At 69.8% G+C, this 97,650-nt stretch carries 63 protein-coding genes; 30 read left to right on the plus strand and 33 right to left on the minus strand.

Going from position 1 to position 97,650, the window contains the following annotated elements; genetic code table 11:
- Together AB0L97_RS30460 and AB0L97_RS30465 are read right to left on the minus strand one after the other, a co-directional pair.
- Window positions 1–1,532 (minus strand): condensation domain-containing protein (locus tag AB0L97_RS30460; protein WP_364436200.1); only part of this gene is annotated, 1,532 nt, incomplete at its 3' end.
- 387 nt (window positions 1,533–1,919) lie between these two features.
- Entirely contained in the window at window positions 1,920–2,606 is a 687-nt protein-coding gene (locus tag AB0L97_RS30465; RefSeq protein ID WP_364436203.1) for a TVP38/TMEM64 family protein, read from the minus strand.
- Between the two features lie 181 nt (window positions 2,607–2,787).
- Between AB0L97_RS30465 and AB0L97_RS30470 the strand changes: the two genes are divergently transcribed.
- Genes AB0L97_RS30470 through meaB form a run of 3 tightly spaced genes read left to right on the plus strand, consistent with a single transcriptional unit; the run spans window position 2,788 to window position 7,963 of the window.
- On the plus strand, window positions 2,788–4,644 hold the full coding sequence (locus AB0L97_RS30470) for a methylmalonyl-CoA mutase family protein (protein ID WP_364436206.1): 1,857 nt from the start codon (window positions 2,788–2,790) through the stop codon (window positions 4,642–4,644).
- Complete coding sequence (gene scpA / locus AB0L97_RS30475; RefSeq protein ID WP_356969700.1) at window positions 4,644–6,923, plus strand: methylmalonyl-CoA mutase; 2,280 nt, start codon at window positions 4,644–4,646, stop codon at window positions 6,921–6,923. Before AB0L97_RS30470 ends, scpA begins: the two co-directional genes overlap by 1 nt.
- Window positions 6,920–7,963: a methylmalonyl Co-A mutase-associated GTPase MeaB gene (gene meaB / locus AB0L97_RS30480; protein WP_364436211.1), complete on the plus strand. Its 1,044-nt coding sequence runs from the start codon at window positions 6,920–6,922 to the stop codon at window positions 7,961–7,963. Before scpA ends, meaB begins: the two co-directional genes overlap by 4 nt.
- Window positions 7,964–7,986: 23 nt before the next feature.
- On the opposite strand, the gene AB0L97_RS30485 is transcribed toward meaB, so the two are convergent.
- The 3 genes from AB0L97_RS30485 to AB0L97_RS30495 form a co-directional block, all read right to left on the minus strand.
- Window positions 7,987–8,943 (minus strand): endonuclease/exonuclease/phosphatase family protein, encoded by a 957-nt coding sequence (locus AB0L97_RS30485; RefSeq protein ID WP_364436214.1) that lies wholly within the window; start codon window positions 8,941–8,943, stop codon window positions 7,987–7,989.
- 195 nt (window positions 8,944–9,138) lie between these two features.
- Window positions 9,139–10,023: an amidohydrolase family protein gene (locus AB0L97_RS30490; protein WP_364436217.1), complete on the minus strand. Its 885-nt coding sequence runs from the start codon at window positions 10,021–10,023 to the stop codon at window positions 9,139–9,141.
- Window positions 10,020–11,072 carry a nucleoside hydrolase gene (locus AB0L97_RS30495; protein WP_364436220.1) on the minus strand — a complete coding sequence of 351 codons (1,053 nt, stop codon included), beginning with the start codon at window positions 11,070–11,072 and terminating at the stop codon, window positions 10,020–10,022. The genes AB0L97_RS30490 and AB0L97_RS30495 overlap by 4 nt, the downstream gene beginning before the upstream one ends.
- Before the next feature lie 118 nt (window positions 11,073–11,190).
- On the opposite strand from AB0L97_RS30495, the gene AB0L97_RS30500 reads away from it, so the two are divergent.
- A complete protein-coding gene (locus AB0L97_RS30500; RefSeq protein WP_364436223.1) occupies window positions 11,191–11,766 on the plus strand; it encodes a helix-turn-helix domain-containing protein in 576 nt (191 codons plus the stop codon).
- A 100-nt stretch (window positions 11,767–11,866) separates the two neighbouring features.
- On the opposite strand, the gene AB0L97_RS30505 is transcribed toward AB0L97_RS30500, so the two are convergent.
- Window positions 11,867–13,207, minus strand: coding sequence for a CoA transferase (locus AB0L97_RS30505; protein WP_364436226.1), 1,341 nt, complete (start codon window positions 13,205–13,207; stop codon window positions 11,867–11,869).
- A gap of 563 nt (window positions 13,208–13,770) precedes the next feature.
- Here AB0L97_RS30505 and AB0L97_RS30510 point away from each other — a divergent pair.
- The gene (locus tag AB0L97_RS30510) at window positions 13,771–14,313 is read left to right on the plus strand and encodes a hypothetical protein (RefSeq protein ID WP_364436229.1); all 543 of its coding nucleotides are present in this window, start codon (window positions 13,771–13,773) and stop codon (window positions 14,311–14,313) included.
- A 56-nt stretch (window positions 14,314–14,369) separates the two neighbouring features.
- Entirely contained in the window at window positions 14,370–15,239 is an 870-nt protein-coding gene (locus tag AB0L97_RS30515; protein WP_364436232.1) for a serine hydrolase, read from the plus strand.
- On the opposite strand, the gene AB0L97_RS30520 is transcribed toward AB0L97_RS30515, so the two are convergent.
- Window positions 15,224–16,174: a LysR substrate-binding domain-containing protein gene (locus AB0L97_RS30520; protein WP_364436235.1), complete on the minus strand. Its 951-nt coding sequence runs from the start codon at window positions 16,172–16,174 to the stop codon at window positions 15,224–15,226. The two genes, AB0L97_RS30515 and AB0L97_RS30520, sit on opposite strands and share 16 nt — an antisense overlap.
- A gap of 83 nt (window positions 16,175–16,257) precedes the next feature.
- Between AB0L97_RS30520 and AB0L97_RS30525 the strand changes: the two genes are divergently transcribed.
- Window positions 16,258–17,238: an MBL fold metallo-hydrolase gene (locus tag AB0L97_RS30525; RefSeq protein WP_355078437.1), complete on the plus strand. Its 981-nt coding sequence runs from the start codon at window positions 16,258–16,260 to the stop codon at window positions 17,236–17,238.
- 134 nt (window positions 17,239–17,372) lie between these two features.
- Window positions 17,373–18,131 (plus strand): alpha/beta fold hydrolase, encoded by a 759-nt coding sequence (locus AB0L97_RS30530; RefSeq protein ID WP_364436240.1) that lies wholly within the window; start codon window positions 17,373–17,375, stop codon window positions 18,129–18,131.
- A 14-nt stretch (window positions 18,132–18,145) separates the two neighbouring features.
- On the opposite strand, the gene AB0L97_RS30535 is transcribed toward AB0L97_RS30530, so the two are convergent.
- From AB0L97_RS30535 to AB0L97_RS30545, 3 genes are all read right to left on the minus strand, one after another.
- Entirely contained in the window at window positions 18,146–18,535 is a 390-nt protein-coding gene (locus AB0L97_RS30535) for a DUF2784 domain-containing protein (RefSeq protein WP_355078435.1), read from the minus strand.
- A gap of 46 nt (window positions 18,536–18,581) precedes the next feature.
- Complete coding sequence (locus AB0L97_RS30540) at window positions 18,582–20,012, minus strand: SDR family NAD(P)-dependent oxidoreductase (RefSeq protein WP_364436244.1); 1,431 nt, start codon at window positions 20,010–20,012, stop codon at window positions 18,582–18,584.
- 98 nt (window positions 20,013–20,110) lie between these two features.
- The gene (locus tag AB0L97_RS30545; protein WP_364436247.1) at window positions 20,111–21,043 is read right to left on the minus strand and encodes an alpha/beta fold hydrolase; all 933 of its coding nucleotides are present in this window, start codon (window positions 21,041–21,043) and stop codon (window positions 20,111–20,113) included.
- Between the two features lie 351 nt (window positions 21,044–21,394).
- Between AB0L97_RS30545 and AB0L97_RS30550 the strand changes: the two genes are divergently transcribed.
- Window positions 21,395–22,540 (plus strand): acyl-CoA dehydrogenase family protein, encoded by a 1,146-nt coding sequence (locus AB0L97_RS30550; protein WP_364436250.1) that lies wholly within the window; start codon window positions 21,395–21,397, stop codon window positions 22,538–22,540.
- Window positions 22,524–23,219 carry a helix-turn-helix domain-containing protein gene (locus AB0L97_RS30555; protein WP_355078431.1) on the plus strand — a complete coding sequence of 232 codons (696 nt, stop codon included), beginning with the start codon at window positions 22,524–22,526 and terminating at the stop codon, window positions 23,217–23,219. Before AB0L97_RS30550 ends, AB0L97_RS30555 begins: the two co-directional genes overlap by 17 nt.
- On the opposite strand, the gene AB0L97_RS30560 is transcribed toward AB0L97_RS30555, so the two are convergent.
- Window positions 23,201–23,527, minus strand: a complete 327-nt coding sequence (locus tag AB0L97_RS30560) for a hypothetical protein (protein WP_355078430.1) — start codon at window positions 23,525–23,527, stop codon at window positions 23,201–23,203. The genes AB0L97_RS30555 and AB0L97_RS30560 overlap by 19 nt on opposite strands.
- A gap of 230 nt (window positions 23,528–23,757) precedes the next feature.
- Between AB0L97_RS30560 and AB0L97_RS30565 the strand changes: the two genes are divergently transcribed.
- Window positions 23,758–24,516 (plus strand): hypothetical protein, encoded by a 759-nt coding sequence (locus AB0L97_RS30565; protein WP_364436255.1) that lies wholly within the window; start codon window positions 23,758–23,760, stop codon window positions 24,514–24,516.
- Window positions 24,517–24,522: 6 nt separating this feature from the next.
- On the opposite strand, the gene ligD is transcribed toward AB0L97_RS30565, so the two are convergent.
- The 5 genes from ligD to AB0L97_RS30590 all read right to left on the minus strand — a co-directional run bounded on the left by ligD (window position 24,523) and on the right by AB0L97_RS30590 (window position 28,520).
- Window positions 24,523–25,524, minus strand: coding sequence for a non-homologous end-joining DNA ligase (ligD, locus tag AB0L97_RS30570; protein ID WP_364436258.1), 1,002 nt, complete (start codon window positions 25,522–25,524; stop codon window positions 24,523–24,525).
- Window positions 25,521–26,606: an ATP-dependent DNA ligase gene (locus AB0L97_RS30575; RefSeq protein ID WP_364436329.1), complete on the minus strand. Its 1,086-nt coding sequence runs from the start codon at window positions 26,604–26,606 to the stop codon at window positions 25,521–25,523. The genes ligD and AB0L97_RS30575 overlap by 4 nt, the downstream gene beginning before the upstream one ends.
- 126 nt (window positions 26,607–26,732) lie before the next feature.
- A complete protein-coding gene (locus tag AB0L97_RS30580; protein WP_356969708.1) occupies window positions 26,733–27,134 on the minus strand; it encodes a cold shock domain-containing protein in 402 nt (133 codons plus the stop codon).
- 32 nt (window positions 27,135–27,166) lie between these two features.
- Complete coding sequence (locus AB0L97_RS30585; protein WP_355078427.1) at window positions 27,167–28,267, minus strand: SPFH domain-containing protein; 1,101 nt, start codon at window positions 28,265–28,267, stop codon at window positions 27,167–27,169.
- Window positions 28,268–28,286: 19 nt separating this feature from the next.
- Window positions 28,287–28,520 carry a hypothetical protein gene (locus AB0L97_RS30590; protein ID WP_364436260.1) on the minus strand — a complete coding sequence of 78 codons (234 nt, stop codon included), beginning with the start codon at window positions 28,518–28,520 and terminating at the stop codon, window positions 28,287–28,289.
- Window positions 28,521–28,627: 107 nt separating this feature from the next.
- On the opposite strand from AB0L97_RS30590, the gene AB0L97_RS30595 reads away from it, so the two are divergent.
- Complete coding sequence (locus tag AB0L97_RS30595) at window positions 28,628–31,675, plus strand: tetratricopeptide repeat protein (protein ID WP_364436263.1); 3,048 nt, start codon at window positions 28,628–28,630, stop codon at window positions 31,673–31,675.
- Between the two features lie 12 nt (window positions 31,676–31,687).
- On the opposite strand, the gene AB0L97_RS30600 is transcribed toward AB0L97_RS30595, so the two are convergent.
- Entirely contained in the window at window positions 31,688–32,317 is a 630-nt protein-coding gene (locus AB0L97_RS30600; protein WP_355078424.1) for a TetR/AcrR family transcriptional regulator, read from the minus strand.
- Between the two features lie 171 nt (window positions 32,318–32,488).
- On the opposite strand from AB0L97_RS30600, the gene AB0L97_RS30605 reads away from it, so the two are divergent.
- Window positions 32,489–33,988 carry a condensation domain-containing protein gene (locus AB0L97_RS30605; protein ID WP_364436267.1) on the plus strand — a complete coding sequence of 500 codons (1,500 nt, stop codon included), beginning with the start codon at window positions 32,489–32,491 and terminating at the stop codon, window positions 33,986–33,988.
- A 12-nt stretch (window positions 33,989–34,000) separates the two neighbouring features.
- Here the strand turns inward: AB0L97_RS30605 and AB0L97_RS30610 are convergent, their stop codons facing one another.
- Genes AB0L97_RS30610 through AB0L97_RS30625 form a run of 4 tightly spaced genes read right to left on the minus strand, consistent with a single transcriptional unit; the run spans window position 34,001 to window position 39,385 of the window.
- On the minus strand, window positions 34,001–35,326 hold the full coding sequence (locus AB0L97_RS30610; protein ID WP_364436270.1) for a pyridoxal-phosphate dependent enzyme: 1,326 nt from the start codon (window positions 35,324–35,326) through the stop codon (window positions 34,001–34,003).
- Complete coding sequence (locus AB0L97_RS30615; RefSeq protein WP_364436273.1) at window positions 35,326–36,840, minus strand: decarboxylase; 1,515 nt, start codon at window positions 36,838–36,840, stop codon at window positions 35,326–35,328. The genes AB0L97_RS30610 and AB0L97_RS30615 overlap by 1 nt, the downstream gene beginning before the upstream one ends.
- The gene (locus AB0L97_RS30620) at window positions 36,837–38,123 is read right to left on the minus strand and encodes a heavy-metal-associated domain-containing protein (protein ID WP_364436276.1); all 1,287 of its coding nucleotides are present in this window, start codon (window positions 38,121–38,123) and stop codon (window positions 36,837–36,839) included. The genes AB0L97_RS30615 and AB0L97_RS30620 overlap by 4 nt, the downstream gene beginning before the upstream one ends.
- Window positions 38,120–39,385, minus strand: coding sequence for an aminotransferase class V-fold PLP-dependent enzyme (locus AB0L97_RS30625; protein ID WP_364436279.1), 1,266 nt, complete (start codon window positions 39,383–39,385; stop codon window positions 38,120–38,122). Before AB0L97_RS30625 ends, AB0L97_RS30620 begins: the two co-directional genes overlap by 4 nt.
- Before the next feature lie 138 nt (window positions 39,386–39,523).
- Between AB0L97_RS30625 and AB0L97_RS30630 the strand changes: the two genes are divergently transcribed.
- Complete coding sequence (locus AB0L97_RS30630) at window positions 39,524–39,955, plus strand: pyridoxamine 5'-phosphate oxidase family protein (protein WP_355078418.1); 432 nt, start codon at window positions 39,524–39,526, stop codon at window positions 39,953–39,955.
- On the opposite strand, the gene AB0L97_RS30635 is transcribed toward AB0L97_RS30630, so the two are convergent.
- The 4 genes from AB0L97_RS30635 to AB0L97_RS30650 form a co-directional block, all read right to left on the minus strand.
- Window positions 39,952–40,386: a CBS domain-containing protein gene (locus AB0L97_RS30635; RefSeq protein ID WP_355078417.1), complete on the minus strand. Its 435-nt coding sequence runs from the start codon at window positions 40,384–40,386 to the stop codon at window positions 39,952–39,954. The genes AB0L97_RS30630 and AB0L97_RS30635 overlap by 4 nt on opposite strands.
- 102 nt (window positions 40,387–40,488) lie before the next feature.
- Window positions 40,489–41,793 (minus strand): helix-turn-helix domain-containing protein, encoded by a 1,305-nt coding sequence (locus tag AB0L97_RS30640; RefSeq protein ID WP_364436284.1) that lies wholly within the window; start codon window positions 41,791–41,793, stop codon window positions 40,489–40,491.
- 186 nt (window positions 41,794–41,979) lie between these two features.
- Entirely contained in the window at window positions 41,980–42,216 is a 237-nt protein-coding gene (locus tag AB0L97_RS30645; RefSeq protein WP_356969653.1) for a hypothetical protein, read from the minus strand.
- Between the two features lie 222 nt (window positions 42,217–42,438).
- A complete protein-coding gene (locus AB0L97_RS30650) occupies window positions 42,439–43,236 on the minus strand; it encodes an SAM-dependent methyltransferase (RefSeq protein WP_355078414.1) in 798 nt (265 codons plus the stop codon).
- A gap of 326 nt (window positions 43,237–43,562) precedes the next feature.
- On the opposite strand from AB0L97_RS30650, the gene AB0L97_RS30655 reads away from it, so the two are divergent.
- The gene (locus AB0L97_RS30655; protein ID WP_039797917.1) at window positions 43,563–43,784 is read left to right on the plus strand and encodes a DUF397 domain-containing protein; all 222 of its coding nucleotides are present in this window, start codon (window positions 43,563–43,565) and stop codon (window positions 43,782–43,784) included.
- 90 nt (window positions 43,785–43,874) lie between these two features.
- The gene (locus AB0L97_RS30660) at window positions 43,875–44,762 is read left to right on the plus strand and encodes a helix-turn-helix transcriptional regulator (protein ID WP_355078413.1); all 888 of its coding nucleotides are present in this window, start codon (window positions 43,875–43,877) and stop codon (window positions 44,760–44,762) included.
- A 158-nt stretch (window positions 44,763–44,920) separates the two neighbouring features.
- Here the strand turns inward: AB0L97_RS30660 and AB0L97_RS30665 are convergent, their stop codons facing one another.
- The 4 genes from AB0L97_RS30665 to AB0L97_RS30680 all read right to left on the minus strand — a co-directional run bounded on the left by AB0L97_RS30665 (window position 44,921) and on the right by AB0L97_RS30680 (window position 47,073).
- Entirely contained in the window at window positions 44,921–45,148 is a 228-nt protein-coding gene (locus tag AB0L97_RS30665) for a hypothetical protein (RefSeq protein WP_355078412.1), read from the minus strand.
- 294 nt (window positions 45,149–45,442) lie between these two features.
- Window positions 45,443–45,745: a putative quinol monooxygenase gene (locus AB0L97_RS30670; protein ID WP_043690427.1), complete on the minus strand. Its 303-nt coding sequence runs from the start codon at window positions 45,743–45,745 to the stop codon at window positions 45,443–45,445.
- Between the two features lie 64 nt (window positions 45,746–45,809).
- Window positions 45,810–46,469 (minus strand): SDR family oxidoreductase, encoded by a 660-nt coding sequence (locus AB0L97_RS30675; protein WP_356968221.1) that lies wholly within the window; start codon window positions 46,467–46,469, stop codon window positions 45,810–45,812.
- Window positions 46,470–46,503: 34 nt separating this feature from the next.
- Window positions 46,504–47,073, minus strand: a complete 570-nt coding sequence (locus tag AB0L97_RS30680; protein ID WP_364436293.1) for a DUF2599 domain-containing protein — start codon at window positions 47,071–47,073, stop codon at window positions 46,504–46,506.
- 99 nt (window positions 47,074–47,172) lie between these two features.
- Between AB0L97_RS30680 and AB0L97_RS30685 the strand changes: the two genes are divergently transcribed.
- A complete protein-coding gene (locus tag AB0L97_RS30685; RefSeq protein ID WP_364436296.1) occupies window positions 47,173–48,300 on the plus strand; it encodes a lipase family protein in 1,128 nt (375 codons plus the stop codon).
- A 10-nt stretch (window positions 48,301–48,310) separates the two neighbouring features.
- Here AB0L97_RS30685 and AB0L97_RS30690 read toward each other — a convergent pair whose 3' ends face one another.
- Window positions 48,311–48,553, minus strand: coding sequence for a hypothetical protein (locus AB0L97_RS30690; RefSeq protein ID WP_355078408.1), 243 nt, complete (start codon window positions 48,551–48,553; stop codon window positions 48,311–48,313).
- A gap of 344 nt (window positions 48,554–48,897) precedes the next feature.
- Between AB0L97_RS30690 and AB0L97_RS30695 the strand changes: the two genes are divergently transcribed.
- From AB0L97_RS30695 to AB0L97_RS30725, 7 genes are all read left to right on the plus strand, one after another.
- Window positions 48,898–50,073: a lipase family protein gene (locus tag AB0L97_RS30695; protein ID WP_355078407.1), complete on the plus strand. Its 1,176-nt coding sequence runs from the start codon at window positions 48,898–48,900 to the stop codon at window positions 50,071–50,073.
- Between the two features lie 234 nt (window positions 50,074–50,307).
- Window positions 50,308–51,681, plus strand: a complete 1,374-nt coding sequence (locus AB0L97_RS30700; protein ID WP_355078406.1) for a lipase family protein — start codon at window positions 50,308–50,310, stop codon at window positions 51,679–51,681.
- Between the two features lie 187 nt (window positions 51,682–51,868).
- Complete coding sequence (locus tag AB0L97_RS30705; RefSeq protein WP_364436302.1) at window positions 51,869–52,933, plus strand: fused (3R)-hydroxyacyl-ACP dehydratase subunits HadA/HadB; 1,065 nt, start codon at window positions 51,869–51,871, stop codon at window positions 52,931–52,933.
- 329 nt (window positions 52,934–53,262) lie between these two features.
- The gene (locus tag AB0L97_RS30710) at window positions 53,263–54,207 is read left to right on the plus strand and encodes a helix-turn-helix transcriptional regulator (RefSeq protein ID WP_356968212.1); all 945 of its coding nucleotides are present in this window, start codon (window positions 53,263–53,265) and stop codon (window positions 54,205–54,207) included.
- A gap of 85 nt (window positions 54,208–54,292) precedes the next feature.
- Window positions 54,293–55,243, plus strand: a complete 951-nt coding sequence (locus AB0L97_RS30715) for a helix-turn-helix transcriptional regulator (RefSeq protein ID WP_356968210.1) — start codon at window positions 54,293–54,295, stop codon at window positions 55,241–55,243.
- A gap of 139 nt (window positions 55,244–55,382) precedes the next feature.
- The gene (locus AB0L97_RS30720) at window positions 55,383–56,042 is read left to right on the plus strand and encodes a helix-turn-helix domain-containing protein (protein WP_355078402.1); all 660 of its coding nucleotides are present in this window, start codon (window positions 55,383–55,385) and stop codon (window positions 56,040–56,042) included.
- Window positions 56,024–56,605 carry a hypothetical protein gene (locus AB0L97_RS30725; RefSeq protein ID WP_355078401.1) on the plus strand — a complete coding sequence of 194 codons (582 nt, stop codon included), beginning with the start codon at window positions 56,024–56,026 and terminating at the stop codon, window positions 56,603–56,605. Before AB0L97_RS30720 ends, AB0L97_RS30725 begins: the two co-directional genes overlap by 19 nt.
- Before the next feature lie 215 nt (window positions 56,606–56,820).
- On the opposite strand, the gene AB0L97_RS30730 is transcribed toward AB0L97_RS30725, so the two are convergent.
- Window positions 56,821–58,371 (minus strand): acyl-CoA carboxylase subunit beta, encoded by a 1,551-nt coding sequence (locus tag AB0L97_RS30730; RefSeq protein ID WP_355078400.1) that lies wholly within the window; start codon window positions 58,369–58,371, stop codon window positions 56,821–56,823.
- A gap of 564 nt (window positions 58,372–58,935) precedes the next feature.
- Between AB0L97_RS30730 and AB0L97_RS30735 the strand changes: the two genes are divergently transcribed.
- From AB0L97_RS30735 to AB0L97_RS30750, 4 genes are read left to right on the plus strand one after another with little or no spacing between them, the layout of a single operon-like run.
- Window positions 58,936–59,880, plus strand: a complete 945-nt coding sequence (locus tag AB0L97_RS30735) for a transcriptional regulator (RefSeq protein WP_364436310.1) — start codon at window positions 58,936–58,938, stop codon at window positions 59,878–59,880.
- Window positions 59,881–59,937: 57 nt separating this feature from the next.
- Window positions 59,938–60,888: an acyl-ACP desaturase gene (locus tag AB0L97_RS30740; protein ID WP_364436313.1), complete on the plus strand. Its 951-nt coding sequence runs from the start codon at window positions 59,938–59,940 to the stop codon at window positions 60,886–60,888.
- Window positions 60,889–60,896: 8 nt separating this feature from the next.
- Complete coding sequence (locus tag AB0L97_RS30745) at window positions 60,897–61,913, plus strand: alpha/beta hydrolase family protein (RefSeq protein ID WP_355078397.1); 1,017 nt, start codon at window positions 60,897–60,899, stop codon at window positions 61,911–61,913.
- A 40-nt stretch (window positions 61,914–61,953) separates the two neighbouring features.
- Complete coding sequence (locus tag AB0L97_RS30750) at window positions 61,954–62,988, plus strand: LLM class flavin-dependent oxidoreductase (protein ID WP_364436316.1); 1,035 nt, start codon at window positions 61,954–61,956, stop codon at window positions 62,986–62,988.
- Window positions 62,989–63,003: 15 nt separating this feature from the next.
- Here AB0L97_RS30750 and AB0L97_RS30755 read toward each other — a convergent pair whose 3' ends face one another.
- Together AB0L97_RS30755 and AB0L97_RS30760 are read right to left on the minus strand one after the other, a co-directional pair.
- On the minus strand, window positions 63,004–64,041 hold the full coding sequence (locus tag AB0L97_RS30755; protein WP_355078395.1) for a fused (3R)-hydroxyacyl-ACP dehydratase subunits HadA/HadB: 1,038 nt from the start codon (window positions 64,039–64,041) through the stop codon (window positions 63,004–63,006).
- 44 nt (window positions 64,042–64,085) lie between these two features.
- The gene (locus tag AB0L97_RS30760; RefSeq protein WP_364436320.1) at window positions 64,086–64,691 is read right to left on the minus strand and encodes a YdcF family protein; all 606 of its coding nucleotides are present in this window, start codon (window positions 64,689–64,691) and stop codon (window positions 64,086–64,088) included.
- A gap of 1,578 nt (window positions 64,692–66,269) precedes the next feature.
- Here AB0L97_RS30760 and AB0L97_RS30765 point away from each other — a divergent pair.
- Together AB0L97_RS30765 and AB0L97_RS30770 are read left to right on the plus strand one after the other, a co-directional pair.
- Window positions 66,270–82,964, plus strand: a complete 16,695-nt coding sequence (locus tag AB0L97_RS30765) for a type I polyketide synthase (protein ID WP_364436323.1) — start codon at window positions 66,270–66,272, stop codon at window positions 82,962–82,964.
- Between the two features lie 101 nt (window positions 82,965–83,065).
- On the plus strand, window positions 83,066–97,650 hold a 14,585-nt coding region (locus AB0L97_RS30770; RefSeq protein ID WP_364436326.1), incomplete at its 3' end, for an SDR family NAD(P)-dependent oxidoreductase.

Raw genomic sequence — 97,650 nt, forward strand, 5'->3', positions numbered from 1 at the left:
GTGATGAGTTCGGTGTCGAGGGTGTAGGTGGTGGTGGCGCCGTGGTGGGAGGCCACTGCGGGGCGGGGGCGATCCACCGGCAACGACAACTCCTCCGGAAGGTCCGCGAGCGCGTCGCGCCAGAACGCGAGGTCGTCGCGGCGGCTTCGGATCCGGGCCGCTTCGCGCGCGCTGCCGGGGTGGATCCGCGCGAGGTCGGTGGCCGGCGTGGCGGCGGCGAACTCGTCGAGGAACTCCACGAACTCGCTGTGGTGGGCGGACAGTTCGGGGCCGGTGTAGCGGTCGGGATTGGCCAGGAAGTGCAGGATCGTCCGCGGCGGTTCTCCGGTCTGATACAGGTTGACCAGGAGATCCTCGACCGGCCCGGAGCTGAGGATGTGGAAGTCCCCGGTCAACTCGCCGAAGCGGATCTTCTGGGGGAAGAACATGACGTTCACCATCGGGCCCGCGAACCGCCGCTGCCCGCGCGATCCGGTGGCGGCGCGAATATCGGCGAGGCCGCACCGCTGGTGGCGCAACGCTCCGACCAAGTCGGATTGGACCCGCCGTACCAGCGTCGCGGCCGTGTCTTCCGCGCCGAGTGCGAGCGGAAGCGGCGCGAGGTTGACGAACACCCCGCCGGACCGGCGCAGGACGGCCGTGGTTCGGCCGGAGACGGGAACATCGACGAGGACCTCGTCCCGGCCGGTCATCCGGGCGAGATAGCAACCGAACGCGGCGATCACCACCGCGGCCGGGCTCGCGTCGAGCGCTTTCGCGGCGTCCGCGATCCGCACCACCAGCGCCGTCGGCAGTTCGGCCATCGCGACCACGCTGTCCGCACGCGGCGGCGCGTAGCGGGTCGCCAGACTGGATTCGTCATCGGCGACATCGGCGAGCTTGTCCACCCAATATGCCTGGTCGTCTGTGAACCGCTTCGACTCCCGATACGTGCGGTCGGCCTCGTACAGTGTGCGAAGGTCCGCCGCCCGGTTCGGTTCCGGCGGCCGTTCCTCCACGGCGGCCGTGTACAACTCCGCGAGCCGGTTCAACATCGTCATCGCGGCGTAGCCGTCCACCGCGACGTGGTGAGCTCTGTTGTACAACAGGTAATGCCGATCGCCGACCTGCAGAAGCGCCCCCGCCCACAACCGGTCCCGAGCCATATCCAGCGGTGCGGTGTATTCGTCGTGCATCCACTTCAACGCCGCCGCCATGGGATCCGGTTCGGCACGCGTATCGATTACCGGCCCCGTCGAAGCCAGTGACGGGTCGAACAGTTGATGCGGGGTGCCGTCCACCTCGACCAGCCGAAAATACCCTGACTGGAACTCGTGACCCGCGCGAATTATCAGCGAACGCAGAAGCTCACGATCGAGCTCGCCGTGGAACTCGACGTATTGGGCCTCGCATATCGGGACGTCCGGACTCAAGCGTTGCGCCAGCCACAGCCCCCGCTGTCCGGCTGACAGCGGTACAGGCTCTGGTGGCGACACGTCCGGTGCGGTGTTCGATCCAAGGTCGGGGTCGAACTGCGGTCGCTGAACGGTCATCACCTTGCCTCCAGACCCGACCGGAAATCAGTTTAAGCCGACCGGTTCGTTCGCGTACACCTAAACCACGATGCAGAGCGGCAAATAGTTGCCGACTTTACGAAATTGATAAGGGCCGGTGCGCGGAACTGCCGCAGCAGAGGCTTATGTGACGCGGCAGCGACCGAACTGCACTGCGGCCTGATTCGTCCGATGGCGCCGTTGTAGTATCAATTACGGTGCCGCATGCGAACCGTGTCCTGGAGAGTGGCGGGCGCTCGGTCCCTTATTGCTGATTTGTCCTTGTTCTCGGCACCGATGAATTTCCCGCATTTCGCGTCCGGCTGCGCGGCGGCCGTGGTGGACGTGACCCCGGTTCCGGTGGAATCGGCCCCGATCGAGCGATGCTCAGTCGGCAGCCGCGATGGGTTCGGCGATGTCTACCGAAGCGGGGACTGTCGTCTTCCATCGCGCGTCGACGACCAGACCGGCCAGTCCGACCGCGAGGCAGGCGCCGGACAGCGCGAGCATCGCCGGATGGGTGGTCCCGGTGAGCGCGTCGCCGAGGATGACGGTGCCGATCGTGCCGGGCAGTACACCCAGCACCGTGGCGAACAGATACGGCCAGAACCGGATCGAGGACAAGCCACAGCAGTAGTTGATCACCGAGAACGGTACGGCCGCGATGAGCCGCAGCGAGCCGACCGCCAGCCAGCCGCGGCGGGCGAGACGTTCATCGATGGCGCGCACCGCGGGATGGGTGAGCCGGGCGGCGACCTGATTGCGATCGAGCGCGCGGATGAGCACGATGGCCAGGGCCGCGCTGACGGTCGTCGCGCTCACCGCGAGCGTGATGCCCAGCAGCGGGCCGAACAGCAGTCCGGCGCTGACGGTGAATACGGTGCGCGGGATCGGCGCCACCGTCACCAGAGCGTGGACCAGGAAGAACAGCAGCGGGAAGACCGGGCCGACGGAAGTCGCCCAGTCCTGCACCTGGCGGGGCGACGGCAGCGGGACCAGCAGCGCCGCGCCGAACAGCGCGACCGCGCCGACGATCAGCGCGACGATACGCGGGTCACGGATCAGCCTCGTCACGGGCGACAGGTTACCGGTTGGTAGTGGCGGGCAGGGTCAACCGGCTGGGAATCCGCCCGCTAGCATCAGTGGAAGCGGGACGAATGCCCGTTAACCGAAGTAGTCGCTGAGCTGGGCGAATGTGAGGGTATCGGGCGCGCACTGGCGGTGCGCCCGTGGTGAGGAAGAGGAACAGCAAGCTATGCCGATTGCTTCAGATCCCGGGGCCGACCCGGTGCCCGAATACGGCGCATGGCGCAAGGGTGTTGCCGGGGTGCTGGCGAAGGCTCGCCGCGTCGATGTCAGCGAACTTCCCGAGGAGCCCGAGCGACTGCTCGACGAGACCACCTATGACGGGCTGACGGTCGCCCCGCTCTACACCCGGCGCGATGAGCTGCCGGAGCAGCCCCTGCCCGGAACGTTCCCCTTCGTTCGCGGCCGGGACGCCACTCGCGACGTGCACCGGGGTTGGTTCGTCAGCGCCCGGTTCGCCCAGCGCGACGCCGCGGTGGCGAACCGCGAGATCCTGGCCGCGCTGGAGAACGGGATCAGCGCGATCTGGCTCGGTGCGGGCGAGCGCGGCGTACCGGTGGCGGATCTGCCGACCGCCCTGACCGGCCTGCTCTTCGAACTCGCCCCGCTCACGCTGGACGCGGGCGGCGACGTCGCCGACGCGGCGGCGCAGGTGTTCACGGCGCTCGACGGCTACACCGCGCCGGCGCGCGATGGCATCCGGGTCTCGCTCGGTGCCGCGCCTCTGACCAGCCGCTTCGCCGGACCGGCCGACACCGGTCTCGCCGAGGCCGTCGCACTGGCCGGACAGGCGGCGCGACGACCGGAAACGGTGCGTGCGATCACCGTGGACGGCACCGTCTTCCACGACGCGGGCGCCTCCGACGCCCAGGAACTGGGCGCGGCGGTCGCCGCGGGCCTGGCCTACCTGCGGTCGCTGACGGAGAGCCTGGACATCGCCGACGCGCTGGGACAGCTGGAGTTCCGGTTCGCCGCCACCGACGATCAGTTCGCCACCATCGCGAAGTTCCGTGCCGCCAGGCGGCTGTGGGCGCGGGTCGCGCAGGTCTGCGGAGCACCGGATTTCGGCGGCGCGCCCCAGCACGCGGTCACCTCGGCCGCCATGATGAGTCAGCGCGACCCTTGGGTGAACATGCTGCGCACCACGCTCGCCGCGTTCGGCGCGGGCATCGGCGGCGCCGACACCGTGACCGTGCTGCCGTTCGACTCCGCCCTGCCGCCCGGCGAACTCGGCGTCTCGCAGGCGTTCGCCGATCGGATGGCCCGCAACACTCAGCTGCTGCTGCTCGAGGAATCGCACCTCGGCCACGTGCAGGATCCGGGTGCGGGCTCCTGGTACATCGAGGACCTCACCGCCGCGCTGGCGGCGAAGGCATGGGAGTTCCTCCAGGAGATCGAGGCGGCCGGAGGCTACCTCGCCGCGCTGGAGTCCGGGCTGCTCGCCGAGCGGGTCGCGGCGACCAAGGCCGCTCGCGACGAGGATGTCGCGCACCGCAAGACCGCCGTCACCGGCGTGAACGAATTCCCGAACCTCGCCGAGCAGCCGCTGTCCGAGGCGGCGCGGCAGACCGGCCGGGTCGCCCGCTACGGCGCCGCGTTCGAGCAGCTGCGCAACCGCTCCGACGCCTACCTCGCGGAGCACGGCGCGCGGCCGAAAGCGCTGCTGGTGCCGCTCGGCTCGGTGGCCGAGCACAACGTCCGGGTCACCTTCATCGCGAATCTGCTGGCTTCGGGCGGCGTCGAGTCGATCAATCCGGGTCCGCTCGCGGTGGACGGAATCGCCGCGGCGGCCGCCGAAGCGGGGGCGCCGATCGCGGTGCTGTGTGGCTCGGATACGCGCTACGGATCGGAAGCGGGTGAAGCGGTGCGGCAACTGCGCGCCGCGGGCGTGCCCACCGTGCTGCTGGCGGGTGCGGCGAAGGCCGTCGCCGACCTGGACGACGCGCAACGCCCGGACGGATTCCTCGCCGCGCGCATCGACGCCGTCGCCGCGCTGTCCGGCCTGCTGGAGAAGGTGGGAGCCTGATGACCACTCGTGAGATCAAGCACGTGATCGGTAGTTTCGCCGACGTGCCGCTGGCCGAGCGCGCGCCGGAGCCCGCCGCGGTCGACGCGGCGCAGGTGACGGAGTACGTGCGCGCGGCCGCGGCGGCCAACCAGTACGCCCCCGAACAGCTGGTGTGGTCGACCCCGGAAGGCATCGACGTGCCGCCGGTGTTCACCAAGGCCGACCGGGACGCGATCGCGGCCGCAGGATATCCGCTCGACAGCGTGCCCGGTGTCGCGCCGTTCGTGCGCGGTCCGTACCCCACGATGTACGTCAACCAGCCGTGGACCATCCGCCAGTACGCGGGTTTCTCCACCGCAGCGGACTCGAATGCCTTCTACCGGCGCAACCTGCAGGCGGGCCAGAAGGGTCTGTCGGTCGCGTTCGACCTGGCGACCCACCGCGGCTACGACTCCGATCATCCGCGGGTGCAAGGTGACGTCGGCATGGCGGGCGTCGCCATCGACTCGATCCTGGACATGCGCCAGCTGTTCGACCACATCCCGCTGGACCAGGTCAGCGTCTCGATGACGATGAACGGCGCGGTGCTGCCGATCCTGGCGCTGTACGTCGTGGCCGCCGAGGAACAGGGCGTCGCGCCGGAACAGCTGGCCGGAACCATTCAGAACGACATTCTGAAAGAGTTCATGGTCCGCAACACCTACATCTACCCGCCGAAGCCATCGATGCGGATCATCTCCGACATCTTCGCCTACACCAGCGCGAAGATGCCGAAGTTCAACTCGATCTCCATCTCCGGCTACCACATCCAGGAAGCGGGCGCGACCGCCGACCTGGAACTGGCCTACACCCTCGCCGACGGCGTCGAGTACATCCGGGCGGGCATCGACGCGGGCATGGAGGTCGACAAGTTCGCGCCGCGGCTGTCGTTCTTCTGGGCCATCGGCATGAACTTCTTCATGGAGGTCGCCAAGCTGCGCGCCGGGCGCCTGCTGTGGAGTGAGCTGGTCGCGAAGTTCAACCCGAAGAGCGCGAAATCGCTATCGCTGCGCACCCATTCGCAGACCTCCGGCTGGTCGCTCACCGCGCAGGACGCCTACAACAACGTCGCGCGCACCTGCATCGAGGCGATGGCAGCCACCCAGGGCCACACCCAGTCGCTGCACACCAACGCGCTCGACGAGGCGCTGGCGCTGCCCACGGACTTCTCCGCCCGCATCGCCCGTAACACCCAGCTGCTGATCCAGCAGGAGTCCAACACCACCCGCCCGATCGACCCGTGGGGCGGCTCGTATTACGTCGAGTGGCTCACCCACCAGCTGGCCGACCGCGCCCGCGCGCATATCGCGGAGGTCGAGGCGCACGGCGGCATGGCGCAGGCGATCGGCGAGGGCATCCCGAAACTGCGCATCGAAGAAGCCGCCGCGCGCACCCAGGCGCGGATCGACACCGGCCAGCAGCCGGTGATCGGCGTCAACAAGTATCAGGTCGAAGAGGACCAGCAGGTCGAGGTCCTCAAGGTCGAGAACTCGCGGGTGCGCGCCGAGCAGATCGAGAAGCTGCGACGCCTGCGCGCCGAGCGCGACCCCGACGCGGTACGGCGGGCGCTGGCCGAATTGACCCGCGCCGCGGCCTCTTCCGAGGGCGGCATGGCGAACAACCTGCTCGCGCTGGCCATCGACGCCGCACGGGCCAAGGCCACCGTCGGCGAGATCTCCGATGCGCTGGAGCAGGTATACGGCCGCCACCAGGCGGAGATCCGTACCCTCTCCGGTGTGTACCGCGACGAGGCAGGGAAGGTCACCAACATCACCAAGGCGAGCGAGCTGGTCGAGGAATTCGCCGAGGCCGAGGGCCGCAGGCCGCGCATCCTCGTCGCGAAGATGGGGCAGGACGGCCACGACCGGGGACAGAAGGTGATCGCCACGGCCTTCGCCGACCTCGGCTTCGACGTCGACGTGGGCCCGCTGTTCCAGACCCCGGAAGAGGTGGCGCAGCAGGCGGCCGACAACGATGTGCACGTCGTCGGTGTGTCATCGCTGGCGGCGGGCCACCTCACGCTGGTGCCCGCCCTGCGGCAGGCACTGGCCGATGTCGGACGCCCCGACATCATGGTCATCGTCGGCGGCGTCATCCCGCCCGGTGACTTCGAGGAGCTCTACCAGGCGGGCGCGGCGGCGATCTTCCCGCCCGGCACGGTGATCGCGGACGCGGCGATCGACTTGCTGAAGAAGCTCGGCGCCGAACTCGGTCACGAACTCGGCAGCGGCGCCGCGGATTCCGCCGCGACGGAATGAGCGAAGCGGGTTCCCCGGCGCGCGACACCCCGAAGGTGACCGCGCGCCGGGCGATCGACGTCGACGCCCTCGCCGCGGCGGTCCGCGCCGACGAGCGTGCCGCTCTGGCGCGGGCGATCACGCTGGTGGAATCCACCAGGGCCGATCACCGTGCGCTGGCGCAGCAGTTGCTGCTGAAAGTGACGCCGGAGGCGGGCGCGGGGGGCGCGCCGTCCAACCGCGTCGGCATCACCGGCGTTCCCGGCGTCGGCAAGTCGACCTTCATCGACGCGCTCGGCATGTATCTGATCGAGCGGGGGCACCGGGTCGCGGTGCTGGCGGTCGACCCGTCCTCGACCAGGACGGGCGGTTCCATCCTCGGCGACAAGACCAGGATGGCGCGGCTGTCGGTGCAGCGCGAGGCCTACATCCGGCCCTCGCCCACGGCGGGCACGCTCGGCGGCGTCGCCAAGGCGACACGCGAGACCATCGTGCTGCTCGAGGCGGCGGGATACGACGTGATCCTGGTGGAGACCGTCGGGGTGGGCCAGTCGGAGGTCACCGTCGCGAACATGGTCGACGTGTTCTGCTTCCTCACCCTGGCCAGGACCGGCGACCAGCTGCAAGGGATCAAGAAGGGTGTGCTCGAACTCGCCGACCTGGTCGCGGTGAACAAAGCCGACGGCAAACACGAGGTCGAGGCCAGAGCCGCCGCCCGGGAACTCGCGGGCGCGCTGCGGCTGATCCACCCGCACGACGCGCTGTGGCGGCCGCCGGTGCTGACCATGAGCGGTTTGGAAGGCATCGGCCTGGACCGGTTCTGGGACACGGTGCTCGAACATCGTCGTGTGCTCACCGACGCCGGGGAGTTCGCCGAGAAGCGCCGTCGCCAGCAAGTGGACTGGACCTGGACCATGGTGCACGACCAGCTGCTGCGCAGGCTCTCGGACAACCCGGACGTGAAAGCCATTCGGGCGCAAGTGGAGAAGCAGGTCCGCGACGGCACCCTCACCGCCGCGCTCGCCGCCGAGGAACTGCTGAACGCCTTCGACGGCCGCTGAGCCGCCGGGATCCGATCCAACGCCTACCGCGCGGTCAGCTGGATCCGCGCCACCAAGGCACGGTGGTCCGCGCCGGGGAGTCCCACGGTCTCGACCGCGACCGCGTTACCGCCGGCGACGAGGATGTGGTCGATACCGACCAGGGGCGGCCACCGCTTGTCGGTCGGATAGGTGACCAGATGTCCGGCGCCCGCCTGCTCGGCGGCGTCGGCGAAGCGGCCGGACAGCATCGCGCGGAACTGCCGGTGGTCGTAGGTCGCGTTGAAATCACCGCCGGTGAGCACCGGTCGATCCGCGGGTGATCGGTCGAGAATCACCCGCAGCCGGGACAATTCGTCGGCCCAGACCCGCGTGCCGTACACCGGCGGTACCGGATGGAAGGCGTACACCGCGACCGGGCCGACGCCTGGAACGTCGGCGGTCGCCGACAGCTGGTTCAGTACGAAGCCGTCGTACTCGACGGTTTCGGTCAGCGAGTAGCTGCTCCATATTCCCGTCCCGGTCGCTGTCCTTCCCGGTGAGACGAACCGGTACGGCAAGACCTGGTCCAGTCCCGCGCGGCCGAGTTCCTCGACTGCCGTCGGCGTGAGTTCGTTCACGGTGAGGACGGCGACGTTCCTCGCGCGTACCTCGTCGACCAGCGCCCGGGGATCGGCTCCGTCGAAAAGGAGATTGGCTTGCATCACCGTCAGGGTGTGCCCGTCCGCGTCGCCGGAACGGCCGACGTACAGCGGCGCTTGCGTCCACGCCGCGATGGCGACGACGACGATCGCGACCGCCGCACCGCTCCACTGCCGCACGGCGACGAACGCCACCGCCCCCAGCACGGCAGAACCCATCAGATACGGCGCACCCGAAGCCGCCAAGACCAGCATCCGCGACTGCGACCCACTGAAGTGCAGTGCGAGCCCCACGCACCCGGCCAGTGCGGCAAGCCAGGCCAGTAGCTGGACGACGACCACGATCGACTTCGAGATCACGTCCGATATTCGAACACACCGGCGACGCCGGGCATTCGACGGCAGCCGCCGCCGACCGCTGCTGCCGAGGCAGAGCGTGTTCTTCGGCCGTTCCAGACGCCGTAGGTGACGACCGCTGCGGGCAGGTGCGGTCGGGCTGGTGCCCGCACGGCCCAGCGGCTCACGGTCATGGCGACCCGAGCCGGTCGACACCGGTCATTCGAGGCCGAACAGCGCCGCCGCGTTGCGATAGCAGACCTGGCGTAACCAGTCGTCACCGAGATCCAGCCGTTCGAGCGCCTCGATCGAATGACCGTAGGAATGTGGGATGTTCGGGAAGTCGCTGCCGAACAGGATGCGGTCGGCGACGGCGCGCAGCCTACCGTGTTCGTGCACCGGAAACGGGGCGTCGGCCTCGGAGAAATCGGTCCACACCATGGTGGTGTCCAGCCGCACGTCCGCGTAGGCCTCGGCCAGGTCCAGGAATTCGGAGTACTCCGGCGTGCCCATGTGCGCGACGATCAGCCGCAGGCGCGGAAAGCGCCGCAGCACACCGGCGATCGGGTCCGGCCCGGTGTGCGTTCCGGGCGCGGGGCCGGAACCGCAATGGATGACGATCGGAACGCGCGCGTCCTCCAGCAGGCCCCACACCGGGTCCAGCAGCGGGTCGCCCGGGTGGTAGCCGCCGACTTGGACGTGCGCTTTGAAGACGCGGGCGCCACGTTCGACGGCCTCCCGCACATAGCTCGCGGCCGGTGGTTCAGGAAAGAAGGTGGCGGTGTGCAGGCAATCGGGCGTGCGTGCCGCGAAGTCTGCGGTCCATTCGTTCAGCCACGCGGCCATGTCCGGCTTGTGGGGGTAGACGAGAGCGGTGAACGCGCGAACGCCGAAGTCGCGCAGCGTCTTCAAACGGACCTGCTCGTCGGCGCGGTAGGTGATCGGCCAGGCGCGGCCGGTCAACGGACCGGCCGAGTCGAAGTAGGCCCACACCTTCCGCAGCACCTGGTCGGGCATGAAATGCGTATGGACGTCGATGATTCCGGGCAGCCCGAGCCGGGTGCGGAAGGCGGCCAGGTAGGTCGTGTCGTCGGCGTCGGTCACCGGACCTCCTGTGTGGCGGGCGGATGCACCGTGCGCGCGAGGTCGCCGACCCGGGCGATCAGTCGCTCGAAGAACAGCTCCTGGTCGGTGCCGATCACGATGTCGGCGTTGGGTTCCCGGCCCCACATGCTCGTCCAGTCGGCGACCGTGGTCGCGCGGGTGATGGTTCCGGCCAGTTCCACGTCCACCGTCGCCGGGCGGGTACGGGCCAGCGCCGGGTCCAGCGCCACCGCGGCCGCGAACGGGTCGTGCATGTGGGCCAAGTAGCCCAGGTCGTAGCCGTGGTGGAAATCGAAGTAGAACCGCACCGCGTCGGTGACGTACCGGACGATCGGATTACTCGCCGCCGAGCGTGCCTCGGGCGGATCGGCGGGCGAGACGATTTCCACCGGATAACTCTTCGCGCGCTCGGCGAGGCGGGCCAGGTGCTCGGGCCGCATCTCGATGGTCTCGGTGATGTCGAGTGCGCACACGATCGGCCTGCGCTGCGCGGGGGCCGCGGCGAACGCGTCGAAGACCTCCTTGGCGGCCTCCGGATCGACGTGCACGTTCCACTCGTTGGTCGGCGTCGTGTTGCCCGGATGGTTGAACGCGCCGCCCATGATCACCAGGCGGTGCAGCAACAGCGGCAGCTCCGGTTCGATCCGCAATGCTAGTGCGAGATTGGTCAGCGGCCCGGTGCACAGGCCGACGATCTCCCGGGGATGCGCGCGCACCAGCTCGACCCACATCCGCGCGGCCGATCGCGGCGAGAGACGGCGAGCCGACCGGGGGAGTTCGGCGTACCCGATGCCCTGGGGTCCGTGCGTGTCCTCGGTGGTGCGCAGCGGGATCGCGAGTGGTTCGGCCGCGCCGAGCGCCACTTCGATGTCCGGTGCGTGGCAGACATCCAGCCAGGCCAGATTGTTCGCCGCCACCTGTGCCGCCGGAACGTTGCCCGCGGTGGCGGCGATTCCGGTGATCTCGGCCTCGGGGGAGCCGAGCAGGTACAGCAGCGCGAGCGAGTCGTCGATGCCGGTGTCGACGTCCAGGATGATCTTCTGCCGCACGGGACGAGACTAGCGAGCCGGGGTGCCGGGGCGTCGCCGAGGTGGCCGATAGCTCGGTGATGGCAGGCGGTAGTACATACGTCTGGTACATATGTCTGAGACGTTGTAGCCTCGAGTCATGGGAAATCGCGAGGATCTGCTGGCGGGAGCACGGAAAGTCATCATCGAGCGGGGCGTCGCCAAGGCGACCGCCCGCGACATCGCCTCGGCGGCCGGTGTGAGCCTGGCGGCGATCGGCTACCACTTCGGCTCGAAAGACCAGCTGATCACCGAGGCCCTGGCCGACTCTCTGGGCACCGCGATCGGCGACAGCATGGAACAGAAGATCCGCGAGGGTAGTGGTGTGACGCCGCTGGCAGCGTTCGCCACGATGTGGAACGGCATGCCCGCGGTGTTCACCGAGAACCACGACAGCATGCTGGCGAGCATGGAGAACCTGGTCCGCGTCGCCCGCGCGCCGGAGTCGCGGAAGTTCTTCGCGCAGAGCCTGCCCGGGGCCTACCGGGAGATGGCGGACGCGCTGCGGGAGGCGCACCCGCAGCTGAGCGAAGACCAGGCCGAGGCGATCGGCGAACTGTATTTCGTACTCGTCCAGGGCCTCGGCGTACTGCAAACCATCGCTCCGGACGCGAACCTCCCCGACGGCGACCGCCTGGCGCAGGCGGTCGCCGCACTGGCCGGGGTCGAGGATTAGTGCTCCTGGACAGCTCCGACGGGGATGGGGCGCAGGCGCGGTACCGCGAGCGCCACTGGTCGGCGCCGCGAAGGATTTCGCGGCGCCTCAGCGGGACGGATCAGTGGGTCGGCAGCGGCCAGGCGGGACGGTCCGCGCCGTAGGTGGGTGCGGGCCAGGCGTAGTCCGGGTATTCGGGGAGTACGGGGGGCGCGGTGACGACTTGTCCGTGCCGGACCACCTGCGCTGCGCTCGGCTCCGCGGCTGCCGGATGACGCGGTGTGCGGTCGGGGGCGCTGAGCAGCCAGGACGCGGTGCGGGCCAGAGCCACACGCACGTCCCGCCCGATGCCGTCGCCCGCGCGCGCGACCAAGGCGTCGATCACTCCGGCGGCGAGGAGGTAGCCCGAGGCGTGGTCGAGCGCCTGGGCGGGCAGCGCTCCTGGCACGGAGGGCGCGCCCTCCAGGATCGAGATGCCGGATGCGGCCTGCACGATGCTGTCGAAGCCACGCCGCTCACCCCACGGCCCGGCTTCACCCCAGGCGGACACCCGCCCGTGGATCAGCCCTGGCCTGGCGGCGGCCCGCACCCCGGCGCGCTCCAGTGCGCCCGGGCGGTAGCCGGTGATCAGCACATCGGCGGCGGCGATCAGATCATCGAGGCCACTGGTGCGCAGATCGACCAACGCCGAGCGCTTGCCCTGACAGGTGTCGGCGAATTGCCAGGGGATCTCGGGCAGTTGCGGCGGGTCGACCCGCAACACTTCGGCGCCGAGCAAAGCCAGCGCCCGCGTCGCGACCGGGCCCGCGATCACCCTGGTCAGATCGAGCACACGCAATCCCCGCAGCGGCTGCAAAGGTGCGGCGCCCGTAGGCAATCCGGCTTCCCCACGGTCGGCGCGCCGGTCGATCGCGACCAAGGGGCCCGCCGCCGCGGCCTGTCCTTCCGGGCTGGCGGTCCACTCCTCCTCGGTACGGACGCGGACCGCGATAGCGCCCTGCGCGGAGGCCTGTTCCTCCAGATCCGAGGCGCGGATCATCGCAATTCGGGCGACGGCGAGATCGACCGGCACGGAGTCGGGCAAGCCGAGTGTGGCGAGCAGTCGCGCCCGGTGATGCGGATAGTTGGCGTGCGTGCGAACCCATCCGTCGAAGGTGGGGAAGAAGCCGGAGAGGTCGGCGAACTGCGTCGGCAGTTGGCCGCCGATGCGTAGGAGACGCTCGCTGGAGAAGGCCGCGGTGATGCGGGCCGGGTCGATGCGATGCGCCACCGGGGCCAGACCGCGGGCCGCTCGCATGCGGTTCGCCGCGGCGGTCAGCGCCGCGACCGAACCGGCGGCGAGTGCCCAGACCGGTAGTGTCGCGGCGAGATTGCTACCCGGATCCGGCGCGGGGGAGATGGGCGAGGCGGTGACACCGATACCGGCCTCGTAGTCCTGGACGAGCCGTGCGTGCGTGTTCACTCGCTTCAGCGTAGTTGGCGCTACGGCGAACTCGGGTGCGGTGGTCGTCACAGCCGCGCCGGATGCGGTCCGCGGCTTCCGCACCGCACCGTCGTTCCGTGGCGTCACCTGCGCCGATTCGGTCCGGCGACCAGTGCGACCCGCATGCGGGCGCGCCGCGCCTCGATGCGGCGGGGTGGTCGACGAACGGATGGCGCGCCCGTCCAAGTGGGACCCATGGACAGGCCCGAACGGCGACCGCGGGATCGCCCAAGGGCGAGGCCGGGATAGCGGATGAAATGCTGACGAGCTCGAGGCCCCGGCGTCTCGGACGGTGGTGGATGCGGGCCTTGGCAGCACCACACCACACCAAAGAGACTGTCCGAGCGCACTTCTCGCCAGTGAAAATAGCGGGGGGCGCGAAGACCGGACGTATCGGCCAGCATGTCCACATGCTGCACCGCAGCAGCCGGCGCGGTGACGCAGCGCCGATCCGATGACCTGTCCGTCGCGTGCGGGCAGAGGGGCAGAGCATGGCCGGCGCACCGAACTGCCGCGCCGGCCATAGATGAGGTCGATCGACGATGACGAACGTCTACGCCGGAAGCGCGGAATACACGGTGCCGACGATCAGAAAGAAGCCGAATTCACCCGCGCGAGAACGCGTGCCGGTCTTCGGCATCGACCTGCGGCCGCGTGCGGCTCTGCTCCCGGACCGGGTCCGCTCCGCGCCGATCACACTCGACTACGAGCTGATGGCCGTGCAGGACGCGCAGAACGCGGGGTACCTCCGGGAGATCCAGGACCTCGCCGCCGAGCGCGCGGCACTCGGCACCGCCGGTCACGACCAGGCGACGCGATTGCGCGTGGAGCAGCTCGAGGCCGCGCTCGCGGCGGCGACGACGGACGCGGCGGCGGCGGGAGTCGCCGCGGGCGACGTCGATCGTGCGGTGGAGTACGGCCGCGCCGGCGCCTACTGGGCCGACCGCCCCGCGCACCGCTACCTCGGCCGGATCGCTCAGTTGACCGACGAGATGGGTTCTCGTCTTACGGAATTGGCCGACTATCGGCAGCGGATCGCCGAACTCGAACAGCGAATCGCGCGGACGAGCCCCGGCGGGGCCTGAGCCGTCCGGCACGCCCCGGTGCCGTATCCGCCACCGCGGACGGGGATGCTGCATCGGTGCAGGAGATCTTTCGGACTGTCGGCGTCGAGGGGTGGGTGCATGCCCGGTGCGTCGAGTGCGGCGCCGAGGCGGGCGTCCGGGCGGACGAACCGGTGGTGCTCGCCTCGGTGGTGAAGGTGCCGCTGGTCCTGGAGTTCGCCAGGCAAGTAGCGGCGGGACAGTTGGACCCCGCCGACCGAGTGCGGGCGCGGGCGGCGGATCGGCTCGGCGGCGTCGGCACCGCGGGCTGCGCCGACGACGTCGAGTTCAGCCTGCGCGACGCGGCGTACTTCGCGCTCACCGTCAGCGACAACACCGCGGCGGACCTGTTGTTCGACCGGGTGGGGCTGGACAACGTGCGCTCGCTGCTGCGCGAACTGGGCCTCGCCGCCACCCGCGTGGTGGGTCCGCCGCGCACCGTGGTGCAGTCCATGGCCGAGGACATCGGCGCGGCCGACGCGGCCGAGTTCGCCCGCCGGTTTCCCGCGCTCGACGCCGAGCAGGTGCTGCGCACCCGCGCGCTGGACCCGCTGCGCACCACCGCGAGCACCCCGCGGGAGATGGCGCGGCTGCTCAGCATGATCGCCCGGGACGAGGCGGGCGCACCGGAGGCGTGCCGGTGGGTGCGTGATCTGATGCGTCAGCAGGTGAACTGGTACCGGCTCGCCGCCGCCTTTCCGCCGGACGTGCAGGTCTGGGCCAAGACGGGGACGCTGCCCGGGGTGCGCAACGAGGTCGGCGTCGTCGAGTATCCGGATGGAAAGCGTTATGCCGTAGCGGTTTTCACTCGAGCGGCGACCTTGGCGCAGCGGCTGCCGGAGGTGGATCGCGCCATCGGCGCAGCTGCCGTCGAGGCGATCGGCCGGATCGTTCACGGCGGGCCGTAGACGACGTTCCATGGCCGTTGCGGCGGGTCCGCGACCGGACTCGGCCGTGACGCGCCGTCGCCTTGCAGCACCGCGACGACCAGTTCGGCCAGCTCGCCCACCAGTGGATGCGCCACGCCCACCGGCCAGGCCAGCGACAACCGATGACTCAGCGTGCCCTCGGGCAGTGGCCGCCAGACCACGCGGGGTTCCTTCTGCGCCACCATCCCCTGGTCGAAGGCCACGCCCCGCCCCGAGAGCACCATGCCCAGGACGAATTCGGGATTGCGCGCGTGCTGCACCGAGGCCGGGCGGAAGCCGTGCTCCCAGCAGCGGCGCAGCGTGGCGTCGTAGAGTCCGGGCGCGGCCGCGCGCGGGAAGATCACCAGGCCGTGCCCGGCGAGGTCGGCCAGTTCCAGCGCCGACCGCGCGGCCAGCGGCGAATCGCGGGGCAGCACCACGCCGAGCGGTGTCTCCACCACCGGGCCGAGTTCCAGGCCGACCACGTCGACCGGGTGTTGCAGCACCCCGGCGTTCAATTGACGGTCGGCGAGCAGCCGGACCTGCTCGGCGGTGGTCAGTTCCTGCAGATCCACCCGGAGGTCTCTGGCCTCGAACGCGGTGAGCAGCGCGGCGAGCACCCGCCCGGCCAGTTCGGGCGGCACTCCGATCCGCACGGCGTCCATCTCGCCTCGATGCGCCTTCCCGACCAGCGTTCTCGTCCGCTCCCAGCGCGCGAGCAGGTCTCGCGACTCGGCGAGCAGAATCTGCCCGGCCTCGGTGAGTTCGACGCGGCGGCTGTCGCGCTCGAACAGACGCGCGCCGAGGTCGGCCTCCAGGCGGCGGATGCGCTGGCTCAGCGGCGGCTGGGCGATGCCGAGCCGCTCGGCGGCCCGCCCGAAATGCAATTCCTCGGCGACGGCGACAAAATACCGGAGCTGGCGCAGCTGGTCCACGCTGCGACGATATCTCTTCCGATATCACCGAACGTCGACACCGGTCTTGGACACGGCCGCAGGGCATGTGGTGTGGTGCCCGCATGACAGGTTTCGGACGGCGTGAATTTCTCGGCGCGACGGCGGGCGCGGCCGCGCTGGCAGGGTTAGTCGCTTGCGCTACAACGGATTCCGCCGACAATGGTGCGGCGACTTCGGTTCCCGGGGGCGGATCGCCCGGCGGGGTGACGCTGCGGTGGTGGGGCAACAACAGCTGGGAGATCCGCCTGCCGGGGGGCAAGGTCGTGCTCATCGACCCCTGGCTGACCAGGTTCCATACCGGAACCTACACCGCCGAGGGCGCGGATCCGCAGACCCCGATCACCGTGGACACCGCGCTGATCGACCACTACGTCGACAGCGGTGAATTGCGCGCCGATCACATCCTGGTCACCCACGGCCACTACGACCACCTCACCGACGTGCCGTATCTGGCGAAGAAGACCGGAGCGACGGTGCTCGGCACCGAGACGCACCTGAACCTCATGGCCGCGCTCGGCGCCCCGGAGCAACAGCTCGCCTTGGCGACAGGCGGCGAGTTCCTCCGTTTCGACGGATACACCATCCGGGTGCTGCGTTCGCTGCACTCCGCATCCGGGGCGCGCGCCACGGTGGCTTTCGCGGGTACCCGTCCAGGCCTGGGCGCGGGAGAACTACCGCAGCCCAGAGTGATTCGTGATCTGGTCGAGGGCGGCACACTCGCCTACGAGGTGAGCGGCGGCGGCGTGAGCGTGCTGAACTTCGGCGGCTCGAACTACATCGAGTCGGAACTGGCGGGCTTGCGCCCGGACGTGCTGCTGCTGCCCGCCGGAGGCGGGAAGATTCAGGACTACGTCGGGCGCCTGCTGCGCGCCACCGGCAATCCGCGCTACGTGCTGCCCACCCACTGGGACGACTTCGACCATCCACTCACCGAACCCGCTCGCGACTGGGGCGGTCTGGAGCCGCTACGAGCGGCGGTGCGTGCGGCGAGCCCGCAGAGCACTTTCGTCACCGTGGACCATCTACAGACCTTCACGCCGTGACCGGCCTGGATCTCGCCGGGGCCGATCGGGCCGGGTGCCACAGCACAAGCGTCACCCGATGCGGCGGCCGTGGCGACTACCGTGGTCTGGTCCGGCCGCGCGCCGGGACGTGCGACGGAGAAGGGAGATCGAACATGGCAGGCGGTATCACCGACTCGGAGTGGTTGCGGACGCTGCGATCCGAGGCGGTCGTGCGGCATCACCTGCTGTGCTTCCCGCCGGGCGGAGGCTCGGCCACGGCATACCGAGATCTCGCACAGCGGTTCGGGCCGGGTGTCGCGGTGTCCGCGGTCCAGTATCCCGGGCGGCAGGACCGGTTGGGCGACGACCTGATCACCGACCTGGCCGCACTGGCGGACCGGATCGCGCGAGAAGTGCTCGCGCAGGGCGAGATCGCGTCGCTGTCCTTGTTCGGCCACAGCATGGGCGCGACTGTGGCGTTCGAGACCGCGCGCAGGCTCGAGCGCGCCGGGCAGCCGCTGGCCGCCCTGTTCGTCTCCGGCCGTCCCGCACCGACATTCGAGGAGACGCAGCGGCTGCACCTGGCCTCCGACGACGCGCTCATCGATGAGCTGGTACGGCTGGCCTCGGATCCCGCTCCGCTGGAGATGCTGCGCGCCGAGCCGGGCCTCGCCGAACTCGTGCTGCCCGCCGTGCGCGCGGATTATCGAGCGGTCGAGACCTATCGTCATCAGCCGGGAGAACCGTTGCGCGTCGACATCGCGGCGCTGGTCAGCACCGAGGACCCGACGATGCGACCCGAACAGGCCGACGAGTGGCGAGCGCACACCAGGGGCGGATTCGATCGCGCGACGTTCCCCGGCGGGCATTTCTACCTGGACGAGCACGGCGCGCAGGTCGCGAGCTTCGTGGAGCGCCACCTCGGCGCCTGAGCACGGCCGCCTCGTCAGTGCGGTGCGTGCACACGGGTGGCCGGGGTGGCCCGCCTGCGCAGCGCCCACCCATAGCCGATCCAGGACGCCACCACCAGCGCGGCCACGACTGCCCGCACCAACCCGAGTGCGCTTTCGGGGTAGATCACGCCGGTGATGTAGTGATCGATGAACCCGCTCGACGGCAGCCGCTGCTCCCCGGCACGCTCGCGCGCCCAGTTCTCCAGATACGTGAGCGGGCAGTCGATGCCGAACACGATCGTGCTGAATCCCCAGCAGACCGCGAGCACATGCAGCCAGATCGTGCGCCCGAAGCGCCACGCGAGGAACCCGCCGACCACCACGTAGGCCACAAACGCGAAATGCGTGACGGCGGTGGCGTCGGCCAACAGCCGGTAGAGCACGCCTCCAGCGTAACCTTCCCTCGCGCGGCGGGACCCGTGTCGGCCGCTACCACGGGGAAGGCTGATAGTCCTTGAGGAAGCAGCCGAACAGATCGATCCCGTTCTCACCCTGCACGATGGGGTCGTAGACCCGCGCCGCGCCGTCGACCAGGTCCAGCGGGGCGTGGAAACCCTCTTCGGCGAGGCGGAGCTTGGTGTAATGCGGGCGCTCGTCGGTGATCCAGCCGGTATCGACCGCGGTCATCAGGATGCCGTCCTGCTCCAGCATCTCCCTGGCGCTGGTGCGGGTCAGCATGTTCAGCGCCGCCTTGGCCATGTTGGTGTGCGGGTGTCCCGGGCCCTTGTACGCGCGGGAGAACTGCCCTTCCATCGCGGAGACGTTCACGACGTATTTCCGGCGCGCCGCGGCGGCCGCCATCGCCGGGCGCAGGCGCGAGACGAGGATGAACGGCGCGACCGAGTTGCACAGCTGCACTTCCAGCAGTTCGGTCGGATCCACCTGCGCGACGGTCTGCACCCAGCTGTTGGTGTGCGCGAGGTCGGGCACCAGGCCGCCCGCGTCGATCGCGACGCCGCGCGCGATCCGTTCCGGCGTCGCCGATCCGGCGACCAAGGCCAGCTCGGCGACATCGGCGGCGGTGAGCGCCGGGGTGAGCGAGGCGGTCAGCGCGGTGGGGTGCGCCTGCATGGTCTTGCCGAAGCTGACCACCTCCGGCAGCGCGCCCGCGGGCAGCGGACCCGATTCCGCCTCGACCAAAGCGCTGTAGGCGCCGGGGGAGCGACGGACCGTCTGTGCGGCGTTGTTGATCAGGATGTCCAGCGGGCCCTGGGCGGCGACATCGTCGGCCAAGGCGACCACCTGGGCCGGATCGCGCAGATCGATGCCGACGATGCGTAACCGGTGCAACCAGTCGGCGCTGTCGTCCATCGCGGCGAAACGCCGGATCGCGTCGTTGGGGAAGCGGGTCGTGATGGTGGTGTGCGCGCCGTCGCGCAGCAGGCGCAGCGCGATGTACATGCCGATCTTGGCGCGGCCGCCGGTGAGCAGTGCCCGCCTTCCGGTCAGATCGGTACGAGCGTCCCGTTTGGTGTGGCTGCGCGTCGCGCAGTCCGGGCACAGCTGGTGGTAGAAGGCGTCGACCCGGGTGTAGCGCTGCTTGCAGATGTAGCAGGGACGCGGGCGGATCAGCGTGCCCGCGCTGGCTCCGGTGGTGGTGGAGCTGATCGGGATGCCCGAGGTCTCGTCATCGATCCGGTTCGGCGAGCCGGTCGCGGTCGCGGCGACCACCGCGCGGTCGGCGGCCGACACCGCCGCGCGCGCATCCGAGCGGCGCCGCTGCTTGAGCTTCTTGAACATGTGCCCGACCGCGCGCTGCACCGCCACCGAGTCGGGATGGTCCTTCTCCAGCGCTCCGGCCTGCTCCAGGACCCGAAGACAGGTCGCGAGGTCCTCGGGATCGATCATGCTTTCGGCCATCGCGGCGGGGGACATCCTTCATCGAGCTGGGCAGACGACCGGCCCATTGTCGCAAACTCGCCGGACCGGTCGCCCGCGCCCCGTCCGGTACGCCGTGGTCAGCTGCTGCGCGGGGTGATCGCCGCGCGGTCGGCGCGCAGGTCGTCGACGAAGTTGGCGATGGCCTCGGCGACCAACAACGGCTCGGTGATCGGCAGCCAGTGATTCGCCGGGACGGCGCAGCGCCACAGCTTGTCGACCCAGCGCGCGGAGGCGTCGTAGACGGCGGCCGGGACGAACGGGTCGGTGGTGTCGACCAGCAACTGGACCGGGACGGCGGTCCGGCGCACCCGCGGCTTGCCCAGGTGGTGCAGCAGATTCGCCTGCGCGATGCGCGCGCCCGCGAGCAGATCGCCACGCCAGGTGGGCGCGATCCGCGCGGGCAGCGGTGATACTCCTCCGAGCCCGCGCACGAACAGGCCGCGCAGGCGGGGCGGGTAGAGCCTGCGGGCCATGGGACCGGGCGTCAGCGCCCAGCGCGCACCGTGCAACCACCAGCCCAGATCGCGGAGTTCGCGGCCGGCGCGGGGCGCCAGCGCGCGCAGCCACAGGCCGAGATGATCGAGGTTCGGTCCGGCGATCGCGGTGAACGAGGCGATGCGGGTGTTGGCACGCTCGTCGCAGACCGCTTCCCACAGTTGCACCGCGCCCCAGCCGTGGCCGCATGTGTGCACCGGCCTGCGCGGGCTGGCGGCGTCGATCACCGCGAAGAAGTCCTCCGCCAGCGTGCCGAGGCGATATTCCGACAGTACGGCGGGAACGGCCGAATCGCCGTGGCCGCGAACGTCATAGGTGATGACCCGGAAGCCGTCGGCCAGCAGGGCCGCGACCGTGGACCACACGCTATGAGTGTCGGTGAGGCCGTGCACCAGCACCAAGGGCTCCGCGGCGGCATCACCCCATTCGAAGACGGCGAGTTCGGCGCCGTCCCGGTCGACCGTCCAGGTGCGGTCCGGTCGGGGCGTTTCGGTGGTGTCGAGCAGTTCGGTCATGTCCTTACCTCATTCGCTGCCGGCTACCGATCCGATGGCACGTCGCCGTCGTGCCCGATGTCAGTAATTCCGATACGGACAGTACGAAGGATTGACCCTTGGAGGGAAAGGTAAAACGTCCGAATATGGCGCAGCTCACCACCGGAATCGCGGCACGGGCGGCGGTTTCTCCTCAGCACTCGGCAGGCTGCCCGCCTCCGCTCGCGGTCGGGCCTGCTCATCCGGGCGCGGGCTCGCATTCGGGTGGCCGTGACGGTGGCTCGCTTCCCTTGTTGACAACTCGCCAATAGTTCGGGAATCTGAGGCGTAACCGGCGAAGGGGCCGGACCGGAGCTAGCAAAGGATCCAGCGATGGCGCGCGCGGCGTGGAGTGACGACGAGGTCGAGGCGGTACGAGATCTGGCGAAGACCTTCTTCGAGAAGGAGGTCGTGCCTCATGAGGAGAAATTCGTCGCGCAAGGGCACCCCGATCGCGCGCTGTACAACCGGGCCGGTGAACTCGGCCTGCTGTGTCCCGCGATTCCCGCCGAATACGGCGGTGGCGGCGGTACGTTCGCGCACGAAGCCGCCATCATCGAGGAGCAGGCCCGCGCCGGGGACGGATCGATGGGCATCCCCGTGCACAGTTCGATCATCGCGCCGTACCTGTACGAGTTCGGTTCCGAGGAACTCAAGCGGCGTGTGCTGCCCAAGGCCGCGAGCGGCGAGATCGTGCTTTCCATCGGCATGACCGAGCCGGGCACCGGATCGGACCTGCAGAACATCAAGACCCGCGCGGTACTGGAGGGCGACGAGTACGTCATCACCGGCTCGAAGATCTTCATCACCAACGGCTGGCTCTGCGATGGCATCATCATCGCCGCCAAAACCGACCCCACCAAGGGCGCGGCCGGTGTCTCGCTGATCTTCGCCGAAGTCGGTGACGACACTCCCGGTTTCAAGCGCGGGCGCATCCTGAACAAGATCGGCGGCAAGGCCCAGGACACCGCGGAGCTGTTCTTCGACGGCCTGCGTGTGCCCGCGTCCAACCTCCTCGGCGGCGCCGAGGGTCAGGGCTTCTACCAGATGATGCAGATGCTCGCGCAGGAACGCCTGGTCACGGCGATCATCGCGGTCGCCATGATGGAGAAGGCGGTGCAGCTCACCGTCGATTACACCAAGGGCCGCGAAGCGTTCGGCAAACCGCTGTTCGCCATGCAGAACACCAAGTTCGAACTCGCCGAGTGCGCGACCATCACCAAGGTCTCGCGCACCTTCCTCGACGACTGCATCGACAAGCACCTGCGCGGTGAACTCGACATTCCCAGCGCTGCCATGTCGAAATACTGGCTGACCGATCAGCTCGGTATCGTGGTGGACCGCTGCCTGCAACTGTTCGGCGGCTACGGCTACATGACGGAGTATCCGATTTCCCAGCTCTACACCGGCGCCCGCGTCCTGCGCATCCTCGCGGGCAGCAACGAGGTGATGAAGGATCTCATTGCCCGGTCTCTCTGACACCAGGAGTGCGGCCGCGGACGGTGGCGCCGACCCGGCGCTACCGCGCCGCCGCAGGCTCGAACCCGACGAGCGGCGCGCGCAGATCCTCGCCTGCGCGATCGACATGTTCGGCGAGCGCCCGTACGCGGCCGTCTCCACCGCCGAACTGGCGCAGCGCGCGGGCGTCGCGCGCGGTCTGATCAACCACTATTTCGGCAACAAGCGCGACCTTTATCTCGCGGTGGTGCGGCGCATGGTGACGTTGCCCAAACTCGACAACATGGTCGTGCCCACCGGCAGCTGGCGTGAGCGGGTCGATGCCAGCGTGCGCTGGCTGCTGGACACCATCGCCGAGCACGGCAGCACCTGGGTGAAGGTCACCAGCCACGAGGGCGTCGGCGACGATCCCGAGGTGCAGCAGATCCTCGACGCCGCCGACGACGCGGCGGCCGAGCGCCTGCTGCTGATGGTCGGCCTCGCCGATTCGGCACACGACGCCGAACTGCGCGCGATGGTGCGTGCCTATGGTGGTCTGGTCAAGGTCGCGGGCCGGGAATGGATCACGCGCGGCACGCTCACCCGCGCGCAGGTGCACGAGCTGCTGTGCGACATGCTGCTGACGCTGGTCACCGAATCGCTGCCCAAGGTCGACCGCAGGCAGTCACCCGGCGGCCCGGATCACCGCTCGCCGCTGTAGCGAATCGGACGCAAGGCGCCCGGCCCGTGGCCGTGGCGGCCGTGCTTCAGTTCGATCGCCTGTTCCCGGTGATGTTCGACGAGCAGGGCGCCGACGCCGGTGATCCACAGCGCGGCCGTCACGACCACACCGACGCCGGTCCAGCCGGTGAACCCGTATCCGGCGGCGGTCAGAGTACAGGCCAGCGCTACGACGCCGAGGGTGCACAACACGATGCCCGGGAGGTTGAAGTTGTCATCGAGCAAATCTCCGGCCCTGGCATGCCAATGCGGGGTATCCCGGCCGCTCGAGGTCGTCTTATCGGACATGGATCCTCCTGAAGAAAGGCCGCGGTCAGGTGGGTCGTATGTCGACCAGCATGCGCCTCGGCTAACAGATTCGCGAGAGTTGCGACACGTTTGTTATTACGGCCCGATCACAAATATCCGACACTTCGAATCAACTTTTCGCCGCGCGCGCCCTATTCTGTGTCGGTATATCGGGGCGGGTCCGGGCAGTCCGAGGTTCCTGCGCGGTGTTGGTGTGGAGAGGGACCTGAATGACACGGGCAGAACGGCGTGATACGGATCGCTGGCCGCAGGCGCGGCCGGAGGATCGCTGGTCGGAGCCGGAGCCCGACGGCGGCTGGGCGGACGAGGAGGACGAGCGCTGGCCCGAGCAGCCGCCGAGCCGCCGCCGAACCGGCCGACTGCGGGTGGAGATCCCGCCGATCGTCAATCCGTACGCGATTGTCGCGCTCGTGGCGGCGCTGCTGGGACTGTTCCCGGTCGCCATCGTGTTCGGCTTCATCGCCTTCAGCCACCCGCGCGGCCGGGTCATGGCGATGTTCGCGCTGCTGCTCGGCGTCGCCGAGATCACCGCGGTGGCCGGGTTCGTCCTGCTGACGGGCAACTGGCTGCCGGACGTGATGAACCGTCAGTCCGTGATCGCGCCCACGCCCGTCGCGTCGATGCCGACGACCGTCGAGCGTCCGGTGGTGACGACCACGGCGGCAGCGCCGAGCCCCGCTGTCACCACTACGCCGTCAGCGAGCCAGGGGCCGGTCACGAAAGGTTCGTCGTGCAGCGAGGCGCAACTCGGCCAGATCGGCAGCGCCGCCGACGGTGGCACCCTGATCTGCCTCACCACCTCCGGCGGCTACCAGTGGGCGGGCCCGCACGTCGTCGCGACCGCCGTGCAGCAAGCGGGGTCGAAGTGCGACGCCTCCGGGGCGAAGACCGGACGCACCGCCGACGGCCGGGCCCTGGTGTGCGAACTCAGCGGCCGCAGCGGCACCTGGGTGTTGTGGACCGAATAACGCTCGCTATTCGGCCTTCTTGGCGCGGCTCGGCTGCACCCTGGGCGGTTCGTTGGGCATCTTCGGATATTGCGGGGGCCACGGCGCGTCCATGAGACCGGCCGCCATGTCCCGGTCGGACATCTCCAGCAGCGGGGCGATGGACTGAGGCGCACGATCGGCCCACGGGTCCCCCGATGCGGCGTAGCGTGCGGGGACGGTCGCGATGGTCAGCTCGTCGGGCACCACCGAATCCAGATCCGCCCAGCTGATCGGCGTCGAGACCTGCGCGCCGACCTTCGGCCGCACGCACCAGGCGCCGAACACCGTTTTGTGCGGCGCGTTCTGATTGAAATCGATGAAGACCCGGTTGCCGCGTTCTTCCTTCCACCACTGCGCGGTGATGTCCTCCGGGAACCGGCGCTCCAATTCGCGGGCCAGCGCCACCGCGGCGGCCCGCACCTGATAACCGTCCCACTTCGGTTCCAGCGCCGAGTAGAGATGCAAGCCGCGTGAGCCGGAGGTCTTGATCCAGGATTCGATGCCGAGTTCGGCGAGCAGATCCCTGGTGCGTATCGCGGCGTGCCGGAGATCGGCGAAGGTGATGCCCGGCGAAGGATCGAGGTCGATGCGCAGCTCGTCGGCGATCTCCAGATCGTCGGCGCGGTTGGGCCAGACGTGGAACCCGAGGCATCCCTGGTTCACCGCCCACAGGATGTGGGCGAGATCGTGGGCGACGAGGGCGTCGCTGGTGGTGCCGTTCGGTGTGGACACCTCCACGGTGTGCAGCCAGTCCGGCGCGGATTTCGGCACCCGTTTCTGGAACCAGGACTTGCCGGACGCTCCGTCGGGATACCGCTCCAGCAGCAGCGGACGCCCGCCCACCACATTCAGGAACGGCTCGGCGATCGCCTGGTAGTAACGCACCAGATCGAGTTTCGTCTCGCCGCGCTCGGTGAAATAGATCTTGCCCGGATTGCTGATCGTGACGGTCCGGCCGTCGGTCTCGATGTCGACGGACTCGGTCATCGCGCCGCGCCTTCGCCGAACAGCGTGCTCAATTCCGCGGGCGCGACCTCGTCCAGCTGCGCGTAGGTACACGATTCCGGCGTCCGGTCGGTGCGGAAGCGCACCAGCCTGCCGCCGTGGCGCAGCCGTCCCGACTGCACGTGCTCGTAGCGCACCTCGGCGACCAGCTCCGTCCGCAACGCCTCCCAGGACAGATCCTTGCCGCCGGTCCAGCGGCTGACGCCGCCGGGCATCTTGCCCTCCGCCGCCGCCTGTGCCGCGGCGTCGGACCAATCCCGCCAGGGATGGTTGTCGAGCGCGTTCTCCCGCAGTGGCGCGAGCTCCTCGACCAGTTCCTTGCGCCGGGCCGCGGTGAAGCTGCTGGCCACGCCGACGTGGTGCAGGCGGCCCTCGTCGTCGAAAAGTCCGAGCAGCAGCGAGCCGACCCCGGCACCGTCCTTGTGCCAGCGGAAACCCGCCACCACGCAGTCGGCGGTGCGCTCGTGCTTGACCTTCAGCATCACCCGCTTGTCCTGGAGATAGGCGAGGTCGTCGGATTTGACCATCACGCCGTCGAACCCCGCGCCCTCGAAACGGGTGAACCAGTCCTCGGCGACGTCGGGATCGTGGGTGAGCGGAGTCAGGTGCACGCGCGCGAGCGCGGTGTCCAGGATCGTTTCGAGCAGCCGCCTGCGTTCGATGAACGGCTCCCCGGTCAAATCCTTGTCGCCGAGGGCGAGCAGATCGAAGGCCACGAAACTGGCCGGCGTCTCCGCGGCCAGCTTGGCGACCCTGGACGCGGCCGGATGCAGCCGGTTCTGCAAGGTGTCGAAATCCAGACCCTGTTCGGTGACCACCACGATCTCGCCGTCCACCACGCAGCGGTCCGGCAGCGCCTGCTTCAGCAATTCGGCGACCTCGGGAAAATACCTGGTCAGCGGCCGGTCATTGCGCGAGCCGAGTTCCACTTCGGCGCCGTCGCGGAACACGATGCAACGGAAACCGTCCCATTTGGGTTCGTAGCTCAGGCCCGGCTCGCGCGGCACCGCGGGCGCGGATTTGGCCAGCATCGGCCGCACTGGTGGCATCACCGGTAGCTCCACGCGATCCTCCTCGGGTTCGATCCTCACCCATGTCGACGGTGCGCGCGGACCGAACTCATCGGTATGCGGCCGCGGCCTCGGCTCGATCGTAGGCGGGTGCCCCGACAGGTTCGTGGACTTCGCCGGTCAGTTCTCCAGCCAGCCGTGCTGGTCGGCGAACGCGGTGAGCCGGTCGCGGATGGTGAGGATCTCACCCGCGGTGAGCGCGGGGCTGGCGTCCAGGAGCAGCTCGGTGATCAGGCGCTGGTGCTCGGCGACGGTGAGCTGTCCCGAACCGGCCCTGTCCTTACCCTTGTGCCGGGCGGCGGGTGCGGACGACCCGCCGACCACAGTGAGATTGACCGCCTTGGGTCCGCGGTCGCCTTCGGTCACCTCGAACTCGAACACCCGTCCCTGTCGCAACTCGTCCTCGTCCAGGCCGATGTCGTTGACGTGGACGAACACATCGGGTCCACCGTCCTCCGGCCGAATGAATCCGAATCCCCGAGAGCTGTCGAACGACACCAATTTCCCGATGGACACCAACACCCGCTCCTCGTCGCCGTCGCTACTCGGCAACTTTAACGCGCCTTTTCGCCGTCGTCGGAGGAAAGCGCCTTTTGCAGCGAATTGAAAACGGTCAGTCCCTGACCGACCATTCCGTTCACCAGTTCGCTGACTCCGTCCGGTCCGTTCAGCACGGTGAGATTCGCGTTCGCCAACCCGTTCGACGCCTGCCGCACGATTTCCGGAAGTTGTTCGATCAACAACTGATCCAGCGCGATGCGGTTGTTCGACGCGGCCGCCTCGGCCTGGATCCGGGTCCGGTCGGCTTCCGCCTCGGCCAGGATGCGCACCCGATCCGCTTCCGCCTGAGCGGGTTTGACGACCTCGGCCTGCAACTGCTGCTCACGCAGCTCGGCCTCCTTGCGCGCCTGCTCGGCCTGGGCGGTGAGCACCTCCTGCAACGCCATCGCCTCGGCGAGCGGGCCCGCCTGCGCCGCCTCCGCGTTGGCCTTGTCGATGTCGCGCTGGTACTGCGCGCGCAGGATCGCCGTCTCGCGCTGATATTCCGCTTGCCTGCGCTGGGATTCCTGCTCGGCCTGCGCCGCCGCCTGCGCGGCCTGCGATTGCGCGATCTGCGCGTCGCGCTGGACGGCGGCATTGTGCGGGGCGGCGAGCGCGGCGATATAGCCGAGGTTGCCGTCATCGATGGACTGGATCTGGAACGAATCGACCCACAGGCCGATGTTGCTCATCTCGACTTTCGACGCGACGAGCACTTCGTCGGCCAGTTTCTGCCGCTCCCGGATGATCTCCTCGACCGTCATCGAGCCGACGATCGAACGCAGGTGCCCGGAGAAGATGCGTCCGGTCAGCACCGACATCTCCCGCTCCTGCTCGGAGAGGAACCGCTGGGCGGCATTCACGATGGAGGAGGTGTCGTTGGCCACCTTGAACGCGATCACAGCGCGGACGTCGAGCTGGATCGCCTGTTTGGTGACGCACCGCTCCTTGATCTCGGATTCGAACATCGCCAGCGACAGGTAGCGCACCTTGCGGAACAGCGGAATCACCCAGGCGCCGCGTCCGATGACTACTTTGAACGGCGTGTTGTCGCGGCTCTTGCCGCCGCTGACCAGCATCGCCTCGTCCGGGTCCGGCACATGGTAGCCCAGCACGTCTGTCTCCCTTACTTTCTCAGGTTTCTGCTGCCGGGTCCGGGGCGAGCGGAATCCACGGGACGACGTCGACGACGCGCCCCGGATGGACCGCGATGACCAGCACGGTCGCACCGGCCGGGATCGGCTCGGCGGACTGTGCGATGTACAGCTCGGTTCCCCCGCGAATCGCGACCAGGACCTCGCTCAGCGTCCCGGCACCTCGGATCGGCGATGTGAGCGTACCCGTCAAACCCACCACCGGGTCGGTCATCGCGCGATCTCCTTCTTCCGGCTCTCGGACCGTCACCCTACGTCTCGCACAGCGCCTTTCGGTATCGGTGCGGCGGAACGGCGCGGCGGCGCGAGTATGTTTCTTGCATGGGAGGTCGGCTGGCGCTGGTGGTGGGGTCGGAATGCGCGGCGCTGGGAGATCTGGGTTTCACCGAAGAACTCGCCAACGGCTTGTACGGGAGTCTGACCGAAGCGGGCGGGTGGCGGCCCGCCATCGAGCTGGACGGCCCGGTGCTGAATCCCACTGCCGCGCAACTGCTCGAGGCCGTCGACGCTGCCTTCACGGCGGCATCGCAGCGGCAGGCCACCCTGCTGCTCGGCTTCATCGGTCACGGCGTGGCGACCAGCGCCGAGGACTTCTACCTGCTCGGCCACGATTCACCCGCTGATCCCACCTCGCACAACGCGTTTCACCTGACCCAAGAGATCCGCGAGCGGCTCGACCGCGCCGCGCTGGACGGGCTCGTGCTGCTCGTCGACGCCTGCGAGGCGGGGCAGGGCGTCCAAGGGGCCGCGCGCCGGTGGACCGATCTGCTGGCGCAGTCGGGCGGCCGGATGGAACTGCTGGTCGCCTCGGGCGACGGGCCCGCGTATTCCGGATGCTTCACCCGCACCATGCTCGCCACCTTCGACCTGGGCCTGCCGCTGCGCGGGGAGAACCTGCTGCCCTCGGACCTGGTCGATCCGATCGCCGTGCAGTGCACCCATCAACAGCCGCAGCATCTGTCGTTCAGTTCCGGCGCGGTGTCCCCGGCACAGGGCGTCGACCCGGGGCTGTGGCTGGTGCCGAACACCGCGCGCCACCGCGACGCGGTGAGCGGACGCTCCGCGGCCGGATTCGTCGACCAGCTCACCCGGCGTCTGCTGCTGACGCCCGATGTGCGCGAGCGTCTCGACGCGATCGTCGACGCGGGCAGCCACCGGCTGCGTGCGGTGCTGGGTCCGGCGGGCGTGGGCAAGTCCACGCTGCTGGCGATGCTGATCCGCCCCAGCCTGGTCGACGGGCTCGCCGTCACCCCCGACTACATCACCGCCGCGGTGTTCCTGACGGTGAACAGTTCGGTGGAGTCCGTGGCCGCTGAGCTGGCCGCGCAGCTCGACGCGCGCGTGCCCGGCTTCCGTGAGGCGGCGCGCGCGGCCAGGGCGCACCGGCCCAGGGACGAGTTCGACATCTTCGACATCCTGGTCCGCCGCCCGTTGGCGCGGCTGTCCACGGCGGGCCGCCGGGTCACCCTGGTGTTCGACGGACTGAACCAGCCGCAGGAGGGGACCAGGCGGTTGCTCGTGGCCGCGATCGCCGATCTGACCGGCCGCGAGGATCTTCGGCACGAGCGCGTGATCGTCGGCATCCGGCCCGGCACCGGCGTGGAGGACGATCCGGGGCTGGCGCACATGTACCGCATCGATATCGCCGAACCGGCGGCCGACGACATCGCCGCCGTGGTGGATTCCGCGCGCGGCACGGCGCCGCTGGGCCCGGTCGACTGGATCGGCTGGATCCAGCGGCTGCTGGCGGAGACCCCCACGGACGCGAGCGGTTCGCGGGTGGTGGCGGGTGGCTGGCTGCTCGCAGGCATCCTGCTGGAGGTCGCTTCGGGATTGACCGACGGCGCGGTGGCCTCCGGGATCGGCCTCGACCGGATCATCGCGCTGCGGGTCGAGACGGCGCTGCGCGGGCTCGATCCCGAAACCACCGGTGACACAGCGGCTCTGCTCGGTGTGCTGGTCGCGGCGGGTGTCGGGCCGGTGTTGCCGCTGGAGCTCTTGGATTCGGCGCTGTTGTCGCTCGGCGTCGACCTCAGCGCCGCCCGGGTCCGCGACATCGCCGTGAATCTCGGCACCCTGGTCACCCGCAGTCATCCCGGCACCGTTCGCGAGTCGCTCGGCGTGACCCACAGCGCGTTCCTGCCCGCGCTGGGCGCGGAATGCCACCGCCTCGGCGTGCGCATCCCGGACGCCCACCGCGCCCTGGTCGCGGCGATCCAGGCCGACGGAGGCGACCGGGCCGCGGACTACGCGCGCGGCGCGGCCGTACGCCACTGCCTGGCCTACGGCGATGCCGCCTTGGCCATCGACTTCCTGGAGAAACTGGAAACCGGCAGGTCGGCCGACGACCGCGACCTGTGGGCGGCGTGGACGCCCGACTTCGCCGAGTCACTGGGACCGGACCATCCCGACACCTTCATCACGCGGGAACGGTGGGCATATCACCGCGCCGAGAGCGGCGACCTGGTCGGCGCCGTCGCCGATTTCGAACAGTTGCTCGCCGACCGGTTGCGGGTGTTCGGACCCGACGATCCGGCCACCTCGGACACCCGCGACAAGCTGGCGAGCTACCGCGCCCGCTGCGGCGACTACTCCGGCGCTGGCGAGGAGTTCGAGCATCTGCTCGCCGACCGGCTGCGCCTGCTCGGGCCCGACCATCCCGAAACCCTGCGCACCAGGAACAACCTGGCGTCCAATCGCGGCGACGTCGGCGATTTCGCCGGGGCGATCGACCGGTTCGAACAGCTGCGCGCCGACCGCGCCCGCGTGCTCGGCGCCGATCACCCGGACACCTTGCGCACCCGCAACAGCCTCGCGTACTGGCGGGCGGCAAGCGGCGATCTCGCAGGCGCACGGGCCGAATTCGAGCAGTTGGTAGCCGACTATCTGCGCGTCTTCGGCGCCGACCATCCCAATACGCTCGGCGCGCGCAACAACCTCGCGGCGTTCCGCGCGCGCAGCGGTGATCTGTCCGGGGCGGGCGCGGAGTTCACCCGACTGCTCGACGATCGTCTACGGGTGCTCGGACCGGACCACCCCGACACGCTGCTCACCCGCGGCAAACTGGCCGCCTACCGCGCCGACAGCGGCGATCTCGCGGGCGCGATCACCGACCTGGAGAAACTGCTCGGCGACCGGTTGCGCGTGCTCGGCCCGGACCATCCGGACACCTTCGACACCCGCAACGAACTCGCGGGCTGCCGCGCCCGGCACGGCGACCTGACCCGCGCCGTCGCGGAACTGGAGGTGTTGCTGGTCGCGGAGTTGCGCGCTCTCGGCCCCAGTCACGGCGCCACCATTCGGACGCAGAACACGCTGGCGTACTGGCGGGGCCGGTCCGGGGACCTACCGTCCGGCCGCACCGGGTGACGCGCGGGGCGGTCAGGGACGGTAGAGCGAGCGGTACACCGTGAGCATCGCGAGGCAGTGCTCGATGATCTGCTCGCGGGTGGCGCGCAGCGAGCCGTTCAGCCATGCCGAGAACATGCCCGCGTTCCCGCTGGCCATGGTCACCGCCGCCAGCCTGCGCTTGACCGGATCGTCGATGTGGCCGAACAGATGGTCCTGCATGATCCGGGTGAAGACCGGCATCACCGCGAAGGTGGTCTGCCCGAGCCCGGTGCTGGAATACGGCTCGACCAGGAACAGCCGGGATTTGCGCGGGTCGGCGAGCACCTTGTCCACCAGGATCTCCGACAGCGCGCGATCGCGGGACGGGTCGTCGGTGGCGGCGAAGGCCGTCATGGGTTCGAGGAATTCCTCGGCGACCTGACGGTAGAGCACGTCGAGCAGCTCGTCGCGGCTGGCGAAGCTTTCGTAGAAGTAGCGGTCGGTGAGATTGGCCTTACGGCACACCGCCCGCATGGTGACCCCGCTCGCGCCCGACTCGCCGATCAGATCGAGCGCCGCTTCCAACAGCGCCGCCCGCCGCGTCTCCCTGCGCTCGGTGAGCGTCGTCCCACCCCAGATCCGTGGGCCCCCGTCGTCGTCTGCGTCCTGACCTGTCTGCACGGCCCAACGATAGTGCCTGGCGGCGCGCCCCGGCGCCGCGCGCACCCGCCCCGCCCTCCCCGGTCTTGCCGAACTGGATTCCGCGCCGTCACGGTGCGGTAACTGACGGTTTACTCGACCTGGTTACCTTGCCTGGGTTGCTCGGTGGTTCGGTAGTGGAGGTGACGGCGCGTGCACAACTCCGCTGCGGCGATCTCGTCCGAAGGAATCGGTCACGTACTCGGGCATGCGGGGATGCGCCCCGTACGACCGGCGGTTCGGCCTCTCCCGCCGCCGCGGCGGCCGCTGCCGCTGGCCCGTGGGCCGCGTCCGGCGCACATCCCGCTCGCCCCCGCGCAGGAACGGATGTGGCACGCCGCGCGGGCCGGGAACTCGAGTGACTGGAATGTGACTCGCGCGGTGCGACTGTCCGGACCGGCACTGCGGCCCGAGGGGATCGTCGCCGCGATCGACGACGTCGTCGCCCGGCACGAACCGCTGCGCACCCGTTACCCGAGGACCGCCTCGGGCCCGGCCCAGGTGATCGTCCCCGCGGACGAGGCCGGGGGGCGGACCGACGTCGTCCTGGCCACCGAAGCCGAATTGCCGAGGCATATCGCGGAATTCGCCGCGATCGAGTTCGATCTGGAGACCGACCTGCCGCTGCGCGCCCGGCTGTGCGTGCTCGGACCGCACGAGGTGGTGCTGGTGCTGGTCGTGCACCACATCTCGATCGACGGGCGGTCAGTGGCCCCGCTGCTGCGCGATCTCGGCACTGCCTACCTCGCCGGACAGGACGGAGCCGCGCCGGACTGGCCGCCGCTGCCGATCGACTACGCGGACTACACCTTGTGGAAGCACGCCCAGCTCGGTGACTACTCCGACGAATGGAGCCGCGCCACGCAGCAGTTGCGGTACTGGGCCAACACCCTGGCCGGTCGGCCGCCGGTGCTCGATTTCCCCTGCGTCCGGCCTCGTGCCATCCGCCGAGGCGGTGCGAGCGCGGGCGCCGTCGTACCGGTCGCGTTCGCCGCCGGTGTGCACCGTGCGCTGCTCGATCGGGCGTGCGCGGCGCGAGCCAGCCTGTTCATGGTGTTGCAGACCGCGTTCGCGGTGGCCGTCGGCGCTTTCTCCGGCAGCGCCGACGTGACGGTGGCCACCGCGGTCGCGGGCCGCGATCACCGGCTGCTCGACGACCTGGTGGGCAACTTCGCCGACGACGTGCTGATGCGCGTCCGGCTCGACCGCGCCGCCGACGCGGAGGAACTGCTCGATCAGGTGCGCGGGGTGGCGCTGGCCGCCTTCGCTCATCCCGATACACCCGGCCAGCGGCTGAAGCGCTGCCTGCTGCAGGACGCGGCCTACCCGCTGTTCCAAGCGACGCTCATCCTCCAGCGCGGCGCGGCCGCCCAGCCCGCGGCGGACGCTTCCGGCGGGGTGAGCATCACCGAGGTCGACACCGGAATCGTCCGCGCCAAGCACGACCTCGAATTCGGTCTCGTCGACCGGTACGACCGGCTCGGTGCGCCCGCGGGCATCGACGGCGTATTCATCTACCCGGCCGCGCTGTTCGAGCGGGGAACCGCGGTCGCTTTCACCGAATTGTTCACCGCCACAGTCGAACTCCTGGCCGCCGGTTACCGTGGTCCGGTTACCCCGTTGCTGACGGACTTGTCCGCCGGGCGGCGGTGAGCCCGCGGGCGATCAGCCTCGTTCCAGCGGCAACCCCGCATCGCGCCAGGCGACCACGCCACCGGCCAAGCTGGTGGCGTCGTAGCCGGCTCGCCTGGCCCGTGCGGCGAACCGCACCGACAGTTCACCGACGGGGCAGACGAAGACGACGGGGCGCGAGCGCGGGAACGGGATGCCGTGCCCGAACATGTCGTCGAGCTGGTCGTCGCGGATGTTCAACGCGCCGGGGACGTGCCCGATCCGATAGGCCATGGCGCCACGGCTGTCCACGATGGTCGGGCGTCCGGTCCGGTCCAGCTCGGCGAGCTGCTCGGGCGACAGCCGCGGCACCGCCGCCAGCTCCTCCGCGGTCGGGGCCGCTTCGCGTTCGGCGCGCCCGAACCGTTCCGGCCTGCGCTTCTTGATGTACGACAGGTACGGTTCGAGGCGATCGCAGACGATGAACACCGCCACGAGCGGATCGTCCGGATCCCTCGCGGACACATCGAGCGCGCCGAGCGTCTCCAGCGCGGCGGCGTAACTCGCACCGCTGGTCGGCCCGGCCAGGACCCCGTATCCGCTCGCCAGGCGCAGCGTCGCGTCCACGGCGTCGCCCGCCGTCACGGTCACGATCCGGTCGTAGAATTCCGGCTGGAACAGCCCGACGTCCCACATCTCGCTCTCCGAACGGATGCCGGGAATGAAGTCCGATCGCTCCGAAACCACTGCGACGGTGCGCAATTCGGGATTGTGCTTGCGCAGGTAGGTAGCGGTCCCCCTGGTGGAACCGGTGGTGCCGAGCCCGCCGATCAGATAATCGATCCTGGTGATGCCATCGGCGGCCAGGTCCTCGTGGATCTCCCGGCCGGTGCCGTGGTGGTGCGCCTCGATGTTCTTCTCGTTGGTGTACTGCGACAGATGCCGGTACGTAGCGGGCTGCTGGGCCATGGTCGCCTCGATCACCGAGTAGACGTCGTTCGGCGTCGTCGGGTCCGGGCACTCGGAGAGGCCGGGCAGTTCCACGATCTCGGTGCCTAACAGCTGCAGCAGATCACGGACCTCGCCCACTTTGATCCGGTTGGTCACCGCGCGCAGGTCGATCCCGTACATCGCGCCGAGGACGCGCAGCGCTTTGGCCGTGTTACCGCTGGACGCCTCGATGAGTGTCCGGCCCTCGGCGCGGATTCGCGCCAGGTCGTCGCGCAGCATCGCCCAGGCCACCCGGTCCTTCACCGAACCGAACGGGTTGTGCGACTCCAGTTTCGCGTAGAGTTCGACATTCGCCAGCCCGTGCACCGCGGGGTCGAGCCGCAGCAGCGGCGTGTTGCCGATGAGTTCGGTGATGTGGTCGTATCGCATCAGGGGGCCTCGACGGATCGGACCGGACGGTTGACGAGGTCGGTGGCGTGCGGCGCGATGTGACGCGGCCGGGAAGACTCGACGGGGAAATCGGGCTCGTAGTCGGCGTCGTGCACGACCCGGAACCCGTCGGGCGTCCGGGTGACCGCGAGTTTCGCGGGCAGGGGATGCATGGAGGCCGTCGCGGCGGACAGGTCCATGTGATAGGCGGCGGTATTCGGGAACACCACCGAATCGCCCGGCCGGGGCCGCGCGGGCAGCCACACCTTGTGGTTGGTGATCAGATCGCGCTCCAGGCACAGCCGCCCGGCGAGGTAGACGCCGACCGGACCCCTGTCGCGGTCGCCCGCGGTCGCGTCATCGCCGGGCAGGAGGATCGGGTCGACCATGACCTCCTGATCGGCGGGCGTCACCGAATCGCGGCTGAGGTCGACGTGCACCAGCACGCTGCCGTCGGCGACCTCCTTGACGAACTCGACTGTGGCCACCGTGATACCCGCGTGATCTACCAGCGCCTTGCCCGGCTCCAGCCACATCTCCAGCAGATTGTCGCCCGCCACCTGCGCCACCGTGCGTCCGCCGTGCCGCTCCAGCGGAGCGTCGAGCAGATCGGCGAGCATGCGGTCGGCGGCGATGGTGTTGGCGTACTTGTGGAACACCGGTGTGCCGTGCACGGCCCCGCCCGCGACGTGGTAGCCGAAGGTGTTGCTGCCCCAGGTCATCGGCTCCCCACGGCCGAGCAGCGATTCGCGCAGCGCGAGCACGTAGGCGTCGAACCGCTCGGCGTCGGCGGTGAACACCTGCCGGAAGCCGCCGCCGATGTCGAGCACCGACGGGGTGAGCCCGTGATCGTAGGCGCGCTCGATCAGTCGCAGGCAGGTGTCGATCGCCCGGACGCGCTCACCGAGGTCGCCGGAGTCGAGGTGAAAGGCGAAGCCGAGGAAGGCGATCCGCCCGCGCCGCGCCGACAGCAGATCGAATGCCTGCCCGACATGCGCGAGCGGTATCCCGAACCGGCTCACCTGTCCCGCGTCGAATCCGGAAATTCGCAGTAGCACAGGCACTTCCGCTTGCGTTCCGGCCAGTTCCGCGATGCGGCCCAGCTCCCAGAGGTTGTCCACGTTGATCGTGACCCCTCGGTCGACGAGTTCACGCAGGAAGGCTTCCCCTTTCGGGCCGGTGACCTCGATGCGCGCCGGATCGAACCCGGCGGCGCGGGCGCTGGACAGTTCGTGCGGTGAGGCGACGTCGACGGCGATGCCCTCGCGTTCGGCGGTACGGACGAACGCGCGAGACTGGTTCACCTTGTGCGCGTAACAGATCCGGTGGCCGGGAAGGCTCCGCTCCAGCACGGAACGCAGGCGCAGGAGATTCTCCGAATACACCTGCGGGAATACCAGATGCGCGGGCGATCCGAATCTCGTCAGCGTTTGCGTCGGGAGGCCGGGAGTGTCGAGAAAAGCGCGGACGATCGGGTGGAGCTTCGCGGGCAGCGCCGGCGGCCACGGCGTCATACGGCGGCTTCCGACGGCTCGGTGGCCGACGCCCGCGGCGCGTCGTCCGGCCGCTGCGCGACCGGGTTGTAGCCGCCGTCCCGGATCGCCTCGAACGCACGGGCCCGATTGCGCGGGCTGCGGAACTCGGCCACCACCCGTTTGCTGTCCAGGTCGATCTCGACCACGCGGATGTCCATCGACTCCAGCACTCCGCCGATCGTGCGGACGCAGTGCTTGCAGGTCATGTCGGGCACGTAGAACACCTGGTCCTCGGCGGTCGCGACCCGGTCGGCGGTCGCCTCGTCGAGTTCGGCGCTCACCTCGGTGACCGCGCAGCGGCCCGCGATCTCGGTGAACGTCGCGACGAATCGGTCGACCAGCAGCGGGAGGAGACTGAAATGCCCGCTGTCGAGCTGGTGTGGCGTGGCGGCCGGGCAGGCCGGATGGCTGCCCTCGGGCAGCAGGGCGTATTGCCGGGAGATCAGGTCGAGGTCGTCGTGGTACTTGGCGATCGCCTCGGCCACCGTGAGGCCTTCGGCCGTGGTGGCGCGCTCCATCACGGCGTGCGCGTCGGCGATGGTGGCGTCCTTCATCGCGCGCAGGGTCGCCACCGTCTCCGCCGAATAGCGGACGGTGCCGTCGGGTTGCGCGACCAGCGTCACCGGGATCATGCCCCGCCGGTAGGTCGAGGCCTGCAATTCCCAGAACCATCGCGTGGCGACCGCGGCGAAGATTCCGGAAACGCGGAGCCCTTCGGCGAATTCGGCGGCGTCGCGGTAGGGGGTCGCGTCCGCCAGCAACGCGTGCTGGGCCAGCACGCGCCCCGCCGCCTCGATGCCGACCCGGAAGATGTCGCGCGGATCGTGGTCGGTGGTCGTGCCGGCCAATACGGCGTGTTCGCGAGGTCCGAGCGCCGCGACCCGCGCGGCGAAATCGGCGTCGGCGTCCAATTGGCGCCACAACGCCAGGACCGTCTCGCGCGTCGCGATCGGCACCGACGGGCCGAGACCACCGGCACGGAAGTGCCCGGTATTCGGGATGCCCGCGCTGTCGGTCCACGCGATCCGATGCGTCGCGCTCGTCACCTGGTCCGCGCGGCACGGCCGCATGAACCGCTCCAGATACAGCCGCTGCGAGTAGGTGAGATGGCTGTCCGGCTCGAGACCCAAGGCCGTACAGGCGTATTCGAATCGCCGATGTCGGGGAGCGGGTACCGGTTCGGTGAACAGCCCTGGCTGCGCCAAGTCGGCCAGCACCCTGGACGCGGCCCGCCGGTCGTAGCGGGGGATGTCGTTACTCACGTGACCTCCTCGGCGATGGTTCGCACGCACGCGACGAACCGGTCGATCTCGTCGGGCGTGTTGTAGATGTGCGTGCTGACCCGCACCGAGCCCGCGCCGTCGGATTCGGCGGGGACGCAGTGCGCACCGGTGCGCACCAGGAAACCGAACTCGCTCAGGACGAATCCCGCGTCGGCGGCCGAGATCCCCTCCAGGGTGAAGGAGACGATGCCGTAGCCGACCTCGCAGGTCGCGTGCGCCGGGCCGGGCAGGAACTCCAGGCCGGGAACCGGTCGCAGCCCGTCGATCAGCCGCAGGGTCAGGGCGCGATTGTGCGCGGCGACGGCGTCGAGTCCGAACGATTCCAGCACCTCCAGCGCACTGCCGAGGGCGAGGATGCCAGGAATGTCGGGCGTTCCGCCTTCCAGCAGCGACGGCATCGGCCCCGGGCGCAGCCCGCCGGGACCCGGTTCGACGCCGGAGTTGCCCCCGGGCAGGAACGGCGTCAACCGGTCGTGCACACGCCGGTGACAGTAGAGGATCCCGGTGCCGGGCGCACCGAACATCTTGTGCGCGGCGAAGATCGCGAAATCCGCACCGAGCGCGGTGACGTCGACCGGAAGATGGCCGCCGCTCTGCGAGCAGTCGAAGCACAGCAGGATCGCCGGATCGATCCGGCCGCGCAGTTCCTCGAGAGTGCTCAGACCGCCGAAGACATGGTGCAGATGCCCGGTCGTGATCAGCCGGGTGCGCGGGGTGATCTTGGCCAGGATGTCGTCGGTGTCCGCCTCGCCCGCAGCGGTCACCCGGTAGGGAACGAGGTGGATGCGGCGTCCGAACCGGGCGAGCAGCCCGCGCAAGTGCTGCCACGGGTACACGTTCGACGCGTGATCGCTTGCGTTGTAGAGGATCTCGTCGCCGTCGGCGAGCGCCGTCAGACCCCACGACAGCGCGACGGCGTTGAGTGCGGCGGTGGCGCCCGCGGTGAAGACCACCTCGTCCGGATGCTCGGCGCCGATGAACGCGGCGGCGTGTTCGCGGACGCGGGCGATCCGAGCCGTGAGACCGGTGGCCCAGGGGTAGGTGCCGCGGCCTGCGTTGGCGGTGTTGTTGCTGTGGTAGCGCTGAATGGTCTCGATCACCGGCAGCGGCTTCTGCGTGGTGGCGGCGCTGTCCAAATAGACCTCGGAGGCGCCGGCGAGGGCCGGGAACAGCGACCGCACCGCAGCGGGCGCGAACGTCGGGATTTCCGGCGGCCGGGGAATCTCCTCCGTCCGCGTCACCGGCGATCTCGGGGTGGGGGACCGCAACGTGACGCTCCCTTCCCACCGGTAACTCGGACGTCACCCACGATACGCATTTTCGATACGGACTTCGAAGTTTTGTCGTGGACAAAGGCTTTCACGACTAGCCTGGAACGTATGCCTCTGACCCTGCAAGAGCGTCAAGAGTTCCTTGCGCAGCCGCATATCGCGGCGTTCTCGGTGGCCGCGGGCACCGGTCGTGGCCCGCTCACCGTCCCGATCTGGTACCAATACAGTCCCGGTGACGAGGTCTGGATCCTGACCGGCCCGGAGTCGCAGAAGATGCGCTACATCCGGGAGACCGGCCGGTTCGGTCTGATGGTGCAGCAGGCCGAACCCACGGTCCGCTACGTGAGCGTGGAGGGCCCGGTCACCCGGATCACCCCGATGACCGACGAGATGCACCGTGAAATGGCCGCGCGGTACGTACCCGCCGAATCGGTGGACACCTACCTGAAGGCGGCCGAGGCCTACGGTGAGCAGGTCGCCGTATTCCTGCGGCCGGAGCACTGGCTCTCGGCCGATCTGGGGAACCTCAGCGAGCTCTAATATCTGCCCTGCAGGTACTCCACGAGGTGTTCGCGTTCGTCCGCCAATTCCGAGATCGCGCTCTTGACCACATCGCCGATGCTCACGATGCCGACCAGCCTGCCCTCGTGCACCACCGGCAGATGCCGGATGCGGTGGTCGGTCATGGTGCGGCGCAGGCCGTCGACCCGGTCCTCGGGCGCGCAGGTGCGCACCGCGGAGGTCATGATCGCCGAGACCGGCATGTCCAGCAGGTCCGCGCCCCACGCGTGCAGACTGCGTACCACGTCGCGCTCGGAGACGATGCCCGCGATCGTGTTGCCGTCGGGGGAGACGACGACAGCGCCGATGTTCCGCTCGGCCAGCGTGGCGAGCAGTGTGCGTACCGTCGTATCGGGCGCGACCGTGGCCACGTCGCTGCCTTTTCTGTGCAGGATCTCCGAAATTCGCATATTTCACCATCCAGACGTCGCGGCACTACCAGGATCGCAAGTTCACGGTCCGGTGACCAGCACGAATCCGTTACAGGCCACGATCAGGTCACGGCGCGGACGTCACAGGCGACGGGCGACGCTGCGGTCCAGATCCCGGGCCAGCAGGGCGATCGCCGCCTGTGAGATGCCCGCCGAGGTCGCCAGGTCGATCGAGGTGAGCTGGGCGATGCGGCGCAGGCGGTAGTCGACGGTGTTCGGGTGCACGAAGAGCTGGCGCGCGGTGAGCTGCCGGTTCATGTCGTTGCCCAGGTAGGCGCGCATGGTGTCGAACAGCTCGGGATGGGCGTCGAGCGGGTCGAGGATGGTCGCGATCCGGCGCGTGGCCGGGCCGCTGCGGGTGAGCTGATACTCCACCGCCAGATCCGACATCTGGTAGAGACCGGGCGGCCGGACGCCGACGCGCACGAGATTGAGCAGCTCGTGTGCCTGATCGGCCGATTCGGGGATCTGATCGGTGTCGGTCGGCACCACGGTCGCGGTGAGCGGGACCTCGGCGGCGACGGCGAGCAGCTCGAGCGTGGCGGCCGTGAGGACGGTCTCGGCCTCGTCGCCCGACGGGATGAGCAGTGTGCCGCCCTTGGCGCTGAGCAGCGCGAGCGCGCGGGAGGCGAACACGGTGGCCAGCTCGGACTGTAGCCGTCGCAGTTTCCGGCGCGCGGCGACGTTCCCGTCGACGCGCGGATCGCGCTCGTCCGGATGCTCCGGAATCGACAGGGCGACAACCTGATACGCCTCCGCGATCGGAATACCCGTCTGGCGGGCCAGAGCCGAGCTGCCGCGCCCGCTCAGCAGCGCCGAGGCGAGCGTCTGCGCCGCCGTCTGATGCTCCTTGGCGACCAGGTGCTGTTCGTCGACGTAGGCATCGGACACCGCCGCGGTGATCGCCTCGAGCAGTTCGAGGAGCAGATCGGCGGCGACCAGCACCTCCTCGACGTCGTCGGCCTCGGCGGGCGCGGTGACCAGACCGAAGGCGATGCGCAATCCTTCGTGGTAGGCGCGCAGGATGGTGCTCAACGGCACGCCCTCGCGCGCCCAGCGGGCGGCGGCCGCGCGCACCGGGCCGAGTTGCTCCTCGTCCGGCACGGTTCGCCGGTCGAACATCTCTGCGGCGAGGTTCAGGCAGCTGCGGGTGAGCTTCGTGACGTCACCGCGGATCTGCTCGCCGGGCAGGGTGCGGCAGGGCGCCATGACGTTCTCGAAATATCCGACCATGTGCGAGGCCACGCTGTCGGTGTTCTGCAAAGGCACCGAAGCCGGCTGTCCACCGATTTCCAGCACCGGGTCGGACGAGTCGGCGGACAGATCCAACGCGGAGTAGGTCATGACGAGTTCGCTCCCCAATGCCACGTCGGGCGTGCGAGACATCGCGCCCGAGTCGATCGATCACTATACGAAAGGGCTGTGTGGACCGGGAGTGATCTGTGAGATCGCTTGGGATCGCTCCGCATTCCGTAGTGACCCGATGACGGACGCGCAGCGCGCGGCCCGGATTACGGTGCTGGAGCAGGGTTTACGAAGCGGCGAGGCACTCGCGCGCCGGGATGTGGCCTGTTATTCGTCGTCCAGCCCGGCTGACAGATACGCGGCTGCCGCCAGCCACTGCCTGCACTGCGGACCGTGGACCTCATGGGCGTAGAGGATGTCGCGGGCCTGCCGGTAGGTGAGGCCGCGGGGCTCCACACTGCAATCCGTCGCGGCGAACTCGGGCGCAGGGTACTGGCGGAAGGGCTCGGCGCCGGCGCCGTCGATGACGGCAACCCGGGGGGAAGTTCGAAATGGCTCGATCATTCGACTACCCCTCGCGTCCGACGTGCGGCGGGGAGGCCGACGTACTGGTAGCGCAGACTCGAACTCCCTGCGTACCTCCCCGATTTCGAGTTCGAGTCTATTCCTCCGTCGCTTGCAAATGCAAGTACATCTGCACGATCGGTCGGAGAAAAAACCGGCGGCGGCCGCCGGTGGTGACCGGCGACCGCCGCTGTGCCGCTTGCGGTTTGGCGTTCAGGGGCCTTACGGCTTGCGCGCGACCGCGCCATAGGCGGAGATCGGACGGGACTCGCCCACCTCCGTGGCGCCCGAGCGCCACTGCGTGATGGACACGAAGCCCGGCTCGACCAACTCCAGACCGTCGAAGACGGCCTTGATCTGAGCCTGCGGGCGGGGGACATAAGGAGTGCCACCGGTGCCGGTGTAGTTCTCGCACAAGGTGACATACGCCTTGCTGTCGTCGGTGCCGTCCCACATCACCAGGTAGCTGCCCGACGGCACGGCGTCCAGCACGGTGCGCACGATGCGCAGCAGCTCGTCGTAGGTCTTGGCGTGGCCGAGCACGCCCATGAACATCACGGCGATGGGCTCGTTGAAGTTCAGGACGTGCTTGGCGTCGGTGATGATCCGCTCGGGATCGTGGTAGTCGGCGTCGATGTAGGTGGTGACGCCCTCCGGCGTGGTGGAAGTGAGCAGCGCCCGCGCGTGCGTGAGCACCAGCGGATCGTTGTCCACGTACACGATCCGGGACTCCGGCGCGACGCTCTGGGCGACCTCATGGGTGTTCTGCATCGTGGGCAGGCCGGTCCCGATGTCGAGGAACTGGCGGATGCCCTGCTCCCCGGCGAGGTAGCGCACCGCGCGGATGAGGAACTGGCGCGACTGCACCGCCATGGTGGTGATGTCCGGATCCACCTCGATCCCGGCATCGCCTGCGATGCGGTCGATCTCGTAATAGTCCTTGCCGCCCATCCAGTAGTTCCAGATGCGCGCGGAGTGGGGTATGTCGGTTCGGATGAGGGGGCTGTGGTCTTCGGTCATGGGGTTGTACTCCTAGGCAGAAACGGGTCCGCGGCACTGCCGTGCAGGTGGGTGCGTGGGGTTGTCGCGAATGACTGGTACATCCGATGTGCACTGTGACAGTACAAGATTCGCGCGCGTCCAGAGGGGTGGATCGGCGAGCTGATCTCGGTGTTTCCGGGTCGAGGTGATCGTGTTTCACATCTGTCGCCGGATGACGCCGATCCGTGGGCGCACAGGGGGCGAACTTCGTGCTATCGTCCGGTGTCGGTGCAGATGCAAGAACGTTTGAACGTGCATCTGCACGAACCGAATCGCCTGACTGCGGTAACGGAGGAGTGGGGAAGATGTCGGATACATCCACCAACGAGATCATCGGAACTTGGCGAAAGAGTTCCTTCAGTAATCCGAGCGGCAACTGCGTCGAGGTGGCCGAAACGGCCAACGGCCAGGTGGCAGTACGTAACTCGCGGGACCCGGAAGGCGGGGTCTTGATCTACACGCGTCCGGAGATCGACGCGTTCGTCCGCGGCGCGAAGGCCGGGGAGTTCGACTATTTGACTAGCTGAGCGGTAACATTGGCGGTCGGTGCGGTGTGTCTCGCGACAGGTGGTTGTGACACACTGTGGGCAACCCCCGGAGTATCGGAGACGAACTCGATGATCGCTGAACCCGATGACGATGGTCATGTGCAATCCGTTGTCGCGGAACGTGGTCCGACCGTGCTACGCATCGCATTGGGCGGCCAGCTGCGCAAGCTTCGGGAGAAGAAGGGCATCACCCGTGAAGCGGCGGGTGATGCGATCCGGGGATCGCACGCCAAGATCAGTCGTCTCGAGTTGGGCCGTACCGGCTTCAAGGAACGCGACATCCGCGACCTGCTGACCCTTTACGGCGTTCACGACGCCGAGGAGCGCGAGTCGTTCCTCGAGTTGGCCAGGCAGGCCAACGAGCCCGGCTGGTGGCATCGCTACAGCGACCTGCTGCCGCAGTGGTTCGGCACCTACCTCGGCCTGGAACAGGCCGCGAGCAAGATCCGCACCTACGAGTCGCATCTTGTTCCCGGACTGCTGCAAACGCCCGAATACGCCCGGGCGGTCGTATCGCTCGGGTACGAGGACGCCGACACGGATCGGCGGGTCGCGGTGCGTCAGCGCAGGCAGGAAATCCTCTTCCGCTCGGACCCGCCGGTGGTGTGGGCGGTGCTCGACGAGGCCGCGTTGGTGCGGCCCGTCGGTGGCGCGCAGGTGCATCGAGAGCAGATGCTGCATCTGGTCCGGCTGGCGAAGCTGCCCAATGTGACGATCCAGGTGCTGCCGTTCACCGCGGGGGAGCACGCCGCGGCGGGCAGCTCCTTCAGCATTCTGCGTTTCGCCGAGGCCGAACTGCCGGACATCGTGTATCTCGAACAGTTGACCAGCGCGTTGTATCTCGAGCGGCGGCAAGACCTGGCGTTGTACCTGTCGGTGATGGACCGCCTCAGTGTGCAGGCCGAGCGCCCGGACAAGTCGATCGCGATCATGGAGAAGTATGCCGAAGGGCGCTGAGGCCACGCGGTAGTCTCGGCGCCGCCGAAGACCCGATACGCCGAGCGGCCACCTCCCAAATCGGAGGTGGCCGCTCGGTTTTTCTTTGCTGTCCAATCGCTCGGCGGTGGTAGCCGCCGAAAATTTCGTTATCCGCCGGGCTCGGACGGCGGGACGATCTACTGCTTGATGAAGCTGGAGGCGATTCGCCAGAATGTAGCGGGCTGCAATGCCTCGAGATCCCAGTCGTCGGCCATCGCGTGCGCGGTGGTGACGATGCGGTCGATATCGAAATCGTGCCGAGTCGCCGCCCCGGTGGATTCGACGGCATCGATCACGTATGCCACGGCGGTTTCTCGGGAAAATGCGGTATCGGTGTGGCCGCTGTGGGCCGATAATGTGCTCATATGTCTACCGTTCGCCGGCTGGTCGGCCAGTGCGGTGTCGGCTGATCCGAACCGGCCGCCGGTAAGTGGATGTTCCATTCGAATGCCCCTGTTTCTGGCGGCGGCAAACCCATGGCGGCTTCGGCCTTCGGCTCGCCCACGCGGCCTCCCCTGGTGGTCCCCTGTAAAGCGTTGCGGGACCGAGTTTATGCCGCCGTACCTTTCAGATGCAAGCACATCTGCACGATCGATTGCACGTGCGCACTGCGTATTTCGCGGCCGGAAGTTTGCGGAAACGGTGCCCGACGCGAAATTTCAGTCGCGGCCGAATAGGACGTCCGTGCTGTAATCGATCTGTGTACCCGGCTCGACGAATTGGTCCGCCGCGGCCCGCCAAGCAAGAAAATGTTCGGTGAAACGGTGTGCTTCCGCCGCCTCGTCGTCGGTGTAGAGCTGATAGAGAAAGAATCGGTGGGGGTCCACCCGATCTGCGCAGATGTCGAAGCGCAGACAGCCGGGCTCGGTCCGGACGGAGGCGTCGGCGCTGCGGGATATGGCTGCCAGGAACTCGGCGCGGGAGCCGGGGCGGATCTTCATCGAGACGATTCGACTGAACACGGTTGTTCTCCCATCGTGACCGTTGCGGTCGATCGGCAAGGGCGGTAGCGGGGTGCGCGACAGCTCAATCGGTCAGATGTGCAATTGCCTGGCTAATCGGAGTGTCACCCGAGACGAGTTCGAGGGTCAGCCCGTATGCGGGCGCGGCGGGCAGCAGTCCGGCCAGTACGGCGGCCACATCGGCGCGCGGGACCTCGCTGCGCCCGACCGGGGCCGGCGCGAGAGTCACCAGACCGGTGCCGGGGGAGTCGGTCAGGCGGCCGGGGCGCACAATGGTCCAGTCGAGATCTCTCTCGCGCAGATCGTCTTCGGCCTTGGTCTTCGCGTCGATGTACGCCGCCCACACGTCGTCGGAACCGGGAGCGACCGGCTGCCCCGCGCCCATCGTGGAGATCTGCAGGAAGCGGCGCACTCCGGTGCGCTCGGCGGTCTCGGCCAGCCGGACGGAGCCGCCCAGGTCGACGGTGTATTTCCGGTCCACGCCGCTGCCCTGCCCGGCGCCGGCGGCGAAAACCGCCGCGTCGCCGCCTTTTACAACGTCCTCCACCTCGTCTGTGCCCGCCTTCTCCAGATCGCACAGCACCGGTTCGGCGCCGGTGGCGCGTACGTCGGCGGCGTGCTCGGGGTCGCGGATGAGGGCGGCGACCTCGTGGCCGTTCGCGGTGAGCAATGGGGCCAGCAGCAATGCGATCTTCCCGTGTCCGCCTGCGATGACGACGCGCATGGATCGCTCCTTCCGGTCGGGGCGGCGCCCGCGCTCAGCGCTCGGGGCCGCCGGGATTACAGCGCGCTTCGACGGTGGCCTGGTAGCCCACCGCCGGGCGCCACGGTTCCAGGTTCCAGCTCGGCTTGTCCGGCTGGACCAGCCGGGCCCACGCCCAGTGGCAGACGAACTGATCGCGCATGCCCGGTGCGTCCGCGTCCGCCGACTCGGCCACGACCTCCTGCCACGCCCGTTCGTCCGAGCCGGGAAAGGTGGTCCGCCGACCGGCCTGCGTCGGGAAGACGAGCAGCCGGGGTCCGTCGATCGCTTCGGTCCAGGCGACGTGATCGATCAGCGGCTGTCCCGCGTAGGGGTCGACGGACGGCACGGCGGCCTGCGGTATCGATATCGGCGCGGTCGGTACGGTGGTGGTCGTGGTGCCTGCGGTCGTGGTCGTGTCCGCCGAAGGATCGGGCGAATCGTTTCCACAGGCGATCGGCAGAGGCAGCAGCCCCGCCGCGAGCAGTACGGCGGCGCGGCGCCGGGTGACGAGGCGATACGGGTACCGCTGCGCCACGGTCGAGCCTCCTGTGTTCTCCTCGGCACCGGTTTCCGGCGTGCTCATCCGAGCCTAGCGAGCCCGGGCGGTCCCGGCGAGGTCGCCCGGCCGGGCCACCGATTGTGGTGGCTTGCCGGTGCGGCCGCGGCTGGGGATAGTCGGTCGGTGCGGTGTGGACGGTTCATGGCGGGGGCGGCGGGCGTCGTGGTCTCGGTGACGGTCGCGTTGGCCGGGCCCGCGGACGCCGGGGTGGACGAGGCGCCCGGCACCGTGACGGACCTGGCGGAACTGGCGGACCGTCTGCACGTGGCAGGGGCGACGACCGCCGAACGGCTGACGTATCGGTCGCGTGGCCCGCGCGGGCCCATGCTGAGCACCGGAGTGCTCTATCTGCCCGAGGGCGCTCCGCCGCAAGGGGGTTGGCCGATCGTCGCCTACGCGCACGGCACTTCCGGGATCGCCGACGAGTGCGCGTTCACGCTGCGACCCCGGGACTACTACCTGACGTCGGTGTACCCGGATCTGCTGCGCGCGGGCTATGCGGTGGTGATCTCCGACTACGTCGGACTCGGCACCCCCGGCGTGCATCCCTATCTGGACGGTCCCGCCCAGGCCCGCAGCATCATCGACGGCGTGCGCGCGGCACGGGCGGTCGCCCCTTCGCTCGGTACCCGCTGGGCGGTGTTCGGTCAGTCGCAGGGCGGGCACGCCGCGCTGTTCACTGCCCATCTCGCGCCCGGCGACGCACCGGAACTCGATCTGCGCGGCGCGGCCGCGACCGGCGCACCGTCGAATCTGGACGTGGTGTTCCCGCTGGCGGGGCCTTGGCTGCCGCGGCTGCCGCTGCAGAAGACGACGACCTATTTCGGCATGCTGCTGGCCGGATTGCGCGCCAGTGCGCCGGAGCTGGACATCGACGGCTACCTGACCCCGGTGGGCCGGGACGTCCTGCGCATCGTGGAAGCGGACTGCGCCGCCGAGGCGGACGCGCAGGTGTCCGGCATCGGCATCGGGGCCATGCTGTCGCGGCCATTGGACGACCCCGCGCTGCTGGCCGCGGTGCGCGCGATGTTGAAGGTGCCGACGAGCGGCTACTCGGTGCCGTTGTACCTCGGTCAAGGGCTGACGGATCTGGAGGTGCCCGCGCCGCTGACGCTCGAGCTGATCGCCGAGCTGCGCTGCGCGGGCACCGATCTGCGGGTGGACTGGTATCCCGGCGATCATCTCGGCGCGGCGCGCGAGGCGTTTCCCGACGCGCTCGACTTCCTGCGTGGCGTGCTCGATCGGCCCTGAGCCCGCTCACTCAGCGCCAGAGCGAATGGCACGGTAGCCTGCGCAGGCCGGGACGGACCTGGCCGTCGACGGTGACGGTGAGCCCGGCGTGTGCGGCGGCCGAGGTGAACTCCCACGCCTCGGTTTTGGTGGCCGCGTATTCGAGGACCAGCGCGTCCTCGGGAGTGGGCCCGTCGAAGTAGACGGTGATACGCCGGGTCGGCGGTTCTCGGGTGTCGTCGCGGTCAGCGAGTCTGCGCACAGTGCCGTCCATGCCACTGTCTCCTTCCGGCCTGCGCGGCAGCCGCGCCGGTAGGACTGACGGTAAAGGGCCGCCACTGCTGAGAACATGTTGCAGGTTATCGGCTGGAAATGTCACAGAACGGACGCGGCGTGGTGGGGTACAGTCACCAGCCGGGGCGCATCGCGGGCACAGCCCGGGCGACCCAAACTTGTGAATTGTCAACATGATCGCGTCGGGCGGTACCCAGCGCGGGTGATGTTGCCGAGGATGAGCACAGCGTCGGACGATTCAGGAGGCACACGTCGATGAGTCAGCGCCCACGTTCGTTGGGTAGGGGAGTGGGGCGAAGACGTCTCGCACGTGCGATCGGAGCGATGGCCGCGGGGCTGGTGCTGATCGCGAGCATGGCCGGCGCGGCGACCAGCGCGCCGCTGTATCCCGAACCCGATCCGGATCCCTTCTACGCGACGCCCGCGGACATCGCCGACCGCAAGCCCGGCGACGTGATCGCGACCAGGGTGATGCCGCCGCTGGCGATCTTCCCGGAGACCACGGTGACCGTGATCCGATTCCGGTCGACGAGTTCGGAGGGGAAACCGATCGCGGCGACCACCACGGTGCTGACGCCGAAGGCGCATCGCGCGGACGGTCCGCTGCTGTCGTTCCAGCACATCATCAACGGGCTCGGCTCGGAGTGCTCGGTCTCCCGGGTGCTCTACACCGGCGACCCGAACCTCGTCGTGCGGGAAGCGCCCGGCTGGAACGTGCTGCTGGCGCGCGGCTGGAGCGTCGCGCTGCCCGACCACCTCGGCCCGAATTTCGCCTACGGCGCCGCGAAGCTCGGCGGGCAGATCACGCTCGACGGGATCCGCGCCGTCAAGCAGGTCAACGAACTCGGGGTGCAGCGCAGCCCGGTGGCGATGGTCGGATACTCCGGCGGCGGGATGGCCACCGCGTGGGCCGCGGCTCTGCAGCCGAAGTACGCGCCGGAACTCGACATCGCGGGCGCGGCCATGGGCGGCGTGCCGATGAATCTGGTGAAGATGCTCGAGGGGCTGGGGCTCAACCCGCACCCGGTGTTCGGTCTGGCGTTCGCCGCCGGGTTCGGACTGGAACGGGAGTACCCGACTCGCTTCCCGCTGAGCGACCAGCTGAACGAACGTGGTCTGGCCGCTCGCGCGCAGATCGCCAACAGCTGCACCAATGACATCCTCTCGACGGGGGCGGGTCACGGTGCGCTGGACTTCGCCAAGACGACCTCGATGATCACCGACAACACCGCGCGCGCCGTGGTCGAGGAGAACAGCCTCGAACTCTACGATGGCGTGCCGAAGACGCCGGTGTTCGAATGGCATTCGCCGATCGACGGCCTTATCCCGATCGACGCGGTGGTCAACACCGACAAGCGATGGTGTTCGGCGGGCGCCAGGGTGCAGACCGAGGAGATCCCGGTGCCGGACCATTTGACCGCGGCGGTGCTCGGTATTCCCGCGGCACTGAACTGGCTGGACGCTCGTTTCCGAGGGGAGCCGGCGCCGAGCAATTGCTGAGCGACGATACGTGAACGGCCGAGCCGGGACCCCACTCTTCGGAAAGGGGTCTCGGCCGGTTGTTGCGATATGGATACGCGACAACACAACTCGGACGCTTTACTGCGTCCAGTCCAGGGCGCTGACGTAGCCTGACGTCCTGGCTCCCGGTCTGACAGGGGACATTTCGGGGGTCGAAGGCCAGTGCGCCCGGGTGCCAGACGACGTTGCCGTTCGCACCCGAAGGCGTGTGCCATGAAGATTTCGCGTGCCATTGCTGTGGCATTGCTCGCCGCCAGCTCGGTCCTGGCCGTCCCCGCCGCCGCAGAGCCGCCGCCCGCGCCGCCGCCGGGCGGGTTGCTGCCCGCGCTACAACAACTCATCGATCAGGTGATCCCGCCGCCGCCGATCGCGCCGCTGCCGGAGCCGATTTCGCCTGCGCACGAGGCGACTACGCTGTCGCCGTCGCTGGCCGCGCTGCGCTCGGCCACGCTGCCCTCCGCCGTCGGCGACCCGATGTTCGACCTACGGCCCGCGAATCTCGACGAATCGGCCGAGGGACAGGTCATCGAGGTCCGCGACGTGCGCGCGACGGCCGCGCCGTTGCTGCTGCTGCCGATCCAGCGTGCGCTGCTGGTGAAGTACCGTACGACGGACGCGCACGGCGCACCGTCGTACGCCACGGCGACGCTGATCGTTCCCGCCGCACCGTGGCCAGGGCCCGGTCAGCGGCCGGTGGTGGTGAACAACCTGCCCATCGATGCCCTCGGCCGTACCTGCACGCCGGGATACACCCTCGCGCACGGGCTCAACCCCGACACCAGCACCACCGACTTCCTGCCGCCTACGACGCATCTGGCGGCGCTGCGCGGGTACGCCGTGCTGATCCCGGACCACGAGGGCCCTTCGATGGCCTACGCCGAACCCATCGTGGCCGGGCACGCCGTACTCGACTCGATCCGGGCGGTGCGCGGGCTGCTGCCGGAGGAGTTCGGCGCCGCGAAGTTCGGCCTGGCGGGATATTCCGGCGGCGCGATCGCGACGCACGGGGCGGTGAAGCTGATCGACGGCTACGCACCGGAATTGGCGGACGTGATCGTAGGCGCGGCGCTGGGCGGCGTGCCCGCCGACTTCGAGATCCTGGCCCGCAGCATGAACGGCAACCTCGCCTCGGCGATATTCATGGGTGCCGTGTTCGGCATCGGCCGCGAGCGGCCGGAGATCCTGGCCGGGATGAACAATCTCGCCCGATGGGTGGCCACCTCGCCGGTGAAGAACATGTGCGGCAGCAGCTTCGGAGCGATCGGCGTGCTGATGCTGCCGATCGACATCGCCGCGAATTTCCCCGATCCGCTGCATTCGGCGCTGGCCGCGGACATCTATCGGGTGACGAAGATGGCCGGGATGCGGTCGGCGACTCCGCTCTACGTCTACAACGGCGAGCAGGAGTTCTGGATCCCGGCCGAGGGCGCGCGCGATCTCTATCTGGAGCAGTGCGGACTCGGCGTGCCCGCGGTGTACCGCAGTGTGCTTGGTGAGCACATCATCGCCGGTGCGCTCGGTTATCCGGAAGCCATGATCTGGCTGGACGACAGGCTGCGGGGAGTGCCTGCGCCCGACGAGTGCTGACCGTGTGACGGCGCTCGGGGGAATCCGGTAACGCGGTGTGCCCGCTATGGCGATCAAGACTGTGTCCCCCTTCGGCCCTTCGGTTGGTATGCCCAGATCTGGCGAGGGCGCTCCTGCGGCGTCGTCGCGGCTTCGGTACGGTGGGCCGGGCCGGTCGGGGGTGACGGCGGATTCCCGAGAGAGGCACATGAACGACATCACGACCACCGCGTCCGAACAAGCCAAGGCACTGGTGGGGCGGCAATATCGCCTGACCGACTCATACGAGGTGGGGCGCGAGAAAATCCGGGAGTTCGCGCGAGCGCTGCAGGACGGCCATCCCGCCCACCGGTACGAAGACGCCGCGGCGGAACTCGGCTTCGACGGGCTCGTCGCGCCGATGACGTTCTCGTCGATCGTGCTCATGTTGATGCAGCGCAAGATGTTCGAGTCGGTGCTCACCGGGTATGACCTCGGCCAGGTGCTGCAGACGGAGCAGACGATCCGGGTGCACCGGCCGATCGTCGCGGGCGACCAGGTGCGGTGCGAATCCTACATCGAGTCGTTCCGGCAGTTCGGTGACAAGGACTTCATGGTCACCAGGAACGTGCTGAGCAACCAGCACAAGGAAGTGTTGCAGACCGCGCACACCACGGCGGTGGCGCAGACCGGGGTGGACCTCGCCGCCGATCTGCGCGCGGCGGTCGAGGGCGTGATCATGACCGGGCAGTCGGCCGCCGACCGTGCGAACGCGGCGGCCGGGCGCGGGTCCGGCGACGACGGCGGGCTGGTCGAGAGCTTCGACGAGGCGTTGCAAGCGGACCCCCCCGACGAGTCGCGCACGCCCCGCACCGTCCCCGCTTTCGAGGACCTGTCCGTCGGCATGGAACTGGCCCCGCGAACAGTGCTGCTGTCTCGTGGTGATCTGGTGAATTACGCAGGCGTCTCCGGTGATTCGAACCCGATCCACTTCAGCGACGTGGTCGCGCGTAGCGCCGGACTGCCCGACGTGGTGTCGCACGGACTGCTGACCATGGGCATCGGCGCCGGGTATCTCACCTCGTGGCTCGGTGATCCGGCCGCCGTCACGCGGTACGGGGTGCGGTTCGCCGGGTTCGCCCCGGTTCCGGCGACCAGGGCGAGCGCGATCGAATTCCGCGGTCGGGTCAAGCAATTGGACCCACAGCGCCGCGCGGCCACCATAGCCTTGACCGCGACCTGCGGTGACCGCAAGCTGTTCGGTCGCGCGACGGCGGACGTAGTGCTGCGCTGAACCGAGCGGGCCGCCGTCACCGGATTCGGCGGCGGCGGGCACCGGGTCGTGCGGTCATCGCTTCGGTGCGCGGGTCGCGCAGCGGAACTATTCGGCCGCAATGGTTTTCGGTAGCGCCGCGCGCCCCGCGGCCAACTCGTCGCTTTGCCTTCCGTAGTTCGTCTGCTGCCGGACCGATGGTTGCTGCTGGCGGTACTCGGGCTGCGTGACGAGCAGTCATCCCGGCGACCTTGAAAATGATCTTGCGGATGTGCTTACACCTGCGCATACGCTGCCGTTCGTGGGGTTCGGTGCTGGAGTGCGGGCACCGCACATGCGAGACTCGGTACATGCGTGCTTCGGTAGTGCGGCCTCAGAACGAATCCATCGCTCGTGGAACGGCTCCCGCCGCCGAGGGCGGCCCGACCGCCCTACGGATGATCCTCGGCGGGCGGATGCGTCGGCTGCGTGAGGCGTGCGGCATCTCACTGGAGGAAGCGGGCGAGGCGATCCGTGGCTCGCACTCGAAGATCAGCCGCTTGGAACTGGGGCGTACCGGCTTCCGGGAGCGGGATCTGGTGGACCTGCTCGCGCTGTACGGCGTCACCGACGAGGAGGAGTGCGCGGAGTTCAAGCGGCTGGCCAAGCAGGCGAACACCTCGGGATGGTGGCATCACGACGCCGACTGGCTGCCGAAGTGGTTCGACACCTATCTCGGGCTGGAGCATGCCGCCCAGTTGATCCGCTGCTACGAGCCGCGGGTCGTTCCGGAACTGCTGCAGACCCCCGAGTACGCCCGCGCGCTGTTCGTGCTCGCTCATCCGCACGAGGACGAGGAGTCGATCGAGCGGCGCGTGGCCCTGCGGATGCGCCGCCAGGAGATCCTGACCAGGCCGGACCCACCCCAGATGTGGCTGATCGTCGAGGAAGCGGCGCTGCGGCGCAGGATCGGAGGATCGCAGGTGTGGTTGGCCCAGCTCGACCACCTGCTGCGGGTCGCGGACGCGCCGAACATCACCGTGCAGGTGCTCGCCGATCACGTCGGCGGCCCCGCGGTCTCCGACGGCGCGTTCACCATGCTGCGTTTCGCCGAGTCGGATCTGCCGGACATCGTGTATCTCCAGCAACTCACCGGCGCGCTGTACCTGGACAAGGACGCCGATCTCGCGGCTTACCGGGCGGTGGCGAATCTGCTGTCGGTGCACGCCGCGCCCCCCGAGTACACCCGCGATCTCATCGCGGCCTTGCGCGAGCGTGAGCCGCAGATCGTCGAGCTGCCGTCCGGCCCGGCCTGACCGGCCCGGTGGAACCACGAATGCGCGGCGGTACAGGGACTTTCGGCCGTAGATAACGACTGGGACAACATGGCAGACTCGGGGCATGCGTCCTTCGAACGTACGACAGGCGGCCGATGCGGCGGGGTTCGGCGCTCAGCCGGTGTCCGGAGGCGGGCCGACGGTGCTGCGGATGGTTCTAGGCGGCCGGCTGCGTCGCCTGCGCGAGGACCGGAAGATCACCAGGGAAGCGGCGGGTGAGGCCATTCGCGGGTCGCATTCGAAGATCAGTCGGCTGGAGCTCGGGCGCACCGGCTGCCGGGAACGCGATCTGGTCGACCTGCTCGACTTCTACGAGGTGACCGACCCCGCCGAACGGGATCGATACCTGGAACTGGCCAGGCAGGCCAATGCGTCGGGCTGGTGGGCGCGAGACAACGACTGGTTGCCGAAGTGGTTCGACACTTACCTCGGGCTGGAACAGGCGGCCCGGCTGATCCGCTGCTACGAGCCGCGGGCGGTCCCCGAACTGCTGCAGACCCCGGAGTACGCCCGCGCGCTGCTCACACTGTCGCATCCGGGCGAGCCGCAGGACGCGATCGAACGCCGGGTCGCGCTGCGCATGCGCAGGCAGGAAATACTCGCCGGTCCGCACCCGCCGCAGGTGTGGATGCTCATCGAGGAGGCCGCGCTGCGCCGCAGGATCGGCGGCTCGACCGTCTGGCGCGCGCAGCTGGACCGCGTGCTGCACGCGGCGGCGCGGCCGAACGTCACGATCCAGATCCTGGCCGATCACGTGGGCGGCCCCGCGCTCACCGACGGCGCGTTCACCGTCTTGCGCTTCGCCGAGGCCGATCTGCCCGACATCGTCTATCTCCAGCAGCTGACCAGCGCGCTGTATCTGGACAAGATCGCCGACCTGGACGTGTACTACACGGTGCTGAACCAACTTTCGCTGCTGGCCCCGTCACCGGAGCATTCCGGCCAGCTGCTCCAGATCTTGCGCGACGGCATTCCGCCGACCGTCGACGAACCGGTGGACAACCCGAGAAGCTGACCGGCCGCTGGCCGCCCTCCCGACGTCTTCCCGGGCGATTCGGCGCGCCCGAATCGGGCATCTTCTCTGCGAGGTGATGCGCATGCCGGGCAAGAGCAAAGTATTGTCCCATTGGGACAATAGGGGTATGCTCAGGTGCATGAGCGACGACGGGGTCGGTCTGGACGGCCGTCGGCTGCGCACTCGGCGCAGCCGTGAAGCGCTGTCGCGCGCGGCGTTCGACCTGCTCACCGAGCGGGGGCTCGACGCGGTGGCCGTCGAGGACATCGCGCTGCGGGCCGGTGTCACCCGGCGCACGTTCAGCAGGCACTTCGCGTCCATCGAAGAGGCGATTCTCGGCGATGTCGACCAGGATGTGCACCTGTTCAACGAAGCCCTGAGCCACCGTCCCCTTTCCGAGCCGCCCCTGATCGCCTACCGCGGCGCCGTCCACGATTGGCTCGCCACCGAGTACGGCGGGGCCCGTGCGTCGCTGCTCGCCCGCCGCTGGGCGCTGTTCCAGCGCTTCGAGGACGAACCGGAACTGTTCGCCGGCTATCAGCGCATCCGCATCGACGGGCAACGCGAGTCCGTCCGGATCATCGCGGCACGGCTCGGCGTGGATCCGCAGACCGATCCGCGTCCGGCCGTCGCCGTCGGCGCCGGTGCGGGCATGCTGCTCGCGGCGCTACAGAGTTGGGCGGCGGGCCCTGATCCGATGGGCCTGCCCGGCCTCGTCGAAGAGTTCTTCGACACCCTCGTCACCCTCACCGCCGAAATTCGCAACGAGGAGTCACCGTCATGCCTACCGGGTCGGTGAACATGTACCGCCGGACGTGCCGCCGCGTCGGCTTGGATCGCAATCCGCTGCGCCGCAGTGAAGATCGTGTGCAGACCGGTGTCGCGGTGCTGCTTGCCCTGGTGTTCCTGATAGTCGTGCCCATACTCGCGCTGACCGTCGGCGGCCGGGTGTACCGCGTCGAGACGGCCGCGGTGCGGGCCGAGACGGCACGCTTGCATCGAGTCGACGCCACGGTGATCGAAACCGGGAAGGCGCCGCTGTACGCGCCGGTGGTGCCCGCGCGTGTGTCCTGGAAGGACGCCGACGGCGTGGCCCACACCGGCGACTATCAGTCGACCACGGTGGTCGAGCCGGGTTCCACCGTGCCGATCTGGCTGAACGAACGCGGCGCGATCGTGGAGCCGCCGTCGTCGACCCAGCCCGCCAGCAAGGCGGTGATGCTGACCGCCGGTGCGGTGTTCGGCGTTTCGATCGTGCTCGTCGGCAGCTATCTGCTGCTGCGCCGAGGTCTCGATCGGCGGCGGCTGCGCAGGTGGGAGACCGAGTGGGTGGCGGCCGATCTCACCTGGGGGCACGGCTGAGCCTTGGTGCGGCGTGCCCGCCGGGCGAGGGTAGGGAACAGGCGCAGCGGGCACGTCGCGTGCCGCGCCGCTACGCGGCGAACGAAGCGGGCCCGGCACTGACCTGAGATTAAGGCATCGGCGTGCCGGACGGCCCGGTTCGCCGCTGATCGCCGGAGATCCCACCACATAGACCCGGTTATGTTGTGACACAGCATAACCGGGTCCGCTGCGCCTCAGACCGGAAAAAGACTGTGCTTGCGGGGGTTGGGCTCGGCGCTCGCCTCTTTCTCGCGCAGCAGACGCAGCGCCCGGCGGATCTCCAGTCTCGTCTGCGAAGGCTCGATCACCGCATCGATGTAGCCGCGCTCGGCGGCGATCCACGGCGTGGCAACCGTCGTGTTGTACTGCTCGATCATGGCGTCGCGCACGGCCGCGCGGTCCTCAGGGGCCACCTGGGCGAGCTGCCGTTTGCCGACGATGCTCACCGCGCTCTCCGCACCCATCACGGCGATGCGCGCGGTCGGCCAGGCCAGGCTGACGTCGGAGCCGAGTTGCTTGCAGCCCATCACGGCGTAGCCTCCGCCGTAGGCCTTGCGGACCACGACGGTCACGATCGGGACGGTCGCCTCGATCACCGCGCGGAAGAACCGTCCGCCGCGCTTGATCACTCCGCTGCGCTCTTCCTCCACGCCGGGCAGCACGCCGGGGGTGTCCACGACGAAGATCAGCGGCAGCCCGAAGACATTGCACAGCCGGATGAAGTGCGTCGCCTTGTCCGAGCACTTGGCGTCGATCGCGCCGCCGAGGACCAGCGGCTGATTCGCGATCACCCCGACGCTGCGCCCGTCCACCCTGGCGAAGCCGGTGATCAGGTTCTGCGCGGTCGCCGCGCTGATCTCGTGGAAGTCGCCGTCGTCGAACAGGCGCAGCAAGATCTCGTGCATGTCGTAGCCCTGCCGATCGGAGTCGGGAACGATCGAGTCCAGCTCCAGATCGTGCGGCGTGACCTGCGGCTCCAGGCCCGGATTGACGACCGGGCCCGGCTCGAGGCAACTCGACGGCAGGTAGCCCAAATAGGTCCTGGCCCAGTCGAAAGCGTCCTGCTCGGTGGCGGCGACATGGTGGACGGTGCCGTTGGCCGCCTGCGCCTGCGCGCCACCCAGTTCCTCCATGGTCACCTCCTCGCCGGTGACCTCCTTGATCACCTCGGGGCCGGTGACGAACATGTAGGACTTCTCGGTCGCGATCAGAATGTCGGTGTTGACCGGTGCGTAGACCGACCCGGCCGCGCATTTGCCCAGCATGATCGACACTTGCGGGACGAAGCCCGACAGTCGTTCCTGGCGGCGGCTCATCAGCGCGTACCAGGCCAGCGAGGTGACCGCGTCCTGGATGCGGGCGCCGCCGGAGTCGTTGATCGCGACGACCGGGCAGGCGTTCCTGGTGGCGAAATCCAGCGCCGCGGCGACCTTGCGGCCGAACATCTCGCCGACGGAGCCGCCGAAGACCGTCTGATCGTGGGCGATCACCACGACGGGCCTGCCGTCGATCCGCCCGCGGCCGGTGACCACGCCGTCGCCGTACATGGCTCCCGGGGTGCCCGGCTGGCGCACCAGCGCGCCGGTCTCCACGAAACTCCCCGGGTCGAGTAGCGCGCGCACTCGCTCCCGCGCGCTGGGAATGCCCTTGGTCTTGCGCTTCGCGATGCCGTTTTCGCCTGCGGGCTCTTCGGCCAGTTCCAGAATCCCCCGCAGCTCGTCCAGCTTGTCTCGCGTACCGCTCATATGTGTTGTCGCCCTTCGAAACTCGTCGCGACGCCGTACGGCAGCGCGACGCTCGATGCTATCGGCGGTGCGATCTGCTGCACAGCGGTTCGGATGATCTGATGGAACAGCTCACAGGTTTGCCTTTCGATGCCTCGGTTCATAGCACGCGACGCCCCGGCTCACGGCGACGACACGGACTGTGTGACGTCCCAATCGTGGCCGTAGGTCGCGATGAACCGTCCCCAGAGCGCCGGAGGGGACTACTCAGGGCGGTGCCGACGGATCTAGGGTGATCTCGACGCAGCGCCGGAAATGCGCGGACGGCGCTGCGTCACACACTCCGGAAATCGGTGCGCCCGCGAAGACATCGGGCCGGATCCGAAAATAGCGGTGCCGCAGCGGTTCTGCCTGTGCGGGACGCGGGCTGCGCGAATTCCAGCGAAAGTTGTGATTGCGCCCAACGGGTCGGGCGGCCGCTGATGACTTACCCGATGCGGCGGAACATATCTCGATTCCATCACGATCCGACGCTAACCTTCGGGAGGCATGATGGGCAGGCAGTCGAGAACGAGTACCGAGACGTTGACATCGAAACTCGTCGCACACCTGGCCGGGCGCTCCGGCCGCGACGCGTCCGGCGATGTCGCGACGACCGCACGGAACTGTCTGGCGGCCGCTGTCGAACTACTGGCTCCGCGTCCGGCGCCCGCGACGGTCCGGCCGCCGGAGATCGCCGGTTTCGCCTCGCGCTGGGCGCGGGAGGGCATCACACTGGAAACGGTGCTCGGCGCATATCACGACGAAATCCGTAGCGGCCTGGAATTCCTCGCCGACGAGGTCGCCGACGAGCGAACCGATCATTTTCTCGCGGGTGCGCGATTGGCGGTCCACGTACTGGAGATGGTGACCGTGGCGGCGTCGACCGCTTATGTCGACGAGCACCGCGCGGTCGCGCGGGAACATCAGACCGCGGCGCAGACGCTGGTCTCCGCGCTGCTGGGCGGGCACGCGGTCGGCGAACTCGCCAGGGCGACAGGCATTCCGATCGCACGGTCGTATCAGGTCGTCGCGCTGGGCATTCCGGCGCATCCGGACGAGCGAAGACCCGGCACGGGCACGGACGCGGCCCGGCGCAAACTCCGTCGCGTGCAGGCCGCGCTGGCCGGTCCGCTCGGCTCACGGGCCTTGTCGGTGCTGTCCGCCGCGGGCGGCACGGTGCTGGTGCCGCTCGACGACGTGCCCGCCCGCACCGGAACATTCACCATGACCGACGACGTGCTGGCCATCGTCGGTGAGGCCGCCGAGGTCCCGTTGACGGCCACGGTGGCCACCGGCCGCACCGCGCGCATCCCGGAACTGGCCGGTCGCGCCCACGATCTGCTGGACCGGCTGCGGGCTGCGGGCGGGCCGCCGGGGCTGTATCGGGTGGCCGACGCGGGCGATGCCCCGGCTTGTGAACTGCCCCAGCCGGGCCATATGGCCATCGTCACCTCGCCCAACGATCGCGTGATCGGCCGTTCTGCCTGATATTCCGCCGCTATCGTCGACTGTGCCCTGATCTCGAGGGTGAGCAAAGGAGTTCGAGTGACCACCGCGTTGACCGATCGCGATATTCTGCGCGAACTGGAGCCCACCGCCGAACGCCTGCTCAACGACCATCTGCGCAAGGCGAAATCCTGGAATCCGCACGATTACGTGCCGTGGGACGACGGCCGCAATTTCGCCGCCCTCGGCGGAATCGATTGGGAGCCGGGTCAATCCGCGCTTTCCGAGGTCGCGCAGACCGCGATGATCACCAATCTGCTCACCGAGGACAATCTGCCGTCGTATCACCGGGAGATCTCGGAGTCGTTCTCGCTGGACGGGGTATGGGGTACCTGGGTGGGCCGGTGGACCGCCGAGGAGAACCGCCACGCCATCGTGATGCGCGACTATCTGGTCGTGACCCGCGCGGTCGATCCGGTGCTGCTGGAGCAGGCGCGGATGGCGCATATGACCACAGGTTTCGCCACACCCGGCGAAGAGGAGCGGTTGCTCCATTCGGTCGCTTACGTCACGTTGCAGGAGCTCGCGACCAGGATCAGCCACCGCAATACGGGAGCGGCCTGCGGGGAACCGGTCGCCGAGCGTATGCTGCAGCGAGTTGCCGCCGACGAGAACCTGCACATGATCTTCTACCGGAACATCAGCGCCGCGGCCCTCGACCTGGTGCCGAACGAAGCGCTGCGCGCCATCACCAGCGTGGTCACCCGATTCCAGATGCCGGGGCTGACCCAGCCGAATTTCCGGCGCAACGCCGTGCTGCTGGCCAAGCACGGCATCTACGACTTGCGTCAGCATCTCGATGTGGTGGTGCGTCCGGTGCTGCGCGCGTGGCACGTCTTCGAACGCGACGATCTGACCGGCGACGGCGAACGAGCCCGCGAGGAACTGCACGCCTACCTCGAAGACCTGGAGATCCGGGCGCGCCGGTTCGAGGAACAGCGTGAACGCGCCGCGGCCAGACAAGCAGAACGGGCCGCCGCAGCCGGATGAGCCCACGTATGCCGATCACCGCGGTGGCGATGGCCCTCATCGCCACCGCTGCCGCTGCGCCCGTTCTCGCCGATCCGGTGCCGCAGACCCCGCCGCCCGCCGTCGACCCCGCCATGACCCGCACCGGGCTGCTCTCGATCGAGGACCTGGGCGGGGGGCACGAACGGCTGTCGATCGCCTCGGCGGCGATGCGCCGGATCATCACCGTCGACATCCTGCGCGGCAGCGGAGCGGCGCCGCGCCCGGTGCTGTACCTACTCGACGGCGTCGACGGCGATGCCACGTCCGCATGGCTGACCAAGGGCGCGGCAGCCGAGTTCTTCGCGGGCAAGCCGGTGGACGTGGTGCTGCCCGGCGGCGGCACCGGCAGCATGTACAGCGACTGGGTCCGGCAGGACGCCGCACTCGGACTCAACCGCTGGGAGACGTTCCTCACCACCGAGCTCCCGCCCATCGTGGAGTCGCTGCTGCGCACCGACGGGCGTCGCGCCATCGCCGGGGTGTCGATGGGCGCACAGGCGGCGATGATGCTCGCCCAGCGCCATCCGGGCTGGTATCGCGCCGTCGCCGGGATGAGCGGGTGCTACTCCACCGCCGACCCGCTGGGGCACGCGGTGACCACCATCACGGTCGCCTCGCGCGGCGGCAACGTGAACAATCTCTGGGGCCCGCCGACCTCACCGGAGTGGGCCGCGCACGACAGCCTGCTGCACGCGGAGAACCTGCGCGACACCGCCGTTTACCTCTCGGCGGCCACCGGGCTGCCGACGGGAGCCGATCTGGTGTCGGTCGCGAACTCCCCGTCGGTCGCGGAAGCGCTGCAAACCGCAGGCGGCGGTGCTGCGCTGGAAGCGGGCGCCCGGGCCTGCACCGAGCGGTTCGCCGACCGCCTGTCCCAGCTGAACATCCCCGCCACCCTGGAGTACACCGCGGCGGGCATGCACACCTGGCCGGACTTCCAGGCGCAGCTGCCGAAGGCGTGGCGGGTGCTTGCGCAGGCACTGGGGCTGCCCACGCCGTCGTGAATCGGCGGAATGAGCGCGGCGCGCTCGCGTTGACACCGATATGACCTCGGCGCTGTCCCCTGTCCGGTTCTCCGTTCTCGATCGCTCGCGCGTCCGGCGCGGTCAGAGCCATCCGGCCGCGTTACGGGAGACCGTCGAGTTCGCCCAGCTCGCCGAACAGTGGGGCTATCACCGTTTCTGGGTGTCGGAGCACCACAGTGTGCCCGGCGTGGCGGGCTCGGCGCCGACCGTGCTCGCGGCCGCGGCGGCAGGAGCGACCGAGCGGATCCGGATCGGCACGGGCGGTGTGATGCTGCCCAACCACCAGCCGCTGGTGGTCGCCGAGCAGTTCGGCGTGCTGGAATCGCTCTACCCGGGACGCATCGACATGGGTCTCGGCCGCTCGGTCGGGTTCACCGACGGCGTGCGGCGAGCGCTGGGGCACGACAAGCGCGACGCGGAGGATTTCGACGCCCAGCTCGCCGAGCTGCTGGGGTACTTCGCCGAGGGCAGACAGGGGGTGCACGCGTGGCCCGCCGAAGGGCTGCGTATCCCGGCGTTCCTGCTGGCCACCGGGTCCGGCGCCGAGCGGGCCGCCCGCTTCGGGCTGCCGCTGGTCATCGCCGCGGTCAGCGGGGAGGACCGCATGGTGGAGGCTATCGAGCGCTATCGTGCACTGTTCCGCCCCGCCGCGGTGGGCGCGGCGCCTTACGTCGTGGTCTCCGCCTCGATCGTGATCGCCGACAGCGCTCCCGAAGCGCATCGGCTGCTGCTGCCGGAGGCGTGGTCCGGCGCATACGCGCGCACCCATGGCGAGTTCCCGCCCCTGATACCGCCCGTGGAAATCGAAGCGCGCACCATGACCGATCGGGAGCGCCGGATCTTCGACGAGGGGTTGCGCGGCCACCTGTACGGAACCGAGGACGAGGTCGCCGGCCGACTGGAGCGGCTGGTGGGCAGGACGGGCGCCGACGAAATCCTCGTACACACCAGCACCTACGATCGCGACGCGCGGCTGGATTCGCACCGCCGCCTGGCTTCGCTCGTCGGCCTGTCGCGCGTGGCTGTCCGCGATCGGGCCGGTACAGCGGCCTGATCAGCCGGTGCTCGCCTATGGGAAGCGCACTTCGGCGGCGGCATAGCCGAACAGTCTGCGTCCCTCGGCGCGCGCGTCGACCGCGATGGTCGCCCGCCGCCTGCGCGGGTCGATCGAGGTGACCCGGCCGCGGAATTGGATCACGCCGGTGCCGACCGGTGGTATGCGCAGGTGCTGCGCGTTGTGCGCGAACTGCACACGAAACCGGGTGAGGGCCGCGGGGTCGCCGAGCCAGGAGCTCAAGAACGAGGTGGCCAGACCCAGTTTGAGCATGCCAGGAGCGACCACGGTCGGCAGGCCGCTGGCGACCGCGACCCTCTCGTCGAACAGCACCGGATTGGATTCGCCCGTCACCCCGGCGTAGTTGACCAGGTCGCCACGGGACAGGCGCATGGTGCGAAGGGGCAGTTCGGCGCCCACCGACAGGTCGGCGAAAGCGACGCGCGGACGCGGTATCCGGCGCAGCGGCGTCGGCGCGAGGTGATCCGCCGCGGCCGGGACGACGGCGCTGCCCCGAGCCGGTGCGTCCGGGGAGCGATGGCCCATGGCGACCTTGCGTACGGCGTCGGCCAACCACGGATCGCGACCGCCCACCCGGGCGAGCAATGCGCTGGAGCCGGTCTGCACCACGGTGCCGTGCTGGTCGATGAGCACGCTCTTGATCGCGAGGACGTCGTAATCGCCGAAGTGCCGGAACGATTCGAAATAGACGTCGCAGGTCAGGCGATCGCCCGCCAGCAACGGCCTGCCGAAGTCGAAAACTTGGTCCGCGTGCAGGATCCGGGTCGGGTCGTAGCCGGTGATCAGCGTGTCCAGAATTTCGCGGTGCACTCTGGTGAGGATTATCGAGCTGAATGTGGCGGGCGCGATGAGCCCGGGAAAGCCGAGTTCGGCCGCGGCGTCCTCGCTCCGATGCGCGGGATGGGAATCCTGGACGGCGCGGGCGAATTCCCGGATCTTTTCCCGTTCCACCTCATAGCGGAGAGTGGAACGGTAACGATGGTCGATGAGCGATCTGGCCTGATCGGCCGGATTCACCGCGGTCTCGTTCATGGTTGCTCCTGTATCGCGAATTGGTGGACGACGGCGCGCTCTCGTCACGAGAGCGGACCGAACCGCCAGACCAGGGGCGGCATCTGCTCGGGAGTCACGGTGCCGACGACGTCCACCCCCGCGTCGTGGAAGCTGCCCACCGCGCGGGCGAGGTGGTCGGCCGAGGTGATCAACACGACGTCGCGCGCGCCGATCGCGCGCATGATCGTCGCCGAGCGTTCGGCGTTCTGCACGGTCGTGGCCGCCTCCGGTTCCGGATGGATGCGCGCCGCGGGTACCCCGCGAGCGATCAGCCAGTCCGCCATCGCCCGTGCCTCGGTGACACCGTTGTGCGCGTTGCCGCCGGTCACGATGATCGGCGAGAAGGGAGCCAGCAACGCCTGCAGGTATCCGGCGTGCAGGCGGTCGACCAACTCCGGGCGCATGGCGCCGTCGGGCAGCAGCCCGTAGCCGAGCACGACGATGGCGGTCACCGGTCCGCGCGGTGTGGGCATGGGCGCGGGGACCGGCGCCTGTGGTCCGGCGGTCACGGATCCCCAGTCGGCGGAGCCCGAGCCCTCCGCCGCGGCGGAGGGGAGATGGGTCGCGGCGGCGGCGACGGCGACCACGCCCAGCAAGGTGCGGGCGAGACGAACCACGATGGCGGACATGGGATCTCCAAGCGGTTAGCCACCGGATGGCCACCGATGGCTGGGGTGCAGCGTCCGTCCATGATGCGGCCGCAGGCCGTTGCGGAACCGTAATCGTCTGGTGATCTGGACAATTCACCGTCCGCGAGCCGCTCGCTTGTGCCCGACGACCTCGTCGGCGAATTCCGGGACCGGTCGTCTTCGCCTTCTTGTGCCGCTTCCCTAGCCGCGTCGAGTACGGTCGTGAGGTCTCCAGACCCGGCCGTGGCGGGTGGGCGGGTCGTGTTCGCCGGTTCTAGCGTTGATCCGGCTTCGGTGCCGTCGATCGGCGTGAACGGCCATCGAATGACCTGTTTCCGTCGAGCGCGTGGCTCGTGCCCTGACTTCGCCCGAGGGCTCGACGGAAGCACCGACCGCCACGCGTTGCGCTCGCCGGACGGGATCTCGCAACCCGCCTCTGTCCGGCGCGCACGTCCCCGGCGCGCGGCGGTGTGCCCACCGAGCGGACCCTCGCACCCCCGCTCGGTGGGCATCGGGGCGTATCGATACGACCGGCTCGAATTAGTTTTGTTCAGGTGAACAAAACCGCATTGCCGTGGCGTGGAATGTCGACTCAACGAAATGGCTCGGGTATCGAGCGGCGGGTGGGGCGTGTTCCAAGTATTCGTGTCGTAGGCGAGTGATCGTGAAATGCGGGTATTCTGATCCGGTTCGGACCTGCGTTCCTCTTCCGGCGCCTCCAGGTGGCCTTGTGGTATCTGCCCACTTGATGAATTCACAGGAAATATTCGGGCGGGCCGAAAACGGCAATATCCTCTTTCGGAGTTGTTTTCGGTATGGGTAGCCAGCAACGAGGTTGTTACGCCCCTTTGCCGGATGGTACGTAGGCGGACCGCATGCTTCGCTCCGGCGCGTGCCGGGTCGGCGCTCGGGAACCGCAGCGACGTCGGATGTCTCGGCGGTGGTTTGCCCATCGAGTCGAGCGGTGCGCACTCGCGGCATTCGCACACGACATCGATGCGAGCGGCCTGCTGCCGGGCATTCGCCCTCTCCTCGTTCCGTGCGTCGGCGGGAGGCTCGATTCGCCTGTGGTGGCCCGGCGGGTCCATGTTCGATCTTGAAACAGGGCAGGTCCGCGTATCACTTGCGGGAAACTGGAACGGCTGGCAGGCTAACGCTCAGCACGCGACTGGACGGTCGTCCTGTCGCTTTGCTCTGCCGAAGAAAGATTGTGCGTGTGCCATGAGTTCGTCTTCTCAGCAATGGGAAACAGAGTGTTCGCCGCGAATAAAGAATCGTGGTATATGAAGTGCTCTATGGTGTCGGGTTTACCGTCAGTGAAGGTGGCCTCGAGATGTCCATCTCGGTAACCGCCGAGAAACATTCTCCTGCCGAAAAACACGGTCGGGCCGGCGAGCACGGGCGAGCCACCCCGCTCGCGGGTACCTCGACCGGCTGCTTCGTCACCGATACCTGATCGAACTACTCGGTAGTTCTCGCCGACCCGCGCCGCTGCTCGCGACGCCGGGTTTCTTCGTCGACCCTGCGATACCCGGGATGTGAAACGTGGACTCGAGCGCTGGTGAATCGTCCGACCGCATGTTGGAGTACCTGAAGAAGGTCACCGTCGAGCTCATGACGACTCGCGACGATCTGACCCAGTTGCGGGAGAAGATCGACGAGCCGATCGCGATCGTCGGCATGAGCTGCCGCTATCCGGGCGGCGTCGAATCGCCGGAGCAGCTGTGGGAGCTGGTCGCGGCGGAAGTGGACGCGGTGGGCGGGTTCCCGGCGGACCGGGGCTGGGACGTCGAGGGGCTGTACGACCCGGATCCGGACCGCTTCGGCAAGGTGTACACGCGGGAGGGCGGCTTCCTGCGCGGCGCGGGCGACTTCGACGCGGGATTCTTCGGCATCGGCCCCCGGGAGGCGGCGGCGACCGACCCGCAGCAGCGGCTGCTGCTGGAGGCTTCCTGGGAGGCCCTGGAGAACGCCGGTATCGCCCCGACCTCGCTGCGCGGCAGCGATACCGGCGTGTTCGCCGGTGTCATGTACGAGGACTACGAGCACACCGCCAGGGCCGCCGGACCGATCGCGGAGGGCTACGCGGGTATCGGTTCGACGGGCAGTGTGGTCTCGGGCCGGGTGGCCTATACGTTGGGCCTGGAAGGCCCTGCCGTGTCGGTGGACACGGCGTGTTCGTCGTCGCTGGTGGCCATCCACCTGGCCTGCCAGGCGCTGCGGCGCGGAGAGGCGTCGCTCGTGCTGGCGGGCGGCGTCACGGTGATGTCGACACCGTTCCTGTTCGTCGAGTTCTCCCGGCAGCGAGGTCTGTCGCGGGACGGTCGATGTAAGGCGTTCTCGGCGGCGGCCGATGGGGTGGGCTGGGGCGAAGGCGTGGGCGTGCTGGTGCTGGAGCGCCTGTCGGATGCGCGGCGCTCGGGGCACGAGGTGCTCGCCGTGATCAGGGGCTCGGCGGTGAATCAGGATGGCGCGAGCAATGGTTTGACCGCGCCGAACGGTCCGTCACAGGAGCGGGTGATCGCCTCGGCGCTGGCCGCGGCGGGGCTGACGCCCACTGATGTGGACGCGGTCGAAGCGCACGGTACGGGCACGTCGCTGGGAGATCCGATCGAGGCGCAGGCCCTGATCGCCGCGTACGGACAGCAGCGGGACGAGCCGCTGCGAATCGGTTCCCTGAAATCGAACATCGGTCATGCGCAGGCGGCGGCGGGTGTCGGCGGTGTGATCAAGATGGTGCAGGCGCTGCGCCACGGAGTGTTGCCGAAGACGCTGCACGTGGATGCGCCGTCGCCGCACGTGGATTGGTCGGCGGGGGCGGTGCGGCTGCTGACCGAGGCGGAAGCATGGCCCGCGTCGGCGCAGCGGGTGCGCCGTGCGGGTGTGTCGTCGTTCGGGATCAGCGGCACGAACGCGCATGTGATCGTGGAGGAAGCGCCCGCGCCGGTCGCCGGGTCCGACGGCGAGTCCGCCGATACCGAAGCCGGTCCGGCGTGCGCGGCAACCGTCGTTCCGTTGCTGGTGTCGGCGAAGACCGATGACGCGCTCCGCGCCCAGGCGGCGCGGCTGCACGCGTGGCTGCTCGAACACCCGGACGCCGACCTGTGGAGCGTGGCGTCCGCGCTGATCGGAACCAGGGCGCAATGGAATCGGCGCGCCGCGGTGGCCGGTAGCGATCGTGACCAGTTGCTGTCCGGGTTGGCGGAGTTGGCGGCCGGTACGTCCGCCGGTGCGCTCGAAGGTGTGGCCGGATCGGGGAAGACGGCCTTCCTGTTCACCGGTCAGGGTGCGCAGCGGGTGGGCATGGGGGCAGGGTTGTATGCGGCGTTTCCGGTGTTCGCCGCGGCGTTCGACGAGTTGTGCGCCGAATTCGATCGCTTGCTCGGGCCGGGCGTCTCGCTGCAGGACGTCGTCTTCGGCGCCGCGAGTGCGGATTTGCTGCACCGCACCGAGTTCACGCAGCCCGCGCTGTTCGCGTTCGAGGTGGCGTTGTTCCGGCTCGTCGAGTCGTTCGGCCTCACTCCCGATGTGCTGATCGGTCATTCGATCGGTGAGCTGGTGGCGGCGTATGTGGCGGGTGTGTGGTCGACGGCGGATGCGTGCGCGTTGGTGGCGGCGCGTGGGCGGTTGATGGGGGCGTTGCCCGAAGGCGGCGCCATGCTCGCTGCGGCGGTCACCGAGCAGCGGGCCGTCGAGATCACGGCTGCGCACGAGGGTCGACTGTCGGTGGCGGCGGTGAACGGTCCGTCGTCGGTGGTGTTCTCCGGCGACGCGGACGCCGTCGGCGCGGTCGAGCGGCAGCTGTCCGATGCGGGGGTCACGGTCTCGCGGCTGCGGGTCAGCCATGCGTTCCATTCCGCGCGAATGGATCCCATGCTCGCGGAATTCCGCGAGCTCGCACAGCGGCTGACGTACCGGATGCCCACGATCGCGGTGGTGTCGAATGTCTCCGGGGCGCTCGCCGGGGCCGAATTCACCGACCCGGGTTACTGGGTCGAGCAGCTACGCGGTTGCGTGCGGTTCGCGCCGGGCGTGGACGCTCTCGTGGCCGCCGGGGTCCGCCGCTTCGTCGAAGTCGGCCCGGACGCGGTGCTGGCCGCGACGACACGTCGCTGCCTGGCCGAACACCCGCGGATCGAAGCCGAGTCGATGGTGACGGCCGCGTCGCGCCGTTCGGGCGACGAGGTGACGCAGTACATCACCATGCTCGCGCAAGCCCACACCGCCGGTGTCGAGGTGAACTGGCGCCCCCTTTTCAGCGGGCGGACACCAGAACGTGTGTCGTTGCCGACGTACGCGTTCCAGCGGCAGCGGTACTGGTTGGAGCCGCTCGCGATCGAGGCGTCACTCGAGTCATCGGATCATCCGATGCTTACCGGCGCCGTGCCGTTGGCCGGTCGGGACGAATGGCTGTTCACCGGTCGGCTGTCGTTGCGGACGCACCCGTGGCTGGCCGAGCACGCCGTTTTCGGGTCGGCGCTGCTGCCCGGCGCCGCGTTCGTGGAACTGGCGCTGACCGCGGGGGCCCGGCTCGGTGCCGGGTTCGTCGAGGAACTGCTGCTGGAAGCGCCGCTGTCGCTGACCGACGACGTCGCGATCGACGTGCAGCTGACCGTCGAACCCGCCGACGACGCGGGCGCGCGCCGGTTCGCGATCTATTCGCGTGCGGTGGTGCCCGGAGAAACCGAAGCGAGCGAGTGGATTTCACACGCCAACGGTGTCCTCGTCGCCGCCGCGGAGAGTGTGCCCGCCTGGGTCGAATCGGGATGGCGCGCCGCGCCGGAGGACGGGCGATGGCCGTCGAGCGGGGCCGAACCGGTGCCGGTCGACGGACTCTACGACCGGTTGGCGCGGCTCGGCTTCGGCTACGGTCCGCTGTTCCAAGGCGTCACCTCGGCTCGGCGCGACGGCGACGACCTGCTCGCCGAGGTGTCGCTCGCTACCGAGCCCGATGCTCAGGGACCGGCCTTCGGCATCCATCCCGCCCTGCTGGACGCCGCCTTCCACACCGCGATCACCGAACTGGCCGACGACATGCCCGCGGGCAGGCTGCCTTTGCCGTTCTCGTTCGGTGGGGTCCGGCTGTATCGCGCCGGGGCGACGGCGCTTCGGGTGCGTCTGGAACGGGTGGGGGCCGGACGCATCCGGGTAGCCGCCTTCGACGACACCGGTGCGCCCGTGCTGAGCGTCGAAGCGCTGACGGCTCGCCCGGTGGATGCCAAGGCACTCGACCGTGGAGCTGGACGCCGTGCGTCCCTGTCGGACATCGAATGGGTGCAGGCGGCCGCCGTCGCGGGCGGCGCGTCGGGCACGATCGCACTGCTCGGGGAGGCGAGTGTCGCGGGTGCCGATCGCCGCGGGACGGCACCGGCCGATCTGCTCGGCGACCAGGCGCCGCCGGAGATCGTCGTGTGGTCGCCGGACGGACCGGCCGATGGCGGCGTGACCGCGCGGACGCGCACCTGGCTGCGGGCGGCGCTGGAGTTGATACGGGAATGGCAGGCCGAGGAACGATGGCACGATTCGCGGCTGGTGATCCTGACGCGGGGTGCCGCGGGCCTGCCGGGCGAGAACCCTGACCCGGCCGGGGCCGCGGTGTGCGGTCTGGTGCGCAGCGCCCAGGCCGAACACCCCGGCCGGTTCGTTCTCCTCGACGCCGCACCCGAGGACGACCTCACGACCGAAGTGATCGCCGCGGCGGTGCGGTCGGAGGAACCGCAGCTGGTCGTGCGCGGCGGAGAACTGCGCGTCCCGCGGCTGCGCAGGCAGCACGCGGCGGCGGACGGCAACGGTCTCGGTGCGGGTGCGGTGCTGATCACCGGTGGCACCAGCGGACTTGGAGCCGAGGTGGCGCGTCATGTCGTCGCCACCCACGGCGTGCGGCGGCTGGTGCTGGTGTCGCGCCGTGGTGAACAGGCCGACGGGGTGGCCGATCTGGTGAGCGAGCTGACCGCCGCGGGCGCGCGGGTGCGGGTGGCGGCCTGCGATGTGGGCGACCGGGCCGAAGTGGCGGCGCTGCTGGCGGATCTGTCGGACGAGTTCGCGCCCAGCGCGGTGATCCATTCCGCGGGCGTGCTCGATGACGCCACCATCGAGACCCTGACCGCCGAACAGCTCGACCGGGTGCTGGCGTCGAAGGCCGACGCCGCCTGGCATCTGCACGAACTGACCGGCGGCCTGGGACTGGCCGCCTTCGTGCTGTTCTCCTCGGTCGCGGGTGTGGTCGGCGCGTCCGGCCAAGGGAATTACGCGGCGGCGAACGCGTTCCTGGACGCGCTGGCAGTAGGACGGCGGGCGGCGGGGCTGCCCGCGGTATCGATCGCCTGGGGATCGTGGAACCAGAGCATCGGCATGACCAGTGGGCTGGGCGGCGCGGCGATGGCGCGGATGGGTCGCCTCGGCGTGCGGCCGTTGGAAACGGCGTATGGCTTGACGCTGTTCGATCGCGCCGTCGCCGCGTCGTCGCCGGTCGTGATCGCGACGGAGTTCGACACCGAGGCACTGGCGGTGCAGGCCAGGGAAGGGTCGCTGCCGCGACTGCTGCAGTCGATCGTCACGGTGCCGGTGCGGCGGGCCGCCGAGACGAGTGGGACGTTGGCGCGGCGGCTGACCGCCGCGCCCGCGCAGGAGCGTGCGGCGATCGTGCTCGACGTCGTCCGCGAACAGGTCGCCGGTGTGCTCGGCCATATCTCCGGCGACGCCATCGATCCGACGGCGCCGTTCACCGAACTGGGCTTCGATTCGCTCGCCGGTGTGGAGTTCCGCAATCGCCTCGCCAAGACGACCGGCGTGCAACTGCCCTCGACGCTGGTGTTCGATCACCCCACCGCCGCGGCGGTGGCGGCCTTCGTGCGCTCGCGGGTGGGCGAGGCGACCGAAACCGACGCCGGGCGGCCCGCGCGGGTGACGCGCCGGATCCGTGCCGACGAGCCGATCGCGATCGTCGGGATGAGCTGCCGGTACCCGGGCGGTATCGAATCGCCGGATGGACTGTGGGACCTGGTGGCCGCCGGTGCGGACGCGATCGGCTCGTTCCCCGTCGATCGCGGGTGGGATCTGGATCGGCTGTTCGATCCCGACCCCGACCACCCGGGAACCTCCTACCTGGACCGAGGTGGATTCCTCTCCGGCATGGCCGATTTCGACGCGGGCTTCTTCGGAATCGGTCCGCGCGAGGCGGCGGCGATGGATCCGCAGCAGCGGTTGCTGCTGGAGGCGTCGTGGGAAGCGCTGGAGCACGCCGGTATCGATCCGTCGGCACTGCGCGGCAGTGACACCGGCGTGTTCACCGGGGTCTCCTATCAGGACTACGAAGAGATCGCCAAGGCCGCGGGTGCGGTCGCCGAAGGCTATATCGGTACCGGTTCCACCAGTAGCGTGCTCTCCGGTCGCGTGGCATACACCTTCGGATTCGAGGGTCCGGCGGTCACGATCGACACCGCCTGCTCCTCCTCGCTGGTGGCCATCCACCTGGCCTGTCAGGCGCTGCGCCAAGGGGAGAGTTCGCTGGTGCTGGCCAGTGGCGCCCAGGTGATGTCGACGCCGTTCATGTTCGTCGAGTTCTCCCGGCAACGCGGTCTTTCCCGGGACGGGCGGTGCAAAGCCTTCTCGGCCTCCGCCGATGGTGTCGGCTGGGCCGAAGGCGTCGGTGTGCTGGTGCTCGAGCGGCTGTCGGACGCGCGCAGGCTCGGTCACGACGTGCTCGCGGTGATCCGGGGTTCGGCGGTGAACCAGGACGGTGCGTCCAACGGGCTGACCGCGCCGAACGGTCCGTCGCAGGAACGGGTGATCGCGGCGGCGCTGGCCACCGCGGGACTGGCCCCCGAGGACGTGGACGCGGTGGAGGCGCACGGCACGGGCACACCGCTGGGCGACCCGATCGAAGCGCAGGCGTTGATGGCGACCTACGGGCAGGGCCGGACCGAGCCGCTGTGGGTCGGTTCGCTGAAGTCGAATATCGGGCACGCCCAGGCCGCCGCGGGGATCGGTGGCGTGATCAAGATGGTGCAGGCGTTGCGGCACGAGATGCTGCCGAAGACGCTGCACGTGGACGCTCCGTCGCCGCACGTGGACTGGTCGGCGGGGGCCGTGCGGTTGCTGACCGAACAGCGGCCGTGGTCGGCCTCGGTCGAGCGGGTGCGCCGGGCGGGAGTGTCCGCGTTCGGGATCAGCGGAACCAACGCGCACGTCATCGTGGAGGAAGCGCCGGGAGCCCCGCAGCGCGCGGCGGTGACGAAACCGGCGGACGCTTCGCCGGGAATGCCGCTGCTGCTGTCGGCGAAGACCGAGGCGGGGCTGCGGGCGCAGGCTGCTCGGTTGCGCGAGTGGCTCGCGGCCAGGCCCGACGCCGACCCGGTGGACGTGGCCCATTCGCTGCTCACGACGCGGGCCCGATTCGATCGGCGCGCAGCGGTGGTCGCGGGCGACCGCGCGGCCGTGCTGGCCGGGCTGGCGGATCTGGCGACCGGTGCGAGGTCGCCGGGAGTGGCCGAGGGCGGCCCCGTCGGCGGGAAGATCGCGTTCCTGTTCACCGGGCAGGGGGCGCAGCGAGTCGGCATGGGCGCTCGGCTTTACGCGACTTTCCCGGTCTTCGCGGCGGCGTTCGACGAGCTGTGCGCCGAATTCGACGGTCTGCTCGAATTACCCGAGCCTGGAATGTCGTTGCGGGACATCGTCTTCGGTGCCGCGGGTGCGGAACTCCTGCACCGCACGGAGTACACCCAGCCCGCGTTGTTCGCCTACGAGGCGGCGATGGTGCGGTTGATCGAGTCCTTCGGGATCACGCCGGACGTGCTGATCGGGCATTCGATCGGCGAACTGGTCGCGGCGTACGTCTCGGGGATGTGGTCGACCGCCGACGCGTGCGCGCTGGTGGCGGCGCGGGGGCGGTTGATGGGCGCGCTGCCCGAAGGCGGCGCGATGCTGGCCGCGGCCGTCCCGCCGGAGCGAGGGACCGAGCTCATCGCCGGATTCCGCGGCGAACTGTCGATCGCGGCGGTGAACGGACCCTCCGCGATCGTGATCTCCGGTACCGAAGGTGCCGTCGCCGAGCTGGAATCCATGCTGACGGCGGACGGGATCAAGACGTCACGGTTGCGGGTCAGCCACGCGTTCCACTCGGCGTCGATGGAACCGATGCTGCCGGAATTCGAGGCGATGGCCGCCGGTCTCGACTACCGGAGCCCGCTGCTGCCGGTGGTGTCGAACGTGTTCGGCGTCGTGGGGGGCGAAGCGCTTTCGGATTCGCTGTACTGGGCCGGTCATGTCCGCGACACCGTGCGCTACGCCCCGGGGGTCGACGCGCTGGTGGATCTCGGTGTCCGGAAGTTCTTCGAGGTCGGCCCCGATGCGGTGCTGACGGCGATGACCCGTCAGTGCCTGCCCGACGAGGTCGGGTCCCGGTCCGTCGTGGCGGCGGCGAGCAGGCGCGGCGTCGACGAGGTCACCCAGTTCCTCGGCTTCCTCGGGCATGCCTGCAACGCCGGTGTCGAGGTGAACTGGGAGCCCTTGTCGGAGGGGCGGTCACCGGAGCGTATTCCACTGCCCACCTATGCCTTTCAGCGTCGGCGCTATTGGCTGGACGTGGTCCGGCCGGTCGCGGCGGGCGCCGTCGACCATCCGATCCTGCTGGACGCGGTGCCGGTGGCGGGCAAGGACGAATGGCTGTTCACCGGGCAGCTGTCGAATGGCAGGCAGCCGTGGATCGCCGATCATGTGGTGTTCGGTACGCCGGTGGTACCGGCGACGACGTATCTGGAACTGATGTCGGCGATCGGCGATCGGCTCGGGATGCGCTCGGTCGAGGAGATGCGGCTGGACATCCCACTGGCCCTCGGTGAGCGCGCCGTCGACGTGCAGGTGTCGGTCGGTGCGGCCGAAGCGGACGGGCGGCGGAGCTTCACCCTGTACTCCCGCACCGCGGACCTCGACGACGCCGAGGCGTGGATTCCCCATGCGGGTGGCGTGCTCGCCGCCGACCACGGCCCCGAACTCGCCACCGGCTGGGACCGAATTTGGCCGCCCGCGGGCGCGGAACAACTCGACGACGAGGCGATCTATCGGCGGATCGCGCGCCTGGGAATGGAATACGGTCCCACCTTCCGTGGGATGCGCGCGGTGTGGCGGCGCGGCGACGAGGTGTTCGCCGAGGTAGCGCTGGACGACGCCACCGCCGCCGCGGCGTCGGGTTACGGCATTCATCCGGCGTTGTTCGACGCGTGTCTGCACCCCGCGCTCGACTTCGTCATGGACGAGCTGCCCGCCGGGCGGGTTCCGCTGCCGGTCACGGTCGGGGGCCTGCGGCTGGCCCGGTCCGGTTCCGGGCCGGTCCGGGTCCGCGCGGTGCTGTCGGGCGGCTACCGGATCCGGATGGATGTGGTGGACGAGACCGGCGCACCGGTATTGGGCACGGAATCCGTCGTGGTGCATCCGGTGGAGCGGCGCACGGTGGAGCGGGTCCGGTCGAATACGGCGCCGGTGCCGCTGCACGGTCTGGAGTGGGTGCCGGTGTCCGCCGGCACCGCCGAGCCGACGGGATCGATGGCGGTGCTCGGTGCGGGAAGCGTGGCCGGAATCGACCTGCGCGTCACCGACCTGAGCGAATCGGTCGACGCCGATGAGGACGCGGCAACGATCGTCTGGGTGGCCGAGACCGCGGAAGCGGGCGCGGACCCGGCGCGAGCGGGCAGGCAATGGGTCACGCGGACACTGGAACTGACGCGGTCGTGGCTGACCGACACGCGGTACGACCGGGCGCGGCTGATCGTGGTGACGCGGAACGCGCTCGGATTGCCGGGCGAGTCGCCCGACCCGGCGGCCGCTGCCGTCGCGGGCCTGTTGCGCAGCGTTCAGGCGGAGCATCCGGGCCGGATCGTGCTGCTCGATCGGGACGGCGAGATCGATGCCGGAGTGGTGGCTGCGGCGCTGGCCGCGGACGAACCACAGGTCGCGGTGCGCGACGGCCGGTTGTCGGCGCCACGGGTGCGCCGGATCGCGGCCGCACCGGCCCCGGGGGCGATGTCGTTCGGGACGGGTACGGTGCTGGTGACCGGCGGCACCAGCGGGCTGGGCGCGCTGATCGCGCGACATCTGGTGACCGAGCACGGAGTTCGGCGGCTCTTGCTGGTCTCGCGACGCGGTCGCGATGCCGCCGGGGTCCCGGAACTCCTCGCGGATTTGTCGGCGCTGGGCGCGCGAGTGGATGTCGAGTCGTGTGACATCGCCGATCGCGACGCGCTCACCGCGATACTGGCGTCGGTGCCGGAGCGGTTCCCGTTGTCCGGCATCGTGCATGCCGCCGGGGTGGTGGACGACGGCACCGTCGAGACCCTGACCACGGAGCAAGTGGATCGGGTGCTGCGCCCGAAGGTGGATGGCACCTGGCTGCTGCACGAGGCGACGCGGGACGCGGATCTTTCGGCGTTCGTGGTGTTCTCGTCGCTCGCGGGGCTGGCGGGCTCGCCGGGCCAGGGCAACTACGCGTCGGCGAACTCGTTCGCCGACGCGGTGGTCCGGCTGCGCGGTGCCGCGGGCCTGCCCGCGGTGTCGGTGGCCTGGGGGCCGTGGAACGCGGGCACGGGAATGACCGGCGACCTCGGTACTTCGGGGTTGGAACGGTTGCGGCGCTTGGGTTTCCGGCCGCTCGGCGATACGACGGGACTGTCCCTCTTCGACGCCGCGCTCACCGCGGGCTCGGCGCTGGTGGTCGGTGCGGAATTCGATCGATCGGGACTGGCGGAGCAGGCCGAGGCGGGAGCGCTCCCGAAACTGCTGAGTGCGCTGGCGCCCTCGTCCGCGCGGACCGCTCGCGCCGGTGGGGATCCGGTCGGGCGGCTGGCGTCGGCCGCGCCCGCCGACCGTGCCGAGGTGGCCCTCGCCGTGACCAGGGAGCAGGCGGCGGCCGTGCTCGGGCACGCCACCGCGGAGGCGATCGACCCCGATACCGCGTTCACGGAGTTGGGTTTCGACTCGCTGGCCGGTGTGGAATTCCGCAACCGGCTCGCCGAGGCCACCGGGCTGTCGCTGCCCTCGACCCTGGTATTCGACCATCCGAGTTCCCGTGCGGTGGCGGGTTTCCTCGTCTCCAGGCTCGGTGACGCTCCGGCCGCGCGACCACGTCCGGTGCGGGTGACGTCGCGGACTCGCACGGACGAGCCGATCGCGATCGTCGGCATGAGCTGCCGTTATCCCGGCGGCGTGAGTTCCGCCGAGCAGCTGTGGCAGCTACTGGTCTCGGGTACCGACGCGATCACGCCGTTCCCCACGGACCGGGGCTGGGACCTCGATCGGCTGTATCACCCGGACCCGGACGAACCAGGCACCACCTACGTGCGCGAGGGTGGCTTCCTCACCGACGCGGGCGGGTTCGACGCCGCTTTCTTCGGGATCGGCCCCCGGGAAGCGACGGCCATGGATCCACAGCAGCGGCTGATGCTGGAAGCCGCCTGGGAGGCGTTGGAAGACGCCGGTATCGATCCGACCGCGCTGCGCGGCAGCGATACCGGAGTGTTCGTCGGGGCTACCCCGTCCGGCTATTCCGAGCGGGTGGTCGGCGCGTACGAGGGATTCCGGATGACCGGGAACTCCGACAGCGTCACCTCGGGACGAGTGGCCTATGTCCTGGGTCTGCAGGGTCCGGCCATGACGGTGGACACGGCGTGCTCCTCCTCATTGGTGGCGCTGCACTTGGCCTGCCAGGCGCTGCGAAACGGGGAAACGTCGCTGGCGCTGGCCGGCGGTGTGACGGTGTCGGGCAGCCCGGAGCTGTACGTGGACTTCGCGCGGCAGCGGGGGCTCGCGCCCGACGGGCGGTGCAAGTCGTTCGCCGCGGGCGCGGACGGCGTCGGCTGGTCGGAAGGGGTCGGCGTGCTCGCCCTGCAACGGCTTTCGGACGCTCAGCGATCGGGCCACGAGGTGCTGGCGGTGATCCGGGGGTCGGCGGTGAATTCGGACGGTGCGTCCAACGGCCTGACCGCGCCGAACGGTCCCTCGCAGGAGCGGGTGATCGCGTCGGCACTTGCGGCGGCGGGCTTGGAGCCGGTCGACGTCGACGCGGTGGAGGCACACGGCACGGGAACTCCGCTGGGCGATCCGATCGAAGCGCAGGCGCTGATCGCGACCTACGGGCAAGGGCGGACCGAACCCGTGCGGATCGGTTCGTTGAAGTCGAATATCGGCCATTCGGTGGCGGCCTCGGGCGTGGGCGGCGTGATCAAGATGGTGCAGGCCCTGCGGCACGAGATGCTGCCGAGGACGCTGCACGTGGACGCTCCCTCGCCGCACGTGGATTGGTCGGCGGGGTCGGTGCGGTTGCTGACCGAAGCGGAGCCCTGGCCCGCGGGGCAGCGGGTACGGCGGGCGGGGGTGTCGTCGTTCGGGATCAGTGGGACGAACGCGCACGTCATCGTGGAAGAAGCGCCCGCACGCGACGAACGGCCCGCCGTGCGGGACCACCGCTGCGATCCGGACGGTGTGATCGCGTGGGTGGTGTCGGCGAAATCGGAGGCCGGTCTGCGGGCGCAAGCGGAACGGCTGCGCGCCTGGGCGGCCGAGCATCCCGAGGCCGACGCCCGTGCGGTCGGACGCTCGCTGGTGGAGACCCGCGCTCAGCTGGAGTGGCGTGGCGCCGCGCTCGGCCGTGATCGGCAGCAATTGCTGGCGGGACTGGCGGAATTGGCCGCGGGTACCGGGTCCGGCGTGGTCGAAGGGACGGCCGGATCGGGTAGGACCGCGTTCCTGTTCACCGGACAGGGCGCGCAGCGCGTGGGCATGGGCGCCGAGCTGTACTCGGCCTACCCCGTGTTCGCCCACGTGTTGGACGAGGTGTGCGCCGAATTCGATCGGTTGCGCGAGAACTCGGCCGACGCGGCGCGTTCGCTTTCGGTGGGCGATCCCGCGCCGTCGTTGCGGGAGGTGATGTTCGCCGATCCGTCGGGTGTGCTGGATCGGACCGAGTGGACGCAGCCCGCCTTGTTCGCGTTCGAGGTGGCGTTGTTCCGGTTGGTCGAGTCGTTCGGGATCACCCCGGACGTGCTGATCGGGCATTCGATCGGTGAGTTGGTGGCCGCGTATGCGGCGGGAGTGTGGTCGTTGCCGGACGCGTGCGCGTTGGTGGCGGCGCGGGGACGGTTGATGGGGGCGCTGCCGGAAGGCGGGGCCATGCTCGCGGTAGCCGTCTCCGAAACCGATGCGGCGCACCTACTCGCCGGTTTCGGTGACCGCGCGTCGATCGCCGCGGTGAACGCCCCGGACGCGGTGGTGATCTCCGGCGACGCGGACGCGATCGACGAGCTGGAACGAACTCTCGCGGCCCAGGGCCGCAAGACGACGCGGCTGCAGGTCAGCCACGCGTTCCACTCCGCGCGCATGGAACCCGCGCTGGCCGGCTTCCGCGCGGTCGCCGAGAAACTGACCTACCGGGAACCCATGCTGCCGATCGTGTCGAATGTGACCGGAGCGGTGGGGGAGACCTTCACCGACCCGGAGTACTGGGTCGGGCAGATCCGCGCGGCCGTCCGGTTCGCGCCCGGCATCCGGGCGCTGGCCGACACCGGCGTGCGCCGGTTCCTCGAAATCGGTCCTGACGCCGTACTAACGACCATGACCCGCAGCGTTATCGGAGACGAGCCGGGGAGCGGATGGTTGACGGCCCCGGCGGCCCGCCGCGTGGGAACGGAAGCGCGCCAGTTCGTGACGTTCCTGGCGCGTGCGCACGTCGCCGGAACGACGGTGGACTGGCGGCCGCTGTGGGAGGGCGGCTCGTCGCGGCGAATCCCTCTGCCCACCTATGCATTCCGTCACCAGCGGTATTGGCTGACCGCCATCGAACACACCCCCGACGTGCGGTCCTCCGGCCTGGACGATGTCGACCATCCGCTGCTCGGCGCCGCGGTCTGGCTGCCCGACTCGCACGGTGTGGTGGCGACCGGCCGGTTGTCGCTGTCGAGCCATCCGTGGCTCGCCGACCACATGATCGGCGGGACGGTGCTGTTGCCCGGCACGGCCTTCGCGGAGCTGGCGCTGTACATCGGCGCGATGACCGGCAACCCGCGCCTGGCGGAGCTCGTCGTGACGGCGCCGCTGGCGGTGCCCGCCGACGGCTCGGTCGAATTGCGGGTGCTGGCGGACGGCCCCGACGACACCGGCGCACGTGCGGTGTCGGTGTATTCGCGCCCGCGTCGTTCCGGCGCGCCGGAACAGGCGGACTGGATCCGGCACGCTACCGGAACCCTTGTCGCGCAAGCGCCGTCGGCCGAGGCGAACCCGACGACGGAAACCTGGCCGCCTGCCGGGGCGCAGCCGGTCGATATCAGCGATATGTACACCGAGTTCGCCGACCGCGGCTACGGGCACGGGCCGCTGTTCCAGGGACTGACCGCACTGTGGCGGCGCGGCGAAGAGGTCTTCGCCGAGGTGCGCCTGCCGGAACAAGAGCATTCGGCGGCCGATCGGTTCGGGCTGCATCCGGCGTTGCTGGACGCGGCACTGCACGCGATCCGGTTCACCGGGCTCACCGGAGAACCCGCTCCGGACGAGATCTACGTGCCCTACTCGTGGGAGAACGTGGACCTGCACGCCGTGGGCGCGGGCGCGGCGCGGGTACGGCTGACCGCGGCCGAGTCCGGATCCGGTGACCGGGACAACCAGCCGATCGCGGTGACGCTCACCGATCCGCACGGGGAGCAGATCTTCCGGATCTCGGCGTTGACCATGCGCCCGATTCCGATCGACACGCTGCGTTCCGCAGGCGCCGCCCCGACCGGGCACGACCCGTATCGGCTCCGGTGGGTCCCGGTGCCGGTGGCGGAACACACCGGACTCGACGCGGACGAGCACTGGGTGCGCGGCGGCGCCGACGAGTTCGTGCGCGTCGGCGGAGGTTCCGTCGCCGTGATCCGGGTCGAAGAGACACCGGTGGACAGCGATGTGCCCGGCGTGGTGCGCACCCGGCTCGCCGAGACGGCGGAGCGGGTCACCGGACTGCTGACCCGCCACGATCGCGTCGTCGTGGTCACCCGCGGTGCGGTCGCCGTGACGCCCGCCGCGCCGGTGGACCTCGCGGGCGCGGCGGTGTGGGGCCTCCTGCGCAGCGGGCAGCACGAGAACCCGGGACGGATCGTGCTGGTCGACGTGGCGGACCGGTCGGGATACCGCCGTGCCGTCGCGGCCGCGCTGGCCATGGCCGAGGAATCCCAGGTGGCCGTGCGCGATAGTGCGGTGTACGTGCCGCGGTTGAGCCGGAGCGGGGCGGACCGGACACGGTCGCCGCGGCCGAATCCCGACGGCACGGTGCTGATCACCGGCGGCACCGGAAGCCTTGGTGCGCTCACGGCCCGGCACCTGGTCGTCGAGCACGGTGTGCGCCGGGTGCTGGTGGCGAGCAGGCGCGGCCCGGACGCGCCGGGTGCCGCGGAACTGGCGGCGGAACTGACCGAACTGGGCGCACATGTGGACGTGCGGTCCTGTGATGTGAGCGATCGGGCGGCCGTCGACCGGCTGCTGTCCACCGTGGCGCCGGAACATCCGATCACCGCGGTCGTGCACACCGCGGGCGCTCTCGCCGACGGTCTCCTGACCGACCTCACCTCGGCGCGGCTCGCGACGGTGCTGGGGCCGAAGGCCGACGCGGCCTGGTATCTGCACGAAACCACGACCGATCTCGAACTGTCGATGTTCGTGCTCTTCTCCTCGTTCGCGGGGACGATCGGCAGCCCGGGCCAGGCCGACTACGCGGCGGCGAACGCCTTCCTCGACGCGCTCGCCCAGCACCGGCACCACCGGGGATTGCCCGCCACGTCCATCGCGTGGGGACCGTGGCGGGCGGAGAGTGGCATGACGAGCACCCTCACCGAGACCGGCATCGCGCGGATGCGCCGTGAGGGCCTGATACCGCTGGACGACGACTACGGAATGGCGTTGCTGGACAGCGTGCTGGCCGCGGGCGAGCCGACCGGTGTCGGCGTGCGTCTCGATTCCGCGGTGCTGAACGCACTGGCCGCATCGGGTGCGTTGCCCAGGATGCTCGGTTCCCTGGTCACCGCGGCGCCGCGACGGGCAGGCGGGGTGCGTTCGCTGGCACAGCAGCTTGCCGCGACCGCCGAAGCGGAGCGCGCAGGCGTCGTACTCGCCGCCGTTCGGGAGCACATCGCAGCGAGTCTCGGCCACACTTCCGGCGACGTGGTCGATCCGCGTGCTCCGTTCACGGAGTTGGGATTCGACTCGCTGGCCGGCATCGAGTTCCGCAATCGCCTCGCCAAGGCCACCGGGCTGGCGCTGCCGTCGACACTCGTCTTCGACCATCCCACCGGCGAGGCCCTGGCGGCGTACCTGGGTTCCCGGATCGCGGAGATGGTGCCCGTGGACGAGCCCGCCGCCGCGCCCGCGATACCCGTGGAAACCGGGGCGAGGGGTGCGCTCACCGAGCTGGTCCTGGCAGCGCACCGGCGCGGCCGGGTCGGCGCCGCGATACCGATGCTGCTGGAGAGCGCCGAACTCGTCGACACTTTCACCGCTGCGGCAGGGTCCGGTGATCCGGCGCCGATCCCACTGAGCAGGGGCGCCGGAGCGGCGACACTGCTGTGCGTTCCGTCGTTCGTGGTCGGCACCGGGCCGCACCAGTTCGCCCGGCTCGCCAGGGAACTCGGCGGCGACCGGTCGATCGCGGCGCTGCGCCTGCCCGGTACGCAGCCGGGCGAGGCGCTGCCCGAGTCGTGGGATGTGCTGCTGGATCACTTGGCGGCGGCGGTGCGCAACCGCGGAGACGACCGGCCGGTCGTGCTCCTCGGCTACTCGGCGGGCGGCGCGATCGCGCATGCGCTGGCGCATCGGCTCGAGCGGGACGGGCGCGGACCGTCCGCGGTGATCCTGCTCGACACGTATTCACCCGACGACCCGGAACAGAACCGCCGGGTGCTGCTGAGCGCGATCGGCTCCGTACTCGACCTCGGCCACGAGGTCACCGAGATCGGTGATCACGGCTTGGTCGCCATGGCGAGATACGCGCGCCTGTTCGAGCAGCGCAGGCCGTTGTCGATCACCGCACCGACGTTCGACCTGCGGGCCGCGACACCGCTGCCGGGGCTCGACCTCGCCGAGCCGGTGCCTGCCTGGCTGCACACCGGCGAGACGGTCGAACTCGACGCCGACCACTTCTCGATCATCGGGGCGGCGACCTCGGCCGTCGCGGCCGAGATACGGCGCTGGCTGAGCGAACTCGATGACAAGGAGCCGATCCTCGCGCGGTCGGCGGCAGGCAGTGACGGAGATCCGCGATGACCGCCGGGCGGGCGTGGCACGCGGCATCGAAGCGGCGAGACAGAGGAAATCCCATGGTCGAAGCGGCGAATGACATCGCTATCGTCGGAATGTCGTGCCGGATGCCGGGCGCTTCCGACCTGGAGAAGTTCTGGCGGTTGCTGCGCGAGGGCCGCGATGCCGTCGGGCAGGCGCCCGCCGACCGGCCCGGTCTCGAGGAGACCGCGGGATTCCTCGACTCGGCCACCGAATTCGACGCCGGATTCTTCGGCGTCCCACCGAACGAGGCGAACGCCATCGACCCCCAGCAGTTGCTCGGGCTCGAGCTCAGCTGGGAGGCGTGGGAGGACGCCGGTCTCGGGGACGCGACGGGGGCGCGGGCCGGCGTGTTCCTCGGCTGCACCGGCACCGATTTCGCCGAAATCGTTGCCGCGCAGGGCAGCACCGGCGTCGGTCGGCATTCGCTGTGGGCCGTCGGACGAGGGGTCACCGCCAACCGGATCTCGAACTACTACGGGTTCACCGGGCCGAGCATGGTCGTCGACAGCGGGCAGTCCTCGTCCCTGGTCGCGGTACACCTGGCCTGCGAATCGATCCGCGGCGGCGAATGCGAGGTGGCCGTGGCAGGCGGGCTGAATCTCATCCTGTCTCCGTTGAGCGGCGAACGGTACGAGCAGTTCGGCGCGCATTCGGCGTCGGGGAAATGCCACACCTTCGACGACCGGGCCGACGGTACCGTCCGCGGCGAAGGCGGCGGCATGATCGTGCTCGAGCCGGTGGAGCGTGCGATCGCCGCGGGACACCGGATCTACGCCGTGATCCGTGGCAGTGCCGTCAACAACGGCAACGAGCGGCAGGTATTGAGCGCCCCGAGCGGCGCTGCCCAGGCCGCCGTCATCCGGGCCGCGCTGACGGCGGCCCGGGTCGACGGCGCATCGGTGCAGTACGTGGAATTGCACGGCACCGGCACGCCCGCGGGCGACCCGGTGGAGGCGGCGGCGCTGGGCGAAATCTACGGCGCGGGCCGCCCGGCGGGCCGGCAGCTGGCCGTGGGTTCGGTCAAGACCAACATCGGGCATCTGGAAGGCGCCGCGGGAATCGCGGGATTGATCAAGACCGCACTGTGCCTGCGGTACGGACAGCTCGCGCCCAGCCTGAACTTCCGAAACCCCAATCCCCGTATCCCGCTGGACGAGTTGGGCCTGCGGGTGCAGACCAGCACGCAGCCGTGGACGGGCGACGCGCGTCGCCGGGCCGGTGTCTCGTCGTTCGGGATGGGGGGAACGAACGCGCACGTGATTCTCGAGGAGGCGCCCGCGACGGCTGCCGTCGAGGTGACCGGCGAGACCCGGCCCGCGGTGTGGCTGCTGTCGGCCCGGAACCGGGAAGCCTTGCGGGAGCAAGCTGTTCGTCTGCGGGAGTGGCTGGCGGAGCACCCGCGAGCCGGTAGCGCCGAGGTGGCGTACTCGCTCGCCCACACCCGGACGCCGATGGAGTGGCGGGCAGCGGTGGTGGGGTCCGGCGCCGATCGGATGCGTGCCGGGCTCGCCGCCTTGGCCGACCCGGCACCCGACCTGGTCGCCGCTGATCCCACGGTGGTGTCCGGCCGGGCCGCGGCGCGCCGGGTGGTGTTCGTGTTCCCTGGCCAGGGCAGCCAGTGGGTGGGAATGGGCGCCGGACTGCTGGCGTCGGACGAGGTCTTCGCGGCGTCGATCGCGGAATGCGAGGCGGCGCTGGCGCCGTTCGTGGACTGGTCGCTGACCGACGTGCTGCGGGGGACGCGGGGAGCCGCCTCGCTGGATCGCGTGGACGTGGTGCAGCCGGTCCTGTTCGCGATGCTGGTATCGCTGGCAAGGCGGTGGCAGGCGGCCGGTGTGCGGCCGTCCGCGGTGGTGGGGCATTCGCAGGGCGAGATCGCGGCCGCGGTGGTGGCCGGTGGACTGTCGCTCGCGGACGGGGCGCGCGTGGTGGCCCTGCGATCGCGCGCGGTCGCGGAACTGCTCGCGGGCTCGGGCGGTATGGCGTCGGTCGGCTTGCCGGGTGACGCGGTCGCCGACCGGCTGGCGGCCTTCGGCGGCCGATTGTCGGTCGCGGCGGTGAACGCGCCCGGCCAGACCGTGGTGTCCGGGGCGGCCGACGCGATCGAGCGGTTCCTGGCCGAGTGCGCGGCGGAAGGGATCTGGGCGAAACGTATTCCGGTGGACTACGCGTCGCATTCGGCGGCGGTGGAACGTATTCGCGACCGCGTGCTGGCCGACTTGGCGCCGATCCAGCCGAAAGCCGGTGCGATTCCGTTCTTCTCGACGGTGACGGCCGAGTTCGTGGACACCTCCGGCCTGGACGCGGCGTACTGGTATCGCGGATTGCGCGAGCAGGTGCGCTTCGCCGAGGCGATCGAGGCGTTGCTGCGCGCGGAGATGACGGCATTCGTGGAGACGAGTCCGCATCCGGTGGTCGCCTCGGCGATCGAACTGGTGGCCGAGGCGTTGGGCGCGGCCGACCGAGTGGCGGTGTGCGGCACGCTCCGGCGTGGTCACGGGGGCCCGGAGGAGTTCGCCACGGCGTCGGCCCGGGTCTACTGCGCGGGTGTCGACGCGGTGGCGGCGGAATTGGCTCCGCCGGCCGCGCGAGTCGACCTGCCGGTCTACGCGTTCCAGCGCCGCCGGTGCTGGACGCCGGAGGTCGGCGCGGGCGCGGCGGATCTGCGCCGTGCCGGGCTGGTCGCGCCGGATCATCCGATACTGGGCGCCGCGGTGCCGGTGGCGGAGCGCGACGAATGGCTGTTCACCGGGCTTCTGTCCCCCGACACCCAGCACTGGCTGGCGGATCACCTCGTCTTCGGGGCTCCCGCGGTGCCCGCGGCGGTCTGGCTCGATGTCGCGTGGAGCGTGGGCGCTCGGGTGGAGGCCGCGCGGGTCGAGGAACTGCGGATCGAGGCGTCGCTGCCCGCGAACACGCCGTGGACGATCCAGGTGCGCGTCGCGGCAGCCGACGGGAGTGGTCGGCGGACGTTCACCATCCACGCCCGGCCCGCCACCGGTGCCGCCGCGGAATGGTCTCGGTGCGCGCAGGGAGTGCTGGCCGGAGACCGAGACGAGATCCCCGCTCGGCCGGACGTCGAGTGGCCGCCCGCCGGAGCCGAACCGGTGGCCGCCGAGGAACTCTACGACCGGCTGGCAGGCCGCGGGCTCGGCTACGGTGTGGCATTCCAGGGCGTCACGGCGTCCTGGCTGCGCGGTCGCGACGCGTTCGCCGAGGTTTCGCTCGACGAGTCGGTCGGCGATCGAGGCCGGTTCGGCATCCATCCCGCGCTGCTCGATGCCATGGCGCACGCCGCGACGGATCTGCTCGCCCACGACACACCCGACCGGACGCCGATGCCTCTGTCGTTCACCGGCGCTCAGCTGTATCGCTCCGGCATCGCCGCCGCCCAGGTGCGGATCGAGCGGGTCGATGCGGACACCGTGCGGGTGACGGCCGTCTCCGAGGACGGCGAGCCGGTTCTGGTGATCGGCTCGCTTCGGCTGCGCATGGTCGATCGGGTGATGGACGACTCCCCGGCGGCGGTACCCGTGTCCGCGCCGACGCGCCGCAGGCGCGCCGCGGTAGAGGGTCCGCTCGCGCCGCGGCTGTTCGCCGTCCCCGAGCCGGAGCGCGACGCGCTCGTGCTGAACGTCGTCGCCGAACAGGCCGCCGCGGTACTCGGCTACGAGTCTCCCGAGGCCGTGCCCGCCGATCTGCCGTTCACCGCCTTCGGATTCGACTCGCTGAGCGGCGTCCAGTTGCGCGACCGGCTGGCCGCGGCCACCGGGCTGACGCTGCCCGCGACGCTGATGTTCGACCACCCCACGCCCACCGCGGTGGCGCGGCTGGTGCGCGCTCGGCTCGAAGGGACCGATCCCGCCGCGCCGCGTACCGTGCGCCGCGCCCGATCCGACGAGCCGATCGCCATCGTCGGGATCGGCTGCCGCTTCCCGGGCGGTGTCGGATCGGCCGAGGACCTGTGGCGTCTGGTCGCCTCCGAAACCGACGCGATCACGCCGTTTCCCGAAGACCGGGGATGGGACCTGGAGCGGCTGTTCCATCCCGATCCGGACGAGCCGGGCACGGTCTACATCCGCGAAGGCGGATTCCTCTCCGGCGCGGCGGAATTCGACGCCGGGTTCTTCGGCATCGGGCCGCGGGAGGCGGCGGCGATGGATCCGCAGCAGCGGCTGATGCTGGAAGTCGCCTGGGAGGCGTTGGAAGACGCGGGCCTGGACCCCGCCGCGCTCCGCGGTACGGATGCCGGTGTGTACGTCGGCGCCTGCGCCTCCGGCTACGCCGACGGCGTGACCGGGGAGTACGAGGGTTTCCGGCTGACCGGGACGTCGCACAGCGTCATCTCCGGCCGCGTGGCCTACGCCTTCGGCCTGGAAGGTCCCGCGGTCACGATCGACACCGCGTGTTCCTCGTCGCTGGTCTCACTGCACTTGGCTTGTCAGGCGCTGCGCCAGGGCGAGACCTCCCTGGCGCTGGCCGGTGGGGTGAGCATCTCGGCGAGTCCGGCGCTGTTCGTCGACTTCGCGCGTCAGCGGGGGTTGGCGACGGACGCGCGGTGCAAGCCATTCTCCGCCGCGGCCGACGGCGTGACCTGGTCCGAGGGCGTCGGCGTGCTGGTCGTCGAACGCCTCGCCGACGCCCGTCGCCTCGGGCACCGGGTCCTGGCGGTCGTGCGCGGTAGCGCGATCAACCAGGACGGTGCGAGCAATGGCCTGACCGCGCCGAACGGTCCGTCGCAGGAGCGGGTGATCGCGGCGGCGCTGGCCGACGCGGGGTTGCGGCCCGCCGATGTCGACGCGGTGGAGGCGCACGGAACCGGTACCGCGCTGGGCGATCCGATCGAAGCGCAGGCGCTCATCGCCGCCTACGGCGCCGAGCGAGCGGAACCGCTGCGCATCGGCTCGGTGAAATCGAATATCGGTCACGCCGTCGCGGCCGCCGGTGTCGGTGGCGTGATCAAGATGGTGCAGGCGTTGCGGCACGAGACGCTGCCGAAGACAGTGCATCTCGATGCGCCGAGCCCGCACGTGGACTGGTCGGCGGGTTCGGTGCGGCTGCTGAGCGAGCCGGAGCCCTGGCCTGCGGGCGACCGGCCGCGTCGTGCCGGGGTGTCGTCGTTCGGTATGAGCGGGACGAACGCGCACCTGATTTTGGAAGAAGCTCCGTCGCAGGCGATTTCGGCAGAGACGCCTACCGCCGCAGATGATCCGGGTGATGGTGATCGCGGTGTCCGGACGTGGACGGTGTCCGCGCGCACCCCGGAAGCATTGCGTGCGCAAGCGATTCGGCTCACCGAATGGCTCACCGCGCAACACGACGTGAACGTGGCGGATGTGGCGCACACACTGCTGCGGCACCGCGCGCGGCTGGAGTTTCGCGCCGCGGTGGTCGGGCGCGAACTCGGGGATCTGCGGTCCGGGCTCGCGAGTCTGGCCGAAGCCTCCGACAGCGATTCCGTGGTCACCGGCCGTGCCACGGCGCGGCGGGTGGCGTTCGTGTTCCCGGGTCAGGGCAGCCAATGGCCCGCGATGGGCGCCGAACTGCTCGCCACGCATCGAGTTTTCGCGGAGTCGATCGCGGACTGCGAGGCGGCGCTGGCGCCGTTCGTGGACTGGTCGCTGACCTCCGTCCTGCGTGGGGAGCCGGGCGCGGCATCGTTGGACCGGGTGGATGTGGTGCAGCCCGCGCTTTTCGCGGTGCTGGTGTCGCTGGCGCGAGTGTGGCGGGCGAGCGGTGTGGAGCCCGCCGCGGTGGTGGGGCATTCGCAGGGTGAGATCGCGGCGGCTGTGGTGGCGGGCGGGCTTTCGCTCGCCGACGGCGCGCGTGTGGTCGCCGTCCGGTCCCGGATCGTCGCGGAGGAACTGGCGGGCGCCGGTGGCATGGTGTCGGTCGGGCTGGCGGCAGAGGCGGTCGCGGACCGCTTGGCCGGGGTCGGGGACCGGTTGTCGGTGGCGGCGGTGAACGGGCCGGGGCAGACCGTGGTGTCGGGGGAGATCTCCGCCGTGGACGAATTCCTCGCGGCCTGCGCGGCCGACGGTGTGTGGGCGAAACGGATTCCGGTGGACTACGCGTCGCATTCGGTCGCGGTGGAAGCCATCCGCGAACGAGTCCTGACGGAGCTGGCTCCGGTCGCGCCGGTATCCGGTTCGGTGCCGTTCTTCTCGACCGTGTCCGCGGACTATGTCGACACCGCGACGCTGGACGCCGCCTACTGGTATCGCGGCCTGCGCGAGCCCGTCCGGTTCGCCGAGTCGGTCGCAACGCTGCAGCGAGCGGGTGTGAACGCCTTCATCGAGGTCAGCCCGCACCCGGTTTTGACCGTAGGGATCGAGCTGGCGGCGGATGCCATCGGCATGTCCGGCCGCGTGGCCGTGCTGGGCACCCTGAGACGCGAACTCGGCGGGCCGGAACAACTCTCGCTCGCGCTGGCGCGCGCCCACTGTGCCGGTATCGACCTGGCCGCACGGGCATTGGCGCCCGTCGCCACCCGGGTGGACTTGCCGCGGTACGCGTTCGAGCACAAGCGGCACTGGCTGGCGCCTGGCGGTGTGCCGGATATTCGGCAGTCGGGTCTGGACGAGGCGGCGCATCCGTTGCTGGCGGCGATGGTCCGGCTGCCGGACAGCGACGAGGCGGTGTTCACCGGCCGGCTGTCGCGTTCGGCGTATCCGTGGCTGTCCGATCACGCTGTCGCGGGTGTGGCGTTGCTCCCCGGAACCGCCTTCGTGGAGCTCGTCCTGCACGTCGGCGCGGTGGTCGAGTGCACGCGGGTGTCGGAACTGGTGCTCGAGGCGCCCTTGGTGGTGCCGTCGTCGGGGACCGTCGAGCTACGGGCGGTGGCCGCCGCACCGGACGAGTCGGGCAGGCGCAGGGTGTCGGTGTACTCCCGGTCGGACGAGGCCGCATCCCGTGTCGGGCACGATGCGGCCGACCGGAGCTCGGGCACGCCGTGGGTCCGGCACGCCGTCGCCACGATCACCGCCGAAGCGGATGCGGCCGAGGCGTCGGTCGTGGCCGTCCGCCCACCGGCCGCTGTGGCCGCGATCGATATCTCCGCTGTCTACCCGGAGTTGGCCGAGCGTGGCTACGAATACGGTCCGGTGTTCCAGGGACTGACCGCCCTGTGGCGCGGTGACGGCGAAGTCTTCGCCGAAGTGACACTGCCGGAGCCCGGCCGCGCCGGTGCCGCCGAATTCGGCGTACATCCGGCATTGCTGGACGCGGCGCTGCACGCGGTCCTGCTCGGCGGGCTCGTCTCCGACGTGCCGGATGGGACGGTCGCGGTGCCGTTCTCCTGGGAGAACGTCAGGCTGTACGCGACGGGAGCGACCACGCTGCGGGTCCACGCGTCCCTGTCCGGCTCCCCGTCCGCCGGACCGCGGATCGCGGTGACCCTCACCGATACCTCGGACCTGACGGTGGCCGAGGTGGGCGCGTTGACCATGCGCCCGATCCCGGTCGAGGCGCTCGGACGGTCCCGGCCGCGCAGCGAGGGACTCGGCTACCGGGTGGAGTGGGTCGCGTCGTCCGCGCCGGAAGTCGCGGCCGCCGGGGTCTGGAGCGAAGCCGAAGACGGCGACACCGTGCGCGTCGAGGGACGGGTGGCGACGGTGATCCGGCTCGACGAGGCCGCGGGCGGCACTGTGCCGGAATCGGTACGGGATGTAGTGACCGCGGTGACCACGCGGGTGCAGCGGTTGCTGGAGCGGGAGACGCCTATCGTCGTGGTGACCCGCCAGGCCGTGGCGGTGCATCCCGGTGAATCGGTGGATCTGTCCGCGGGAGCGGCGTGGGGATTGCTGCGGACCGTCCAGAGCGAGCATCCGGATCGGATCCTGCTCGTCGACGTCGACGACTGGGCCGAATATCGGGAGAGCGTCGCGCTCGCGATGACCACGAGCACCGAACCCCAATCCGCCGTCCGCCGTGGTGTCGCGCACGTTCCGCGCTTGCACCGGGCAGCGGGCGACGTCGGGAACGCGAGCGTGGCGACGCGGGCTTCGGCGTGGGCGCTGACCCACTACGGCAAAGGTGCCCTGACCGGCGACAACCTGACGCTGACCGAGACGCCGGACGCGTCGCGGCCGCTCGGCCCCGGCGAGGTCCGGGTGGCGCTGCGAGCGGTCGGTCTCAATTTCCGCGACGCCTTGATCGCCTTGGGCATGTACCCCGATCCGGACGCTGTGCTGGGTGTGGAGGGCGCCGGTGTGGTGGTCGAGGTCGGTTCCGAAGTGCCGAATCTCGTGCCGGGCGAGGGTGTTTTCGGGTTCTTGACCGGTGTGGGGTCGGTCGTGGTGGCGGACTGCCGGTTGTTGGTGCGTATGCCTGCGGGGTGGTCGTTCGCGGAGGCGGCGGCGGTACCTGCGGTGTTCGCGACAGCGTTCTACGGGTTGGTGGACGTGGCGGAAGTTCACGCTGGGGAGCGGGTGTTGGTGCATGCGGCGACGGGTGGGGTGGGGTTGGCCGCGGTGCAGTTGGGGCGGTGGTTGGGTGCGCGGTTGGTGGTGACGGCGAGTCGTCCGAAGTGGGGTGTGTTGCGGGGGTTGGGTTTTGGTGAGGAGGAGATCGGTGATTCGCGGTCGCTCGATTTCGAGGGGAAGTTCCGTGCGGGGCTGGGTGGTGTGGATGTGGTGTTGGATTCGTTGGCGGGTGAGTTCGTGGATGCGGGGTTGCGGTTGTTGGGGCCGGGTGGCCGGTTCGTGGAGATGGGGTTGCTGGATCGGCGTGATCCCGAGCAGGTAGCCGCCGACCACCCCGGGGTGCGGTACGACAGTTTCGTCCTGCTGGAGGTGGCGCCGGAACGGCTGCGGGAGATCCTGACAACGGTTGTGCAGCTGTTCGAGGCCGGGATCTTGACGCCGTCCCCGCTCACCGCATGGGATCTGCGGCAGGCGCCGGAGGCGTTGCGGTTGATGAGTCAGGCTCGGCATATCGGCAAGAACGTGCTGACGGTGCCCGCGCCGTTGCGGCCTGAGGGGACGGTGTTGATCACCGGTGGTACCGGTGGGTTGGGTGCGTTGGCTGCTCGGCATCTGGTCACCGAGTACGGGGTGCGCAGGCTGGTGCTGGCGAGCCGACGCGGCCCGGAAACGCCCGGTGCGGCCGAACTCCGCGACGAACTCGAGGCTCTGGGTGCGCACGTGGAGGTCGTCGCCTGTGACGCGGCGGACCGGGACGCACTCGAGACGACGCTCGCGGCGATCCCGTCCGAGCATCCCCTGACCGGCGTCGTCCACGCCGCGGGTGTGCTGGCCGACGGACTGTTCACCGGCTTGACGGCGGAGCGGGTCGCGGAGGTGTTGCGGCCGAAGGTGGATGCGGCGTGGAATCTGCACGAGGCGACGCGGCATCTGGATTTGTCGATGTTCGTGTTGTATTCGTCGGTCGCGGGTGTGATCGGTAATGCGGGGCAGGCGAATTACGCGGCGGCGAATGTGTTCCTGGATGCGCTGGCACAACACCGGCGGGTGAACGGCCTGCCCGCGACGTCGATCGCGTGGGGGTTGTGGAGTCGTAGCACCGGTATGACGGGCGCGTTGGGTGATGCTGATATCGCCCGTTTGCGGCGGGAGGGTTTCCCGCCGTTGGGCGAGCGCGAGGGGATGGCCCTGTTCGACGCGGCACTCGCGGGCGGCGCGTCGTCGTTCGTGGCTGTCCGCGTCGACCGTGACGCACTGGCGGCAACCAAAGCTCGCGCCCTGACAAGCGATTTGGTGCGACCCTCCCGCCGCAGGATCGCCGATGCGGTGGCGCAGCGACCGGAACTGGCCACGCGGCTGGCGGGTCGCTCGGCTGCCGAACAGGACCGCATCGTCCTCGATCTCATCCGCGCCCAGGCGGCGGCGGTGCTGGGACATACGAGCGCCGAGTCGATCCCGGCGGACAAACCGTTCCGCGACATCGGCTTCGACTCACTCGGTGTCATGGAATTCCGCAACAGGCTGTCCGAAGCCATCGGTCTGCAACTGCCGTCGACGCTGGTCTTCGACCATCCGACCGCCACAGCTATGGCGAAGCTGGTGCGCTCTCTGGCGGCGCCGACCGCCGCCGAGCAACCCGCCGAACAGGCGCCACGCCGGGACCGCGCGGTCGACGAACCGATCGCCATCGTGGGCATGAGCTGCCGCTTCCCCGGCGGGGTCACCTCACCGGAGAGTCTCTGGGACCTGCTGGTCGCCGGCGTGGACGCCAGCGGAGACTTCCCCACCGACCGCGGCTGGGATCTCGAGCGACTGTTCGACGCCGACCCGGACAAACCGGGTACCTCCTACACCCGCCGCGGCGGATTCCTCGCGGACGCCGGTGATTTCGACGCCGGTTTCTTCGGCATCGGTCCCAGGGAGGCGTCCGCCATGGACCCCCAGCAGCGCTTGCTGCTGGAAGCGACCTGGGAGGCGCTCGAGAATGCCGGTGTCGACCCGGTCGCGTTGCGTGGCAGCGATACCGGCGTCTTCGCCGGAGCGTGCTCATCCGGCTACGGCGACCGGGTCACCGGAGAACTGGAGGGCTACCGCCTCACCGGCACCACGCACAGCGTGATCTCCGGCCGGGTGGCCTACGTCTTCGGTTTCGAAGGCCCGGCCGTCACCGTGGACACCGCGTGCTCCTCGTCGCTGGTCGCCCTGCATCAGGCCACCCGCGCCCTGCGCGACGGAGAGACCTCGCTGGCACTGGCCAGCGGTGTGACCGTCGCGGCCGATCCGTATCTCTACGTCGACTTCGCCCGCCAGCGCGGCCTGGCGCCCGATGGACGCTGCAAATCGTTCTCCGCCGACGCCGACGGCGTCGGATTCGCCGAGGGCGTGGGGGTGCTCGTGCTCGAACGGCTGTCCGATGCCCAGCGCCTCGGGCACACCGTGCTCGCTCTCGTGCGCGGTAGCGCGATCAACCAGGACGGTGCGAGCAATGGCCTGACCGCGCCGAACGGTCCGTCGCAGGAGCGGGTGATCGCGGCGGCGCTGGCCGACGCGGGGTTGACGCACGCGGATGTCGACGCGGTGGAGGCGCACGGAACCGGGACGACGTTGGGCGATCCGATCGAGGCCCGGGCCCTGATCAATGCCTACGGGCGCGACCGCGCCGGTCGCCCGCTGCTCATCGGGTCGGTGAAATCCAATCTCGGCCACACCATCGCCGCCGCGGGCGTCGGTGGCGTGATCAAGATGGTGCAGGCGCTGCGGCACGAAACCCTGCCGAAGACACTGCACGCGGACGAGCCGAGCCCGCATGTGGACTGGTCGGCGGGCGCCGTGCGACTGCTGACCGAGGCAGAGGCGTGGCCCATCGGGGGCCGGGTCCGCCGGGCGGGCGTGTCGTCCTTCGGCGTCAGCGGCACCAACGCGCACGTCATTCTGGAAGAGGCGCCCGCGGCGGGGCTGTCACCGATCGTGCCCGCTCCCGGGCCACGCATCGAGACGGTCGTGCCCTGGCTGGTGTCGGCCGAATCCGAGTCGGGCCTGCGGTCGCAGGCCGAGCGGCTACGGCAGTGGTCGATCCGCCACCCCGACGCCACACCATGGGACACCGCCCACGCGCTGCTCACCACCCGTGCGCAACTGCCGTGGCGCGGCGCTGTCGTCGGACGCGACCGGGACGAACTGCTGGCCGGGCTGGCCGAATTGGCCGCAGGCAGCCCGGGTGCGATCGCCGCGAAGACGAATGGGGCGGGCCGGACGGCGTTCCTGTTCACCGGGCAGGGCGCTCAACGCGCCGGGATGGGCGCCGGTCTGTACGCGGCGTTCGGCGTGTTCGCCACGGCCTTCGACGAGATCTGCGCCCATATCGATCCGCTGCTCGGCCGGTCGCTGCGGGAGCTGGTCTTCGACCCGGACGGCGCCGGTCTGCTGGAGCGGACCGAGTTCACCCAGCCCGCCCTGTTCGCGTTCGAGGTGGCGCTGTTCCGGCTGCTGGAATCGTTCGGCGTCGTTCCGGACGTGCTCATCGGACATTCGATCGGCGAACTGACCGCCGCGTATCTCGCCGGGGTGTGGTCACTGCCGGACGCGTGCGCGCTGGTGGTGGCGCGTGGGCGGTTGATGGGCGCATTGCCCGGCGGCGGCGCGATGCTGGCCGCGGCGATCCCCGAAGAACAGGCGGTGGATCTGCTCGAGGAGTTCGCCGGTGAGGTTTCGCTGGCCGCGGTGAACGGTCCGGGAGCGGTGGTGTTCTCCGGCGCGGCCGCCGCGATCGACGCGATCGCTGACCGGCTGGCCACGGCGAACGCGCGGACTTCACGGCTGCGGGTGAGCCATGCGTTCCATTCGGCGGCGATGGAACCGATGCTGGACGAATTCCGCCGGGTGGCCCGAGGCTTGACCTACCATCGGCCGTCCCTGCCGATCGTGTCGAATGTGTCGGGCGCCCTGATCGATGCCGAACCGACCGACCCGGACTACTGGGTCGCCCAGGTGCGCGGGTGCGTCCGGTTCGCACCGGGGATCGCCACCCTGATCGACGACGGCGTCCGGCGGTTCGTCGAGGTCGGCCCGGATGCCGTGCTGGCCGCCATGGTTCGGCAGTGTCTGGCCGAAAAGCCCGACGCGGAAGCGGAATCGATCGTGGTCGCGGCCGCTCGGCGCTCGACCGACGAGCCGGACCAGCTCGTGACCGCGCTGGCGCAGGCCACCGCCGGAGGAGTGCCGGTGGACTGGACGCCGCTGTTCGCGGGCCGCGCGGTCGAGCGGGTAGCACTGCCGACCTACGCGTTCGAGCATCGGCGGTACTGGTTGCCACCGGTCCGGGTGGCGGATGTCTCGCGCTCGGGACTGGACGACGCGGGTCATCCACTGCTGGGCGCTCTGGTGCGGTTGCCGGATTCGCCGGATGTCGTGTTCACCGGGCGATTGTCCGGAGCGGATCATCCGTGGCTGGCCGATCACGCGGTCGGCGGGGCTGTCGTGTTCCCCGGCGCCGCCTTCGTCGAACTCGTCTTGCACGTGGGCGCGGCAGTGGACTGTCCCGCGGTGTCGGAGCTGGTGATCGAGGCGCCCTTGCCGGTGCCCGCGGCGGGTGCCGTCGAATTGCGGGTGGTCGCCGGTGGGCCGGATGAATCCGGTGCACGGGCGGTCACGGTGTATTCGCGGTCGCGGGACGGCGAGGAGCCCGGTGCCGACTCTGCCGAGTGGGTACGTCACGTGACCGCGACGGTGGCCGCGCGAGCGGATGGCCCGTCAGCCGCGTCGGTGGCGACGAGTTGGCCACCGGCAGGCTCGACCGCGCGTGAACTCACCGGCGCGTATGCGGATCTGGCCGAGCTCGGCTACGAGTACGGCCCCGCGTTCCGGGGGCTTTCCGCGCTGTGGCGCGGCGACGGTGAGGTCTTCGCCGAGGTCGTGCTGCCCGAGTCCGCTCGATCGCAGATCGGCGGGTACGGAGTGCATCCGGCGCTGCTGGACGCGGCGCTGCACTCCGTCCTGCTCGGTGGGCTGGCCGAATCGGAGGACGGTGCGGTGGCCGTGCCGCACTCGTGGGAGAACGTCAGGTTGTACGCGGCCGGAGCGACCACGGTGCGAGTCCATGCCGCCGTATCCGCCGTAGCGGCGGGAGAAACCCGAATCGCGGTGACGCTCAGCGATGTCTCGGGGCGGCCCGTGGCCGTGATCGGTGCGTTGAGCCTGCGCAGGCTCTCGGCCGATGTGTTCGCGTCGGTGCGCCGCCGCGCCTCCGGCTACGGCATCGACTGGATCGCACTGCCCGCCGTCGAGCCGAGCGTGACCGCGGCCTGGGACGTCGCAGGTGATCTCGAGACCGTGCAGGTCGCGGGCGCGGACGCGACGGTGGTCCGGCTCGAAACCGAGGCCGAGAAGGGTGAGCTGCCCGCGATTGTGCGAGCGGTGGTGACCGCGACGACGAGTCGCGTACGAGAGCTGCTGGAACGAGAGGGTCGGGTCGTGGTGGTGACCCGGCGGGCGGCGCCGGTCCATGCCGGTGAGTCCGTCGACCCGGCCGCGGGAGCGGCGTGGGGAATGCTGCGCACCGCCCAGAGCGAGCACCCGGAGCGGATCCTGCTCGTCGACGTCGACGACTGGGCCGATTACCGGGAGAGCGTCGTCCTGGCGCTGACTCTGAACGCCGAACCGCAACTTGCCGTCCGCGGCGGCATTCCGCACGCACCGCGTCTCCACCGTGCCGGGCGCGCGGAGGACGCCCGCCTGCGTGGCGCGGAGCTATTGGCCGCCGGAACTTCCGACCACCGGGAATGGTCGTTCGCGCCGACCGGGAAAGGCACCCTGACCGCGGACAATTTCGGCCTGCGCGTACTTCGGGACGCCTGGGAGCCACTGGCTCCGGGGCAGGTGCGGGTGCGCACGATGGCGGTGGGCCTGAACTTCCGGGACGTACTCGTCTCGCTCGGCACCTACCCCGATCCGGACGCTGCGCTGGGTGTGGAGGGCGCCGGCGTGGTGGTCGAGGTGGGTTCCGACGTGACGAACCTCGTGCCGGGAGATCGAGTCTTCGGGTTCCTGCCGGGTGTGAGGTCGGTGGTGGCGGTTGATCGCCGATTGGTGGTGCGGATGCCTGCGGGGTGGTCGTTCGCGGAGGCGGCGGCGGTGCCTGCGGTGTTCGCGACGGCGTTCTACGGGTTGGTGGACGTGGCGGAAGTTCACGCTGGGGAGCGGGTGTTGGTGCATGCGGCGACGGGTGGGGTGGGGTTGGCCGCGGTGCA

The sequence above is a fragment of the Nocardia sp. NPDC051911 genome (assembly GCF_040681035.1).
Taxonomy (GTDB): Bacteria; Actinomycetota; Actinomycetes; order Mycobacteriales; family Mycobacteriaceae; genus Nocardia; species Nocardia sichangensis.

Coding starts and splice junctions, on each gene's coding strand:
- AB0L97_RS30470 (WP_364436206.1), top strand. CDS start 2,788: ATGCCGATTGCTTCAGATCCCGGGGCCGACCCGGTGCCCGAATACGGC.
- scpA (WP_356969700.1), top strand. CDS start 4,644: ATGACCACTCGTGAGATCAAGCACGTGATCGGTAGTTTCGCCGACGTG.
- meaB (WP_364436211.1), top strand. CDS start 6,920: ATGAGCGAAGCGGGTTCCCCGGCGCGCGACACCCCGAAGGTGACCGCG.
- AB0L97_RS30500 (WP_364436223.1), top strand. CDS start 11,191: ATGGGAAATCGCGAGGATCTGCTGGCGGGAGCACGGAAAGTCATCATC.
- AB0L97_RS30510 (WP_364436229.1), top strand. CDS start 13,771: ATGACGAACGTCTACGCCGGAAGCGCGGAATACACGGTGCCGACGATC.
- AB0L97_RS30525 (WP_355078437.1), top strand. CDS start 16,258: ATGACAGGTTTCGGACGGCGTGAATTTCTCGGCGCGACGGCGGGCGCG.
- AB0L97_RS30530 (WP_364436240.1), top strand. CDS start 17,373: ATGGCAGGCGGTATCACCGACTCGGAGTGGTTGCGGACGCTGCGATCC.
- AB0L97_RS30540 (WP_364436244.1), bottom strand. CDS start 20,012: ATGGCCGAAAGCATGATCGATCCCGAGGACCTCGCGACCTGTCTTCGG.
- AB0L97_RS30545 (WP_364436247.1), bottom strand. CDS start 21,043: ATGACCGAACTGCTCGACACCACCGAAACGCCCCGACCGGACCGCACC.
- AB0L97_RS30550 (WP_364436250.1), top strand. CDS start 21,395: ATGGCGCGCGCGGCGTGGAGTGACGACGAGGTCGAGGCGGTACGAGAT.
- AB0L97_RS30560 (WP_355078430.1), bottom strand. CDS start 23,527: ATGTCCGATAAGACGACCTCGAGCGGCCGGGATACCCCGCATTGGCAT.
- AB0L97_RS30565 (WP_364436255.1), top strand. CDS start 23,758: ATGACACGGGCAGAACGGCGTGATACGGATCGCTGGCCGCAGGCGCGG.
- ligD (WP_364436258.1), bottom strand. CDS start 25,524: ATGACCGAGTCCGTCGACATCGAGACCGACGGCCGGACCGTCACGATC.
- AB0L97_RS30590 (WP_364436260.1), bottom strand. CDS start 28,520: ATGACCGACCCGGTGGTGGGTTTGACGGGTACGCTCACATCGCCGATC.
- AB0L97_RS30595 (WP_364436263.1), top strand. CDS start 28,628: ATGGGAGGTCGGCTGGCGCTGGTGGTGGGGTCGGAATGCGCGGCGCTG.
- AB0L97_RS30610 (WP_364436270.1), bottom strand. CDS start 35,326: ATGCGATACGACCACATCACCGAACTCATCGGCAACACGCCGCTGCTG.
- AB0L97_RS30615 (WP_364436273.1), bottom strand. CDS start 36,840: ATGACGCCGTGGCCGCCGGCGCTGCCCGCGAAGCTCCACCCGATCGTC.
- AB0L97_RS30630 (WP_355078418.1), top strand. CDS start 39,524: ATGCCTCTGACCCTGCAAGAGCGTCAAGAGTTCCTTGCGCAGCCGCAT.
- AB0L97_RS30635 (WP_355078417.1), bottom strand. CDS start 40,386: ATGCGAATTTCGGAGATCCTGCACAGAAAAGGCAGCGACGTGGCCACG.
- AB0L97_RS30640 (WP_364436284.1), bottom strand. CDS start 41,793: ATGTCTCGCACGCCCGACGTGGCATTGGGGAGCGAACTCGTCATGACC.
- AB0L97_RS30645 (WP_356969653.1), bottom strand. CDS start 42,216: ATGATCGAGCCATTTCGAACTTCCCCCCGGGTTGCCGTCATCGACGGC.
- AB0L97_RS30650 (WP_355078414.1), bottom strand. CDS start 43,236: ATGACCGAAGACCACAGCCCCCTCATCCGAACCGACATACCCCACTCC.
- AB0L97_RS30655 (WP_039797917.1), top strand. CDS start 43,563: ATGTCGGATACATCCACCAACGAGATCATCGGAACTTGGCGAAAGAGT.
- AB0L97_RS30660 (WP_355078413.1), top strand. CDS start 43,875: ATGATCGCTGAACCCGATGACGATGGTCATGTGCAATCCGTTGTCGCG.
- AB0L97_RS30665 (WP_355078412.1), bottom strand. CDS start 45,148: ATGAGCACATTATCGGCCCACAGCGGCCACACCGATACCGCATTTTCC.
- AB0L97_RS30675 (WP_356968221.1), bottom strand. CDS start 46,469: ATGCGCGTCGTCATCGCAGGCGGACACGGGAAGATCGCATTGCTGCTG.
- AB0L97_RS30680 (WP_364436293.1), bottom strand. CDS start 47,073: ATGAGCACGCCGGAAACCGGTGCCGAGGAGAACACAGGAGGCTCGACC.
- AB0L97_RS30690 (WP_355078408.1), bottom strand. CDS start 48,553: ATGGACGGCACTGTGCGCAGACTCGCTGACCGCGACGACACCCGAGAA.
- AB0L97_RS30695 (WP_355078407.1), top strand. CDS start 48,898: ATGGCCGCGGGGCTGGTGCTGATCGCGAGCATGGCCGGCGCGGCGACC.
- AB0L97_RS30700 (WP_355078406.1), top strand. CDS start 50,308: ATGAAGATTTCGCGTGCCATTGCTGTGGCATTGCTCGCCGCCAGCTCG.
- AB0L97_RS30705 (WP_364436302.1), top strand. CDS start 51,869: ATGAACGACATCACGACCACCGCGTCCGAACAAGCCAAGGCACTGGTG.
- AB0L97_RS30710 (WP_356968212.1), top strand. CDS start 53,263: ATGCGTGCTTCGGTAGTGCGGCCTCAGAACGAATCCATCGCTCGTGGA.
- AB0L97_RS30715 (WP_356968210.1), top strand. CDS start 54,293: ATGCGTCCTTCGAACGTACGACAGGCGGCCGATGCGGCGGGGTTCGGC.
- AB0L97_RS30720 (WP_355078402.1), top strand. CDS start 55,383: ATGAGCGACGACGGGGTCGGTCTGGACGGCCGTCGGCTGCGCACTCGG.
- AB0L97_RS30725 (WP_355078401.1), top strand. CDS start 56,024: ATGCCTACCGGGTCGGTGAACATGTACCGCCGGACGTGCCGCCGCGTC.
- AB0L97_RS30730 (WP_355078400.1), bottom strand. CDS start 58,371: ATGAGCGGTACGCGAGACAAGCTGGACGAGCTGCGGGGGATTCTGGAA.
- AB0L97_RS30745 (WP_355078397.1), top strand. CDS start 60,897: ATGCCGATCACCGCGGTGGCGATGGCCCTCATCGCCACCGCTGCCGCT.
- AB0L97_RS30750 (WP_364436316.1), top strand. CDS start 61,954: ATGACCTCGGCGCTGTCCCCTGTCCGGTTCTCCGTTCTCGATCGCTCG.
- AB0L97_RS30755 (WP_355078395.1), bottom strand. CDS start 64,041: ATGAACGAGACCGCGGTGAATCCGGCCGATCAGGCCAGATCGCTCATC.
- AB0L97_RS30760 (WP_364436320.1), bottom strand. CDS start 64,691: ATGTCCGCCATCGTGGTTCGTCTCGCCCGCACCTTGCTGGGCGTGGTC.
- AB0L97_RS30765 (WP_364436323.1), top strand. CDS start 66,270: ATGTTGGAGTACCTGAAGAAGGTCACCGTCGAGCTCATGACGACTCGC.